This window comes from Pseudomonas rhodesiae (assembly GCF_013285305.1).
GTDB lineage: Bacteria > Pseudomonadota > Gammaproteobacteria > Pseudomonadales > Pseudomonadaceae > Aquipseudomonas > Aquipseudomonas rhodesiae.
Map to the genome: position 1 here is coordinate 460,179 of NZ_CP054205.1, position 115,343 is coordinate 575,521.

Sequence of the window (115,343 nt, forward strand, 5' to 3'; positions counted from 1 at the left end):
GACATCGTTCTGGCGGATGTGTTCGTACAGATCAATCAGGCACCAAAGGCCGCCCACAACATCGCCTGCGCCAATATTCGATCCTTCGGGGAAGCCTTCTACGCGCATGACCAGGCCGGTATGCCACGGAATGCCGGGGTCTTTGTCCACACCACCGGGGCGGTCGGTCTTGATCAAAAGGGTTCGCACAGGAGAGGTGCTTTCATTGCCACTGCCTATGCGAATCACTCGACCATAACTGGACACCTCACCTTCAGGAATAAATTCGGAGGGGATGGCCAGGTACTGTTGGGGATTTGCCACATTCCACACGTAATCTTCGGCAACGGGAAAAGTCAGGTCTTCAAGATAAAAAGCAAAATAGTCGAGAAAGTTGGGATTCAGCCATGTTTCAAACACGAACAGCGCATAAGGTCGTACATGGCGGATACCCAGACCGTAGGCCGCATTCTCAGGGTGGGCGGCGAGCTGGAGGTCGACCCAGGGGAAGGCCGAATATGGGTGATCCAGGTCTTCAATTCGTCGCGGTTCAGGGCGTTCCAGGCTGGGTGATTGATAGGGCACTGGAAGCGACGCGGCGGGTAGACCGCCCGAGATCGAATTGTTCTCGGGGTCAAGAGGGGTGTCGGACATGATGAATCTCCTGGCTGGGAGCGCGCTCAGGACTGGCGCGTTGAGCAAGGAGAATCAAACCCCCATCCGGGTGGGGTGGGTAACTGTCAGAATTGACAGTGGCGACGAATGGCAGCCGTTGGCGTCCCGTTGATGTGATTCAGCAACATCACACTTTCCCTTAAAAATTTTTTCACGCTGCGGGTGGGTGCAACGCCGGTGGTGTATCAGGTGCAGTAAATGTGGGAGGGGGCTTGTTGTGGTGAGCTTGCCCTGCGCTGGGCTGCGAAGCGGCCCTAAAACCTGGCAACAGCTCTGGCCTGGCACACCGCAGTGTCTGTAGAGAGGGCCGCTCCGCGCCCCAGCGCGGGGCAAGCCCGCTCACCACAAAAACCGCATTTTTTCAGGTTGCTAATAAGGTTTACACCAGACGCTCGCCAGCCACGCCTCCAGGTCGTGATACGACCCGTAGCGCGGCCCGTTCCAGCCTTCCTGGTTGTCACTGCGGATGGGGGAGGCGCCGGTGGTGTATCAGGTGCAGTAAATGTGGGAGGGGGCTTGCCCCCGATATCGGTGTATCAGTATCAGATGTGCTGACTGACCCACAGTCATCGGGGGCAAGCCCCCTCCCACATTGGTATGTATTGCCAAGCTATTGGTGAGGTTTGCGCCAGACGCTGGCCAGCCACGGCTGTTGTTCGCGAGGCAATCCGGCAGGGCGGTAGTAATGCTCCAGCTCCACGAACCCTGCGCTGGTCAGCAACGTCTGCCACGCCTCCAGGTCGTGATACGACCCGTAGCGCGGCCCGTTCCAGCCTTCCTGGTTGTCACCGCGCGGGTTGGAGCTGAACAGCACGCCCCCCGGTTTCAGCGCGGCATGCAGTTGCTTGAGTACCCGGGGCAATTCCTGTTTGGGGATATGAAACAGCACCGCATTGGCGAAGATGCCGTCGAAGCGCGCAGCGGGTAGTTGCAGCTTGAGGAAGTCTTGTTGCAGCACTTCGCAGCCGCTGTCCTCGCGCGCCATCTGCGCGAAACGCTCGGAGCCGTCGAGCCCTACGGCGATGTGGCCCAGGCGCGTAAAAGTCTGTAGATCGCGGCCAGGCCCGCAGCCAAAATCCAACACGGTAAACGGCGGCGCACCCTGGATATGCCGCAGCAAGGCGTCGATGTTCTGGCTCACATCGTGGTCGCGGGTGCCTTCGCGAAAGTCCTCGGCCACCTTGTTGTAGTGGCCGAGGGTGGTGGAGGTGATCTGGTCGAGGTCGTCGGGTTTGAGGGTCATGGCGAGCGATACCGGGCACTGAAAGGTCCCGACTATACCTCACCGTTTGTTCAGCACCCGCGCCAGGCGATCGCCGCTCACCTGAATCAGCACCACCAACGCCACCAGCAGCACGATCACCGTGAGCATGATCTGCGTATCGAAACGCTGGTAACCGTAGCGGTAGGCAATGTCCCCCAACCCACCGGCACCGATTGCGCCGGCCATGGCCGAGGAGTTGATCATGGTCACCAGGGTGATGGTGAAACCGCCGACAATCCCCGGCAACGCTTCGGGCAACAGCACATGCCAAATGATGTGCCAGCGCCGGCAGCCCATGGCCTGGGCGGCTTCGATCAGGCCGTGGTCGACTTCGCGCAGGCTCACCTCGGCGATCCGGGCAAAGAACGGCGTGGCAGCGATGGTCAACGGCACCACTGCGGCCCACACGCCGTAGGTGGTGCCGACGATCAGCCGAGTGAACGGGATCAGCGCCACCATCAGGATCAAAAACGGAATCGAGCGGAACAGATTGACGAACGCCCCCAGCGCCCGGTTCAACGCCGGCGCCTGGAAGATGCCGCCCTTGTCGCTGGTCACCAGGAACACCGCCAGCGGGATGCCCACCAGCAACGCGATCAACGATGACACGCCGACCATCAGCAGGGTGTCGAGGGCGCCCTGTACTAAACGATCAAACCACATAACCCAGCACCTCCACCTGTTGTGCAAAGCGCCCGGCGCGTTGGCGCAAGGCGTCGGCGCCGTGGGCCGAACCACTCACCGCCAGCAGCAATTGCCCCAGGGCGTGGCCTTGGATGCGCTCCACTCCGCCATGCAGCAAACGCACGCGCCCGCCCAGTGCGCTGAATAGCGCGGCCAGGTCCGGCTCGTCGGCGGCGCTGCCGGTGAACTGCACGCGCAGTACCACCGCCGCCTCGGCAGAGGCTGGCTGGTCCTGCAAGCGCGCTTGCAGCTCCGGCGGCAAACCTTGTTGCAGCGGTGCCAGCAGGGTTTTGCTGACCTCATGCTGCGGATCGCCGAACACCTGCCACACCGGGCCTTGCTCGACGATGCGTCCATGCTCCAGCACTACCACGCGGTCGCAGATTTCGCGGATCACCGCCATCTCATGGGTGATCAGTACGATAGTCAGGCCCAGGCGCCGGTTGATCTCGCGCAGCAGGCCAAGGATCGACTGGGTGGTTTCCGGGTCGAGGGCCGAGGTGGCCTCGTCGCACAGCAGGATTTGCGGGTCGTGCACCAGCGCGCGGGCGATGCCCACCCGTTGTTTCTGCCCGCCGGAGAGCTGCGCCGGGTAAGCCTGATGCTTGTCCTTGAGCCCCACCAATTCCAGCAGCTCGCGCACCTTCTGCTCGCGCTGCAGCTTGGCCACGCCGGCTACCTTGAGCGGCAGCTCGACGTTCTGCCATACGGTCTTGGCCGACATCAGGTTGAAGTGCTGGAAGATCATGCCGATGCGCCGCCGCAGCGCCACCAGGTGGTCTTCGTCGAAGTCGCCGATGTCCACCTGATCGATCAGCACGCGCCCGCTGCTGGGTTGTTCAAGCCGGTTGATGGTGCGGATCAGTGATGACTTACCGGCGCCGCTGCGGCCGATAATGCCAAACACTTCACCACGCTGGATCGCCAGGTCGATGCCTTGCAGCGCATGCACGCTGCCGTCGTAGGTCTTACCCAGGTTGATAAAGCGCACATGGGCGCGGTTCAGGTGCGGATGCAGCTCGGTCTGCTCGGCGTCCCTGGGCGGTAAACCCAGGTCGCGCAAATGTGCGTGGGCGACGGTCATGTTCAGCCCTCCCAACCGACTTGGTAGAGCTTGCCGAGGGATTTATCCAGCGCGGCGCGCACCACCGGCGAGTGCTGGTAGATGTCGACGAACTTGATCACCCGTGGGTCGGTTTTGCTGTTGGGCTGAACCACAAACTGGATCACGTATTCGGGATGGTCGAGGCCGTCGAACAGCAGCGCCGACTCGGCATCGAAGGTCTTGGACAAGCGGATATAGGCCGGGTAGCCCTGCACCAGGTCCGCATCGTCATAGGCGCGTACCAGTTGCACGGCTTCCACTTGCAGGATCTTGATGTGTTTCGGGTTGGCGACGATGTCTTCTTCGGTGGCCTTGTAACCCACCCCCGGCTTGAGGGTGATCAAGCCCGCCTTGGCCAGCAATTGCAGGCCGCGACCGCTGTTGATCGGGTCGTTGGCAATCGCCACGCTGGCGCCTTGGGGCAGGTCGGCGAAGCTTTTATATTTTTTCGAATACAACCCAACGTTGTTGATGATGCCCGGCGCATACGGCACCAGGTCAAACCCGGCGGCGGCCTTGGCGTTTTCCAGGAACGGGATGTGCTGGAAGTAATTCACATCGATGTCGCCCGCCGCCAGGCTGACATTCGGTGCGATCCAGTCGGTGAACTCCACCAGCTCGACCTTCAAGCCTTGCTTGCCGGCTTCGGCCACGGCGGCCTCCAGCGGAATCGCAAAGGCTGCGGTGGTGCCGACTTTCAGCGGTGCGTCGGCGGCGAACACCGTCGAGCTGAACAGCCCGAAGGCCAGGGCCAGTGCTTTGACTGGGTTATTGATCAGTGTCTTTTTCATAGTGGTTTCCAGTCATCAGGGATCAGGGCAAACAAGGCAGTTGTACGGTGGGAGGTGCCCTCCCAGATCTTTTGATCAGGGGCGGTACGTAGAGCCGGTGTGTTGGTCGGGTAGGCGGGCGCTGGCGTGAAAGACTTTTTCACGCAGGGTGCCTTGCTCATATTCAGTCTTGTACGACCCGCGCCGCTGCAACTCCGGCACCACCAGGTCGATGAAGTCCACGTAGCTTTCCGGGGTCACGATGCGCGTGAGGTTGAAGCCATCCAGCCCGGTTTCGTTGATCCACGACTCCAGCTCATCGGCCACCTGTTGGGGCGAGCCCACCAGGGTGATGTAGCGCCCGCCCAGGGCGTGCTGGTCCAGCAATTTGCGGCGGGTCCAATCGTTGTTTTGCAGGGTTTTGGTGGCCGATTGAATGGCGTTGCTCTTCACGTACTGGATCGGTTCGTCGAGTTCGTACTGGGAAAAGTCGATGCCGGTGGAGGCCGAAAAGTGCGCCACGCCCGCTTCCGCGCTGGCGTAGCTCAGGTACTCGGCGTGTTTCTCCCAGGCCAGGGCTTCGGTGGCGCCGACGATCACATTGATGCCCATGAACACCTTGATGTCCTCGGGGTTGCGCCCGGCTTTGAGCGCGCTGGCGCGCACTTTGTCCACCTGCACCTTGGTCGCGGCTTTGTTCTGCCCGCTGATAAACACGCACTCGGCGTGTTGCCCGGCGAAGGCCAAGCCGCGCTCGGAACTGCCGGCCTGAAACAACACCGGTGTGCGTTGCGGTGACGGCTCGCACAGGTGATAACCCTCCACCTGATAGAACTCGCCGCGATGCTCGACCTTATGCACCTTGCCCGGTTGCGCGTAGACCCGTTGCTGCGGGTCGTTGAGCACTGCGTCGTCTTCCCAACTGCCCTCCCACAGTTTGTAGAGCACCTGCAGGTACTCATCGGCCTGGTCGTAGCGGCGGTCATGCTCGACTTGTTCGGTCAGGCCCATGGCCTTGGCGGCGCTGTCCAGGTAGCCGGTGACGATGTTCCAGCCCACTCGGCCTTCGCTCAGGTGATCGAGGGTGGACATGCGCCGGGCGAACAGATACGGCGGCTCGTAGGTGAGGTTAGCGGTGAGGCCGAACCCCAGATGGCGGGTGACCGCGGCCATGGCCGAGACCAGCAGCAACGGGTCGTTGACCGGCAGTTGAATCGACTCCTTGAGCGGCACCTCGACCGATTGCTGGTAAACGTCATACACGCCGACGATATCGGCGATGAACAAACCATCGAACAATCCGCGCTCCAGGGTCTGCGCGAGATCGGTCCAGTAGGCCAGGGTTTTGTACTGGGTCGAGGTGTCCCGAGGATGGGTCCACAGGCCGTGGTTGATGTGCCCGATGCAGTTCATGTTGAAGGCATTGAGCAGGATTTTCTTTTTGCTCATCAGATCGTCCCCCGCAATGGCGGGTTGGCGTCGTTGAGGTAGTAATTGCCCACCGCGTGATACTTCCAGCGCACCGGGTCGTGCAGGGTGTGTACGCGTGCGTTGCGCCAGTGCCGATCCAGGCCGTGTTCAGCCAGGGTCGCCTGGCTGCCGGCCAGCTCGAACAAAGTGCTGCCGGCGGCCAGGGAAATCTCGGTGCTCAAGGCGCGCGCTTCGGCCACCGCAATCGAGGCGGCCGCGACGTGTTCGGCGCTGCTGTCGGCCTGGGCGCGGTCGAGGTATTCGCCGGCGCGCTCCAACAAGGCTTCGGTGGCATGCAGACGCACGCTCAGGTGGCCGAAGCTTTTCAGGGTCAGCGGGTCTTCGCTGGCTTTGTCGCTGGTGGCGTCGATCCACGGCCGGGTTTTGGTGCGCACAAAGTGCAGCGCATCTTCAAAGGCGGCGCGGGCGATGCCGGTGTCGATGGCGGCATGGAGGATCTGCGCCAGCGGGCCCACGGTGGTCGGGCGCTCGAAGGCGCTCTGGAACGGCACCACGTCCTGCGCCGCGACCCACACATTATCGAACACCACCGAACCACTGCCGGTGGTGCGCTGGCCGAAGCCGCTCCAGTCGTCGATTACGTTCAGGCCCTGGCTGTCGCGGGGCACAAAGGCCAGTTGCTGCACGCCGTGTTCGTCCACCACCGAGGTGGGAATGCGTTGGGCGTAGAGCGCGCCGGTGGCGTAGAACTTGCGCCCGTTGATGCGAAAACCATCGCCGTCGCGGGTCAGCGCCGTCACGCGGTCGTGGGCGGTTTTAGTGCCCAGTTCCGCCAGTGCATTGCCAAAACGCTGGCCGGCGAGTACCTCGGCGTACAGGCGCTGCTGCTGGGCGGCGCTGCCATTTACGCGCAGCACCTCCAGGGCATAGAAATGGTTCTGCGGGATTTGGCCCAGGGAGGCATCGGCCTGGGCGATCAGCGCGATGACCTTGGCCAGGGTCACGTTGGACACGCCGGCACCGCCGAAGGCTTTGGGCACGCTGATACCCCACAGCCCGGAGCGCGAGAACGCATCCAGCTCAGGCCACGGCAGGCGGCGCTCGCGGTCGCGCTGGGCGCTGTCGCGACGAAAGTCTTCGGCCAGGTCGCTGGCCACCACAAGGGCATGTTCGTCGCTGGTGATCACCGCGACGTTGGTCGAGAAAGGCATAGAGGTCTCCAGACGTCCGCTCGGTTAAATCCAGGAGTGTCGAGCGGGCAAGGTGCCGTTGAGGCGATACGCGCCCACCGCGTGATACTTCCAGCGCACCGGATCGTGCAGGGTGTGCACGCGGGCGTTGCGCCAGTGGCGGTCGAGGTTGAATTCGGCGAGGGTGGCGCGGCTGCCGGCCAGTTCGAAGAGCTTTTCGCTGACCAGCAGCGATACTTCGGTGGTCAGCACCTTGGCCTCGGCCACGGCAATCGACGCGCGCGCCGCCGACTGCGCAGTGATCGGCGCGGCGCTGACCTGGTCGAGTACCTGGCCGGCCTTGCGCAGCAGGGCTTCGGCAGCGTGCAGTTCGATGGTCAGCTTGCCGATATCGGCGATCACGTACGGGTCATCACTGGCGCGTTCGACCTTGGCGTCGATCCACGGGCGCGAGCGCTCACGCACGAAGGCGATGGTGTCTTGCAGCGCACCGCGGGCAATGCCGGCGTCAATGGCGGCCTGGATCAATTGCGAGACCGCGCCCTGGATGTTCGGGCTTTGGCCGAGGCGCCAGTTGTCCACCACCAGGTCGGCGTCCACCGGGACGCGATCGAGCAACACGGTGCCGCTGGCGGTGGTGCGTTGGCCGAACCCGGACCAGTCATCCACGATGCGCAGCCCTTGGGTGCCACGGCGCACGAAGGCCATGACTTGTTTGCCGTCGTCGTTGAGCGCCTTGATCGCAACCCAATGGGCAAACAGTGCGCCGGTGGAGTAGAACTTCTGGCCGCTGACCACATAACCGTCGCCTTGGGCGGTGAGGCGCGCCTTGAGCTCCAGGGTGTTTTTAGTCCCGCGTTCAGGGCCGCCGTTGCCGATGCGCCAACCGTCGAGCACGCTCTGGAACAGCTGCTTTTTCTGGCGCTCGGTGGCAGTGCCCTGCAACAGATGCAGGATGCCGAAGTGGTTTTGCGGGATCTGCCCCAACGCGGGGTCGGCCGCGCTGATGATCGCGAACACCTCGGCCAGGGTGGCGAAGGACACCTGCGGGCCGCCGTACTCGCGGGGAATAGAAATGCTGCCCAGCCCACTGCGGGTGAACTGTTCGATTTGCGCCCAAGGCAGTTTGCGTTGCTGGTCGCGCGTGGCGGCTTGCAGGCGCGCGGCCTGGGCCAGCTCATGGGCGGCGTCGAGCGCCTCTGCGTCGTTGCGCAGCACCACGGCCGGCAACAGCAAAGGCGCGACGTCCAGCTGAGTGACTGGGGGTGTAAGAGCCAAGTTAGACATCAGCGCCGCTCCTTGGCTGCACGCAATGCCCTGGCGTTGCGCACCGGGGTAATTCTGACCATACCGACCTCGCATTCAATGAAATTAAAAACAAAAATTCAGAGATGTCCGGTGGTCCGGTGCATATACCCTAAGCTTGTTAAATATTTAAATAAACTAACTTATAGGAATATGCATAGAAGGCGATCAGCCCGGTTCGCACGGGGAGCCGAGCGTCTGGGGCGCTAGGGCGTCACGGCCCGGGTCGGCCGTGACGACGTCGACGCCGCGATGCGCACCGTGCGTGACGGCGCCCAGTGCGAGGTGTTACCAACGCGATCCAGAATGCAGTACGTCACCTCCAGCCGGCAGTCGTCGCCCGCCTCCGCGATCACCGTCGCCGGCACCCAAACCTGCACGGCCAGGCCGATGCCGCGGGCCTGGATCTTCGGCAGATCCATGCGCACATCGCCCCAGCGCAGGGTGATGGCGTCGCCGGTAGTCATGTTCAGGTAGGGCTCAATGGTCAGCGGCACACCACGGCGTACCTGGCGACTGTTGACGCCGTAGCGGCGAATGGTCTCGGGCAGGCCGACGGGGGCCAGGTTCTGGTTTTCGTCGCTGTACAGCGCCGGGGGCTGGCCGCCTGGGGCGTTGGTCTTGACGCGCACCTGGGTCACGGCCGAGCGCGCCGGGCCGTGGCCCACCTGCATAACCTGGTAATACACCTGCGCCAGGCCGTCTTGCACAAAGCTCTCCGGCACCCGCAGGTGCGTGGGCGTGCCGACCTTGCACGCCGTGATCCGCCGCGAGGCGGCAAAGCAACGGTTCCAGAACAATTCGATCAGGTCGCCTTCGTCCATGCCGAGGTACGGCGCAATGGCAACCTGCAACTGGGTGGCCGCCCGAGCGTTGATGCCATATCGGTTGGCCTGGGGCAGCGTTGGGGCGGTGAGCGTGGGCGTCATAAGTCATCTCCTTGATGCAGCCAGCAGCAATCGTTCCGGCCCCTTGGCGCGGGTGCGCAGGGGGGCTGAAAGGCACGATTCAGTGAATAGCCGGGATAGGATCCAATCCTCTGAGGCCTAGATAAGAGGGTTGGCCAAGGAGCGTCAATGGCGGCAAAAGGCTAAACGGCGGGTTTGCGGATATTCAGAAGGGTCTGACTGGGAGGGGGATTTCAGGCGGCGCGAGGCAGGGCGTTTTATGCGGTTCGATGGGGCGTTGCTGTAGGAACGCGGGGTATGGCGAGGGCGCAGGCACCCTCGCCACAAACAGGCAGGCTCAGTGAGCGAGAAACTTGCTCAGGAACTGCCGTGTGCGTTCTTCCTTGGGGTTGGCGAACAACGCCTTGGCTTCGCCTTGCTCCACGATCACGCCCTTGTCGAAGAAGATCACGCGGTTGGCCACATCCCGGGCAAAGCTCATTTCGTGGGTGACGATGACCATGGTGCGCTTCTCTTCGGCCAGGCTACGGATGGTCGCCAGTACTTCGCCGACCAGCTCCGGGTCCAGCGCCGAGGTGGGTTCGTCGAACAGAATCACCTCCGGCTCCATGGCCAGCGCACGGGCAATCGCCACGCGCTGTTGCTGGCCGCCGGACAGGCGCCGTGGGTAGGCGTCTTCTTTGCCCGCCAACCCGACCCGAGCCAGCAGCTTGCGGCCCAGAGCCACCGCAGCCTCATGGGGCATCTTTTTGACCACGGTCGGGCCTTCGATGACGTTTTCCAGCGCGGTGCGGTGCGGGAACAGGTTGAAGCTCTGGAACACAAAACCCACATGTTGGCGCAGACGACGTATCAGGCCTTGCTGTTGGTTGATTGGGCGGCTGCCGTCGATCTCGATATCGCCCACCTTGATGCGTCCGCTGGTGGGCGTTTCGAGAAAGTTGAGGCAGCGCAGGAAGGTGGTTTTGCCGGAACCGCTGGGGCCGATGATGGCGATGACTTCGCCTTCCTTGACCTCCAGGTCGATGCCGGCGAGCACCACCTGACCGTTGAATTGTTTGGTCAGTTTTTCAACCACGATCATGCTTCAAGACTCCAGGTCATGCCGGTTGACCCGGTCTTCCAGGCGATTCTGAAAATGCGCCAGGATGCTGGCCAGGATCCAATAGATCAGCGCAGCGCTGAGGTACATGGTGAAAATTTCGAAGGTGCGCGCCGACACCAATTGCGCCTGGCGAAACAGCTCGGGGACCTGAATGGTGGCGGCCAGCGCCGTGTCCTTGACCAGCGAAATAAAACTGTTGCCCAACGGTGGCAGCGCTGTGCGCATGGCCTGCGGCAGGATGGCCCGGCGCAGGGTTTGCGCGCGGGTCATGCCGATACTGGCCGCTGCTTCCCACTGGCCGCGCTCGATTGAGCCGATGGCGGCACGCAGGATTTCACAGGCGTAAGCGGCCATGTTCAGCGAGAAGCCGATCAATGCCGCCGGAATCGGGTCCAGCTCGATGCCTACTTGTGGCAAGCCGTAGTAGATCAAAAACAGCTGCACCAGCAACGGCGTGCCGCGAAAGAACGACACATAGATCCGAGCAATCCCACGCACCGGCAAGAAGCGCGACAAGCGCATCAAGGCTAGGCCAAAGCCCAGCAGCAAACCGAAGAACATGCCGCCCAGGCTGAGGATCACCGTGTAGTACGCGCCCTTGAGCAGAAAGGGCGCGGAATCCAGTGCGAGTTGGAAACTTGCTTCCATTATTGAGTGACGTCAGCGTTGAAGTACTTCTCGGACAGCTTCTTCAAGGTGCCGTCGGCGCGCAGTTTGTCGAGGGCCTTGTTCACGGCGTCCAGCAGTTCAGGCTCGCCCTTGCGCAAGGCAATACCCGATTCCTGGCGCGAGAATGCTTCGCCGGCAGCGGCGGTGTCCTTAGCCTTCTTGGCATATTCCAGCGCGGCCAGGCGGTCGATCAGGATCGCGTCGATGCGGCCGATACGCAGGTCCTGGAACTTGGTCGGGTCGTCGTTATAAGTCTTGATGATGGCTTTGGGCTGGTTGTCCTTGAGCCATTGTTCGTAGTTGGTGCCCAGGCCCACGCCGACTTTCTTGCCGGCCAGGTCATCGGCGGTCTTGATGCTGTCCACATTCTTTTTCAGAACCAGCGCCTGAATCCCGGAAACGGTGTAGGGCTTGGAAAAATCGTACTTTTTCTTGCGCTCTTCAGAGATGGTGACCTGGTTGACCACCGCGTCCAGGCGTTTGGATTCCAGCGCGGCGAGGATGCCGTCCCATGGTGTGGCTTGCAGCTTGACCTTCACGCCCAGCTCTTTGGCCAGGGCTTCGGACAGCTCCACCTCGAAGCCACTGAGCTTGCCGCTTTCATCTTGGAAGCTGAAGGGTGGATAGGTACCTTCCAGGCCGATTTTGATCTCGCCGGCCTTCTTGATATTGGCCAATTGTTCGCCGGCCACAGCCTGACCCAACCAACCGGCACCGAGTGCCAGACCCAGCGTGCCAACCAGTAACGTGCGACGGAATGCAGAAATAGACATGAAGAGCCCCTGTGTTTTTTATGGTGAGCGAAGCAGGTGACGCAGTAGGCGTATCCTGCCTTAAAGCGCGAAGCGCGTCTTCGCCTGCGGCGCGACTATAAAGCCGGTTTTTAAGACTTGAAAATAATATAAATTCAAAATCATATTCTTTTTTAGAATATAAACTGTTTCTAATGTGGGAGGGGGCTTGCCCCCGATAGCTATAGTCCAGCCAGCGCATCTCTGACTGATAGGCCGCCATCGGGGGCAAGCCCCCTCCCACTTTTAACTGGTTTACTCAGTTGAACACCGCGTCATAGGCAAACAGCGCCGGCGCGCCGCCGGTGTGCAGGAAGATAATCGGCCCGTCCTCAAAGCGCTGACGCCCGATACCGTCGAGCAAACCCGCCATGGCTTTGCCGGTGTAGACCGGGTCGAGCAACAGACCTTCCTGGCTGGCCAATAGTTTGATCGCGGCCAATGTGCCGGCATTCGGCTCGCCGTAGCGCGGGGCAAAGTACTCATCCCACAGGATCACCTTGAACGCCTCGGGCAAGCCCACGCCCAGCAGCTCGGCGGTGCGCTCGGCCAGGCCCTGGACTTTCGGGAACTGTGCCTCTTCGGTACGCGATACGGTGACGCCGATGACGGGCAATTGCGGCAGTACCTCACTCAAGGCCAGCGCCAGACCGCTGTGCGTACCGGCACTGCCGGAGGCGAGCACCACGGCGGCGAAGTCGATGCCGCTGTCCTCGATCTGCGCGGCCAGCTCCAGCCCGGCGCGCACGTAGCCCAGGGCGCCCAACGCATTGGAGCCACCGATGGGCACCAGGTATGGCGTCTTGCCGTTGCTGCGCAGCCGGTCGGCGAGGGCGTTGAGCTGCTCGTCGACGTGATCGAGGTTTTCCACCAATTCCACCTTGGCGTCGAACAACTCCAGCAGCAGGCGATTGCCGTTGCCCAGGTAGTTCGGGTCGTCGGTGCCGGTAGGATTTTCCAACAGGGCGACGCAACCCAGGCCGAGTTTGGCGGCGAGGGCGGCGGTCTGGCGCACATGGTTGGACTGGATCGCGCCGGCGGTCACCAGGGTGTCGGCGCCTTGGGCGATGGCATCGGCGGCCAGGTATTCGAGCTTGCGCAGCTTATTGCCGCCCATGGCCAGCGGGGTGGTGTCGTCGCGTTTGACGTAGATATCCCGGCCCAGCCACGCCGATAGCCGTTCGAGTTTTTCCAGCGCGGTGGCACCGCCCAGCAGTTCCAGGCGGTCAAAACGGTCGAGCTGTTGTTTGATCATGGTTAAACACAGTGGCGAAGTAATGGGCCGACTATAGGCAGGCACTTTTCATCGGGCAACCGTCAATCGCTTATGTCCGATGGTTATGAGCATCGCACCATTGGTTCTTAATGTCGGTCGGTGCGCTTGCCGTAAAGTGATGGCCATTTTGTCAGGAGTGAAAACCGTGAGTGAGCGTTCCAGTCATTGGCAATTGCAGACCATCGTCAGCCAACTGCGCGGCGCCCGCGATCAGTGGCGCTCCCGCAATGGCCGCCTGAGCGGCGAGCATGGTGGGCGCGAGTTGCCCTCGCGCCAGGCCGTGGCGCAGATTCTTGAGTCGCTGTGCGGGGCGCTGTTCCCCATGCGCCTGGGCCCGGCGGACCTGCGTGAAGAAAGCGAGGATTTTTACGTCGGCCACACCCTCGATGTGGCCCTCAATGCCCTGCTCGCCCAGGCACGCCTGGAACTGCGCTACGCCGCGCGCCAGGGCGGTGAGGATGACAGTGACATCGACGCCCACGCCATCCGCCTGATCCAGGATTTCGCTCTGGCGCTCCCAGCCCTGCGCAGCCTGCTGGACACCGACGTGCTGGCTGCCTATCACGGCGACCCGGCCGCGCGCAGTGTGGATGAAGTGCTGCTGTGCTACCCGGGGATCCTGGCGGTGATTCACCATCGCCTGGCGCACCATTTGTACCGCGCCGGTTTGCCGTTGCTGGCACGCATCAGCGCGGAAATCGCCCATTCGGCCACCGGCATCGATATCCACCCCGGCGCGCAGATCGGCCCGAGTTTCTTTATCGACCACGGTACGGGCGTGGTGATCGGCGAGACCGCGATCATCGGCGAGCGCGTGCGCATCTACCAGGCAGTGACCCTGGGCGCCAAGCGCTTCCCGGCCGATGAAGATGGGCAGCTGCAGAAAGGCCACCCGCGCCATCCGATAGTCGAGGATGACGTGGTGATCTACGCCGGGGCGACCATCCTGGGGCGCATCACCATCGGCAAGGGCTCGACCATCGGCGGCAATGTGTGGCTGACCCGCAATGTGCCAGCGGGGGCGAATATCACTCAAGCGAATCTGCAACATGATGATGGGGCGCAGAAGTAGAGAACCTGCACGGGTCACCTGTGGGAGGAGGCTCACCACAAGTGACCTGTCAGCCACCGATACACTGACTGTATTCCACACCGGGGCGGTATTTCCGTGAGCAGTCGCTGAACGATTTCCTTTGCTCACCCGTCATACCGCTCAGCCCTGCGATTAGTCCAAAACCACCTATTCATGTTTAACTTGAACGTTCGTTCAAGTTAAACCGGTGGTTCGCTGCCCGCTCACAACAGGAGGCTTACCTTTGCTGAGTCTGTTTTTCCCAGCCACATTTCACGTCCCAGGGGTGCATCGCTCATGAGTGCATCGTCCACCCCTTCCAGCGGCCTGGTGCGCATGAATGCGCCCGTTTTCTACTTTGCCGCCACGGTTATTCTGCTGTTCGGCTTGACCGTTATCGCCATCCCACAACAGGCCGGTGCCTGGCTGCTGGCGGCGCAAAACTGGGCGGCCAATACGGTCGGCTGGTACTACATGCTGGCGATGACCCTGTATCTGGTCTTCGTGGTGGTCACCGCGTTATCGGGCTACGGCAAGATAAAACTCGGTGCCGACCACGACGAGCCCGAATTCAGTTACTTGTCCTGGGCCGGCATGCTGTTCGCCGCCGGCATCAGCATCACGCTGTTTTTCTTCTGCGTCTCGGAGCCGCTGACGCACCTGGTGCAACCGCCCCAAGGCGCGCCGATGAACGCCGACGCCGCGCGCCAGGCCATGCAGGTGCTGTTTCTGCACTGGGGCCTGCATGGCTGGGGTGTGTTCGCCTTTGTCGGCATGGCCCTGGCCTATTTCGCCTACCGGCATAACCTGCCGCTGGCGTTGCGCTCGGCGCTGTACCCGCTGATCGGCAAACGCATCAACGGCCCCATCGGTTATGCGGTGGATGGCTTTGGCATCATCGCCACGGTGTTCGGCCTGGGGGCCGACATGGGCTTCGGCGTGCTGCACCTCAACTCCGGTCTGGACTACCTGTTCGGCATCGCCCACACCCAGTGGATCCAGGTCGGGTTGATCACCCTGATGATGGGCGCTGCGATCTTGGTGGCCGTGGCCGGCGTGGACAAGGGCGTGCGGGTGATGTCCGACATCAACATGCTGCTGGCCTGCGCGCTGCTGCTGTTCGTGTTGTTCGCCGGGCCTACCCAGCACTTGCTCAACACTCTGATCCAGAACATCGGCGACTACCTCGGCGCCTTGCCGACCAAGAGTTTCGACGTCTACGCCTACAACAAACCCAGCGACTGGCTGGGCGGCTGGACGGTGTTCTACTGGGCTTGGTGGATCGCATGGTCGCCGTTCGTGGGTCTGTTTATCGCGCGGATTTCCCGTGGCCGCACCATCCGTGAATTCGTATTCGGCGTGCTGCTGATCCCGCTCGGCTTCACCCTGGCGTGGATGTCGATCTTCGGCAACAGCGCCATCGATCAAGTGCTCAACCACGGCATGGCGGCGCTCGGCCAATCGGCCATCGATAATCCATCGATGAGCCTTTACTTGTTGCTGGAAACCTACCCGTGGAGCAAGGCCGTCATCGCCGTCACGGTGTTTATCAGCTTTGTGTTCTTCGTGACGTCGGCCGACTCCGGCACTGTGGTGCTGTCGACGCTGTCGTCCAAGGGTGGCAACGCCGACGAAGACGGGCCGAAATGGCTGCGGGTGTTCTGGGGCGCGATGACGGCGCTGGTGACCAGCGCGTTGCTGTTCGCCGGCAGTATCGATTCGCTCAAGTCGGCGGTGGTGCTGACCTCGTTGCCGTTCTCGCTGATTCTGCTGCTGATGATGTGGGGGCTGCACAAGGCGTTCTACATGGAGTCGCAAAAGCAGATCGCCCAGTTGCATTCGCTGGCGCCGATCTCTGCGTCACGCAAGGGCCGTGGCGGCTGGCGTCAACGCTTGAGCCAGGCGGTGCACTTTCCATCGCGTGACGAGGTGTACCGTTTCCTCGAATCGACCGTGCGCCCAGCCATCGAAGAAGTGACCGCGGTGTTTGTCGAGAAGGGCCTGAACGTCGTCACCCAGCCGGACCCGGCCAACGACAGCGTCAGCCTGGAAATCGGCCACGGCGAGGAGCGCCCGTTTGTCTATCAAGTGCAGATGCGCGGCTACTTCACGCCGTCGTTTGCCCTGGGCGGCATGGGCAAGAAAGCTATCAATAACCGCCGCTATTACCGAGCGGAAGTGCATCTGAGCGAGGGCAGCCAGGATTACGACTTGGTGGGCTACACCAAGGAGCAGATCATCAACGACATCCTCGACCAGTACGAGCGTCACCTGCAGTTCCTGCATCTGGTGCGCTAGAGAAGAGGCGTGCGTGTTCCTCTCGGGTAGGACTTTGCTGTAAAACAGCAATGGCGAAGTTAAGCGATTCAGCTGGTTAAAGGGCCTGGGAATAGTCTTGTTCCCGGGCCTTATTTGCCGACGTCCAAGAGAGGATTCGATGACTTATATTGCTGCCGAAAACCGCTATGAATCTATCCCGTACCGTCGCGTAGGCCACAGTGGCCTGGTGCTGCCGGCACTGTCCCTGGGGCTGTGGCACAACTTTGGCGACAGCACGCCGATCGCCACCCAGCGCGCGCTGTTACGCACCGCGTTCGACCTGGGGATCAACCACTTCGACCTGGCCAATAACTACGGCCCACCCTACGGCAGCGCCGAGATCAACTTCGGCCGTTTGCTGCGCGAAGACTTCAAGCACTATCGCGACGAATTGATCATCTCCAGCAAGGCTGGCTGGGACATGTGGCCCGGCCCGTATGGCCAGGGCGGCGGCTCGCGCAAATACGTGCTGGCCAGCCTGGACCAGAGCCTGCAACGCCTGGGCGTGGATTACGTGGACATCTTCTACTCCCACCGCTTCGACCCCGACACGCCCTTGGAAGAAACCGCCAGCGCCCTGGCCACTGCCGTGCAACAGGGCAAGGCGTTGTACATCGGCATTTCGTCCTACTCCGGCGCCAAAACCCGCGAGATGGCCGCGCTGCTCAAGGAATGGAAAGTACCGTTGCTGATCCACCAGCCGGCCTACAACCTGCTCAACCGCTGGGTGGAAAAAGACCTGCTGGACACCACCGAAGCGCTTGGCACCGGCGTGATCGCCTTCACGCCGCTGGCCCAGGGTTTGCTCACCGACAAGTACCTCAACGGCGTGCCGGCCGATGCGCGGGTCAATCGTCCCGGCGGTGGTTCGTTGCAGGCCGGGCACTTGTCTGAAGCCAACCTCGCCCACGTCCGGGCGCTGAACGAGATCGCCCAGCGTCGCGGCCAGAGCCTGGCGCAACTGGCCCTGGCCTGGACCCTGCGCGACCCTCGGGTGACCAGCGCGCTGATCGGTGCGAGCCGGCCAGAGCAGATTGTTGAGAACGTCGGCGCGCTGAACAACTTGTCGTTCAGCGCTGAAGAACTGGCGGAAATCGATCGGTTTGCCCAGGAAGGTGGGATTAACTTGTGGGAAAAGCCGTCACTGGCGCAGTAATGCACGACGCCCTCTCGCCTGGACGGCGAGAGGGCGTTTGATCATCCGGTCAGGCGCGGGCGCTATACCAGCTTGAGGTACATCCCGCGCCAATTCCGGAATGGGGACGTCGAAAACGGTCTTTTTTCACCGTAGAGGTCCACGTGCCCATCGACCACGGCCACCGAATGGTTGTTGAGGGAGGCGGTGCCGGTGTTGCCTTTGTCCAGTTCGCGAAAATGAGTCCAGCGGGTTTTGCCTAACAGGCCCAGGCGCTTAAACCCATCCCGGTCTCCTTCACCGTCGTTGAGCGTGCCCATGGCGGCTTCGAAGCTTCGCTTAGCCCGGCCCTCGTGGTTTTTCATCTGCGCGCGCTTGGCACTGGCGGCATATAAAAACACCGCATCCGCCAATACGTCGGGGTCGTCGCCATAAAAAGCCGAACCGGTCTTCGCCTGTTTTATTTCGTCATGGGTCAGGCTTAGCTTGAACGTGTCACGCATGACGATATCGAAGCCCGTGGGGGTTTCTGTCACCGACTTGTAGATGCCACGGGGGTTGTGACCGTATTTCATCATCGCCGCTTTTATAGCCGAAACAGTGACGCAATTCCCCTGCCTGCCTTGCGTGAAAGCAGTCCAGATATTCTTGGGCTTGATGCCAGCGGCGGTTTTGGACATGGGCATGTAGCCCGTGTCGAACCGGTTAACCTGTGCCGCCGTATTGTCATACGCGCCAGGACGCGCGGTGCGGGTGTGCTCAATCGCAGGGGGGACGAGGTTCGAATAAGGTTGGGCATAGCTGCCCACGAGTGCTGATAAGTTCATGCAATGCGCCTTGATGCTTGGAAATCCGCCTGTGTTACAACCAACGAGCAAGGATGCTCAGACCAGGATGTAGCCGTGCCCGTCATACGGCAGCGCCTCCTTATCCAGCACCAAGCCGTGGTTATATAGATAGGACGGTGCCTTGGTTTCCGACATTTCATGTGCGTTGGCGTGGGTCATGAAAGACACCATGCCAAGGTCTTCCAGGATCCTTTTCTCAAACCCTTGCGTAGTGATGACGCTGCGCAAAGCGGCTTCGAAGTTGGAGCGAATGACCGGATCTTCATGGGTGTTCTGAACGCGCTTTACGTAAGCGGTCAGCATGAAGTTGGCGTCCTTGATCATTCCGTTGTCATGGCCGGCGAATTTGGCGGCATCTGCCGTAAGTTGTATTTCCGCGCGGGTGATGTTCACGCTTTCTCCGTCTTTCATGTCGACGGCATAGGTGTCTCCCGTTCGGGTGACTTTTTCGAAACAATCCGTGGGGCTCTGTCCGAACCTCATCATCATCAGTTTGATCATTGCCGCGTAGCGATCCGTATAGCGGTTTTCACCAAACTCGCGGGGCACGGAATAAAACCCCTTTTCGATATCGCTGGGCGCTGCGCCGTTGGTTTTTGACGAAAGGTCCGGGAATTGCGGGTTTTCAGTGTCGTTCGTTGGCGTGACCTCTTTTTGCAGCAGGCTATTAAGACGGGTCGGGAGTTGCCGTGTTGTATCAACGCCGGGACGGACAGGCGTGGAAAGTGGCGTGTCTTGATGGATGACCCCTGCCTGTTGCGGGTGGGTCAAGTTCTTTAGAGCAGTTTCAAGGCTTTGCAATAACGTGAACATCGAACTTAAGACCAACTCGATGCTGTGCTGGGTGTGTGCATTGGGTTGCTGGGGAGCCTCGTAATCGTGGTTTTTTAGCAGCGCATTGCGGTTGTCCAGCGAGGGAGAAACATTGGCGGACAGGGCGTTGGAGCGGTAGTTGGAGAACGTGTTCATCGGCTCAATTCCTAAGAATGTGATGTTGTCCCGGACGTTTACGGGAGTATTCAAGTAAGTAGATAGGCATGTTGATGTTTTCTGACACCAGAAGGTGTGCAGTTGAAGTCTGCCAACCCATCGACAATGGCGAGGGACTCCACAGGGCTTTTCACAATAATGCCTAAACCTTTATTCGCGGCGATGTCATGGGACTTGGCCGACTGGATATGGTTTTTCAGGCCCAATAACTCCAACACGTTTTTGGCCGACTCCCCCTTGTTGGTTTCCCACATGGCAATGGCATAGTCGGAGGGCGCCGAAGCATTAAATGATTCGATCTGCTTTCGTTTTACCAAGGCGCCGAAAAGAAAGGCTGCATCTTTGAGCATGCTTTCGTCACCGAGCATCTGGCAGCCTTCTTGAGCCAGTTTTAGTTCTTCAAACGTAATATGAAGTTTGAAGCCGTCGCGCATCGTTATGTTGAAGCCCGTGTCAAGTCTGGTGACTTCACTGAAAATATCCCGCGGACTTTGCCCAAACCGTTGCATGGCCAGTTTTATACCCGCGACATGGGAACTGAGCGGGGCGCCGCTCGAATACAGCGTGAGCACCGGTGAAGAAAACAGCCCGCCCCAGATGTCATCCGGTTTTTCGCCACTTTTTTTGGCTGAAAGAAACTCGTGCGATTGGGGGACGGTCGCCTTGTCAACTACCTGTGTGGTTTCCAATGTTGTATGGGGTAGTTCGGTGGCTGGCCGGAGAGGCTTGTGATCAACCAACGTTTTTACCGATGGTTGTATGTTTAGCAGGTTATTCAGTGATGTCATGATTTCATTGAGTGCATTGCCAAGCAGTGCAAGTGTTTTTTCGACACTTATATGAGAGGGTGCGGATGCTGAGGTAGTCTGAGCAAGTGTATGTTCCATTGATGTTGAATTAGAGTGCCTGTGAGGCGCAGTTGCCGTGGGTAACGTGTTGTTATAATTCTCGCTTTGTCTATTGGCGGCGATTGACGGGTAAGTAGATGTTAGTGATGTGTTCATCTATTTGTTTCTCAATTAAATAAGTTTTTCGTCGATATAAGATTCAGTTTTATATCGCTTTTGCGGTATTGATGAGTGAGGCGTTAGCGTTTTCACGTCGCGACAGTGTCGTGAGATCTGTGGTTGGTAACTGTCTGGGGTTCCGAGTGCCAGTGCGGAATTGGTAACGTGAGATAACGATAGCTATAGAGGATTTTTCTGAAGTAATAGCAAGGCGGGGATGTTAATTAATTGTGTAGCGAGGTTGCCGAGAGTAGGCAATATGGCGAGTTTTATTTTAATAAATCGGAAGCGGTCGATATTGGCTGTTTAAAGTTTGCTATGAGCATAAAACGCGCCGACGCGAGGCGGCGCGTAATGAGCTGGACTGCATGGGGGCGCCGGAAATCAGAACGGTACATCTCCCAGAATCGTCGCGCGGTGCATCACCCGCCGTTGCGGTCGGTAGTCATCCACTGCGTAGTGCTGGGTCACACGGTTATCCCAGAACGCCACGTCATGGGCTTGCCAGCGCCAGCGCAGGGTAAATTCCGGCCGAGTGGCGTGGGCAAACAACAGCTTCAGAATCACCTCGCTTTCGGCGGCTTCCAACTCGTTGATCCGGGTGGTGAAACCTTCGCTGACAAACAGCGATTTGCGCCCACTCACCGGATGCGTGCGTACCACCGGATGGGACAATGGCGGGTTCTTTTGACGTGCAGCTTCCCAGCGTTGCAGGGCTTCGGCGCTGTTGCCGAAGCGCTCCAGAGGGAAGGACTTGATGAAGTCGTGGGTGGCGGTCAAGCCGTCCAGCAGCCGTTTCATCGGCGCGGATAGCGCCTCATACGCCGCGATCCCGCTGGCCCACAGCGTGTCGCCACCGTACGCCGGCAGCAGCTTGGCGCTGAGCACCGCGCCGAGGGCCGGGGTGGGCAGGAACGTCACGTCGGTGTGCCACACCGCATTGTCGCGCACGTCGGTGACGGCGGTGTCGAGCACCAATACTTCGGGTTGTTCCGGCACGTTGGGGTAGATCGGATGGATGTGCAAGTCACCGAAATTCGCCGCGAATCGTGCCTGCTGTTGCGGGGTGATCGGCTGGTCGCGAAAGAACAGCACCGAGTGGGTAAGCAACGCCTGTTCAATGGCGTCGCGCTGATCGGGGGACAGCGGCCGGGTGATATCGACGCCACTGATCTGGGCGCCCAGGGCGGTGCTCAAGGGGCTCACGGTAACGTTGCTCATGGGATTCTCACAGTCAGTGTGCCTGGCCATGCCAGGGCACTAATTTACGCTGCAGGGCACGCAGGCCCATTTCCAGGGCGAAGGCGATCAGGGCGATGACCAAAATCCCCAGCACCACCACATCGGTCACCAGAAACTGCGCCGCCGACTGCACCATAAACCCCAGCCCACTGGTGGCCGCGATCAGTTCAGCGGCCACCAGCGTCGACCAGCCCACCCCCAGGCCGATGCGCACACCGGTGAGAATGTCGGGCAGGGCGCTTGGCAGAACTACATGACGAATCAATTGCGCGCGCGTTGCCCCCAGGGACTGCGCCGCACGCAGCTTGGCCGGGTCGACGGTGCGTACACCGGTGGCGGTGGCGATCGCGATGGGTGCAAAGATCGCCAGGTAGATCAGCAGCACCTTGGACAGCTCGCCGATGCCGCACCAGATCACGATCAACGGCAGATAGGCCAGCGGTGGAATAGGCCGATAAAACTCGATCAACGGGTCGAAGATGCCACGGGCGATGCGGTTGGCTCCGATGGCGATCCCCACCGGCACGGCGGTCAACACCGCAAAACCCAGGCCCAGGCCGATGCGGCTGAGGCTGGCGGCCAGGTGCTGCCATAAGGTGGAATCCATATAACCGCTGGTCGCCAGCAACCAGCCTTTTTGCAGCACGGCGGCCGGCGGCGGCAGAAACAGCGGCTCGATCACACCGGTGGCAGTCACGGCCCACCAAGCGATCAGCAAGGTAGTGAGGGTCAACAGGCTGATCCAGCGCGTGCTCAGGCTGCGGCGGACCGGAACGGGCGTTTGTGCCGCCGGCTCGGTGGTGGTGACAGGAAGTTCGTAGCTGCTCATGGGGACACCTGCCGTTGCGAGAACACCTTGCCCAAGACATGTTCGCGGGTTTCGATAAAGCGCGGATCGGACTTGATCGCTCGCGCCGACTCGCCGGCGGCATAGCGTTGGCCGAAATCCAGGCGCAGGCGTTCGACGATCTGGCCTGGATTGGGCGCCAGCAGAATCAGATCGGTGGCGAGAAATACCGCTTCTTCAATATCGTGGGTGATCAGAAACACCGGCTTGGCCGTGCGCCGCCAGACTTGCAGCAGCAGCTCCTGCATCTGTTCGCGGGTGAAGGCATCCAGGGCGCCGAACGGCTCGTCCATCAACAACACGCGCGGGTCGGCGGCCAATGCGCGGGCCAGGCCGACACGTTGCTTCTGGCCACCGGACAGTTGCCAGATGCGGCGGTGGTCGAAACCGGCCAGGTCCACCAGTGCCAGCATTTCCCGCGCGCGGGCTTCACGCTGTGTTTTAGGCACGCCGGCCAATTCCAAGCCGAAGCCAACATTGGCCAGCACGTCCTGCCAGGGCAGCAGCGCATCGTCTTGAAACACCACGCCACGCTCGGCGCTCGGGCCTTTGACCGGCACGCCGTCGAGGCTGATACGTCCTGCGCTGGGTTCGACGAAGCCGGCGATCAGGTTCAACAGTGAAGTCTTGCCACTGCCGGACGGGCCGAGAGCTACCAGCAATTGCTGGGGCCCCAGGTCCAGTGAGATATCCGCCAGCACCGGTGCCGGGGCGCCTGGGTACTGTGCGCTGATGCGCTCCAGTTGTAGCAAGGCCATCGCGATAAACTCCCGAATCAGTGGGTAATGAACTGAGCGCTGACGTATGGGGCGTAATCCGGCAGTACCGCGTCGACTTTGCCCTGTTCCTTGAGGAATGCAGCGGTGTCGGTTACGGCCTGGGTGGTCGGCGCGCCGAGCAGGGTGATTTGGTCTGCGGCCAGCGGGTAGACGTTGCCTTGCAGCAGTTGTGGGATATCACTGGCCTTGGCGCCGGAGAGCTTGACCAGTTTGTCGACGTTGCCTGTGTTGGCCAGCCAGGCTTGCGGGTCTTTTCGATAGTCCGCGTAGGCATCCAGCGTAACCTTGGCGAAAGCCTTGACGATTTCCGGATGCTTCTCGGCAAAATCCTTACGCACGATCCAGGCATCGAAAGTCGGTGCGCCGAATTTGGCCAGTTCGCCGGAAGTGATCAGCACCTTGCCGTTTTCCTTGGCTACGCCCAGTGCCGGGTCCCACACGTAGGTGGCGTCGATATCGCCGCGCTTCCAGGCAGCAATGATCGCCGGCGGTGCGAGATTGAGGATGGTCACCTTGGAAGGGTCAATATTCCAGTGCTTCAGCGCGGCCAAGAGACTGTAGTGGCCGGTGGACACGAACGGTACGGCGACTTTCTTGCCGATCAGGTCTTGCGGGCTGGTGATCCCCGAACCGTCACGCGCCACCAGCGCCTCGGCGCCGCCGATCTGCGTCGCGACCAGAAAGGTTTGCACCGGCACTTTGCGCGTAATCGCGGCGGTCAGTGGGCTGGAACCGAGGTAACCGATCTGCACGTCGCCGGAGGCAATGGCGGCGATGATGTCCGCACCGTTATCGAATTTGCGCCAGTCGATCTTGGCGTTGGTGGCTTTTTCGTAAGCGCCGTCGGCCTGCGCGACTTTGGCCGGGTCGACGGTGGTCTGGTAGGCAATGGTTACATCCGCCGCCTGGGCAAACAGGCTGGCACCGGCCAGGGACAATGCGGCCAACAGGCGCAGAGGGGTAAGCAGTTTCAAGGGGAATCTCCTCAATCAGGCGGCCGAGGCTCGGCGTGAGAGGAGACTAAATGATCTAAGAATCGAAAAATAAATAACTTTTTCGAATTAGCTTATGTGGGTAAGGGTGAAGCGAGCCTTGAGCTTGATTGGGGGCAAATGTGGGAGGAGGCTTGCCCCCGATGGCGGTAGTGAAGCCACTGGTGGGTTGACTGGCCCAGTACAATCGGGGGCAAGCCCCCTCCCAATTGACCGAGTTCGGTCTTAGTTACTGATAGCCAGAATACTCGCCTGGTACGAGCCGACAAACACATCGAAATCGCCCACTTCGTTCTGCTCCAATTCCGCCTGCTGCGCCAGCGAGGTGCGCGCCAGCTCCTCAAAGCGTGCCTGCTCTTCAGCCGGCAACGGCTCGCGGCGGAAGTACTCGGCGTGCACTTCGCTCTGATGCAGCGAGAACTGCGCGAAACTCTCTTTGCGCTCGGCCATCGCCGCCAGCACCTGGGCCGACGGTGTCAGGGACGGGTCATTGACCTTGGCCAGTTGGGCGTCCAACGCGTGACTGTGTTCGGTGATGCCGTGGCTTTCATCGAGCAGGGCGGCCAGCGGCGCGATTTGTTCTAACAATTCGGTAGCCCATTCCTTCATGTCCACGGCCTGGCCCTGACGCTGCAATTGCAGGCCCGGACGGCGGCCTTCTTTGACCACGCTGAGGAAGTTGGAGGTGGCGTTGCTGCACTCGTTGTTGGCGAACAGCGGGCTCTCGTTGAGGGCGCAGTACAGCAGGAACGCGTCAAGGAAGCGCGACTCCGGCAGGTCGATGCCCATCGGCAGGAACGGGTTTATATCCAGGCAACGCACTTCAATGTACTGGATACCCCGCGCCATCAGCGCCTGGATCGGCCGTTCGCCGGTGTAAGTCACGCGCTTGGGGCGGATGTTGGAGTAGTACTCGTTTTCGATCTGCAGGATGTTGGTGTTGAGTTGCACCCACTCACCGTCCTTGTGCGTGCCGATTTCGACGTACGGCGCGTAGGGCGTTGCCACCGCTTTGCGCAGGCTGTCGGTGTAGCTTGCCAGGTCGTTGTAGCAGGGCGTCAGGCCGGCCTGGGCGTTACTCTGGTAACCCAGGTCACTCATGCGCAGGCTGGTGGCGTAAGGCAGATACAGGGTGTCGGCGTCGAGTACTTCCAACTGGTGCGAACGTCCGCGCAGGAACCCGGCATCCAGGGCCGGCGAAGCACCGAACAGGTACATCAGCAGCCAGCTGTAGCGGCGGAAATTGCGGATCAGCGCGATATACGCGTCGGACTGGAAGTCGCGATCAGTGCCGACATAGCCCTCGTCTTGCTTGAGCAGCGGCCACAATTTTTCCGGCAGCGAGAAGTTGTAGTGGATGCCGGCGATGCACTGCATGGTCTTGCCGTAACGCAGGGCCAGACCCTTGCGATACACATACTTGAGTTGTCCGATATTGGAGGTGCCGTAGTAGGCAATCGGAATATCTTCTTCGGCCGGCAATGGGCACGGCATCGAAGGACTCCACAGGTATTCGCTGCCCAGCTTGGTGTAGGCGAACCGATGGATTTTTTCCAGGCTGCTCAGGGTATCGGCCGGGTTGGGCAGGGCTGGGGTGATGAACTCCAGCAGCGATTCCGAGTAGTCAGTGGTGATCTGTTCGTGGGTCAACGCAGCGCCCAGGGCTTCGGGGTGCGGCGTCTGCGCCAGGCGACCTTCACCCGTGACACGTAGGCATTCGCGCTCGATGCCGTGCAGGCACTGCTCTAGCAGGGAGAGGTGTTCGCGCTTGCCGAGCAGGGCCAGGCGGCGGTTGAGAAGTTCGCTCAAGTTGGATTCCTTCACGCGTCAGTCGCCCCAATATGGGGGTGGGCAGGACGGTCTACAAGGGTGAAGTTAAAACTGGCGTGATCGCCTGGTTTTGAGTCAAGTTGACCCGCTTTGAAAAAGCCTACTTCATTCCATGAATTGGGCTATAGCACAGCGAGAAAATTCCGACGCTGTTTCAGCAGCGCCGAAATTAACTCAAATCGAGGGTGGGGAGCTATAGGACAGCGAACGTGCCCTGTGCTTTTGCGACAAGTCTTTCGCCTTGGTACACATCCGCCTCGACCACCAACGTGCGCCGGCCGGCGTGAACGATGCGGCTGGTGCACATCACCTCACCGTCTTCCACGGCGCGGATGTAATTGATCTTGCATTCGATGGTCGCGCTCTGCTGGTCGAAACCATGGGAACTGGAGCAAGCCAGTCCCATGGTGATGTCCACCAGACTGAAAATCGCCCCGCCATGCAGCTTGCCCGCGCGGTTGCGCAGATGCGGCTCCAGGCTCAGGGCCACCTCGGCAACGCCCTGCTCCAGGCGTTGCAGGCGACAGCCGATCAGTTCGCTGAACGCGCTCTGGGTCAAGCCGGCCGGGATCTCCATCAACGCTTCTTCAACTGTTTGGCATTGGCGAACAGCGAGGCCATGGCGTTGTTGCTAGGCGCCGCGGTGGCGGTTTCCTTGCGCGGTGCGCTGTTCTGCGACTGACGCGGCGCCGAGCCAGGACGCGCCCCCCGCGCGCCATCGATTTTTTCTCCGGGGGTGTCGCTCATACGCATCGACAGGCCAACGCGTTTGCGCGGGATATCCACTTCCATGACCTTGACCTTGACCACGTCACCGGCCTTGACCGCTTCGCGTGGGTCCTTGATGAATTTCTCCGAAAGCGCGGAGATATGCACCAAACCGTCCTGATGCACGCCGATATCCACAAAGGCGCCGAAGTTGGTCACGTTGGTCACCACACCTTCGAGGATCATGCCCAGTTGCAGGTCCTTGAGGTCTTCGACACCGTCCTGGAACTCGGCGGTCTTGAACTCGGGGCGTGGGTCGCGGCCCGGTTTTTCCAGTTCTTGCAGGATGTCGGTGATAGTCGGCACGCCGAAGGTTTCGTCGGTGTACTTCTTCGGGTCCAGGCGCTTGAGGAACGCGGCGTCGCCAATCAGCGAGCGGATGTCGCGGTCGGTCTCGGCGGCAATGCGTTGCACCAGCGGGTAGGCTTCCGGGTGGACCGCCGAGGCGTCCAGTGGGTTGTCACCGTTCATGACGCGCAGGAAGCCGGCAGCCTGCTCGAAGGTTTTTTCGCCCAGGCGCGCGACTTTTTTCAGCGCGGCGCGGGTTTTAAAGGCGCCATTTTCATCGCGGTGGTTGACGATGTTCTGTGCCAGGGTGGCATTGAGGCCGGAAATCCGCGCCAGCAGCGCCACCGAGGCGGTGTTGACGTCCACGCCCACGGCGTTCACGCAGTCTTCGACGACCGCGTCCAGGCCGCGTGCCAGCTTCAACTGCGACACATCGTGCTGGTACTGGCCGACGCCGATGGATTTAGGGTCGATCTTCACCAGTTCGGCCAGCGGGTCCTGCAGGCGACGGGCAATGGACACCGCGCCACGGATCGACACGTCCAGGTCCGGGAATTCCTTGGAGGCCAGCTCCGACGCCGAGTACACCGACGCACCCGCTTCGGACACCATGACCTTGGTCATCTTCATGGCTGGGTATTTTTTGATCAGTTCGGCGGCCAGTTTGTCGGTTTCACGGCTCGCGGTGCCGTTGCCGATGGCAATCAGGTCTACCGAGTGCTTGGCGCACAGGGCGGCGAGGATCGCGAGCGTCTGGTCCCACTTGTTATGCGGCACATGCGGATACACGGTCGCGTGGTCCAGCAGCTTGCCGGTGGCGTCCACCACCGCGACCTTGCAACCGGTGCGCAGGCCCGGATCGAGCCCCAGGGTAGCGCGCGGGCCGGCCGGGGCGGCCAGCAGCAGGTCGTGCAGGTTGTGGGCGAACACGTTGATCGCTTCGGTCTCGGCGCCGTCGCGCAGTTCGCCGAGCAGGTCGGTTTCCAGGTGGGTGTAGAGCTTGACCTTCCAGGTCCAGCGCACGACTTCACTGAGCCACTTGTCCGCAGGACGGTTCTGATTCTGGATGCCGAATTGTTGACCGATCATCCCTTCGCACGGGTGCATGGTGCCCGGCAGTTCGTCGCCGACTTTCAGCGCGGAGCTGAGAATACCTTCGTTGCGGCCACGGAAAATGGCGAGGGCACGGTGGGAAGGCATGCTCTTGAGCGGTTCGTCGTGTTCGAAATAGTCACGGAACTTGGCGCCTTCTTCCTCCTTGCCGGCGATTACGCGGGCGCTGAGGATGGCTTCTTGCTTCAAGTAGTTACGCAGTTTTTCCAGCAGGCTGGCGTCTTCGGCGAAGCGCTCCATCAAGATATACTTGGCGCCTTCCAGCGCCGCCTTGGTGTCGGCGACGCCTTTTGCGGCATCGACAAAGCGCGCGGCTTCGGTTTCTGGAGTCAGAGACGGGTCGTTGAACAACCCATCGGCCAATTCGCCGAGGCCGGCTTCCAGGGCGATCTGGCCCTTGGTGCGGCGCTTTTGCTTGTAGGGCAGGTAAAGGTCTTCGAGGCGGGTCTTGGTGTCCGCGAGCTTGATGTCGCGCTCCAGTTGCGGGGTCAGCTTGCCTTGTTCCTCGATGCTGGCGAGGATGCTGATGCGCCGTTCGTCGAGTTCTCGCAGGTAGCGCAGGCGCTCTTCCAGATGCCGCAACTGGGTATCGTCGAGGCTGCCGGTCACTTCTTTACGGTAACGGGCGATGAAGGGCACCGTGGAGCCTTCATCCAGTAGAGCGACGGCCGCTTCGACCTGTTGTGGGCGTACACCGAGTTCCTCGGCAATGCGGCTGTTGATGCTGTCCATAAAACCACCTGAAATTCTGAAAAGCAGCTCGGGAGCCCGGTAAACAAGGCGTTGCGAGGCTGGTTGAGCGGCCCGACCGGCGCCGCTGCCTGGGTCAAGAGGCAGCCTATTGACCCTCGAAATCGAAAAAATCGCGACAAGCGGGTGAAAAAAGCCCGGCAGTAAACGGTAACGATCTGACGTTGCCCTGCACGACGGCGCGGCATTATAACCAGCGTTCTGCTCTTGGGGGGTACTGTGCCGGAGGGGTGTAGGGCGCGGGTTCGCTGGCAGTAGAGGAAAAATCTGCTAACAATGCACACGGTGCGTATAACGGCAGCTACGCCATAATGCGCGCCGAGATAAGAGGAGCATCCAATGAGCAGCACTGCACAAACTGCTGAAGGCGAAAAAATTCTCATCGTTGATGACGATCCAGGGCTGAGCAGCCTGCTGGAGCGTTTCTTCAACTCCAAGGGCTATCGTGCCCGCGCGGTACCGAACACCGAGCAAATGGACCGCCTTCTGGGGCGCGAAGTCTTCAACCTTGTCGTGCTCGATCTGATGCTTCCCGGCGAAGATGGCTTGACTGCGTGCAAGCGTCTGCGCGGCGCCAATAACCAGATTCCAATCATCATGCTCACCGCCAAGGGCGATGAGCTGAGCCGCATCAAGGGCCTCGAACTGGGCGCCGATGACTACCTGGCCAAGCCTTTCAACCCTGACGAGTTGATGGCGCGTGTCAAAGCTGTACTGCGTCGCCAGGCGCCAGCGGTGCCGGGTGCTCCGGGCAGCGAAGATGAAAGCGTGACCTTTGGCGATTACGAACTGTCGCTGGCGACCCGCGAACTCAAGCGCGGTGAAGAAGTGCACATGCTGACCACCGGCGAATTTGCCGTGCTCAAGGCGCTGGTGATGAACGCCCGCCAGCCGCTTACCCGTGACAAGTTGATGAACCTGGCCCGTGGTCGCGAGTGGGATGCCTTGGAGCGTTCCATCGATGTGCAGATCTCCCGTTTGCGCCGGATGATCGAACCGGACCCGTCCAAGCCGCGCTATATCCAGACAGTGTGGGGCGTGGGTTACGTGTTCGTGCCGGATGGCACCGCTACCAAGTGACCGATGATTTGCAGAGGTGGGCATCCCGGCATTTGACCCCGTAAAGGTCGACGGGATGCTCGGCGTCTGCAATTCTGCGAGCGCCGCTCATTCTTGCAAGGTGTCCAGCTGTCCTCTATGAAAACCCCGTTGTGGTTCCCGCAAAGTTTCTTCTCCCGCACCCTCTGGCTGGTGCTGATCGTCGTTCTGTTTTCCAAGGCACTCACGCTGGTTTATCTGCTGATGAACGAGGATGTGCTGGTGGACCGGCAATACAGCCACGGCGTTGCTCTTACACTGCGTGCCTATTGGGCCGCTGACCCCGAGAATCGCGAGAAAATCGCCAAGGCTGCCACCCTGGTGCGCGTGGCGGGCGCCGGTGTGCCGGAAGGCGAGCAGCATTGGCCCTACAGCGAGATTTACCAGCGTCAGATGCAGGCCGAATTGGGCAAAGACACCGAAGTGCGGCTGCGCATGCATGTGTCACCGGCGTTGTGGGTGCGTGCGCCAAGCCTGGGTGAGGATTGGCTGAAAGTGCCGCTGTATCCGCATCCATTGCGCGGGCAGAAAATCTGGAACGTATTGGGCTGGTTCCTGGCCATCGGCTTGCTTTCGACGGCGTCCGCGTGGATCTTCGTGCGCCAGCTCAACCAACCGCTGAAGCGCCTGGTGTTCGCCGCCCGCCAGTTGGGCCAGGGCCGTAGTGTGCGACTGCCGGTGAGTGACACACCCAGCGAAATGACGGAGGTATACGGCGCCTTCAACCAGATGGCGGAAGACGTCGAACAGGCCGGTCGCGAACGCGAGTTGATGTTGGCGGGGGTGTCCCACGATCTGCGCACACCTTTGACACGCCTGCGCCTCTCCCTGGAGTTGATGGGCAACCATACGGACCTGACGGATGACATGATTCGGGACATTGAGGACATGGACGCCATCCTCGATCAGTTCCTGGCATTTATCCGTGACGGCCGCGATGAGGTAGTCGAGCAAGTCGATCTCACCGATCTGGTGCGTGAAGTCGTGGCCCCCTATAACCAAAATGGCGAACAGGTACGCATGCGCCTGGAACCGATCCAGCCGTTCGCGCTGCGGCGGGTGTCGATGAAGCGCCTGTTGAACAACCTGATTGGCAACGCCCTTCATCACGCCGGTACGGATGTGGAAGTGGCGGCGTACGTGTCCGGCGATAGCGCTGCGCCTTATGTGGTGCTGAGTGTGATGGACCGCGGCACCGGCATTGATCCTGCGGAGCTGGAAGGCATCTTCAACCCCTTTACCCGAGGTGATCGTGCGCGCGGAGGCAAAGGGACAGGCTTGGGCTTGGCGATTGTGCGGCGGATTGCGTCGATGCATGGCGGCAATGTCGAGCTGCGCAATCGCGAGGGAGGCGGGCTGGAGGCGCGGGTGCGGTTGCCGCTTGGGCTGATGTTGCCTAGAGACGCGGTATAAAAAAACAGCGGCAAGTTTCGAAGCTTAAAGCCGCAAGCAAAAGGCAGACAGCTTTTGCCCTTTCTTGCAGCTTATAGCTTGAAGCAAACAGCTGCGTCCCTAACCCTTGCCCTTGGTCCTGGTCATGTTCGGCCCGCCATTCTTTTCCAGATGCTGAATGATGATCCCCGCCACATCCTTGCCCGTGGTGGTCTCGATCCCTTCCAGGCCGGGTGAGGAGTTCACTTCCATCACCAGCGGGCCATGGTTGGAACGCAAAATATCCACGCCTGCCACCGCCAGGCCCATCACCTTGGCTGCTCGTAGCGCGGTCATGCGTTCTTCCGGAGTGATTTTGATCAAGCTGGCGCTGCCGCCACGGTGCAGGTTGGAGCGGAATTCCCCCGGCTTGGCCTGGCGTTTCATCGCCGCGATGACTTTGTCACCCACCACGAAGCAGCGAATATCCGCACCGCCGGCTTCCTTGATGTACTCCTGCACCATGATGTTCTGCTTGAGGCCCATGAAGGCTTCGATCACCGACTCGGCTGCGGTGGCGGTTTCACACAGCACCACGCCGATGCCTTGGGTGCCTTCCAATACCTTGATCACCAGCGGTGCGCCGTTGACCATTTCGATCAGGTCCGGGATGTCGTCGGGGGAGTGGGCAAAGCCGGTGACCGGCAAGCCGATGCCTCGGCGCGACAACAGCTGTAGGGAACGCAGTTTGTCCCGTGATCGAGCAATGGCGACCGACTCATTCAGGGGAAATACGCCCATCATTTCAAACTGGCGCAAGACCGCGCAGCCATAGAAGGTCACCGACGCGCCGATGCGTGGGATGACCGCATCGAAACCCTCCAGAGGCTTGCCACGGTAGTGAATCTGCGGCTTGTGGCTGGCAATGTTCATATAGGCACGCAACGTGTCTATCACCACCATTTCATGGCCACGTTCGGTGCCGGCTTCGACCATGCGGCGGGTGGAATACAGACGCGGGTTTCGCGACAGCACAGCAATCTTCATGCAGCACCTGGGGCAGAAATAGTAGAGACCGGGAACACCGGCTTGTCTTGAACGTACTTGACGCCGGGATTGACCACCAATTGGCCGTCAATCAGCGCCTTGGAACCCAGCAACAGGCGGTAACGCATGGCTTTGCGGCAGGCCAGGGTGAATTCCACCCGCCATACTCGGTCGCCCAATGCCAGCGTGGTGCTGATCACATAGCGCACCTGCGCATGGCCGTTGGAGCTTTTGATGGTTTTCATCGTCACCAGGGGCGCTTCGCAGCGACGATGCCGCAGTTGCACCACGCTGCCCAGGTGCGCGGTAAAGCGCACCCACTTTTCGCCGTCGCGTTCGAACGGCTCGATGTCAGTGGCGTGCAAGCTGGAGGTGCTGGCCCCCGTGTCGATCTTCGCACGCAGACCTGCCACTCCCAGGTCGGGAAGGGCCACCCACTCACGCAGACCCACAACGGTCAAATGATCAAATGTCTTCAATATGGCTAACCGGTCAATTCGCCCAGGCCTGGGAGGGGATCTCGGCCAAAGCATTGAATGCGGGCCTGGCGAACCAATAGCCCTGCATCAGAAATATTCCACAGTCGGACAGGAAGTCTCGCTCACCAGCACTTTCGATGCCTTCGGCGATGACAGTAACCCCCAACTGCTCACAGATTGTGACAATCCCCCGGACGATTACCTGGCGAACACGATCCTTGTCGACATCGCGAATCAGCGCCATATCGAGTTTGATCAAGTCAGGTTGGAAATCGGCCAGCAGGTTCAGCCCCGAATAGCCCGCGCCGAAATCATCGATGGCGGTCTTGAAGCCGAATTCCCGATATTCACGCAGAATATTCGTCAAATGGCGATAGTTATCTACATGCTCGCTTTCCAGCGTCTCGAAAATCAGCTGGTTCAGCGGGAAATTGTGCGCGCGAGCCGCTTCGAGTGTGCTGCGGATACACAACTCCGGACGGTACACGGCGTTAGGCATGAAGTTGATCGACAGGTGCGTTTGCATCCCCAGCGCAGCGGCCCCGGCAATCGCCTGGGTACGGCAGCGTTGGTCGAAGCGGTAACGATTGCTTTCGTTAACCTGTTGCAGCACCGAGAGCGCTCCTTCTCCGTTGACGCCACGCACCAGCGCCTCATTGGCAAAAATCGAATGGTCCCGAAGGTCTACGATTGGCTGGTAGGCGAACGCAAAATCGAACCCTAAGGGTTCGCTCTGCTGGCAGCCCACGCACCGTTGACCCGGCGAGGTGAGTGAAAGGGGAAAGTCGGTCACGGCGTATCCTCGCGAAAACGGGGTGCTACCTGGCGTATCTTAGGTGAGCCTTGGGATTTATGCGTCGAAGGGTTTCAACGGTAAAGTTGCGACATTTTTCAGAGAGAGGAATTCAAGTGGCTCAAAAGCAGGAAGAGGAAGACAAGGTCCGCTTGGACAAGTGGCTGTGGGCTGCGCGCTTCTATAAAACCCGCGCCTTGGCCAAGGCCGCGATTGAAAGCGGCAAAGTGCATCACCGAGGGGAACGCTGCAAGCCGGGTAAAGAGCCGCGTGTTGGCGATGAATTTGAGATTCGTACGGGGTTTGATGAAAAGACCATCGTGGTCCAGGCATTGTCGATCGTGCGGCGCGGGGCACCTGAAGCCCAGACGCTGTACGTCGAAACCCAAGCCAGCATCGCCAAGCGCGAACAAGCGGCGGCGATGCGCAAGGCTGGGGCGTCAGGCCTGACCACTGACGGTAAACCGAGCAAGAAGCAACGCCGCGACTTGTTCAAGTTTCGCGGCAGTGGCAATGACGATTGATTGCGCCAATCACGCTGTCATCGCTGTGTGCCGCGTCGCGGTGTTAAGAGAAGGTGCGCATGACGCTCAGTCGACCGAGCACTGGCAGTTTGCCAAATACTCCGAAAATCGGTGCCGTTAACCGCAGCAGTACACCGGAAACCTTCGCGGCAAAAGGCGTGTAATAACCCCAACCCAAGGCCAGCAGCGCCAGTAACACTCCACCGATGTAATCGTCCTGACCCCAATGCGCACCGGCGACCAGGCGCGGCATCATGAACAGCAGCGCCAGGCCCCAGATCACCAATACTTGGCCGATTCGCTTGGCAAACACGCTCATGAACATCCCCCAGATCAAGAGCACCGACGCATGATCGCCGGGAAAGCTCTGGCTGGAGCGATCCTTCAACTCCCAGGTTTTTTCCAGCCCTGGGAAATAGTCGCTCATCTGGATAGCGCCGCTGATCATCATCGACGGGCTGCTGTGTTGCCAGCCCATCTGCGCTGCAAGTTTGGAAAACAGCATGCGAATAAACAGCAGCAATAGCAGGATGCTGAAGAACCCGAAAAACGCCTGGCGAACCTGCATGGCTTTGAACACCCAATCGCCGCGAATCAACAGCGCCAGCAGAATCACCCCGACTACCGCATCGAACGGTCGCAAACTCGCCACGGCCCACACATGCAGCCAGGCTGAACTTGTGGCCAGCGGGTCATTGAGCAGATGAAATAGCCATTCGTCGAAAACTACGCACAGCATCTGCCCCGTGGGCCATAGCCAAAAGCACAGCAGCCCGATAGCGAGTAGATTGCAGAGCGCCCACCCCCCGAGGTTCCACCTGGCTTGGAACAAACCCGGATTGTTCATAAACTGTCCCTCTTCGCTCTGTAAAATCGCACCAGTTTGGTGCCAAAGCGTTTAATTTTATAAACTTTGTAACCATTTTGTCATCACTTCAGATATCCGACCTATGACTGATTTGCCGCATACCGACTTCACCCAACGCTTCATCTTCGACGACAGCGACGCTCGCGGCGAACTGGTGTCGCTGGAACTCAGCTATGCCGAAGTCCTTGCCAAACACGCCTATCCAGAGCCGGTCGCGCAATTGCTCGGCGAGCTGATGGCCGCGGCGGCGCTGCTGGTGGGTACCATGAAATTCGACGGTTTGCTGATCCTGCAGGCCCGCTCCGAGGGCCCGATTCCGCTGCTGATGATCGAGTGTTCCAGCGAGCGCGATATTCGTGGTCTGGCCCGCTACGAGGCCGAGCTGATCGCCCCGGACGCGAGCTTGTCCGACCTGATGCCCAACGGCGTATTGGCGCTCACCGTCGACCCGACCGAAGGCCAGCGTTACCAAGGGATTGTCGACCTTCACGGTAAAACCCTGTCGGAATGCTTCACTAACTATTTCGTGATGTCCCAGCAAGTGGGCACCAAGTTCTGGCTCAACGCCGACGGCAAGCGCGCCCGCGGCATGCTGTTGCAGCAACTGCCGGCAGATCGCATCAAGGACGAAGACGATCGCGCGGAAAGCTGGCGCCACACCATCGCCCTGGCCGACACGTTGAAAGCCGAAGAGTTGCTTGGCCTTGACAACGAAACCATCCTGCATCGTCTCTACCATGAGGAAGAGGTGCGGTTGTTCGATGCACAAAGCCTGCGCTTCCATTGCAGTTGCTCCCGCGAGCGTTCGGGCAATGCGCTGGTCAGCCTTGGCCTGCACGACGCGCAAAATCTTGCGGCGGAGCATGGCGGCAAGGTCGAGATCGATTGCCAGTTCTGTAACCAGCGCTACCTGTTCGATGCTGCCGATATCGCCCAATTGTTTGCTGGTGCAGGCGTCGACACCCCTTCCGGTACCCGCCACTAAAACGTTTAAGTACAGGTAAATCACCTGTGAATCGCCGGATTAGCGCTGTTCTGACGGGAGGGCCCTACTCTTTTTGGGCTTTTCTGGCATAATCCGGCCCACTTTTTTCGCGGTAGTAGTGCGCGACTTTCTACTACAAAACGTTTGGAGCACTCGGCCATAGGCCGACGGGGAACCTCATGACGCAAGCCAACAACGCCGTATACACCGATCTGAGTGTTGACGATCTGGTTAAAGAAGCCCTGAAGCGCGGTGAAGGCGTGCTTGCCGATACTGGTGCGCTGGTCGTAGAAACCGGGCACCGCACCGGCCGTTCGCCAGTCGATCGTTTCATCGTTGAAGAGCCTTCCACTCAGGACGCCATCGCCTGGGGCCCGATCAACCGCAAGTTCCCAGCCGACAAATTCGACGCTCTGTGGGCTCGCGTCGAGGCGTTCAACAACGCGCAAGAGCATTTCGTTTCCCACGTTCATGTAGGTGCTTCCGAAGCTCACTACCTGCCGGTGAAGATGACCACCCAGACTGCTTGGCAGAACCTGTTCGGTCGTTGCCTGTTCATTAACCCGGCGAAATACAACCCGGCGGGTCGCGACGAATGGCAAGTGCTCAACGTGGCCAACTTCGAGTGCGTGCCGGAGCGCGACGGCACTAACTCCGACGGTTGCGTGATCCTCAACTTCGCCCAGAAAAAAGTGCTGATCGCGGGCATGCGTTACGCCGGCGAAATGAAGAAAGCCATGTTCTCGGTGCAGAACTTCCTGCTGCCGGCCGCCGATGTACTACCGATGCACTGCGCCGCCAACATCGGCGAAGCAGGCGACGTGACCCTGTTCTTCGGCCTGTCGGGCACTGGTAAAACCACCCTGTCGGCCGACGAAAGCCGTTACTTGATCGGTGACGACGAACACGGCTGGGGCGAGGGTGTAGTGTTCAACATCGAAGGCGGTTGCTATGCCAAGTGCATCGACCTGTCCGAGAAGAACGAGCCTGTCATCTGGAAAGCTATCAAGCACGGTGCTGTGTTGGAAAACGTGGTGATCGACGATGCCAAGCACGCCGACTACACCAACGTGAGCCTGACCCAGAACAGCCGCGCTGCTTACCCGTTGGAGCACGTTGCCAAGCGTTCCGAGAAGAACCTGGGCGGCGAGCCTAACGCGGTGATCTTCCTGACCTGCGACCTGACTGGCGTACTGCCGCCCGTGTCGATCCTCAGCGAAGAACAAGCGGCCTATCACTTCTTGTCCGGCTACACCGCGCTGGTGGGCTCCACCGAAATGGGTTCGGGCAGCGGCATCAAGTCCACCTTTTCCACCTGCTTCGGTGCGCCGTTCTTCCCACGTCCGGCCGGCGAATACGCAGAGCTGTTGATCAAGCGTATCCGCGGTTTCGGCTCCAAGGTCTACCTGGTCAACACCGGCTGGACCGGCGGCGGCTACGGCGTCGGCAAGCGCTTCAACATCCCGACCACTCGCGGCGTGATCGCAGCGATCCAGAGCGGCGCGTTGGTCGGTGCTGAAACCGAACATCTCGACACCATCAACCTCGACGTGCCATTGGCCGTACCGGGCGTTGAAACCGGCCTGTTGAACCCACGTAACACCTGGGCTGACAAAGCCGCTTACGATGAAGCAGCGAAGGCGCTGGCTGGTCTGTTCATCGAGAACTTCAAGAAGTTTGAAGTGAGCGACGCGATCAAGGCTGCGGGTCCGAAGTTGTAAAATTCGGAAACTGTGAAAAAGCCGCCCCTTGTGGGCGGCTTTTTTATGGGCGTCAGGCTGGCGAAGATACCCATGTGGGAAGGCTCAGTATTTTTGCGCTCAGCTCAGATTTTCCAGTGTTTGCGTGTCCCAACTGTGGGTTTTGATGGCCAGGTAGAGCATACCGATAGTCAGCGGGACCTTGTCGCCATGCCCTTTGCTGCGACGTTTGAGGAACACGTCAAAGACCGGCGGGTTGAAGTAGCGATAAGTGTCGTAGTCGCCCAGGTCGAGGGCAAACTCCTGCTCCAGTGCTTCCATAAGCTGTTTGGCTTCACTGCCGTCACAGCCCAAGTCGAAATTAAGTGAGGTTTGCAGGCGGATGGTCTTGTGTTTCGGCAGACCGATTTCTTCGTGCAGCAATTGCAAGAGTTGCTGCATAACGGGGTCTTCGGGGAAGTTGGGGGCGAGGTTCATGGTGGGGGCTGTGGTTAAGTGATGGCTGGTTTTTGCCTTGCAATATAGATTTTGGGTGCTCAATAACCCGATACCGATCACAAAGGCCACGACTGGCAAGCTTTCTAAGTGGGCCTCTCTGATCCAAGAGGTGGCATAGAAAAGAAGTGCTGGCCCAGTTACCAAAAGGCAGAGTCCAAGCCACTTTCTGAGTGCTGGTAGCTTTATTGTTCTGTCGACGAGTGCGGCCAGTATGAGCAGGAGCAGCAGATTGGTCCACTGGGTGTAATCGCTCATCGTATCAGCCCCCCTGGAACTGTCGGACCATAGCCGACAGTGAACGCTGAGGGCCGATTCCGCCGCTGACCTGCGCGTCCAGGCCTATAACTACGTCGCCGGCGTGATAGCTGCGAATGATGCCTTTCACTGTCAGGGTGGCGGTCGCGCCAACAATGCCTCCGATAGGTCGAGATACCAGGCTGATAGGTGCAGCCAGAGCGCCTCCAATCAATCCTGAGATGATGTCTGCTCGAGTGTTGAGCACGTCTGCCTGTTGCCGATTCAGAGGCTTTGAAATCGCGAGCTTCATTTTGCAAGGTAAGTCGCGGGCAAGCATTTTTTCGTAAAGATCCCTGATGTGGCTCCTCAGCTCGTTTGCGGTGTTTCCTGCTCCCAGTAGGCATAGGTTGCCCAAAGCATTCCGATTTTCAGGCACAACAGTGAAGCGCATCACTGTGAACGTGATGCCATAGTGGCCGATGTGTTGAGTCCTTTCGATGTTCACGGGGTTCTGCCGAGAAAGTAGAGACCGCGTTATTTTCATGCAGTTACGGCTAGCTTCTATAGAGGGGTAAGCGGGCGTTTGGAGCAGTTTGGGAAGGGGATGTCGTGGCGTTTGGTGATTTCCTACAACTGTTTCCGGCATTCGTGGCTAGGCAGCGACGCACCGGATAGGACTGGCCAAATGTGGAAACCGGGCTTGGCCGAGGCTCCGCTATCGCAGGGGTGGCTGTGCGTGGCGTGTAGCGTTGGGATTTCAAAGCGTTCCCACGTAGCGCTGATACATCGCTCAGCAATGGGTAGCGTCAGGCTGAAGCAGATACCCCTGTGAAAAGGCTCAGTGTTTTTGCGCTCAGCTCAGATTTTCCAGTGTTTGCGTGTCCCAACTGTGGGTTTTGATGGCCAGGTAGAGCATACCGATAGTTAGCGGGACCTTGTCGCCATGCCCTTTGCTGCGACGTTTGAGGAACACGTCAAAGACCGGCGGGTTGAAGTAGCGATAAGTGTCGTAGTCGCCCAGGTCGAGGGCAAACTCCTGCTCCAGTGCTTCCATAAGCTGTTTGGCTTCACTGCCGTCACAGCCCAAGTCGAAATTAAGTGAGGTTTGCAGGCGGATGGTCTTGTGTTTCGGCAGACCGATTTCTTCGTGCAGCAATTGCAAGAGTTGCTGCATAACGGGGTCTTCGGGGAAGTTGGGGGCGAGGTTCATGATGGGCGCACTCAAGAGTGGGTGAGGAGGATGGTTGCGTTGTAGGCGGTATTTGTTTCGAGTGATGAAGAGCGCTAAGCCCACCAAGAACACAAAGACAGGCAGGAACGGCATTCTGAGGATCACTGCTACGTAGGGTAGGAGGAACGTCAAAATAAGGCCTGTTATGAGGCAAGTGACAGCGAAGCGCTTTCTGAGCAGAGGGTCTGTTATGTGATAGTGCAGCACCCAATAGATAATGAGAAAAGAAGCGAATTGAAGATAAAGGGCCATGTTACTAAGACTCGTCCGAGTAGACATGCATTGAAAGTATTGACCGCTGAGGCCCTATGCCTCCTTTCACACTGGCATCCAGACCGATGATGATGTCTCCTGCGTGATATCTGCGAAGCTTGCCGGAAATCGAATCGCCAACGAAGCCCGCGGCGACTGTTGAAACCGCAACCCCCGGCGCTTTCACCGCACCGGAGAATATTTGTTTGATGAGCACGTTTTGGTCGTTTAGCCGATCGGCCTGACTCCGACTTAACGGAAAGGAAACCGCCACCGCCATATCGCACGGCAAGTCTCTGGCCAGCATTTTTTCGTACAACCTGCCTATCTGATCACGCACTTGCCGTGCTCGCGTTTTTGCTTCGCGCACACATAGATTGGCTAAAGCATTCCGATTTTCAGGCACAACAGTGAAGCGCATCACTGTGAACGTGATGCCATAGTGGCCGATGTGTTGAGTCCTTTCGATGTTCACGGGGTTCTGCCGAGAAAGTAGAGACCGCGTTATTTTCATGCAGTTACGGCTAGCTTCTATAGAGGGGTAAGCGGGCGTTTGGAGCAGTTTGGGAAGGGGATGTCGTGGCGTTTGGTGATTTCCTACAACTGTTTCCGGCATTCGTGGCTAGGCAGCGACGCACCGGATAGGACTGGCCAAATGTGGAAACCGGGCTTGGCCGAGGCTCCGCTATCGCAGGGGTGGCTGTGCGTGGCGTGTAGCGTTGGGATTTCAAAGCGTTCCCACGTAGCGCTGATACATCGCTCAGCAATGGGTAGCGTCAGGCTGAAGCAGATACCCCTGTGAAAAGGCTCAGTGTTTTTGCGCTCAGCTCAGATTTTCCAGTGTTTGCGTGTCCCAACTGTGGGTTTTGATGGCCAGGTAGAGCATACCGATAGTTAGCGGGACCTTGTCGCCATGCCCTTTGCTGCGACGTTTGAGGAACACGTCAAAGACCGGCGGGTTGAAGTAGCGATAAGTGTCGTAGTCGCCCAGGTCGAGGGCAAACTCCTGCTCCAGTGCTTCCATAAGCTGTTTGGCTTCACTGCCGTCACAGCCCAAGTCGAAATTAAGTGAGGTTTGCAGGCGGATGGTCTTGTGTTTCGGCAGACCGATTTCTTCGTGCAGCAATTGCAAGAGTTGCTGCATAACGGGGTCTTCGGGGAAGTTGGGGGCGAGGTTCATGATGGGCGCACTCAAGAGTGGGTGAGGAGGATGGTTGCGTTGTAGGCGGTATTTGTTTCGAGTGATGAAGAGCGCTAAGCCCACCAAGAACACAAAGACAGGCAGGAACGGCATTCTGAGGATCACTGCTACGTAGGGTAGGAGGAACGTCAAAATAAGGCCTGTTATGAGGCAAGTGACAGCGAAGCGCTTTCTGAGCAGAGGGTCTGTTATGTGATAGTGCAGCACCCAATAGATAATGAGAAAAGAAGCGAATTGAAGATAAAGGGCCATGTTACTAAGACTCGTCCGAGTAGACATGCATTGAAAGTATTGACCGCTGAGGCCCTATGCCTCCTTTCACACTGGCATCCAGACCGATGATGATGTCTCCTGCGTGATATCTGCGAAGCTTGCCGGAAATCGAATCGCCAACGAAGCCCGCGGCGACTGTTGAAACCGCAACCCCCGGCGCTTTCACCGCACCGGAGAATATTTGTTTGATGAGCACGTTTTGGTCGTTTAGCCGATCGGCCTGACTCCGACTTAACGGAAAGGAAACCGCCACCGCCATATCGCACGGCAAGTCTCTGGCCAGCATTTTTTCGTACAACCTGCCTATCTGATCACGCACTTGCCGTGCTCGCGTTTTTGCTTCGCGCACACATAGATTGGCTAAAGCATTCCGATTTTCAGGCACAACAGTGAAGCGCATCACTGTGAACGTGATGCCATAGTGGCCGATGTGTTGAGTCCTTTCGATGTTCACGGGGTTCTGCCGAGAAAGTAGAGACCGCGTTATTTTCATGCAGTTACGGCTAGCTTCTATAGAGGGGTAAGCGGGCGTTTGGAGCAGTTTGGGAAGGGGATGTCGTGGCGTTTGGTGATTTCCTACAACTGTTTCCGGCATTCGTGGCTAGGCAGCGACGCACCGGATAGAACTGGTCAAATGTGGGCGCCGGGATTGCCCACAATCACTGATCTACAGGTCTACTGATACACCGCTCAAAGATCGCCTCCAAGCCCCGATAGTCACACGCCACGGCATCAATATTCGCCGGTATCCATGCTGCCTGTTTCACCAGCCACCAATTCACCGAAAACCCCGCATTTACGATGATCTGTTCGAACAAAATTCGCTGCGCCCGGCCGTTGCCTTCGCGGAAAGGATGGATGACGTTGAGGTCGCCGTAAGCTTCGGCGATTTGTGTCACCAGTTCGGCTTGGCTTGTGCCGACGAACCAGTTTGCCTCTTCCATATGCCGAATGATCTTTGCCGCTTCCGGCTGGATGCGTTCCGGGGTGCAGAACAGGGTGTCGCCTTTCTGGATGTTGACGCTGCGCAGTTCGCCGGCCCAGTCGTAAATGTCGCTGAACAGCGTGCGGTGGAGGTATTGCAGGCGTTCTAGGTCGTAGGGAGGAGGGAAGAGCGGAAGGTTGCTCACGGCAATTTCGGATAATTCCCGCTCGGCTTGGTGCAGTTTGTGTTCATCGTGCAAATCGAGGCGATTGCGCAGGACGCTGCTACCGGGGTAGCAGTACGGGTCCTGGCCTACCCCGTATTTGTCGAGCATCAGCGTGGAGTGTTGCGGTACTTGGCAAGCACGGCTTCGCGGGTCGGCAGGGGTTTGTCGACGTCGGCTGGTTGGGTCTCGAACCCTTCCAGGCGCAGGCTGGCCAGGTAATTGGAACGGCGGATCTTGTGGTAGTGATCCTGTTTCTGCTCAAAGGTCAGTTCGCTCATCGCAGCGTCCTCCTGGGTGGCAAGGCTTGATTGTAGCGCAATGCGTCAGCGGGAAGGCGGGATAAAAACCACGTCACATTTTGTATAAATACTCCGCCATCGGGCTGAATTCAGCGTATGTTTCACCGCAAAATCTTGTAGGGCGATTCCGCCCTCTAATTAAAGGGAGTTAAGCATGGGTTTGCTTCGTGTTGCTTCGGCGATGTCATTGTGTGCGGTAGCTTTTTCGATCCAGGCTGAGCAATTGCCGATCGAAGTGCTGAGTGCGGTGGTCAAGGACCAGAAAATCGCTGATGCCGAAGTATTGCTGCAGCGCAATGGCGCACAAAACGTGGTGGGCCGCACCAACGCCCAAGGCCAAGTGACGCTGACCAGCGAAGCCGCCGATGATGCGAGCAATCTGCTGATCATCAAAAAGCCTGGCTATTCCAACCTGGTGGTCAAGTGTCCCTGTGCGGGCATGACCTATGCGATCAGCCCGGTTATGGAGAATCTCGACGGCCTGCGTGTCGTGCTGACCTGGGGCAAGACGCCGGAAGATCTCGATTCCCACATGATCTTCCCGGGCAACAATATCTACTTCGAAAACAAGCAGGGTACCGACGCCGAGTTGGACGTGGACGACGTCGACAGTTATGGCCCGGAAACCATCACCCTGCAGAAAAAACACTACGGCGAAAGTTATGTATATGCCGTGCATGACTTCACCAACATTGCCAATCCGAGCTCGCGCCAGCTGTCCAACAGCGAAGCCAAGGTGTTTGTGTACATGGGCCAGTCCCTGGTGCGCACTTACTATGTGCCGAAGAACCGCAGCGGCAACCTGTGGACCGTGTTCCGCATGACCGGCAGCGGTGACTTCCAGGACATCAACACCTTCAGCGGTGTAAAGGTGGACGCCAAGGACGTGCTCGACGCAGTCAAACCGCTGCTGGATGACAGCGTCGCGGTAACGGCAGTAGCCGTTAGCTCCTCCGCACAAGCGGATGCGAAACGTCTGAACGTGCAAGGTGAAGCGGCCTACCAGGCCGGCAACCTGGATCAGGCCATCGAGTTGTTCCGTCAGGCCATCGACCTGGATAACAGCTTCGGTAAAGCCTACGGCAACCTGGGCTTGGCCTATCAGAAGGCCGGTAACACCGCCGAGTCGATCTGGGCCAACCGCAAGGCCATCGCCCTGGCCACTGGTGCGAACGCCGCGACTGTACGTGCCGGTGCTTACTACAACATCGCCCGGATCTACGAAGCGGCCGGGCAATTCTCTGACGCGTTGCGTCACTACCAGTTGGCCAAGGAACAGAAGGCTAACCCGGTGTATGACACGGCGATTGAGCGCGTGCAGAACCGCTGATTCAGCATTTAGCGCTGTTCTGAACTACTGTGGGAGGGGTGACCCCTCCCACAGTTTTTTGTGGTTTTCCTACAACCACAGTCTCCCTTGTCGAATTTGGCCCAAGGCCATGGCTGCACCCTGTGTATCATCCTGTCTCGTTTTTCCATGCGACCTTTCTCGATTCGCTGAACCGGCTGAACTACGTTTTAAAGCCACCTTCAGCGGTCAATGGAGTGACAGCCTATGCACGACACCCTCCAGCAGGTTTTTGGTTATCCACAGTTTCGTACGGGCCAGGAAGACACCGTCAGCGCTGTGCTGGCCGGGCGTTCGGCCGCCGCCATTTTCCCGACCGGATCGGGTAAGTCTCTGTGTTACCAGCTGTCGGCGGTGTTGCTGCCACATTTGACGTTGGTGGTATCGCCGCTGCTGGCGCTGATGCAGGATCAATTGGGCTTCCTGCAGCGTCACGGTATTTCGGCGGGCAGTATCGATTCGGCGCAAAGCCGCGAGGACGCCAATGACGTGATGGCCCGGGCGCGTTCCGGCGAGTTGAAAATCCTGATGATTTCCGTGGAGCGCTTGAAGAACGAGCGTTTTCGCAACTTTCTGCAGAGCGTGCGGATATCGCTGCTAGTGGTGGATGAAGCCCACTGTATTTCCGAATGGGGCCACAACTTTCGTCCGGACTATCTGAAGCTGCCGGACTACCAGCGTCAGTTCAATATCCCACAGGCGCTTTTGCTGACGGCTACGGCGACGCCCGAGGTGATTGCCGATATGCAGACGAAGTTCGCCATCGCTGCTAACGATGTGGTCACCACCGGCTTCTACCGGCCCAACCTTAACCTGTTAGTGGAGCCGGTGAGCGGTGCAGACAAGCGTCGCAGGTTGATCCAGTGGATGAACGAGCGGGCCGGCCAGCCAAGTATCGTCTACGTCACCCTGCAGAAAACCGCCGAGCAGATTGCCGAACACCTGAACCGTCATGGCATCCAGGCCGAGGCTTATCACGCCGGTCTGCCCCACGATAAGCGCGAGGGCATTCAGCAGCGCTTCATGGACGGGCGCTCCAATTGCATCGTGGCCACCATCGCGTTTGGTATGGGGATCGACAAAAGTGACATCCGCAATGTGGTGCACTTCGACCTGCCCAAATCCATTGAAAACTACAGCCAGGAAATCGGCCGCGCCGGTCGCGATGGCCGGCCGTCCGACTGTTTGGTGCTGGCCAACCGCGACAGCCTCAATGTGCTGGAAAACTTTGTATACGGCGATACGCCCGAACAGGAAGGCATCCTGCGGGTGCTGGAGCAGTTGCAGGCAGCGCGCGGCGAAGGGCAGTGGGAGTTCCTACTCAGGTCATTGGCGGATCACAGCAATATCCGCGAACTGCCACTCAAGACGCTGCTGGTGCAACTGGAACTCAGGGGCGTAATCGCGCCGCGCTATGCGTTCTACGCCGAATACCGCTTTAAGTACCTGGTCGAGCCCGAGGCATTGTTGGCGCGGTTTTCCGGTGAACGGCAGCAGTTTGTAGCGGCGATCATCCAGGTGTGCAAGCGGGCAAAAACCTGGGCGACGGTAGATTTCGACGCGCTCCACCAGCAGCACAATGCCGTGCGCAGCCGTGTGGTGAAGGCCCTGGATTATTTTCAGGAGCAGGGTCTGATCGAGCTGGAAAGCAAGCAGATGACCGAAGTCTACAGCCTGCTGAATACCGAATTTGATCCACAGGCGCTGAGCCAGGAGTTATACACAGGCTTCAAGCAGCACGAGCTTGCGCAGGTGGCGCGGATTCACGCCATGCTGGAGCTGTTCGCCACCGAGCACTGCTTGGGGCAGCGACTGGCACGCTATTTCGGCGATGAAAACGCGCCTCAACGTTGCGGGCATTGTTCGGTCTGCCATGGCCAGGTGGCGCACCTGCCGCCGCCGCCGAGCTTGCCGGCGCTTGTGGATAAAAACTTTATGGGGCTGTGCGGTGATTTTATCCACAGGCATCATGAGCACACCGGTCACCTACCCGGCGCCGAGCGCCTGACGCGCTTCCTGGGCGGTATCAGCGTGCCGTTGTTCACCAAGTTGAAGGCACGAACTATTCCCGGTTTTGCCGCGTTGGAAGACTATCCCTATGCCGAGGTTCGCGCCTGGGCCCAGGCCCATTTGAACGAACTGTAACGCCCATTCGAAGAGAGGTGCCGATGCCTGACTCAATGCCGCAACGTGCTGATTACCGTCACTTCCAGCCGATCATTACGCGCTGGCACGACAACGATGTGTATGGCCATGTTAACAACGTCACCTATTACAGCTTCTTCGACACGGCGGTGAATACCTACCTGATCGACCAGGGCGGGCTGGATATTCATGACGGCGAAGTGGTTGGGTTTGTGGTCAGTTCGTCGTGCGATTACTTTGCGTCGATCGCTTACCCTGAGCGCGTTGAGATCGGCCTGCGCGTAGGCAAGCTGGGCAATAGCTCAGTGCAGTACGAGTTGGCGGTGTTTAAAGCAGACGAGGAGGATGCCTGTGCGGCGGGGCGTTTTGTGCATGTGTTTGTGGATCGGGGGACGAACCAGCCGGTGACGATTCCGGGAATGTTGCGCGAGGCATTGCAGAGATTGGTGGTGTGACCGCAGCAACCCATCTGGGAGGAGGGCAAGCCTCCTGCCACATGGGGTTTTGCTGTGTTTTTAAGGAATCAACGGTGGCGGTAGTGGTGCTTGTTCTTGCGATGCCCGTAAGCATGGCCACGGCCTGGGTGATCGTCACGGTAGTAGCGACGGTCGTCGCGGCCACGATAATGACGGTCATCGTCATCGCTCTTATTGCCCATGTAATTGCCCAAGGCACCGCCGGCGCCACCGCCTGCTGCTGAGCCGATCAGCGCGCCGGTGCTGCCGCCGACACTGCGGCCTACCACGTTGCCGCCCGCGGCGCCCAATGCGCCGCCGATGGCTGCTTCGCCACGGCTACGCTTGTCGGCGCCGACCGCGCTACCGCCCGCGCCGCCCAGGGCTGCGCCGATCGTCGAACCGGTGTTGCCGCCCAACTGCTGGCCGACCACAGAACCTAGAACCCCGCCCAATGCGCCGCCCACACCGGCTTCGGTGGTGCCACCGGCCATGGCTGCGCCACTGACCAGGCCAAGGGACAACAAGAGAATCGAGGAGAACTTCATTCGGGAAACCTCAAGGGGATGACGGCGCGATCCTGAGGCTGTATTGACATTGTGACAATAGAAATCCGACCAGTAACACGAGTTGTACACAATTCTATAAGTTACTGTTTTGAATAGGGAACTTAAGTGTTTTTTACGAGTCATTAGCTACTTCGGAACGGCCGCTTTTATGCAAAAGCGGCCTTTTTTGTGTCCGAAATGATCGATCAGGCCGAGCGCGACATGATCAAACCGCTGTCGCTCGCCGCTTCCAGACGAATCGCTACAAATTTCGACGTTGGCGTATGGCTGCCATCGCCTGTGCTTTCGAGCGGCACCAGTGGGTTCACTTCCGGGTAATAAGCGGCTGCTTGCCCGGCTGGAATATCAAATGCCAGCAAGGTGAAGCCCTTCACACGGCGCTCACGGCCGTCTTCCCACAGCGACACGATGTCAGCCTTCTGCCCCGGCTTGAAGCCCAGACGGATGATGTCGGCTTCATTGACGAACAGCACGTCACGCTGACCTTTGACCCCACGGTAGCGGTCGTCCAGGCCGTAGATCGTGGTGTTGTACTGATCGTGGGAGCGCATCGACTGCATGATCAGGTCCGGCACCCGGCCAGTGGCGTGGGTGCGCTCGTGGATCAAGTCCTTGGGCAGCACGTTCGGGCGGAAGTTGGCGCGTGTCGACGGCGTGTTCCATTTGCGCGCACCAGCCGCATTGCCCAGGTAGAAGCCGCCCGGGTTTTTGATTTTTTCGTTGAAATCCTTAAAGCCTGGAATGGTGTCGGCAATTAGATCGCGGATGCGCCCGTAGTCGGCCACCAGCCAGTTCCAGTCCACCGGCTGGCTGCCCAGGGTCGCGGCGGCAATGCCGGCCAGAATCGCCGGCTCGGATTTCATCAGGCTCGACAGCGGCTGCAATTGACCATTGGAGCCGTGGACCATGCTGAACGAGTCCTCCACCGTCACCGCCTGCGGGCCTTCGGCCTGGATATCGATGTCGGTACGGCCCAGGCACGGCAGGATCAGGGCGTCTTTGCCGTGCATCAGATGGCTGCGGTTGAGCTTGGTGCTGATCTGCACGGTCAGGTCGCAGTTGCGCAGCGCTTGGAAGGTGCGCGTGCTGTCCGGTGTGGCTTGTGCGAAGTTGCCACCCAGGCCGATAAATACTTTGGAGCGTCCTTCGAGCATGGCGTGGATCGCTTCGACTACGTTGTGGCCATTGGTGCGCGGCACCTGAAACTGGAAGCGGCGCTCCAACGAATCAAGGAACGCGACCGGCGGGCGCTCGTTGATGCCCATGGTGCGGTCGCCCTGCACGTTGCTGTGACCACGTACCGGGCACAGGCCGGAGCCCGGACGGCCGATATTGCCGCGCAGCAGCATCAGGTTGGCGATTTCCTGGATGGTCGGCACCGAGTGGCGGTGCTGGGTGATACCCATCGCCCAGCACATGATCACGTTCTTGCCTTTGGCGTACATACGCGCCGCTTGCTCGATTTCAACCAGGCTCAGGCCTGACTGCTCGACGATCTCCTCCCAAGAGGTATCGTCGATCTGCCCCAGGTACTCCAGCACATTGGCGGTGTGTTCGTTGAGGAAGTCATGGTCGAACACCGTTTCGGTGCCTTCGGCCTGCGCCTGGCGTTCCCACAGCAACAGGAATTTGGCCATGCCGCGCAGGATCGCCATATCGCCGCCCAGCGCCGGGCGGAAGTACGCGGTGTTGGTCGGTTTGTCGCCGTTGGTGAGCATCTCCAGCGGGTGCTGCGGGTGCTGGAAGCGTTCCAGGCCGCGCTCCTTGAGCGGGTTGATGCACACCACCTGGGCGCCACGTTTGACCGCTTCGCGCAGGGGTTCGAGCATGCGCGGATGGTTGGTGCCGGGGTTCTGGCCCCACACGAAAATCGCGTCGGCGTGTTCGAAGTCATCAAAGGTCACGGTGCCTTTGCCGACCCCCACGCTTTGCGCCAGGGCCACGCCGCTGGCTTCGTGGCACATGTTCGAACAGTCCGGGAAGTTGTTGGTGCCATAGGCGCGTACAAACAATTGGTATAGGTACGCGGCTTCATTGCTGGCGCGGCCGGAGGTATAGAACTCGGCCATGTCCGGGCTGGGCAGGGCATTGAGGTGCTGGCCGATCAGGTCGAAGGCCGCTTCCCAACTGATGGATTTGTAACGGTCGGTTGCGGCGTCGTAGCGCATAGGCTCGGTCAGGCGGCCTTGGTATTCCAGCCAATAGTCACTTTGCTCCAGCAGCGACGTCACGCTGTGCTTGGCGAAAAACGCCGCATCCACCCGGCGCTTGGTGGCTTCCCAGTTGACGGCCTTGGCGCCGTTTTCGCAGAACTTGACCATGCCGCTTTCCGGCGAGTCGCCCCAAGCACAGCCTGGGCAGTCGAAGCCGCCGTTCTGGTTGGTCTTGAGCATCATGCGCAGGTTTTTCAGCGCGTTATCGCTGGTCAACCACGCCTGCGCCACACTGATCAGCGCGCCCCAGCCGCCTGCCGGGCCTTTGTATGGCTTATAGCGCGGTGTGGGGGTTTGGTCGGCTTGATGATGATTGCTCACGGCTGGTTCTCCATCGCAGGGCTGTAGACCCGCGGCGCACTTTTCTGCGGCAGGTGGATGAGATTGAGGTTGTGCCGACGGGCCCATTGCAAGGCCAGGCCGGTGGGCGACGACAGGCTGACCAGGGTCTGGATGCCCGCGCGCAGGACTTTCTGGATCAATTCGAGGCTGCAACGGCTGGTGACAATCGCCACGCCGCCGTCGGTTGGAATTTGTTGACGGACCAATGCACCGATCAACTTATCCAGAGCGTTGTGCCGGCCAATGTCTTCGCGGCCCAGCAACAATTCGCCCTGATTATTCATAAACACCGCCGCGTGCACCGCACCGCTGTGCTGGCCGAGGGGCTGGAACGCGCTGATGCGCTGGCGCAGGCCGTCGAGCCACTCAGCAGGCGGCAGGGGCGCGCCGGCCAGCACTTGCAGATCCGGCAGGGCCTGTTCCACGGCTTCTACGCCGCATAAGCCACAGCCGCTGGTGCCCGCTAACTGACGACGCTGCTGCTTGAGGTTCCAGAACGCGCGGCTGGAAATCTGTACCTGGGCGTATTGCGCAGAGCCCGAGCCGCTAAGCTTCAGGTCGTAGATATCGCTGATGTCGGCGATGATGCCGCTGCCCAGGCTGAAGCCCACGATAAAGTCTTCCAGATCCGTAGGCGTCACCAGCATCACCGCTTGGCTGATGTCATTATAGGCGATCGCCAACGCCACTTCTTCGGCCAGCGCGGTGCTGGCGACGTCTGAGTGTTCGAGGGTGCAATACTGGTAGCTCTGGCTGGCGGCCGACGCGGGCGTTTGTGCAGCAGGCGCCGCGCAGGCTGGGCGCTGGGCGTTCATTTGGCGTATCACCGGCGGATTGATCAGTGTTTAGACTAGGCGCGACAAAGCGTCGCGTCTAATTGCCAGTACTGATGCACCGATAGATGACGTCGATCAAGGCTCTATTTGCGATTTCTGATACAGCGCAAAGCACGCCTCGGCCAATGCCGAACGCGGTGCACTGCGACGCATGATCAGCCCCAGCCGCGCGAGGGTGTGGGCGTTTTCGATCGGTTGCAGGCGCAGGTGTTCGGTGAGGGCATCCAGCCCGCCCTCCAGGGGCATGACCGCGCAACACAAACCGCCATGCACCGCCTGCAATAACTGATGGACGGCATCGGTCTGCAGCAGCGGTTGTGGGTGCAGGCCGCGACTGTGGAAGTTGTGGTCGATGGATTGGCGAAAGTGCATGCCGCTGGTGAGCATGCCCAGCGGCAGTTCGATCAGCGCTTCCCAGCTCAACGGTGTGTCGCCGAAGCTGAAGAAACGCTGGTCATATAGCAGCCCCATGCGGGTTTCGCCCAGGGCCAGGGAGTCGAAGCGTTCCGTGTCGAGACGCTCCAGGTACGACACGCCCAGGTCCAGGCGATTGCTGGCCAGTTGTTCGAGGATCTGCTCGGAACTGAGCGCCGACAGCTCGAAGCGCAGGTTCGGATGCTCTTTATGCAACTGCTGCATCAGTGCCAAGGGATCGAAGCTCGACAACGGCACCACCCCCAGGCGCAACGTGCCCACCAGGTTGCCGCGACACGCTGCCGCTTCAGCCTGCAAACCGTCGTAGGCCGCCAGCACCGTCCGCGCCCACGCCAGTACCCGTTCGCCTGGCGCGGTAAAGCCTTCGAAGCGCTGGCCACGGTTGACCAGCGGCAAATCCAGCTCTTCTTCTAGGCTGCGCAGGCGCATCGATAACGTGGGTTGGGTGATATGGCAACGGGCTGCGGCCTGGCCGAAGTGACGGGTCTCGTCGAGGGCGATGAGGAATTTCAGCTGTTTGATGTCCATCTTCGCTCCAGGGCTTATTCCAATGGCGGGGGGATTCTAGCGCGTTTGGGTCTTTGGTCGGTCTGGAACCCAAGTGTGCAGGACTGGTCTAGTCTTGGGCATCTGGAATTCATATCCCAAGGAGAGCGCACCATGAGTCTTTTAAGCTTTGTTAAGGAAGCCGGCGAGAAGTTGATCGACCTGTTGACGCCGGGTAATGCCAATGCCAGTGAGCAGTTGAAGGAACACGTGGCCAAAGTGGGTCTGGGGAATCCGAATGTGCAGACCAAGGTGGAGGGTGACAAGGTGATCGTCACCGGTGAAGTCGCCAGCCAGGAAGAGAAAGAGAAAATTCTGCTGGCGCTGGGCAACATTAAAGGTGTTGCGAGTGTGGACGACCAGATCACCGTATCCGGCCCGGTGGTGGCTGCCGCACGTTTCGTCGTTGTGAAAGAGGGCGACACTCTAAGTGCGATTTCTCTGGCGGTGTATGGCAACGCCAACCAGTACAACAAGATCTTCGAAGCCAACAAGCCGCTGTTGTCGCACCCGGACAAAATCTACCCAGGGCAGACGCTGCGTATTCCTGAGTAATACACGGAAGAAAGGTGGGTGGGGGCTCATCGCCCCTCTCACCTCAGAGACCGACAATAAGATCGCGGTAGTCACCGACCGCTGCAAACTCGCCAGTGTCTTTCGGCCCCTTCTTGCTATCCGGTTCTTTTACCGCCAGCAAATGCCTTACGCCAAACGCCCCGGCGCTGCGCAGGATCGGCAGGGTGTCGTCGATAAACAGACTGCGGGCCGGGTCGAACTCTATATCAGCTTGCAAAGCGTCCCAGAATTGCGGGTTTTCCTTCGCGAAACCGTAGTCGTGGGAACTGATCAACCGTTCGAAATAGGGCGCCAGCTCGATGCGTTCCAACTTCAACGACAGCGAGTCGCGGTGAGCGTTGGTGATCAGGATCACCCGCTTGCCGGCCTGTTTGATGGCCTGCAAAAACGTGTCGGCATCCGGGCGCAGGGCGATCAGGTGCGCGGTCTCCAGCTTGAGTTCGCGCACCGGGAGGTTGAGTTCTGCGCTCCAGAAGTCCAGGCAATACCATTGCAACTGTCCAGCGTTACGCTCGAACAGGGGCTGCAATTCCATCTCGGCCATGGCGCGGCTGACGCCATGCAGCTCGGCGTAACGCTGAGGCAGGTGTTCCATCCAGAAATGGTTGTCGTAATGCAGGTCCAGCAGGGTGCCGTCCATGTCCAGCAGGACGGTGTCGATGGCGTGCCAGGGCAAAGATGGCATGGGGCGTTCTCATGTAAGTAAAGATATCCGACACAGACAATCGGAAAAGCCACGGTATAGTAACCCGATCACGCCAAGGAGCCGCTTATGCGCCAGAAACCCACCGTCCTCGCCCGCGAAATAGTCGCCAGTAGCCGTTTGTTCCGCGTGGAGGAAGTGCAGTTGCGCTTTGCCAATGGCGTTGAACGGACCTACGAGCGCCTGGTGGGCCGGGGGAACGGTTACGGCGCGGTGATGATCGTGGCGATGATCGATGAGGACCATGCGTTGCTGGTGGAAGAGTACTGCGGCGGCACGGATGAATATGAAGTGTCGCTGCCCAAAGGCTTGATCGAGCCCGGTGAAGATGTGCTGGCGGCCGCGGATCGGGAACTCAAGGAAGAGGCAGGCTACGGTGCCCGGCAGTTGGAGCACATTACCGAGTTGTCGCTGTCGCCTGGCTATATGAGTCAGAAAATCCAAGTGGTGCTGGCTACCGATCTGTACGAAGAACGTCTGGAAGGCGATGAGCCCGAGCCGATGCGGGTGGACAAGGTCAATCTGCGCGAGCTGTCGAGCCTGGCGCAGAACGAGCAATTCAGTGAAGGTCGCGCCCTTGCCGCGTTGTACCTGGTGCGCGATCTGTTGACCCAGCGTGGAGCCTTCAACGCATGAGCGAACTGTTCCTGGGCCACCCGTTTATCGCCCCTGTCATTGAACTGGCCCGCCAGGCGGGTGAAGCGATCCTGCCGTACTGGCGCGCGGATGTGGCCGTGACCTCCAAGGCCGATGACTCGCCGGTGACGGCGGCGGACCTGGCGGCGCACCACCTGATCCTCGCCGGCCTGACGGCCCTGGACCCCAGCATCCCGGTGCTCTCCGAGGAAGATGCCGATATCGACCAGAGCGTGCGTGCCAGCTGGCAGCGCTGGTGGCTGGTGGACCCGCTGGACGGCACCAAGGAATTCATCGCCGGCAGCGAAGAGTTCACCGTCAATATCGCGCTGATCGAACAGGGCCGCGTGGTGTTTGGCGTGGTCTCGATGCCCACCAGTGGCCGTTGCTACTTCGGTGGCGCGGGCCTGGGGGCGTGGCGTTCGGATGTCAATGAAGCCCCAAGGCAGATTCAAGTGCGCCAAGCGCCGGCGGAGGGCGAGTGCTTTACGGTGGTGGCCAGTCGTCGACACAGCAGCCCTGAGCAGGAGCGATTGCTGGAGGGGCTGAGCGAAGGGCTGGGCAAACTGGAGCTGGCGAATATCGGCAGTTCGTTGAAGTTTTGCCTGCTGGCCGAAGGCAGCGCCGATTGCTACCCGCGCCTGGCTCCGACCTCACAGTGGGACACCGCTGCCGCCCAAGGCGTGCTGGAAGGTGCCGGTGGTGAAGTGCTGGAGTTGAGCGGTGCACCGTTCAGTTATCCGGCGCGGGAATCGCTGCTCAATCCGTTCTTTTTGGCGCTGCCGGCCAAGGCGGCCTGGCGTGAACGTTTGTTGAGCTTGGCGCGTGCTTAAGACCTCAAGCAAGCTGACTGTGGGAGCTAGCCCCTTCCCACAGTTGTTTTGTGTAGGGGGGTCTAGCGGTGCAGGACGTATTGGCCAGTGAAGGCGACCGCCCTTTCGTCACTACCCTCATTCACGATCCAGGTGTCCAACGTCAACCGCGCCCGCCCATAGCGCTTGTAGGTGGCTAAAAAACGCTTCCACACCTTTTCCTCCGGCGCCTGGCAAATCACCGTGGCGTCCTGTGTCACCGGCAACGGATAACTGATCTGCCCCTCCTGAATCACGATATGCCCGTCCTCGATACCTTCCTCGCGCAACTGCAGGTGCAACCAACCCCAGCCCGCCAGCACCGCGCCGCAGTAGAGGCTGCCGCCGAACATGGTGCTCTTGTGGTTGATATTGGCTTGCAAGGGCAGGTGCAGCTGCAACTGGCGATCTTGCCAGTCGAGCACCTTGAGCCCCATTTCCCGGGTCAGGGGAATGTCATGGTGAAGGATGGATTCCAGGTAACGGCTGTCGCGGCTCATGGTGGCCTCTTGGCGGGTAGGAAGGGTCATTCGTCGTCGGCACTGTGCTGGGCGCTGTCGGCGAAGTTCAGCCCGTGCTTGCGTAGTTTGTCGTGCAAGGTCTTGCGCGGTACGCCGAGGGCTTCGGCGAGGCTGCGCAGAGAACTGTGGGGGCGGGCGAGTTCGGCGGCGATCAGGCTTTTTTCGAACTGTTCGACCTGTTCGCTCAAGCCGCCCGGCGTGGATGTCAGCACGCTGCCGGTGGGGTTGTCCGCCGAGCTGTCCAGGGCCAGCTCCAGGCCCAGTGCAAAGCGCTCGGCGGCATTCTGCAGTTCCCGCACATTACCCGGCCAGCTGTGGCGCAACAGCAATGCGCGCTGGCCCGGTTGCAGTTCGTGTAGCGGCAGGCCATGGCGACTGCTGGCTTCGTCGGCAAAGTGTTGGAACAACATCAGCGCATCCTCGCCCCGTTCGCGCAGCGGCGGGATGCGCAGCGGCGCCACGTTGAGACGGTAATACAGGTCGGCGCGGAAGCGGCCCTGGTCGGCGGCCTGGCGCAGGTCTTCCTTGGTCGCGGCGATGATGCGGATGTCCAGGGGGATCAACTGGTTGCCGCCCAGGCGCTCGACCACGCGCTCCTGCAACAGACGCAGGAGCTTGACCTGCACGTCCAGGCTCATGCTTTCGATTTCATCCAGAAACAACGTACCGCCATTGGCAAACTCGAACTTACCGATGCGGCGCTTCTGCGCACCGGTAAATGCGCCGGGTTCATGGCCGAACAGTTCGCTTTCGACCACCGACTCGGCCAGGGCCCCGGCGTTGATCGCCACGAACGGCCCGCTGCGTCGGCTCGATAGATCGTGCAACGCGCGCGCCACCACTTCTTTACCGGCGCCGGTTTCGCCGAGGATCAGCACGTCGGCCTTGGTTGCGGCCAGGGCGCCGATCTGCTCGCGCAGGCGCAGCATCTGCGGCGAATGCCCCACCAGGCGCGTGCTCAGTTGCTGGCGGTCGCTAAGGGCCAGGCGCAGGCTGCGGTTGTCCAGCACCAATCGACGCAACGCCAGGGCGCGGCGCACGCTATCGAGCAAAGCGTCGCTGGCGAAAGGCTTTTCGAGAAAGTCATAGGCCCCGGCGCGCATGGCTTGCACAGCCAGCGGTACATCACCGTGGCCGGTGATCAGCAACACCGGTAGATCCGGGTCCTGGCCGTGCAGCTCGGCCAACAGTTCCAGGCCGTCCATGCCGGGCATGCGGATATCGCTGACCACCACCCCCGGCCAGTCCCGCGACAGCTGCGCGGTGAGGCCGGTGGCTTCGGCCAAAGGCAGGACCTTCAACCCGGCCAGGTCCAGGGTCTGGCACAGGGCCTGACGCAAGTGCGGGTCGTCGTCGATCAGCACCACCTGAATCTGGTTATCTATACTCATACACTGCGGTCCTCGGAGGGTTGCAGACTGACGCCCGGCGAACCGGCACGCAATTTCAAAGTTAACAGCGCGCCGCCTTCCTTGTGGTTGGCAAACAGCAGTTCGCCGCCAAAGGCGCGCATCAGGGTTTCACAGATGGCCAGGCCCAGCCCAAGGCCTTGTGTGCGCGTCTTGGTGGTATAGAACGGCTCGCTGGCGCGGCCCAGGGCTTCCATGCAAAAGCCTGGGCCGTTGTCGCGAATGTACAGGTTGACGCCTTGCTCGGTGGTTTCGGCACTCAGCCAGAGTTTGCGCGGCTGGCCTTTTTCGGTCAGCGCGTCCAGGGCGTTGGCCAGCAGGTTGCCCAGTACCTGGCGCAGGCGGGTTTCGCCGGCCTGCACCCACAGCGTGGCTTCCGGCAGATCGCGGATCAATTCCACTTCCATCGAGCGGCGGCGCTTGGCCAGCAGCGCCAGGGCGTCATCGAGCGCCGGTTGCAGCGCCACGCTCTCGGGGGCATGGCGGTCGCGGCGGGCAAAGGCGCGCAGGTGGGCGATGATCGAGGCCATGCGCCCGGTCAGTTCGCTGATCAGTTTGAGGTTGCCGCGCGCGTCGTCGGTGCGTTGGTGATCGAGCAGGATCTCGGCGTTTTCGGCGTAGCTGCGGATCGCAGCCAAGGGCTGATTGAGTTCGTGGCTGATGCTCGCCGACATGGTCCCCAGCGCCGACAGCTTGCCGGCCTGTACCAGATCATCCTGGGCGCGCACCAGTTCCTGCTGGGCGTGTTCGCGCTCCAGCACTTCTTGTTTCAGGCGTCGGTTAAGGCCTTCCAGGTCGCTGGTCCGTTCGGCCACACGCATTTCCAGTTCGCGGCGGGCTTTGGCCTCAAAGGCAATACGCTCCAGATAGTGGCGACGGCGCTGCATCAACAGACCGAGCAACAGCATCAGCACCAGCAGTGCCGCGCCGCCCACGGCCACCACGGTGCGCACCGGGCGGCTGATCAAGGATTTCGGCGCGAGGATTTCCACGTTCCAGCCGGTTTCGGCGATGGCCGTGGACTGGCGCAACCAGGCGGTGCTGCTCAGGTTCAGCGGCTGTGGATCGCGGGTCGGGTAGGGCTGGATTGCGATGATGGCCTGCCGCTCTTCGGGGGTGAGCGGGCGCGTGGCGCGGAATCGCCATTGCGGGCGTGACGTCAGGATCACCACGCCGTTGTGGTCGGTGACCAGCAGTTGTTCCGGGGTGTTACCCCACAGGCTTTCGGTGTGATCCAGGTCCACCTTGACCACAAGCACGCCGATGACTTTTTCACCGTCGCGCACCGCCGCGGCGAAGAAGTACCCGCGCTTGGCGGAGGTGGTGCCCAGGCCGAAGAATCGACCCAAGCGCCCGGCCATGGCTTCACTGAAGTAGGGGCGGAATGAAAAGTTACGTCCGACGAAGCTGTCCTGTTTATCCCAGTTCGACGCGGCGAGGGTCTTACCGGTGGTGTCCATCAGATACATCACTTCCACGCCGGCCTGGGCCGCCACGTCTTTGAGCAGCAGGTTAGCGTTGGCCAGGTGGGTACTGACCTCGGGCGCCGCCAGCGCGGTGCGCAGGGCGGGCAGATCGCCGAGGATCTGCGGCAGTACTTCGTAGCGGTGCAGGGTACCCAACAGGTTGGCGACGTACAGGTCGAGGGTCTGGCGGTTTTGTCCGGCCAGCTCACTGCGATAGTAGCGCTCGGCCAGGTGTTCCAGCGGCCACAGCAGCGGGGCCAGGCACAACGCCAGCAATGCGAGGCTGCGCCAGCGGGGTCGTCGCGGAAGGGGTGGAGTCATGGGAGTCGTGCGCCTGGGGGTACAGGCGCATTATGCCTAGTGCGGCTGTGCAAGACACTCGCGCAGTGCGTCCAGCCAATGCGGTTGGGCGACATGCCACTGTTGCTGCAAGCGGCTGCAGTCCAGACGCGAGTTCAGCGGGCGTTTGGCGGGTGTCGGGTAAGCGCTGGAAGGGATGGCCTCCAGCTCGGCGCAGGCTTTGCCGGTGGCCCGCAGATGCTCGCCGATGGCTTGGGCAAAGCCGAACCACGACGTTTCGCCTTGGGCCGTCAGGTGATACACCCCCCACGCGCCGGCGGCCCCAGCCTGCCAATGTTCGATCAGGGCGCGAGTGCTGTCGGCGATGGTGCCGGCCCAGGTCGGCGCACCGATCTGGTCGGCGACGATGCGCATCTGCGGCTTTTCCTGCAGCAGGCGTTGCATGGTCAGCAGGAAGTTCTTGCCGTGGTTGGAATACACCCAACTGGTGCGCAGAATCAGATGCTCGCCTCCCACTGCCGCAATCGCCTGCTCGCCGGCGAGCTTGCTTTGGCCATACACCCCCAACGGGTTCGGCGTATCGGCCTCGGTGTACGGCGCCGGTTTGCTGCCGTCGAACACGTAGTCGGTGGAGTAGTGGATCAGCGGCGCGCCCAGGGCCTTGGCCTCCTCAGCCAGAATGCCGGGGGCGATGGCATTGATGGCGAAGGCCACCTCCGGCTCGCTTTCGGCCTGGTCGACCGCCGTGTGGGCGGCCGCGTTGATGATCAGGCCGGGGCGGTGGGCACGGACCTGCTGGCGGATTTGGTCGACGTTGGTCAGGTCCAGTTGCTCGCGACCCAGCACGATCAGTTCGCCAAGCGGGGGCAGACGCTGTTGAAGAGCCTGGGAGACTTGGCCGTGTTGGCCGGTGATGAGGATTTTCATGGGAACAGGTCCGCTTCCACCAAGCGTTTGCCGGCCTGGTCCTTGACGGACAGTTGCGGCGTCTCGGTCAGTTGCCAATCAATTGCCAGCGTTGGGTCGTTCCATGCGATGCAGCGCTCAGCACTGGGCTGATAGTAATCAGTGGTCTTGTAGAGAAACTCTGCGTATTCACTCAACACCACGAACCCATGAGCAAAACCTTCGGGTACCCACAGTTGGCGGTGGTTCTGAGCCGACAGACGGACCCCCACCCATTGACCGAAGTTCGGAGAACTGCGGCGAATATCCACCGCCACGTCGAGCACCTCACCTGCGGTGACACGCACGAGTTTTCCCTGTGTGTCTACCAACTGATAGTGCAAGCCCCGCAGCACACCCTTTTGCGAGCGCGAATGGTTGTCTTGTACGAAGTTGCGTTCGAGGCCCGTGGCCTGCTTGAACGTCCTGGCGTTGAAACTTTCGTAGAAAAAACCTCGGTCGTCGCCATAGACTTTGGGTTCGAGGATTACAACACCGGGAAGTGAGGTTTCAACCACGTTCACTGGCTATCTCCCGCCAGCGAGTACAGGTATTGACCATAGCCGGTCTTGCCAAAATATTGGGCGCGCTGCAGCAGGTGGTTGCGGTCGATCCACTCATTCTCGTAGGCGATTTCTTCAAGACAAGCGACTTTCAGACCTTGGCGATGTTCGATGGTCTGCACGTACGTCGAGGCTTCGAGCAAGCTGTCATGGGTGCCCGTGTCGAGCCAGGCAAAGCCACGCCCAAAGCGTTCCACATGCAGATCTCCACGCTGCAGGTACGCGTTGTTGACGTCAGTGATCTCCAGTTCACCGCGAGGCGAAGGCTTGACCGCCTTGGCGATCTTGATCACATCGTTGTCGTAGAAATACAGGCCGGTCACGGCGTAACTGGACTTCGGCTTGGCGGGTTTTTCTTCGATTGAAAGGGCGCGGCCTTCGTTGTCGAAGTCGATCACGCCGAAGCGCTCCGGGTCTTTGACCCAATAGCCGAATACAGTCGCGCCGGACGGGCGATTGGCGGCTGTGCGCAATTGATCGCCGAAGTGCTGGCCATGGAAAATGTTGTCGCCCAGGATCAAGCAGACCGGGTCGTCACCGATAAACTCTTCGCCGATGATAAACGCCTGCGCCAGGCCATCCGGAGAAGGCTGTTCGGCGTAACTGAACCGCACGCCGAACTGGCTGCCGTCGCCAAGCAGGTTGCGGTATTGCGGCAAGTCCACCGGGGTGGAAATCACCAAGATGTCCTTGATCCCCGCCAGCATCAGCACTGAGATGGGATAGTAGATCATCGGCTTGTCGTACACCGGTAACAGCTGTTTGGACACACCCAGGGTAATGGGGTGCAAGCGCGTGCCGGAGCCACCGGCCAATACGATTCCCTTCATCATGCAATCAGATCCTTCGTGTCGGTGTTGCCCAATCGTTCGCCCTGATAACTGCCGTCCTGGACCCTGCGGCACCATTCCAGGTTATCGAGGTACCACTGCACGGTTTTGCGCAGACCGGTTTCGAAGGTTTCTTCCGGAACCCAGCCCAGTTCGCGTTCGATCTTGCTGGCGTCGATCGCGTAGCGTTGGTCGTGACCTGGCCGATCCTTGACGAAAGTGATCAGGTCGGTGAATTGCGCGACGCCTGCGGGCCGTTGCGGCGCCAGTTCTTCCAGCAGGGAGCAGATACCGCGCACCACGTCGATGTTCTTTTGTTCGTTATGGCCGCCGATGTTGTAGGTCTCGCCGACCACACCTTCGGTGACCACTTTCAATAGAGCGCGGGCGTGGTCTTCGACGAACAGCCAGTCCCGCACCTGCAAACCATCACCGTAGACCGGCAATGGCTTGCCCGCGAGGGCATTGAGGATCACCAGCGGAATCAGCTTTTCGGGGAAATGGAACGGGCCGTAGTTGTTCGAACAGTTGGTCAGCAGCACAGGCAGGCCGTAGGTACGGTGCCAGGCGCGCACCAAGTGGTCGGATGCGGCCTTGCTGGCTGAGTAGGGCGAGCTGGGAGCGTAGGGCGTGGTTTCGGTGAACAGGTCATCCACGCCGTGCAGGTCGCCATACACTTCATCGGTAGAAATGTGATGAAAGCGAAAGGCGCTTTTGGCCGGCTCGGTCAGCGTATGCCAGTAGGCACGGGCGGCTTCGAGCAGGCTGTAGGTGCCGACGATATTGGTCTGGATAAAATCCGACGGACCGTCAATCGAACGGTCGACATGGGACTCGGCGGCCAGGTGCATGATCGCATGGGGCTCGAAGCGTGCCAGCACGGCGCTGACGGTGGCCTGGTCGATGATATCGGCCTGGACAAACTCATAGCGGCTGTTGGAGGCGATGCTGGTCAGCGACTCCAGGTTGCCAGCGTAGGTGAGTTTGTCGAGGTTGAGCACTTCGTGCTCGGTGTGTTGAATCAGATGGCGGATCAGGGCTGAGCCGATAAATCCGGCGCCACCGGTGATGAAAATGCGCATGTCGGAGGGCCTTTTCCTTAGACGGACATTAAGCGGATGAAGCATAGCTTGAGTTGCGCAGCGGGGCGGCGCAAGCACGGTTATAAGCAGGGGGTTGCTTAACCCCCCAAAACAATGGCGATATACACGCCTAAAAATCAGAGGCTCTGACCATGCTGCTCGCCACGTTGATCCATCGCGCCAGTCTACCTTGCCCGCAAGTAGGCCTCGATCAGGCCACTCAACTCTTGGCGCAGCACTATGGCCTTGCTGGCACTTTGCAGTCGCTGGGCAGCCAGCAAGACCTCAATTACAGAGTCGACACCCCCCATGGGCGGTTTGTTCTGAAAATCTGCCGGGGTGACTACGCGGCGTTGGAGCTGCAGGCTCAGCACGCGGCGCTGGGTCACCTGCAGACGCACGCCGAGGTGCGTGTGCCTAAGGTCATCAAGACCCTGGCTGGCGATGAGTTGCTCACCTTGACCATCGGCGGGCAAACCCTGCATTTGCGGCTGCTGGACTATCTCGACGGCCAGCCGTTGACCCACATGCCGCACTTGGGTCGCGAGGTGATAGCCGGGTTCGGTGACCTGTGCGGCCGCATGAGCCTTGCGCTCGCGCCGTTCGAGCATGGGGGCCTTGAGCGCACGCTGCAGTGGGACCCGCGCCATGCTCCGGAACTGATCACCCACCTGCTGACCAGCCTGGAACGCCTCCCGCACCGTGACGCGTTGGAGCGCGTGGCCGCGCAGGTTCAAGCCCGAATTCGCCCTTTGGCCGAGCGCCTGCCGTGGCAAGCCGTTCACATGGATATCACCGATGACAACGTGCTGTGGCAGCGCGATGCCCAGCGTCATTGGCACATCCAAGGGGTGATCGACTTCGGCGATCTGGTTCACACCTGGCGCATCGCTGATCTGTCGGTGACTTGCGCGGCCCTGCTGCACCATGCCGAAGGCGACCCCTTTGCGATTTTGCCGGCGATCCAGGCCTGCCATGCCGTGACCCCTTTGCAACGCGAAGAGTTACAGGTGCTGTGGCCGCTGATCGTTGCGCGGGCGGCGGTGCTGGTGCTGAGCAGTGAGCAGCAGCAACGCTTGGACCCGGATAACAGCTACCTGCTGAAAAATGCCGAGCATGAGTGGGAAATCTTCCATGTGGCGACCTCGGTGCCGTTCGAACTGATGGAAGCGGCGATTTTGAGCAGCGTTGGCGAAACGCCGACGCCCATCGCCAGCCAGGATTTTGCCCCACTGTTACCGGAGCTGGTCGGTCGCGAATTTGCGTTGATCGACCTCGGGGTGCTCAGCCCGCATTTCGAGGCTGGCAATTGGGAGACACCCGGTGTCGATCGCAGGCTGCTGGACGAAGCAGCAGCAGTTCATGGGTTGGCGGCCAGCCGCTACGGGCAATATCGGCTGTCGCGCACCGTCCCTGACAGCGCCGCCGAGCCGGAGACCTTTCCCCTGCACGTCGAGCTGCATGTGCCCCACGGCACGGTGCTGGAAGCGCCTTTCGCCGGTACATTGCACCAGGACGCTGATGGGGTCGTGAGCCTGCAGGGCGTCGAGTCGAGCGTTCGCTTGATGGGGGTCAAACCCTCCCTCAAACCGGGTGCGCTGCTGGTCAAAGGGCAAGTGTTTGGCGAGGTTCAAGCGCCGCTGACCGTACAACTGTGCCGCGCCGATCTCGAACCGCCGCTGTTTTGCACGCCTTCGCGCGCATCGGCCTGGCAAATCCTCTGCCCGTCGCCTGCTGCTGTGCTGGGGCTGGCTTGCGACGCCGAGCCTGAACTGGACGCTCACGCTCTGCTGGCTCGCCGCGACGCCAGTTTTGCGCGCTCGCAAAAGCACTATTACACCGATCCGCCGCGTATCGAGCGGGGCTGGCGCAACCACCTGATCGACATGCAGGGGCGTTCCTACCTGGACATGCTCAACAACGTGGCGGTGCTCGGCCATGGGCATCCGCGCATGGCTGCGGTGGCGGCGCGGCAATGGTCGCTGCTCAACACCAACTCACGCTTTCACTATGCCGCCGTCACGGAGTTTTCCGAACGCCTAATGGCCTTGGCGCCGGCGGGCATGGACCGTGTTTTTCTGGTCAACAGCGGCACCGAAGCCAACGACCTGGCCATTCGCCTGGCCTGGGCCTACAGCGGCGGGCGCGACATGCTCAGCGTACTGGAGGCGTACCACGGCTGGTCGGTGGCGGCGGACGCGGTGTCCACCTCGATTGCCGATAACCCCCAGGCCTTGAGCAGTCGTCCGGACTGGGTGCACCCAGTGACGGCGCCCAACACCTATCGCGGTGAGTTCCGTGGGCAGGACAGTGCCCCGGACTACGTACGCAGCGTGGAGCACAACCTGGCGAAAATCGCCGCCAGCAAACGCCAACTGGCAGGCTTTATCTGCGAACCGGTGTATGGCAACGCCGGTGGCATCTCGCTGCCGCCGGGCTATCTGCAACAGGTGTATGGCCTGGTGCGCGCTCAGGGCGGCGTGTGCATCGCCGATGAAGTGCAAGTCGGTTATGGGCGCATGGGGCGGTTCTTCTGGGGCTTCGAGGAGCAGGGCGTGGTGCCCGACATCATCACCATGGCCAAAGGCATGGGCAACGGCCAGCCACTGGGGGCCGTGATCACTCGCCGCGAAATCGCCGAAGCGTTGGAGGCTGAAGGCTACTTCTTCTCGTCTTCTGGCGGCAGCCCGGTCAGTTGCCGGATCGGCATGGCAGTGCTGGATGTGATGGAAGAAGAAAAGCTGTGGGAAAACGCCCAAGTGGTCGGTGGGCATTTCAAAGCTCGCCTGGAAGCCCTGATCGAGCGTCACCCGTTGGTCGGCGCGGTGCATGGGTCCGGTTTCTACCTTGGCCTGGAACTGGTTCGCGACCGGCATACCCTGGAGCCTGCCACCGAGGAAACCAAAATACTGTGCGACCGCTTACGGGAGTTGGGCATTTTCATGCAGCCTACCGGTGATTATCTGAACATCCTCAAGATCAAACCACCGATGGTCACTTCCCGCAGCAGCGTGGATTTCTTCGTCGACATGCTGTCGAAGGTGCTCGATGAACAGTTATAAATAGTCGATTCTTATCGATAATGAGGCCGGATGCTTCAAGCTAAAGCCTCTTAACTGCTTTTAAAGCCGATTTTTATCCGTTATAAAGTCGGCCATCACCCCTTCGGAGCACCGAACGCCATGACCACTTTGCACAGCACTCCCCGCGCCGATGGCTTCCATATGCCCGCCGAATGGGCGCCACAGACCCAGACCTGGATGATCTGGCCTGAGCGCCCGGACAACTGGCGCCTGGGTGGCAAGCCGGCGCAGGCGGCCCATGTGGCCGTGGCCAAGGCCATTGCGCGGTTCGAGCCGGTGACGGTGTGCGTGTCCGCCGGCCAATATGAAAACGCGCGGGCGCGTTTGGATGTGCCGAATATTCGCGTGGTGGAAATGTCCAGCGATGACGCTTGGGTGCGGGACACCGGCCCGACATTCGTGATCAACAACAGCGGCGAAGTGCGCGGCGTCAATTGGGATTTCAACGCTTGGGGCGGTTTCGACGGCGGCCTCTACGCGCCGTGGAACCGTGACACACAAGTAGGCGGCAAAATCCTTGAGATCGAGCGCGCCCCCCGTTACCGCACCGAAGGTTTTGTGCTGGAGGGTGGTTCGATCCACGTTGATGGCGAAGGCACCCTGATCACCACCGAAGAATGCCTGCTCAACCGCAATCGTAACCCGCACCTCGACCGCGCCGAGATCGAAGCGGTGCTGAGCGCCAATCTGGCGGTGGATAAAATCATCTGGTTGCCGGACGGCCTGTTCAACGACGAAACCGATGGCCATGTGGATAACTTCTGCTGCTACGTGCGCCCGGGCGAAGTATTGCTGGCCTGGACCGATGACCCACAAGACCCGAACTACGCGCGCTGCCATGCCGCCATGGACGTCCTGCAACGCAGCACCGATGCCCAGGGCCGCTCGTTTACAGTGCACAAAATGCCGATTCCGGGGCCCTTGTATGCCACCGAAGAAGAGTGCGCCGGGGTCGACCCGGTGGACGGTTCCCAGGAGCGTAATCCGACCGTGCGGCTGGCTGGTTCCTACGTCAACTTCCTGATCGTCAACGGCGGCATCATCGCGCCGAGCTTCGACGATCCGCTCGACCATGAAGCCAAGCGCATCCTGCAGGACCTCTTCCCGCAACATGAAGTGGTGATGGTGCCGGGTCGTGAATTGTTACTGGGTGGCGGCAATATTCACTGCCTGACTCAACAGCAGCCTGCGCCGCATAAAAACTGAGTGCGGTTGTAACAGCGCTTTAACGACGACCTGGCGCTACGCGCCTCCAGCGTCCAAGGCAAGCCCGCGGCCTTACTAGCCCGCGGGCTTTTTTGTGCGCGCAGGCCCCTGAATCTGGCGCATTGGCATAGCTCTTGTATCGGTTTTGCCATAGCAGTGGCCCAAGGTGATGACTGCGCAGTTCTGTCATAAACCTTGAGTAAGTTAGCCGCTCACGCAGTCGGAGAGAGCGCTGAAATGAACGTCGAAATCAACCCCATGCGCGCGCGCCTGCTTCATCCTTCACGGGTCGACAGTGACGCCATCCATGCCCTGGCGCTCTGGTTGAAGGAAAACAGCGCGCGGCAGGTCAGGCAACCTGACCTGCGCAGTGTATTGAGTGAACGCTACCCGCAGGGGTTGTTCAGTGAGGATGAAGTGCACGCGCTGTGCGAGGTGATGCGCAATTAGTTGTCGTTTTTAGACATGTCATCAACATCTCCTTAGAATTATTTCGCCTAAATACAGACGATTCGCGAAATTGACACATAGTTCAACGCGCGACTAGGATTGCGCCAACGCCTGTGGCTAACCGCCATGACTCTTCCAATAAAAAAAGGCCCGCGGCATGTTCAGTCGTCCGCGGGCTTTCTTTTTTCTGGAAAAAGTCGATATCAGAAAGCGACATGGAGCCTGGTATCACAGCGCGTACTCAACCCGTAATAAGGAATACAAGAACATGTTGAAGCAACGGATGAGTCTGATCGCTCTGGGGATTTTGAGCGCATCGACAGCAATGGCCAACGACCAGGACCAATCCAAGGGTTTTGTCGAAGACAGCCACCTGAATATCGCCGCACGTAACGCCTACATCAGCCGTGACTACAAAAACGGCAAGCAAGACAAAGCCGAGTGGGGCCAGGGTTTCATCGGTAAATTCGAGTCCGGCTTCACCCAGGGCACCGTCGGCGTGGGTGTGGACGTGATCGGTCAGTACGCTATTCGCTTGGACGGCGGTAAAGGCCGCAGCGGCGCTGGCGGCATCGACTTCTTTAAGCAGGGCGATAGCGGCTCGGCCGCAGACGACCTGGCCAAAGGCGGCGCTGCCGTGAAGTTCCGGGTGTCCAACACCGTGCTCAAGTACGGTGATCAGTTCCCTAACGTCCCGGTTCTGGCCTACGACAACTCCCGCCTGTTGTCCGAAACCTATACCGGCACCTCGATCGTTTCCAAAGAGATCGAAGGCCTGCAACTGGACGCCGGTCATTTCACCAAGGAAGCACGCAAGAGTGCTGAAGGTACCGACAGCGGTAACCTCAAGAGCATCAACTACCTCGGTGGTAGCTATAAATTCACCGAAAGCCTGTCCGCCGCTCTGTACGCGTCCGATATGGAAGACGTGCTGAAGAAGCAATACGTCAACGTCAACTACGTGCTGGCCCTGCCAGAGAAACAGTCGCTGACCTTTGACTTCAACGGCTACAAAACCAAGCTGGACAGGAGCTTCGCCGAACAGCGCGGCGATGCCGATGCCCGTGATAACAAAATCTGGAGCCTGGGCGCTACCTGGGCTGTCGGCCCGCACAGTTTCACCGTGGCCCATCAGCGCAGCACTGGCGATACCGGCTACCTGTATGGCGGCTACCGCGATAACACTCCGGACACCGGCATCGGTGACGGCGGCAACACCATCCTGCTGGCCAACTCCTACTGGTCCGACTTCAACGGCAAGGACGAGCGCTCCTGGCAGGTCGGTTACGGCCTGGACTTCAGCACCTTCGGCGTGCCTGGCCTGACCTACAACGTGGCCTACGTACGCGGCACCAACATCGATGACGGCTCCAACCGTGGCGATGGCACCGAGCGGGAAATCTTCAACCAGTTCAAGTACGTCGTTCAGAGCGGCCCGGCCAAAGACCTGAGCCTGCGCGCTCGTGCGTCCTGGTTGCGCGTCTCCAACAACGCCAGCAACTACAACGTGGGCGGTAACGAACTGCGTCTGTTCGCTGACTACCCAATCAACGTGTTCTGATTGACCGCACGTTGCGCCTGATGTCAGGCGATAAAAACCCCGACTGGTTCGGGGTTTTTTTATAGGCGCCGATCAGTCCTGACGGCTTTGCAAGATGCTGCGCGCCAGCGACGCATTCACGTAATCGGTTATCAGCGACAGCCCTTCGTAAGGCGCGATCTTTCGGTTATCGATGCACAACTGCGCCATCTGCAACACCACCAGGCGCTTCTTCTTATTGAGTCGCACCCCCGGCACGCCGAACGCCGCTTTGCGCAGTTCGGGCAGCGGTGCTTCGTCCGTCAGTTCAAGCGTGAGCCAGATGCCTTGAATCGGTTGCAGCGACACATTGGCGATATGCTCGATCGGCAGCGGTTGCGCCAGGTTGGCAAACACAAAATGCTCCGGCGTGAGCCGCAGCGCGATCTGCGGCGCGCGTTTGTAACGGCGCACGCCCAGCCACACAAAGATCAGCGCGATGCTGGCGATGGCCCCGCCGGCACCGAAGGTCGACAGCGGCGTGCCTTTCACGCGCGATGGATCGAGCCAAGGCAGACTCATGATCAGCAGCCCGAGCACCACAAACGGCGCCGCCAGTACCGTCGTGATCAGGGCGCGCCGCCGGCCACCCTCGTGTAAGGCGTGTTCGCCCTGAGCGGAAGCGGCCAGCGTTTCCAGCAGTTCGGTTTGTGCCTCGTCTTCGGCGACCACGGCCTGGATCAAGTCGTCGGACAGCTGTTCGCTAAGCGCTGACACCGAACTGAAAAAAACCGCCAACTGCGCCTGCGCCGCCTCGACATCCACCGCGCGGGTAGCGTTGCGCGTGGTCTCATCCAGCGACACGTTCAGGGCTTGCAGGCGTTCGCCGTTGGAAGGGTGGGAGTCGGTTGGGTGTGGTTGGTGAATGTCCAGTGCGTCAGGCGGTAGTTGCAAGGCTTGTTCGCGTAATGCAATCAGCAGGCCCTGGGTCAGGTCTGCTGTCGACGCCGTCTCGCACAACGTGATCAACGCGTCCTCTAGGTGCGGTTGCAACACCGAAACGCGCAGCAAGGCCGAGGCTGCCGCCCCATTACCGGCCAACCGCGCGCCGGCGGCATCGGCCAGCAGTTCGCGCTCGCGACTCCAATGGTTCACCGCGTGGTCGAAGCGCTGTATGAAAAACACCCCGAACAGAAACGACGGACGCATCAGCCACCCTTGGATCAAGTCACTGGCCAGCAATGTCTCTTGCAGCGCCTCCAGGCTGCGATTGACCCCATCGTAGATCGGCAGAAAACGCAGGCTGTACTCCGTGTCCTGCCCCACAAAGTGCGCCAGCTCATGACCAATCACGGCATTGATTTCCGCCGGATCCAGCAGCCCCAGGTACGGCAACGGCACATGCAACGTCCGCCCATGCAGCGAGGAGTGCGCCGGCAGCAACGTGGCGTCGCTGGAAGTGACGTAAAAGCCTTGGGCCAAGCTCACCACGATATGGTCGGGCGGCAAAGCACCGAGCCGCCCCGCCAATTCACTCACCTGGCGCCATAAACCTGGAGCCTGTACGGGCGTAACTTCCCGCGCGAAAATCTCCATGGGCGCCGGCGTGAACATCACCAGCATGTGGCGCAATTGCCGCAGCAGCAGCCAGATGGAATACAGGCAGAACGCCGCAACCACCCCCAGCACCGCCATCAACTTGACTTCGCCACTGCCCAACCGGCCTACATGCCACATCCCCAAGCCTTCGAAACACAAGGCCAGCGCCACCGCCGCCGCCATCGCCACCACATGGCTCACCAGCCCATAAGGCAACAACCGACTACCTTGGGTGAACACACGTAGTAATGTTTCTCGCGATTGCAACGCCTGTCGCCCCGCCCAGTGCGTCCCGGCCAACGCCGCCAGGCCGATCACCGCCGCCAGCAAACCGAACCCCACCACCCACGGCGCCAACCCGCGCATCGCCCGATTCACCTGATGAGCCGTGGGTAACTCCGCCTCGATCTTTTCCAGACGTGAGAGCGCCAACTGCACGCTGATCTTCTCATTCGGCAGATCGACACTGGCCGTAGGGTTCCTCGCTGCCAGCGCCCGCAGTTGCTGTTTCGCGATGCTCACATTGCTGTGGTAATCGATCATCGCATTGCTCATCTCCTCCGCACGCTGCCGCTCCCAGTTACCCAGGGCAGCCAACAGCAGCGGGAAAATCACCAAAAGGGCGACGAGTTTTAGAGCGTTCATGGGAATCCGTTCGTGACGCTGGGGGATGTTGGTTATACCGAAAAGGGTTGGGGGTGGGCAAAGTGCTTTTGGCGGTCACCTCGCTGACCGAGGCCCTTATGCATATCGATCAGCAGTCCTCACGGCCGGATATCTGAAAAAGCAGGAATTGCCAAACGCCAACGGGCTTCCTCTTCATTTCTTTTAGTCGACATTGCGCGAGCTATTGATGCTGTAACCGGTGCTATCCGTAGGCAGCTTCTTCCTGGCGAATCCGTTGATAACGATGTAAAGCAATGGACCAATCGATACGAAGACTGCCGTTATTAGAAAGTAAGGCACAAGAGAGACCGCAGATCGGCCTTTGGACCGAGCGTCTCGATACATCCAGATGCAGGCGAGGACGCCGAGCAGGTAAAGGTCAATAACTACTTGGGCAGTGTCCGGGCTCGATATTAACTCCCGGCCGAAGTCGATCAGCGATTGATCGGCAACGAACATAGTACCCGCTGTATACATTGAAAAAATCACCAACGTGGAAAGCGAGAGGTAGGGTCTGTTCATTTGTCCTCCTTGAGCAATAAGCGATGATCAACGCTGACAAGGTAGTGATATTGTCACGACGAGATCAATGACCTCACAGGTCATGGACTCAGCCAATTCGCGCCGTCAGAGTCGAACAATGAGCCCCCGATCTTTTTCTCGAACGACACCCTCCATCACCGCAAGTGAGCAGTTGCGGCAACTGCGACGTCAGGCAAAATTGAGCCAACTCGACCTCGCCTTGATGTCGAGTATTTCTCAGCGCCACCTCAGTTGCATTGAGACAGGGCGCGCCAAGCCAAGCCCGGGCACCCTGCATAACCTACTTATGGCGCTCGATGCGCCTCTAGAGCTCTGCAACAGTGTCTTTCTCGCCAGTGGTTACGCACCGCGCTACGAAGCGACACCTCTTTCCTCGCCAAGCATGGAGGCTGTTCGTGACGCTATTACTCATCTCCTTCATGCCAACAACCCCGCACCAGCGATTGTCTTGGGGAGTCAGTGGGAGATATTGGCCGCCAACGCCAGCGCTGGAGTGTTGTTCGAACTGGTCGGTCTGAGTACCGATGCAGCGATTGGCCTAAATCTTTTGGTAACGCTGCTGGAGCCTGGAGGGTTGGGCGATCATCTGAGCAATGCCGAGGAAATCAGATTGATTGCCTGGCAAAGGGCCGCTAGAGAGGCCCTGAGCAACCCAGGGCTCGCGACGCTTCTGAAAAGCCTCCCCGCGCCTCAAGAGGCTTCCACGTTGGCAAACGAACCGCCTCCGTTAGTGCTGACACGGATCGACTCAAGGCACGGGGAACTGAAATTCATGTCAACTTTCACAACATTTGGCATGCCTCTCGACATTACTATGGAGTCGCTGCGTATTGAGCATCTGATTCCTGCTGATGCGAGAACCTGGGAAGTCATGGGCCGAGCCTATGAACAATTGAAACGCTGATGCCCCTTATCTTCGGCTCAATACATTCATAGGGGGTGTCCGCCAGACGCTTAGTACGCCAGTAAAAGCGAGGTCAGCCCCCTTTCTTCTCCGCGGCTAGGTGCGCTTTCCGCCATTGTCCCGGTGGCAGCATATAAAAAACCGATTCAAAAATGAGTGTGGACGTTTTGACGAAAACGAGACATAGGATTTTCGCCGTTTCCCAAACCCCAGAAACCACAAAGCCCCGCATTGCGGGGCTTTGAGATATGGTGCGGCACCAGGAGTCGAACGGAAACGTAATTACCTGATATTGATAAGGTTTAACGTAGAAAAATGAGGCTCTACCTCTTAGCTTAAGAAAACAGGCCCAGAGAGAGCTTAGGCTGCAGTGGTGCTCAACAGATCGTTCAGAAACTGGTGGGATCTGATCTAGTATCGTCGCGATGTTGACATCTCAGATGTAGATTGTGGCGGCAATGGTTGTATCTGGGTTTGGTGCTCTAGACATAGTGATGGCGAATTAGTACTGTGGACATAGCTAGGAAAGCGGGCTCTAAGGGAGTGACCTAATTGGTTATTTTTGTTGGCGGTATTCACGGATCGGGTAAAACGACGTTCTGTCACGAGCTAGCAAACCGCACGGGGCTGAGTCATCGAACCATTAGTGAAATAATAAAAGAAGAAATCACTGATCTTCAATTTGATGCAACCAAGCGTACTTCTAACTTAGCGCGAAATCAAAGAGCTCTAATTGCCTGGCTCGATAGAAATCGGACCTCTAATGACTGGATTCTAGATGGTCATTTTGCGCTATTAGATGATTTTCAGAATATATGCTGTATTGACTTGGATGTTTTCAGGGCAATAGCGCCTGTAGGGATAGTTTGTTTAAATACGTCAATTGAGGTAGCCCTCCAAAGGCTTGGAGCTAGAGATGGGAAAATCTGGTCGACAGCGGTTTTGGAACAGTTGGCTGATGCCGAAGCGCACTGGGCTAATAATGTAGCCAAAAAACTAAATATACCTATTTGCTCTGCCATGAATGACGATATTGTACTGGTTGAGCGTTTTGTACATGGACTTATGGAATAGCGTAGATGGCCAGCAGTTTTATTAAAAGCCTAAGTTATGGTGCGTTTTCCAGCGATGAGTTGGCAGAGGAGTTTTTCGACTCTCTTAAACAGGACTATTCAGGATTTACTGACTGGTATAAAAAAAAGGTCGCTGCGGGTGACAGTGCATATACCTTTAGGGGGCCTAAAAAAAGGCTTGATGGGTTTTTGTACTTAAAGATAGAGGAGGAATCTGAAGGTATTGTTCCACCTTTACCTATGGGTAGACGGTTGAAAGTTGGGACTCTAAAAATTAACGCACATGGAACGAGACTGGGAGAGAGATTTATAAAGAAAGTTTTTGATAATGCCATTGATCAAAAGGTTTCTTATATATATGTAACGGTTTTTGCGAAGCATGAGTCATTAGTTGAGCTTTTTCTACGTTATGGGTTCATACGATATGGCACGAAAGAGACGGTTGATGGTATAGAGGATGTATTTGTCAAAGATCTCACCTTATTAGTAGGCGATCCCGTGAAGGATTTTCCCAGGTTCGATCTACGTGGGCGAAAGCATTTTCTATTAGCGATTTATCCTGAGTATCACTCGTCATTTTTGCCTGAGTCGATACTTAAAAATGAAAACTACGATATCCTGGAAGATGTTTCTCACACTAACAGCATACACAAGATATACATATCCGGAATTGCACGTGCGAAACAAATGCGTGCCGGAGATATTATTGTTATTTATCGAACAACCGATCGCCCGGGACACGCTAGGTTTCGTTCAGTTGCTTCTTCGATAGTGGTCGTCGAAGAGGTGAGGCAAATAAAGAGTTTCGCCACTGAATCGGAATTCGTAAAATATACCAAGCCGTATAGCGTATTTACCAAGGATCAACTAAAAGACTATTTTACTAATAAGGGAAAATATTATATAATAAAGTTTACCTATAATGCAGCGCTGATGAGGCGCATAATTAGAGGGCGGCTCATTGATGAATGCGGGATTAGTACGCGGACTCGGTGGGATTTAATTGGTCTGTCAGAAGATCATGTGCGGTGGATAGCGGATTTTGGGGGCGTTAATGAAGGTCTTATTGTCAATTAAGCCCGAGTATGTTACTAAAATTCTTAGCGGTGAGAAACGCTTCGAATTTAGGAAGGTTGGGTTTTCAAATCCGGCCGTTCATACAGTAGTAATTTATGCCACCAGGCCGGTAGGGAAGGTAGTGGGTGAGTTTGAGGTGACTCGAATTTATCAAGACTCTCCGAGCAGAATTTGGGAAAAGACAAAAGCACACGCCGGGGTGAATAAGAAATTTTTTGACGCCTATTACGAAGGAAGAGATAGTGCCATAGCGATCGCAGTGGGTCGAGTTATAACGTATGAAAGGCCGTTTGATTTGAAAGAGTTAGGTGGGCCTAAGACGCCTCCCCAGTCGTTTTGCTACATCGATTCACCTGAACGTCAAGTGGCTTTAGAATTGTCATGAATATCGAAATGCTCAGAGATAGGCCTTTTTCGGAGGGTAGTGGAGTGATCGAATATCCCGAGCTTCCACGGTTAATTGATAGAAAATATCTTGGTTCAAATCCTGATGCATTTCAGGTCTTATTGCCGAAAATATTTGATCATCTTTCTGAGTTGTCTGGCTATTATCCAGGTTTTGATGATTGGCTTAGTAAAAAAGTTTTCCCGGGGTTGATATCCGGTGAGCGAAGCATTCTTTTAGAATATCGTCGCGGTGATCTATCGGGTTTGGCGATAGTGAAAGATGATGAGTCTGAACAGAAATTGTGTTGTTTGAGAGTTTTGCCTCCCTATCAAGGTACAGGGGTTGGGTTAAAGCTTTTTGAGCGCTCATTTGAAGTGCTCAACAATGACTCCCCGCTATTATCTATTGCTGAAGAGCAGTTGGTGGTGTTCCGTAAAATTTTTCAATACTACGGTTTTGAGTTTGCTAAACTTTATCCAGATTACTATCGGCCTTTCAAAGCTGAACTAAGCTTTAATGGTCTAATAGAGAGTGAATCAAGTTTCTCTCTTCTTAAGCCATCCGCCGGATTTAAACTTTCTAAATATCAGAAGTTAATTCACGGCTAGCTTCTGTATGGGAGCAGCGATTTAATCTTTCGGTGCAGACGGGATGCAAACTTCTTAGTCATGTCTATGGCTGGTTCTATGAGCATTAAAAATACACCTATTATAATAAATGCTGCCATTTTAGATGCGGATGTTACGCAATCGTCGCACGAATAATTGCTCATGCATTTTGGGAAATATTCCCATAATCCGTTACCTGTTGCACCAAATAGTATGCCAAGTAATACAAATCGGGTCATCAAAAGTAGGCCGGATTTGTTCTTTGAGAAGCGGCCTAATACAATTAGGTCTTTAACGCCGCGATCATCACTAGCTGTCCATTGGTGGCCTAAATAGTTACTTACGCTATTTTCCTCTGATATCCGTTCTCTATGGTCTAATCTGATGTATTCATTCCAAACATCCTCGTCCATTAGCGAGCGGTAGCCGTTATATGTTTTTCCTTGGGATGAACAGTCTTCACTACGGTCTGTTGTTAAAAAACAATGTATTCTTTCAAACTGGGGGAAGTCGACAGTTTCGCTACCGCTTAAGAGTTCCTCCGGTACGCCCCGTCGAACGTTGATCCTAAAATCGACTATTCGCATTTCAGTTCTTGAGCTTATAAGGGTACGATCCTTTTGAGAAAAAGTACTTGTGTATATTTCTTTAGGTACATTCCTTATTCTGAATCTAACATATGCCGATATTCTTCTGTCTGGGCTTAGTGTGCTCGGATGAGTGCGGGGAATCTCGACTAAAAGCCGAGATGAGGTAGTTCCATTACTTAGGTTCACGTATTCAATTTTAAAAAGCTCGGAGTTGAGCCTAAGCAGTGAAAATGGCTTCTGGTCTTTGCCATCTTTTCTAAAGCTAATGTTTGCAAAATTTCCTTCGGCGAATCCATCATAGTGCACAACTTCATTGAAGATGGCGGCTACGCTTTTCTCCCCGTTTAGTTTGGCGCCAAGATCGCTGATATCTTTTTTGCTAACTTCCCACGGTAAGTCTACTTGGATGAAGCCGGTGTTCTGACGATCGGAAATCATTACCCCAATATCCATAAATGGGCCAGCTGGTTTTTTTCCAACTTCCCAAATGTTGATATGAAGTTCATCCCTTAGTCGCGTTTCGTGAGGCGGTTTCTCCTCGGAGTTGATTTTTTCTACCAGTTCTTCAGAACACACGGCACAGAGTGTTTTATCTGCCTGATCAGTTGTTCCTGAGTCAGTATTACTAGAAGCGTCGTTGCTTAAGCTGTTGGCGCTGGACTGCTGAGCGCGAGGAATCTCTCCGTCGGGAAACTGACAGACTCCTTGTTGTGGCTTGCGGTAACGTACAATTATTCCCGAGAATGGGTATCGCATTAGGCGCTCCTTATCCAACTGCTGTGTCAGTTTGTAGAGCAACCGATCTTATGTCAATCGGCCATCACGCTAGGTTTGCTGATAGATTTCGACGTCAGTGCAAATCGCCATTTTTTCTTCATCCGCTTTGCGATTAGCGCAGCTGTCAAAAGATAGTAGTTGCGCGTTGCTTCTTTTTTTTCGGTTTCCTGTTCGAAAAACCACCTCAGATGTTTTTCTTGCCAAGTCCAAGGGTTGTCGCGCTGCCATCGCTCAGCGATAGCTGTTTGGATATTCTTCGCCTGACGAAGGTGGCGTTGGCGTGTGGAATGCGATCCTGTCAGGGCGCCAGCCAAGAACAGCTCCATATCGAATGCCTTGCTCATATTCGACCGCCAATGTAAGCCGACACCACATCGATACGGCCGTGCCCGAGTTCATAACTGATTTGTACTCGGGCCTCCTGATCTAGCCGTCGGTCGAGCTGATAGCAGCGGCCACCGTTGATGGGAGCGAGATGATGGGTGATTTGCTCGTAGCGTCCGCACGCATAGGCCGCCCGCAACATATGGAAGCCTTTGAGGTCGCGCTCATGGAGAATGACTCGTGCAGGGCGGACGATTCCCCGTTGGAAATCAAAGTAGCTTTCGTGCGGAGAAAGCAGGTTGCGGCTGCCGTCAGGCGAGACCTGCTTGGCATACCTCAGTGCGTCGCGAATGTGTTCATCTACCTTGATCCAGCGAGGTGCCGTCGCACCGGATCGGCCACCTTTAGTGCCCTCCTGGATGTTGATCTTGCCGAGTTTTTCGGCCTCACGTTGCAAGCGCGGTAGGTCGGCCAAAATGGCCTCGCGCAAGCGCATGCCGGTGGCCCGCGCTAACTGAGCGGTGGCCGCCGCGCGCGGCATTTGGTGTTCGCAGAGCACATCGACGATCCGCTTAACGTGTTCACGGTCTTGGCCTTGCGGCACCGAGTGACGAACATTGGTGCGCCGCATTCCCAACGCCTTGCTCGGACTCACGACCTTCACATGTTGATCACCGCGAAGCGCAGCCATGGTCCGGTTCACGCTGGACAACCGGTTTTGCGCGGTGGCGATGGCGAGTTCACCTTGTTCAACTCGTTGACGTAGATGTCCGGCGTAGTCCAACAAGGTCTGCAGATCAATCTGCCGCGCATCGTTGAAATCTGGCCCATCCTCCGAGCGGCACCAACGTACAAATGCCTGCCATCGATCACTGTGCGCTTTGACCGTGCCGTAATGCCCTCCGCCGAACATGTCTTTTAACGCCTGCGGCCCGGCATAGCTCAATTGCCGGCCATAGCCAAAATTGCGCCCGTCCCGTCTACCTACCAGTGCCATGATCAAACTCTTCTCGAAGCCAAACCTTTGAGACTTTCCCCACGTCATCCCGCCAAGGATGTTGAGTTTTATCAGGGATCAAGGCCCCTGCGACCTGTGAGGGTTGTCCACTATTGCGGGACTGGCGGCTCTTTACGACCGGGAGCTTGGGCATTTCATGATCTGGCCTCCTGAACACTTCCGAGGAAGTGGGCGGGTGGGGGTTGCTGCATCGGCTGACGAATCCAACGCCGCGAGATCCTGAGTCAGGTGAAGGCAGTGATGCGATGACTGGGGCATGCCTGACTGTCAGTCAAGTGCAGTCCATTTCGTGGGCTGCGGCACCATCATCTGCATCGCTGCTGCTGGTGACTTCGGGGTTTGTCACGCCGATTGTCACGAGGGGGAATGCCGCAAAGCCTTGTACGAGTTGGTTGCAGCAGCGGTAGGAGCGCCCATCTCTTTCCGGGAGAAAGAGACGGGCGCAGGTTGGCGCAGGGGAAGGGTCAAGTGGATAGGTTGCTGCAGGGCAGCTTTGAAAGGGGATGAGTTGCCGCAGTGGGCATACCGGTAAAAGTAGGCAGCCGTCACATCGCTTTTACCGTGCGAGCCGCTGGGGCGCTGATCGCACTTTGGGAGAACCACCACGGTGTGGCGTAGCCTTAAAGGTTCTGGCTACTTGGGTTGCTGTCAACGACAGCGCTTTGCCCGATCTTTTCTACGCCTGTGGATGAAATTATCCACCGATGGAAATCAGTGGTTTTCCACAGACAGTTATATAGGCTTTAGATTTTTTAAGTGAGGTCCATCCAAGCAGGGCGTCTTTGCAGCACTGTTTGGATGGACCGCGTGGACAAGCGGATCATCGAGATTTCGACAGCGTACGCTTACTTTGTTGAGCGGCGATTGGCTTTTTATCGTGTGACATTCGTGCAGAGTCGTGAGGAGTGGCATCCTCTTGCTGATGGGGGGCAGGAATTGGCTCCACCAGTTGATGATCAGTCTCCGCTCGTCGAGTTGAGTGCGACTGTGGAAGACTGGATACAGTCCCCGCACGTATCACTTTTCTTAGTGGACAGGACGAGGAGTGGCCTAACGCGCTACTCCTCCAAGCGGCTTTTCGCTTTGAGCCGCGTGACGTTCGGTTTGGAGCTGCCGGAAGGGCAAATGACCCATGTGCTGCGGCATACACGCATTACATGATGAATGGGGGCGACATCCTGACGCTGCAACGTGTGCTTGGGCAGAAGTACGCACATTTCAGTCCTGGGCACATGGCGGAGGTCGTTTTGTTGAACCCGTTGGCTCGGATATGTGAAAAGAAGAAGGTGAGAAACAGCCGTCCGAAAATGAAATTGGACGAATTTTGGACGGAAGCCCGTTTTTGATAGTTTTGAGGGTGGTGAATTTCTAAACCCCAGAAACCACAAAGCCCCGCATTGCGGGGCTTTGAGATATGGTGCGGCACCAGGAGTCGAACTTTATTATAAACGACTAATTTTTAAGGTAAAAATATCCGTTCTAGGCTTTTTCTATCTCTAAAACTACCTCAAGAGTTGGCGTGCTGAGAATCAACATGCATGAACCCACTAGATGATCGCGTGATCGTTTCTGGCATCCCACGACCGGCGATCCCTTCGCCCTCGTTCCGTATATATTCTACTCAGAGACAAAAAATTTAAGATCCACATCTAGCTCTTCCGCAGTGCTCAGCCAATCCTCAATTAGTTGATAGGCTTGAATGGTTTCCGGAAGGGATGTTAACGGATCGCTGAGATTCGTTACAAAGTGATTTTTTGAAAACGCATTAGCACTTACTACCCATATTTCTTTTTTACACCTAAGCGATCGTCTACGCTCGCATATCAATTCCCATGCGTTTTGAGAGAGCGAGCCACCGACAGGAACCGGTTTATTGATCTGGCCATCAAAAAGCCTGTAACGTGTCTCAATGGAGTGTTCGGCCCCAGCGCTGGGCCAGCGATTATCCCAAATATTAAAGTTCCCAGGTTTAATTTCGTCGTTAGTTGAAACTAGCATATGAATGTTCTTTATAGCTTGGCTTCCGACTTCCGCCAAGGCTCCGGCGGACGATTGAGGGTTGTCTGCCGTGCCGCACTTAACATGGACGAAACATAATTTTTCTGGTGACGATATAATAAAGTCAGCAGGTTCTGTTCCCATATCACAACAAAAAACAAAATCGCATCCAGGGATGTAGTTTGCGAAAGGGCCAAGAGCGCTTAATGCAGTGTTGGGATTACCATATTCTTTCAACTTGTCGAGTAAGAAAAAAACCGAGGTCGGATCGAAGCCGTGATTGGTTGTCCCTACATATTTCCGTTCCTCCATAAGCCCTTTTTCTTTAAGGATAGGGTTTAATAAGTCACTTAATTCATATAGTGCGTTCCCAGCCCAGCTATCTTTTGGATCTACTCCCTGTTCGTAAGGAAGTGAGAGTTTATAGAAGTGTCCGTCTAAATAGGTTACGCCATTCTCAAAGAGAACTTTTAGCCGAGAAGAAAAATTCAAGTGATCGACAATCCAGTCGTAATCCATAACGCCGACCGACGGACCAGAGAGTGCAATTTCGAATCGAACATCTTCAGCGTGATAAACTAGTGTTAAAGTTATAGTTTCATGTTCTGCCATCAAGCGGAATTCGTTGTTTACCACTTCGATGTAATAAAAGTCAGGATAAATAATGCCTGCTCGAACGGGGCGCGAACTTTCGAGATCGGTAAAGTCCAATAGCACGGAAAGGATGAGTGATTGTGGTCTTTCCTCTAGTGGTTGTGCATAAGATTTGATTAGGCGGCCAGCATGTTCTCCGGAATTGATATGATTGTCGACGGTGTCAATCCATTCGGATAGATCCTGAATGGTGAAATTACTTTCCTTTTGGTCCGAGACCCTCCCGGATCTTGCCCCTATATAGTAACTGCTTGCTCGCTTTCCGTCGTTACCGATATTATCAACCTTCACCATGGTCAAAGCATATCTCGAATTGCTTTGACTGCTTCTCGCGCTATCTAAATTTTGTCCTTTCAAAGCTACGGATTCGGGCCTGTGAATAGGACGGCCGAGGGCTTTGGCATGGGTTTCTTTAACTCTGCGATGTTGAGTTGTCGCGGTCAGAGCAGTGAGCTTATCGATGTGAATCGCATTCTTAAGCCTATATTTTTCCTGATTGTAATAACGCCCGCCACCGCTATCGAAAATTGCAACGCCGGTCGCAATTTCTTTTACGATTATCAAGTCAAGTTTTGGCTCAAAAAAAAGTTTTTCTGAGAAGAATTTTGAACTATTGAATGAGACGTATATTAATACACTCATATCTAGTACTTCGTCATATTTCTTTACTAGGGCGCCACTGCCGTGCAATTCCCAATACAAACGATCCATTAAAAGTGAGGTGGAGAAGTCTTCGTTTTTTTGTACAAAACATACCGACGCTAGCGGGATTGATATATCTCTCTCGGGCTCGATTTCATTAAGGTTGACGCGTTCCCTAAAACGTCCACTGAAATAGCTGTGTTGAGGGAAAGATCCAAGAAAGTTTTCGATTAGGTAGCTAGTGCTTAGCGATTTTACAAAATCCTTGGCGCCAGTCTCAGTGGAAATGTAGTTATCGAAGCGCTCGTAACCTTCCCACATGCCCTCATTTACTCCGCCAGTTAGATCTAAGACGATAGGGTGAACGTCGCCGTACTTACGTACGACTCGACCTACTGCTTGAACAAGTTCACGACCACTACCAAGTTCGTAGGTCAGCACCAAAAGCTTGGCTTCGGGTATATCTACACCTTCGTCAAGCTTGTGCTGATGGATAATTATTCTGAGTCCTTCAATTTTAAGTGCTGCGCTAACCCTTTTGAGTTTCCTATCAGCCTCTAGGTTGTCGAATTTTTCATGCACACTAGCGGTACTAAAATGAGGAGAAAAAATATTATGATATTTTTCTATTTCCTCTAGGTTTTTGCATTTAACTATGCACTTCAAGTCTGCATTTGAGTTTAGGAAGTTTGCCACTTTTTGTAAGGTGGCTTCTACTTCGCGAACCTGCTCATAGGTGGGTGCGTATATAATGCCGTCGGAGACCGCATTTTTGAACGTGAATACATATGCGTGTTTTGTGCTTACGTTTAGTTCGAACAGGTCATTTCGGTATGGCGTGGCCGTCACCACAACTTTAAGAGCTTTGGATTGCCTGATTATTTCTCTCCATATGGGAGATGGCTCGGAGTGTCCCTCGTCGACAATTATCAGATCGAACTCTTGTTGGATTCGGGCCAGATTTTCCTCGTTAAGCCTAGAGAGCTTTTGGAAACTCGAGATATAAATACCGTCACCCTTGTTGAAATCTGCGTCCCTATAAGTTTTCTTTAGTATGATTTCGTCATCACCAATTGTGGATCTGAAAAACTTTTTAGATACTTCACGGTATAGTTGATCTTTGACGGCCCTTCGGTGGCATATTACTAAAACTTTTGCTTCTTTGGATAAGTGGGCAATAAGTGATATTACGCCAGTTTTTCCTGCTCCAGTGGGTAAGTTTATTAGAAAAGCCTTCCCCTCCTTCTCCTTTAATTTGCAAAATTTAACAAATTGTAGAGTTGCAGCGATTTGACAGTCCCTGAGTTTTTCTCTTATTGACTCTATGTATTCGGCGATGATCATAAGCACTAACCTTGGATAAAATTGCTCAAATAGATACGGTGCTGAATTCCGCGGAAACAGCTAGGGTTGTTTAAATTGGAATATAAATCATTTGAACGTTACAAGTTTATGTAAGTATCTATGATTAAGCTGCTTCGTCTCATGTCGACAGCCTCCGGGGTTATCTTCATAAAGATAGGAATAGAAGCTGTTAGTTTTTACGAAGCTAGAAAATTGCAGTAGAGGTGAAAATATCCTCTTTATGGAGGACAGTAAGCTATAGCGGCGGGCCATTCCATGCTCCAGAGGTGATTTCCGTTCGTAGCAAAAAGCCATTACTCACTTTAACGTGTGCTGTAGCTCTCCGCAAAGGATCTCTGATGCGCCAAGGGTTGTAGATTTTATTTCTTTGATTTTCTTAGGTTTATTAGTAGGACTACTTACGTTTTCTGGGTCGATTGCTGCAGTTTTGAAGGGCAGCAATCGGCCAAAGGGGACGTTGGCGACAGGTAGCAATCGGTCAAGCAAACACACGTTTTTCTCGCTCATTTGGATTCGATGCTAGGCTAATGTTGGAATGAGGTACTCCTGCCATGTGCGGCAAGTTGTCTTGATAAAAAACGTCGGCTCTTAAAGAACCAACAATAAAAATACTATGGAGCTAACAATGATTACGGGGATTTCAAAGATAAAGGGTTTGGGCGTTTACGACAACTATACAAAGCCATTGGGTACCCAGGAGTTCGGGATCAAGAATTTGATTTATGGGTGGAACTATTCGGGAAAAACTACGCTTTCGAGGTTGTTTGCACTACTCGAAACAAAGAAATTCAATCATGATCTAGTCGGGTGTGAGTTCAGTTTCGAGACCGATGATCAGCCGATTACCGAAAAGAATTTTCAGCAATCTGGCCTAATAGTTCGCGTTTTCAATTCTGACTTCATTCGAGAAAATCTACACTTTGAAGGCAGTAGCTTTAAACCGATACTTCTTCTCGGTAAGGAATCCGAAGAAGCCCAAGGCCAGATTAATTACATTGCATATCGAATAAAAAAATCTGAGGGGGTTAAGAGGCGGCTTGACGCGCAACTCAACAGTATCACCCAAGCAGCCTCCACTTCAAAAACCGATGCGGCCAAAAATCTTCGCCAGCTTCTTAAAATCGATCCGTATACTGCAACCCAACTAGGAAATGACATTCCGATAGTGGGAGTCCTAGACTCCCAACTTCTTGGCGAGAAGGAACTCTCTGAAAATATTGAGCTTTCCCTAACTCCTGACAACAAAAAACCAAGTACCGTTGATAGGATCGAGGCCTTTCCGTCTATTGAAAATATTCACCAAGAAGCAGTAACGATTCTTGCTGCTGTCCCGACTTTCACCAATACGCTCAAGCATCTCGAAGACCATCCCGAGATCGAGCGCTGGGTAGAGTCAGGCCTACAAATACACCCTCATGAAGGTGCTTGCGAGTTCTGTGGAAACACCGTCACTGAAGATAGACTTTCAGTATTTCAGGCCCACTTTTCCAAAGATCTCGCGGAGCATAAGCGGAAAGTCGAAAATCTCTTGCACCGTGTCAAGTCCGCCGAAATCAGGCTCGCACCGCCTAAAGAAGCTGAGTTCAATCCACAGTTCCGAGACAGCTATAAGGTTTTTGTCGAGTCTTTACCCAAGGCCATTGAGGCGTTCAATCTGGCGGTAAAAACCCTGGCAGAAGATGTTCAACGCAAGGTTGATGCCCCTCGCAAACTGATGGAGCCAGCTCCATTGGCCGAAGGGCTAGCCAGCACCATTACCGACGCGGTTGATGCTATCAATACCCTAATCGAGGAAAACAATAAGCTAGCTGACAACTTCTCCACTGCAAAGGCGGAGGCCACTAAGCGAGTGAGGTATCATTACGTTCAGCAGTTTATCGACTCTCAAGAGAAAGCCGGATACGAACGCATCAAGGCACGTCTCGTCCAACGTCGCGATAGGCTGCTCGCTTACGCCACTGATCGTCAAAGTGAGGTCGAAAGGCTTCAGGCCCTTATTAGTCAAGCCCAGTTAGGCAGAGAGAAGGTCAATGAACGACTAGGATCCATGCTGGGCAGTGAAGCCGTCCAGATAGTTGTTACCAAAGACCCGGCGACAAACCAAGAGCAGTTTAGGCTCATTCGTACGAATGGCAAAATCGCCAAAAACCTGAGCGATGGCGAACGCACCGCTATTGCCTTCTCCTACTTCCTTACCAAACTTCAAGAGTTGAAGCCCGAGGATTTCAAACAGACAGTCGTATATATTGATGATCCAATATCTAGCCTTGATGCTAATCACATCTTTCAAATAACAGCTGCGATCCGTGCATTTTTTTTCAAGCAAGAAAACGAAAATTCTCCATGGTTGACCACCTGTAAGCAGATATTCATTTCAACTCATAATTTCGAATTCTTTAATCTCCTGCGAGAAATAAAGCCTGAAGCTTCCAAGCAAGGGGCTAGACTGTTCCTCATTAAGCGAATAAGCGATAAACAATCGACATTCAACGACATGCCTACGTCACTGGCCCGTTATCAGTCGGAGTATCATTTCCTATTTGAAGTAATTTATCGATTTCATCAGGCTCCGAACAAGACAGATCACAACATTTTAATGCTCCTGCCAAATGCGATGCGGAGATTTATTGAGCTTTATACCTATTCAAGGCTGCCTGGAGTCATGAAGGAGACGGTAGATCAACGAGCTGAGGCATTATTTGGTATTGAGAAGTCCAAGCGTATCCTAAAAGTGTTCCACTACTTTAGCCATGCTAATACCATTGATAGATTGGTTGGGAATAATGAACTAATATTCGATGTAGAGCATGCAGTAAAGGATCTCATCGAAGCCATCACGCAGACTGACCAAAAGCACATGAATGCACTGATTGCATCCCTCTAGGAGCACAGCCAGACAAAAAACTCCTAGCCGTAAAATTTAGATTGAATGGCAGCCTGACTTTGCAGGCTCGGAGATCGCTCGCTTCGGGCTGGTTACTGCATGTATCTGAGATGAGGTGGCTCGCGATTGTGGTTCAGGCACTATCATCTTCATCTCTTTGGCAGCAGCTGCAGGCTGTAGATTCGCCGACGGCCAGCCCAAGACGTTCCAAGACTTTCCTACGCGCAGAGTTATGAGATTTAAGGTTAGGCAGTAATAATAGCGCGTCGCTTTTGAGTGCAGACGCATGTGGTGATTTACAAACCAGGCTAGGTGTTTTCTTTGCCAGGTCCACGGGTTATTTAGATGCCAGCGACTCGATATCGCTGCTTGAATGGCTTTGGCTTGGCGAATGTGACGTTTACGTGTGGCATGCGCCCCGGTCAGTACCCCTGCTAAGAACAGCTCCATATCATAAGGCTTGCTCATGATCGACCTCCGATGTAGGCCGATACGACGTCTATTCGACCATGTCCCAACTCGTAGCTGATTTGTGCACGTGCCTCTCGATCAAGATATGGGTCTAGCAGGCTGCACTTGCCGCCGTTGATAGGTGCGAGGTGTTGGGTAATCTGCTCGTAGCGCTCGCATGCAAAAGCTGCACGCAATTCATGGAAACCTTTGAGACTGTGTGCGTGAAGGGTCTCTCGTGCGGGGCGGACGACACGCTGTTCGAAATCGAGATAGCTTTCATTTGGTGCAAGCAGGTTGCGGCTATCGGTTGGGGAGACCTGCCCGGCATACCTAAGAGCTTCGTGAATATCGTTATTCATACAGATCCAGCGAGGTGCCGATGCACCCGAGCGCCCGCCTTTGGTGCCGTCCTGGATGTTGATCTTGCCGAGCTGTTCGGCCTCGCGTTTCAGGCGTGAAAAATCGGCCAAAATGGCCTCACGCAATCGCATACCAGTGGCGCGTGCCAACTGCAGAATGGCCGCCGCACGGGGATACTGTTCGCGGAGTGCATCGACGATGCGCATCACGTGTTCGCGATCCTGGCCTTGTGGAACTGTCATGCGGATGGTGGTGCGCTGCATTTCCAACGTCTTGCTCGGCCTCGGCACTTTCACGTACTGATCACCGCGAAGCGCTGCCATGGTTCGATTGACGCTGGACAATCGATTTTGTGCGGTGGCGATGGAGAGGTCGCCGCGCTCGACCAAGTGACGTAGATGCGCCGCGTAATCCGACAAGATCTGGCGATCTATCTGTCGTGCATCTTTGAGTCCTGGTCCATCGTCTGAGCGGCACCAGCGCACGAATGCTTGCCAACGATCGCTGTGCGCTTTGACGGTCCCGTAATGCCCTCCGCTGAACATGTCTTTTAACGCCTGCGGCCCGGCATAACTCAATTGCCGACCATACCCAAAATTACGTCCATCTCGCCTGCCCACCAATGCCATGATCAAACTCCTCTCGAAGCTAACTCTTAAAACCTTCCCCCACGTCATCCCGCCAAGAATGTTGAGTGTTATCAGGGATTAAGGCCCCTGCGACCTGTGAGGGTTGTCCACTAACGCGGGACTGGCGGCTCTTTACGACCGGGAGCTTGGGCATCTCATGATCTGGCCTCCTGAGCACTTCCGAGGAAGTGGGCGGGTGGAGGCTGCGCTGGCTGACGAGACCAGTGCCGCGAGATCCTGAGTCGGGTGAAGGCAGTGAAGCGATGACCGGGGCATGCCTGACTGTCAGTCAGGTGCAGTCCATTCCGTAGGCTGCGGCACCATCATCTGCATCGCTGTTGCTGGTGACTTCGGTGTTTGTCACGTCGATTGTCACGAGGGGTAATGCCGCAAAGCCTTGTACAAGTTGGGCTGCAGCAGTGGTAGGAGCGCCCGTCTCTTTCCGGGAGAAAGAGACGGGCGCAGGTTGGCGCAATGAAATGGCCAAGCGGATAGGTTGCTGCAGGGCAGCTATGAAAGAGTATGGGTTGCCGCAGTGGGCACACTGATAAAAGTAGGCATCCATCACATCGCTGTGACCGTGCGAGCCGCCGGACGCTAATCGCACTTTGGGAGAACCACCACGGTGTGGCGTAGCCTTAAAGGTTCTGGCTACCTGGGGTTGCTGTCAACGACAGCGCTTTGCCCGATCTTTTCTACGCCTGTGGATAATTCGGGTCAAGGCTCGAATTTTTGGGAGTTCTGCGGCTGTGGATGAAATTATCCACCGGTGGAAATCTATGGTTTTCCACAGACAGTTGCGTGGGCTTTAGATTTTTTAAGTGAGGTCCATCCAAACAGGGCGGCTTTGCAGCCCTGTTTGGATGGACCCGCGTGGACAAGCGGATCACTGAGATATAAAGACCGAGCGCTTACTCAGTTGCGCCACGTTTTGCTTTTAAGCGAGTGACGTTCGGTCCGGTCTGGTTCGCGAATTCGTGGGGGGTGACATGCTCCTGCCGGTTGGCCTCAAGGTACCGGCTCCACCAGTGCATGATCAATCTGCGCTCTTCAATGAATTCGGCCTTGTGGATGTAAGCGGCGCGGACGTTGTTGCGTTCTTTGTGGCTCATCTGCCTTTCAATGGCGGTCTCGGACCACAGTCCTGACTCAATCAGTGTGCTACAGGCCATCGAGCGGAAGCCATGGCCACAGATTTCGGTTTTGGTGTCGTAACCCATATTTCGAAGCGCGCTGTTCACCGTGTTTTCAGACATCGGTTTCGACGGGTTGGCGTCACCTGCAAATACCAGGTCGAATTCACCGGTGAGGGTGCGGATCTGTTCAAGCAGGGTCACGGCTTGCGGCGATAAGGGTACAAGGTGGATGTCCCCGGCCATCTTCGTTCCCCTTGTTGAAAAGGGTACTCCGTCCAATGCGGGTCGAGTGTCCGGTATCTCCCAGGTGCCGCGCTTGAGGTCGAACTCGCTCCAGCGGGCGAAGCGCAGTTCGCTGGAGCGGACGAACACATGCAGCGAGAGCATGACCGTCAGCCGGGTAAGTGCGCGGCCTCTGTAGGTGTCGATGCGCTCCTGCAATTCAGGCAGACGCGATAAGGGTAAAGCAGGGCGGTGAATCACCCTCGGGGCTTTGATCAAACCTTCAAGGTCGGAGGCAGGATTTGCCGCGATCTGTCGAGCACGTTTCGCCTCGCGCATGATGCTTTGCAGGTAGTTTTGTACCCTTAAAGCGACGTCAATCGTGCCACGCTTCTGGATTGCTTCCAGAGGTTGCATCAAGTCGTGAGTGTCTAGGTCGACAATAGCGCGATCGCCGATTAGTGGAAAAACATGGGTTTTGAGACGGCTCAGGACCGTCTTGGCATGACCCGGAGCCCATTTGGCAGACATCGCTTTGTGCCAGTCCAAGGCTGCGCTCTCAAAGGTTCGGCCTCGGATTGTGGCTTGCGTCTTGGCTTGGTGTTTGGACTCAATGGGGTCGATGCCTTCCGCCAGCATCCGCTTGACCTCCAGGCGCTTCTTGCGCGCATCGGCGAGGCCGACCACGGGGTAGTTGCCAAACGAGGTCAGCCCTTCACGACCATCAGGTTTTACATACCTGAAACGCCAGCCTTTGCGGCCATTGGGTTGGACTAAAAGGTAGAGGCCGTCGCCGTCGAAAAGCTTGTAGGCGCGGTCGGTGGGCTTGGCTGAACGGCAAGCCGAATCAGAGAGCGGGGCAGTGGTGCGCGACATAAGGGTACTCCTCCCTTTATCGAATGACCTTACCCCTATCTTTATCCTTAAAACGGCTGGTATCCATAAGATTTTGGCGGAATCCGACGGAACGCCAAAACGAAAAAACCCGCCAGAAGGCGGGTTTTTCGGGGGTTCCAGAGATTTTGAAAGCCTTCTCTGGAACCTTGGATGGTGCCGGCACCAGGAGTCGAACCCGGGACCTACTGATTACAAGTCAGTTGCTCTACCAACTGAGCTATACCGGCGTGTTAGGGCGACGATTATAGCGATTGGCAAGGTTCTGTAAACCCCTGAAATCTGACTATTTTTGCGAAAACTCAAGTTTTCTCACATTGCCCTGCTTTTCTCTGTCCCTTCAGCAAAAAATCAACGCTCGTGCAGTGCCTCTGCCCGGGATTTGATGATGGGTTTGAGCAGGTAGCTCAAGATGCTTTTCTTGCCGGTGATGATGTCTACCGACGCCACCATGCCGGGGATGATCAGCAGGGGTTTTTCGTCGGTGCCCAGGTGGCTGCGTTCGGTGCGCAGTTTGATGACGTAGAAGGTGTTCTTCTTTTCTTCGTCCATCACGGTGTCGGCGCCGATTTGTTCGAGCTTGCCTTTGAGGCCGCCGTAGATGGTGTAGTCGTAGGCGGTGAATTTGATCATGGCTTCCTGGCCGGGGTGCAGGAAGGCGATGTCTTGCGGGCGGATCTTGGCTTCCACCAGCAGGGTGTCGTCCAGCGGTACCACTTCGGCGATGTCGCTGCCGGGTTGGATCACGCCGCCGACGGTGTTGACCAGCATCTGCTTGACGATGCCGCGCACCGGGGAGGTGACCATGGTGCGGCTGACGCGGTCTTCCAGGCCTTTGGAGGTGGCTTGGGCCTTGCTCAGGTTGGTGCGGGCTTCGTTCAACTGGGCCAGGGCTTCGCTGCGGAATTTACCCCGGGTTTCGTCGATTTTGCGCTGCACTTCGTTGATCGCGGCTTGGGCGCGCGGGATGGCCAGTGTGGTGCCGTCGAGCATGCCTCGGGTTTCGACTTCGGAACGCTTGAGGCGCAGCACTTCTACCGGCGATATCGCGCCTTGCTGCACCAGCGGTTCGGACATGCCGATCTCCTGGCGCAGCAGGCCCAGGCTGTTACGGTATTGATCCTGCTTGGAGCTGAATTCACGCAGTTCCTGCTGGCGTTGCAGCAGCTGTTGTTGCAGCCCGCCAATTTCATCCGCCAGTTGCTGACGGCGGCTCAGGTACAGCGACTCTTCGTTAGAAGCCTGGTTCGGCGCGGCTTTGCGTGCGCTGTCGGAGATATTCAATGGGCGGTTGTCGACTTCCGCACTCAGACGCTCCACGCGCAGTTCCATGGCCACGCGGTCGGCTTCGGTTTCGCCGACGTTGGAGGCAAATCGCGTATCGTCCAGGCGCACCAGCGGCGCCCCGGCGTCGACGATCTGGCCTTCATGCGCATAAATCTGCGCCACGATGCCGCCTTCCAGGTTCTGGATCTTCTGGATGCGCGAGGAGGGGATCGCCTTGCCTTCGCCCTTGGTCACTTCGTCGATGATCGCGAAGTGCGCCCACAGCAGCAGGAACACGAAGAAGCCGATCACGCCCCAGATGGTCAGGCGTACGATGCGTGGCGCGTCGTCGACCAGGGCTTTTTCCACTTCGGGCAGTGGCTGGTTGTCGAGTGAGTCGGTGCCTTTGAAATAACCGAAGACCATCTTCTTTAAGCGGCGTAGACCGGAGTTAAGCGACACTGATCTGCCCCTTTTTCAGCGCTTCCATCACGGCCGCTTTGGGGCCGTCTGCGAGTATCTGGCCACGGTCGATCACCAGCAGGCGGTCGACCAGGCTCAGCAGCGAAGCACGGTGGGTGACGAGAATCACCGTCTTGTTTTCGATCACCGACTGCAAGCGCTGCTTTAGGCGCTCTTCGCCGGTGTTGTCCATGGCGCTGGTGGGTTCGTCCAGCAGCAGAATAGGCGGGTTCAGCAGCAGGGCGCGGGCCAGGGCCACGTTCTGGCGCTGACCGCCAGAGAGGTTTTGCCCGCGCTCGCCCACTTGCAGTTCGTACCCCTGCGGGTGGAGCCTGGCGAATTCATGCACGCCGGCCAGCTCTGCCGCTTGCAGCACCATCTCGTCGTCCACGTAGCGCGCACCGGACACCAAGTTGTCGCGCAACGTGCCAGCCAGCAACTGGATGTCTTGGGCCACATAACCGATGTTGTGGCGCAGCTCGCTGACGTCGATCTGGCGAATGTCCACGCCATCCACCAGCAGCGAACCCGAGTCTGGCTGATAGAGGCCCACCAGCAGTTTGGCCAGCGAGCTTTTGCCCGAGCCGCTACGGCCGATAATGCCGATTTTTTCGCCGGGGCGAACGTTCAGGTTGATGCCGCGTAGCGCCAGATTCTGTTGGTTCGGGTAGGTGAAGTCGACCTCGCGGAAGGTCATCGCACCTTGCAGCGATTTGCGGCTGAGGGGGCGCTCTTCGAAGTTGCGTTCTTGCGGCAACTCCATCATTTGGTCGACGGAGACCATCGTCACCTTGGCTTGCTGGTAACGCGTCAGCAGGCCCGACAGTTGCGCCAGCGGGCCCAGTGCGCGGCCGCTGAGCATGTAGCACGCCACCAGGCCGCCCATGCTCAGGGTGCCATCAATGATCTGATACACGCCGAAGATGATCATCGCCACGCCTGCCACTTGCTGGATCAGCAGCGTGATGTTCATCGCCAGGCCGGACAGAACTTTCACCCGCAGTTCCAGGCGGCTGAGGGTGCCGATGGTTTGTTCCCACTGGTATTGGCGCTCGCTCTCGGCGTTATTGACCTTCACCGCATCCAGCCCGGCGAGGGTTTCGATCAGGCTGGACTGGCGCTCGGCGCCCAGCGCCATGGTGCGCTCAAGTGTCGCGGTCAGCGGCTTTTGCAGAAAGTGGCCGATCCCCAGGGCCAGTGGGAACGCGACGATTGGAATCCACACCAAGTGGCCGCCCAGCAGCGCGATCACGCCGAGGATGATCAATGTAAAAGGCAGATCGATCAGGCTTGCCAGGGTCAGCGAGGTTAAAAAGTCGCGCATCCCCTGAAATTCGTGGATGTTTTGCGCATAGCTGCCGACGCGTGCAGGGCGCATTTTCATCGACATGCCCACGATGCGCTCGAACAGCGTCGCGGAGATGATCAGGTCGGTTTTCTTGCCCGCAAGGTCCAGGCACAGGCTGCGCATGCTCTTGAGCAACAGGTCGAACAGGTAAGCACCGCAAATACCGACCGCCAGCACCCACAGGGTGGCGGTGGCCTGGTTGGGGACCACGCGGTCGTACACGTTCATCACAAACAGCGGCGCGGCCAGGGCGATCAGGTTGATCACCAGGCTGGCGGCGATAGCATCGGCGTAGAGCCAACGTGAGCGTTTGAGGGTGTCTCTGAACCAGGAGCGAGCGCGCGGGATAAGCGTGCCAGTGGTGACGTCAAATTTATGCTGCGGTTGGGCGAAGAACACCCGGCCGCTGTAATCCTGACTCAGCACTTCCCGGGTGACGTGAACTTCGCCGCCTTCGCTTTCGCTGAGCAGCAAGCGGGCGGTATCACCGTCCCACCCCACCAGCACCGCACTGCGTCCTTCCTTCAACAGCAATAAGGCCGGCAATGCGATGGATGGAATCTGCTCCAACTTGCGCTGCAGCACGCGACCCTGCAAACCCGCCCGCGCGGCTGCGCGGGCGAGCAGGTCTGGGCTCAGGCGCTGGCCCGCCAAGGGCAGGCCAGTGGTCAGCATTGCCCGGCTGGCGGGCTTGTAATGCAGGGAGCAGAGGGTCAGCAACCCGTCCAGCAAGGGGTCATCATGCTGACTGCGCGGGTCATGGTTGAGCGGCGCCACACTTATTTCAGAATCCAAGCTGACTCTCTCTTAATGCAGTTGAGCGGTCCAACTCCGTCAAGAATCAGTTCATCCCTGGCAGGTTCACCTTCGTTTTGACTTCGTTCTGCACAACTGATGCCAGCGGCGCAACCACGCCTTGGCTTTTGAGCAGTTGGCCCATATCGGCCTTGATACGGTATTGCGTATACAGCTGCAGGTTTTTGATCTGTGCCAGGCGTTGCGATGCCGTGAACAGTTCGTTCTCGCTGTCGAGCAGGTCGAGCAGTGTACGCTCACCCAGGCTGAACTGCTGCTGGTAAGACGTGCGCACGCGGGTGCTGCGGTCTACGTATTCCTGAGCGATCGGCAATTGCGCCGTGGCGTTGTTGTAGGCGTTCCACGCCAGGCTCAATTCCTGGTTCAGCTCACGCAGGGCGTTGTTGCGGATATCCAGCGCTTGGGATGCCTGGGACGCCTTGGACTGCAGGTCTGCCTTGTTGCTGCCGCCGGAGTACAGGTTGAACTGCATGCGCAGCATGGCGGAGTAGCCATTGTCGTGGCCTTCTTCGCCGCCGATATTGCTGTTGGCCGAGCGTTGCAACTCAGCATCGAAGCGCGGATAGAACGTCGATTTGGCGGATTCGTATTGCTTTTCAGCCGCTGCGATGTCCGCTTCGGCCGAACGCAGTACCGGGCTGCTCTCCACCATCTGCCGACGTGCTTCTTCGAGGCTGGCAGGCATCAAGGCGACAAAGCCCTGGGGCTTCTCCAGCTCGTCGGGTTCTTGGCCGACGGCGCTCATGTAGTTGGCTTTGGCGTCATCGAGGTTGGTCTGTTCGGTCAGCAAGTTGTTGCGGGCCTGGGCCAGACGGGCTTCGGCTTGATCCATGTCCGCCATTCTTCCGACGCCACGGCTGGTGCGCAATTTGATCTGGTCAAAAATGCGTTCGTGGCTTTTCAGGTTGTCTTCTGCCAGCTGCACCATCTCGCGACGGGTCAGGACATCCAGATAAACCTGGGCCACCGTCAGTGCGGTGCGCTCGGTGGTATTGAGCAGGGCATAACCGCGGGAGTTGGCGGTGGCCTGCTGGCGGCCGACTTCATTCTCGGTGCCGAAACCCTGGAACAGGTTTTGCTGAAGACGAATGCTCGATTCGCCGCGATTCAGGGTTTTCCAGTCATGGCTGTTGCTGGCGGCGCGGGTCGAGGTGTTGTCGGAGCTTTCGCGACCATAACCGCCCAGCAAGTCGATTTTAGGCAGGTAGCCGCCCTGGGCCGCTCTGACCTGATAGTCGGCAGCGATACGTGCGTTGACGGCAGCCTGGATTTCCGGGTGAACGTCGACAGCCTTTTGCATGGCTTCTTGAAGGGTTTGAGCCTGTACGAAACTAGTCGCAAGAACAAATGGCACAGCGGTGAATAAGTGCAAACGCATTCTGATTTTTCCCCGGGGATTGGTTGCCTGAAAGCCGCAACAAACTTGAAATATTGCACTGGAGTGGCAACTCGAAATGCCCGTTTTTATTGGGCGCCGCAGGGCGCAAACAGAAAGTCGCGAAGCCGCTTAAATATCAATGTGACATTACTGGGCGGATTGTTTAGGATGACGCCCAATAGGTCAATACCTTGACGGAAAAGTAATTTTTCTGGCGCAGCAACAAAATATTGACGCCATTGTTTTTTTTGAAGCAATTGAGTACTCCAGCTTATTGAATCGGCACCACTGACAGGGCCGGTCTCCTGGGTGGATACCCCTGAACGGCAATACACGGAGAGTCTTTTATGAGCAGCGTTGCGGTCGTCAAAAGCATTGTCGGTCAAGTGTTCGCGGTATCCCCAGAAGGGATTCGTCGTCTGCTGGTAGAAGGCGATCGCCTGTTCGCAGGGGAGCAGATTGATACAGGCCCGGCCGGTGCCGTTTCGCTGGAACTGGCCGACGGCCGCGTGATTGATCTGGGCCGCGACACTCAGTGGAGCGCCAACGCACCTGACTCGACCACCGACCTCAGCGCCGCCACTGCTCAAGCAGCACCGTCCGTCGCCGAATTGCAGCAGGCCATCGCTGCCGGCGCCGACCCGACCCAAGACCTCGAAGCCACCGCCGCGGGCCCGACCGCAGCCGGTGCTGACGGCGCTGTCGGCGGCGGCCATAGCTTTGTCGTGCTTGAAGCAACGGCCGGCGTGGTCGACCCTACCATCGGTTATCCGACCAACGGTCTTAACGCTGCGGATGCGGTGGCTAACGCCCTGACCGGCGCTGACAACAACGGCGTCGACCCGCGCAACGTCACCATCACCCTGACCGCTACGCCTACCATCACCGAAGCCGGTGGTGTTGTGGTTTACACCGTATTCATCACGCAAGCCCCGACCAGCGACCTGACCGTCACCTTGTCCAACGGCCTCTCTGTTGTGGTCCCAGCCGGCCAGACCTCCGGCGCGCTGAACGTTACGTTCGCCGGTAATGACACCCCTTACCTGGACGCCTCGTCGATCTCCGCCACCATTGCCGGCACGTCCGGCGGCGGCAACCTGATCATCACCACCGACCCGACGCCGGCGGTCACTCAGATCAACGACACCATCGACACCACCACCGTTACGCTCACCGCGACGGCATCGGTGGATGAGGGTGGCAAGATCGTCTACACCGCCACCGTCACCAACGCGGCGCAGACCGACGTTGTGATCAAACTGTCCAACGACCAGACCATCACCATCGAAGCCGGTAAAACCACCGGTACGGTCAGTGTCGACACCCCGGCCAACCTGGCGGATGGCAAAGACCTGACGGTCAGCGCCACCATTACCAGCGCCACCGGCGGCAACTACGAAAACCTGGCGATCAATCCCGCACCGGCCACTTCCACCGTTGTTGCTGTGGATGATCCCAGCGTCCTGGTCGCCGATACCAACACGATCGTCGAAGATAACGTCGCCACCGGCAATGTGCTGAGCAACGACAGCGACATCGACAATGTGCTGAGCGTCGCCACCTTCAATGTGGGCGGCACCACCTTCGCGGCGGGCCAGACGGCTGTTATCGCAGGCGTGGGCAGTATCACGATTGGAACCGATGGCGCGTATACGTTCACCCCGGTCAAGGATTACAGCGGCGAAGTGCCGCAGATCGGCTACACCACTAATACCGGTTCGAGCAGCACGCTGACCGTGACGATTACGCCGGTCAACGACGCGCCGGTGATCGAAGTGTCGGCCAACACCCTGGTTGAAAACACCGCGGTAGCCGGCACTGTGGCAGGCACATTTGCCGCCAGTGACGCAGAGACGCCGACCCAGGCGCTGGATGTGAAGTTCACCGCAGGTACTAATGCGGACGGTTACTACGCGATTTCCGGCACCGACGTTGTACTGACGCAGAAAGGTGCTGACTGGGTCAACGCCGGCAATCAACTGCCGAAGATCGATTTGACTGTGACCGACGCTGACAATGTCAGCTCGACCGCCAATGGCCAGCCGACCGTGACTCTGGTCAACGACATCCCGGTTATCAGCGTCGAAGCCAACGCCCTGACTGAAAACGACGCCAAAGAAGGCACCGTGGCCGGGCGCTTCACCGCGACTGATGAAGAAACGCCGGTTGCTGATCTGAAAGTCACCTTCACCGCCGGTACTAACACCGACGGCTACTACGCCCTGTCGGGCACCGATGTGGTCCTGACTCAGAAAGGCGCCGATTGGGTCAACGCCGGCAATCAACTGCCGAAGATCGATTTGACTGTGACCGACGCTGACAATGTCAGCTCGACCGCCAATGGCCAGCCGACCGTGACTCTGGTCAACGACATCCCGGTTATCAGCGTCGAAGCCAACGCCCTGACTGAAAACGACGCCAAAGAAGGCACCGTGGCCGGGCGCTTCACCGCGACTGATGAAGAAACGCCGGTTGCTGATCTGAAAGTCACCTTCACCGCCGGTACTAACACCGACGGCTACTACGCCCTGTCGGGCACCGACGTAGTGCTGACCCAGAAAGGCGCCGATTGGGTCAACGCCGGCAATCAACTGCCGAAGATCGACCTGACCGTCACTGACGCCGATAACGCCAGCTCCAGCGCGACCGGCCAACCGAGCGTCACTCTGGTCAACGACATCCCAGTTATCGCCGTCGAAGCCAACACCCTGACGGAAAACGATGCCAAAGAAGGCACCGTCGCCGGCCGCTTCACCGCGACTGACGAAGAAACGCCGGTTGCTGATCTGAAGGTCACCTTCACAGCCGGTACCAACAACGACGGCTACTACGCGCTGTCGGGCACCGATGTGGTCCTGACGCAGAAAGGCGCCGACTGGGTCAACGCCGGCAACCAGTTGCCTAAGATCGACCTGACCGTCACTGACGCCGATAACGCCAGCTCCAGCGCGACCGGCCAACCGAGCGTCACTCTGGTCAACGACATCCCAGTTATCGCCGTCGAAGCCAACACCCTGACGGAAAACGATGCCAAAGAAGGCACCGTCGCCGGCCGCTTCACCGCGACTGACGAAGAAACGCCGGTTGCTGATCTGAAGGTCACCTTCACAGCCGGTACCAACAACGACGGCTACTACGCGCTGTCGGGCACCGATGTGGTCCTGACGCAGAAAGGCGCCGACTGGGTCAACGCCGGCAACCAGTTGCCTAAGATCGACCTGACCGTCACTGACGCCGATAACGCCAGCTCCAGCGCGACCGGCCAACCGAGCGTCACTCTGGTCAACGACATCCCAGTTATCGCCGTCGAAGCCAACACCCTGACGGAAAACGATGCCAAAGAAGGCACCGTCGCCGGCCGCTTCACCGCGACTGACGAAGAAACGCCGGTTGCTGATCTGAAGGTCACCTTCACAGCCGGTACCAACAACGACGGCTACTACGCGCTGTCGGGCACCGATGTGGTCCTGACGCAGAAAGGCGCCGACTGGGTCAACGCCGGCAACCAGTTGCCTAAGATCGACCTGACCGTCACTGACGCCGATAACGCCAGCTCGACCGCCAATGGCCAGCCGACCGTGACCTTGGTCAACGACATCCCGGTTATCGCCGTCGAAGCCAACACCCTGACGGAAAACGACGCCAAAGAAGGCACCGTAGCGGGCCGCTTCACCGCGACTGACGAAGAAACGCCGGTTGCTGATCTGAAGGTCACCTTCACCGCCGGCACCAACAACGACGGTTACTACGCCCTGTCGGGCACCGACGTAGTGCTGACCCAGAAAGGCGCTGATTGGGTTAATGCCGGTAATCAACTGCCGAAAATTGACCTGACCGTGACTGATGCTGACAACGCCAGCTCCAGCGCCAACGGCCAGCCGAGCGTCACCTTGGTTAACGACATCCCGGTTATTAGTGTCGAAGCGAACACCCTGACCGAAAACGACGCCAAAGAAGGCACCGTGGCCGGCCGCTTTACTGCGACTGACGAAGAAACGCCGGTCGCCAACCTGAAGGTCACCTTCACCGCCGGCACCAACAACGACGGCTACTACGCCCTGTCGGGCACCGACGTTGTCCTGACGCAGAAAGGTGCCGATTGGGTCAACGCCGGTAATCAACTGCCGAAAATTGACCTGACCGTCACTGACGCCGATAACGCCAGCTCCAGCGCGACCGGCCAACCGAGCGTCACTCTGGTTAACGACATCCCGGTTATCAGCGTCGAAGCGAACACCCTGACCGAAAACGACGCCAAAGAAGGCACCGTCGCTGGCCGCTTCACCGCGACTGACGAAGAAACCCCGGTTGCTGATCTGAAGGTCACTTTCACTGCGGGTACCAACACCGACGGCTACTACGCCCTGTCGGGTACCGATGTGGTGCTGACTCAAAAAGGTGCCGATTGGGTCAACGCCGGCAATCAACTGCCGAAGATCGACCTGACCGTCACTGATGCCGATAACGCCAGTTCCAGCGCTAACGGCCAACCTACCGTCACTCTGGTCAACGACATTCCGGTTATCGCCGTCGAAGCCAACACCCTGACGGAAAACGATGCCAAAGAAGGCACCGTAGCGGGCCGCTTCACTGCGACTGACGAAGAAACCCCTGTTGCTGATCTGAAGGTCACCTTCACTGCGGGTACCAACACCGACGGCTACTACGCCCTGTCGGGCACCGATGTGGTGCTGACTCAAAAAGGTGCCGATTGGGTCAACGCCGGCAACCAGTTGCCGAAGATCGACCTGACCGTCACTGACGCCGATAACGCCAGCTCCAGCGCGACCGGCCAACCGAGCGTCACTCTGGTTAACGACATCCCGGTTATCAGCGTCGAAGCGAACACCCTGACCGAAAACGACGCCAAAGAAGGCACCGTGGCCGGCCGCTTTACTGCGACTGACGAAGAAACCCCGGTTGCTGATCTGAAAGTCACCTTCACCGCCGGTACCAACACCGACGGCTACTACGCCCTGTCGGGTACCGATGTGGTGCTGACTCAAAAAGGTGCCGATTGGGTCAACGCCGGCAATCAACTGCCGAAGATCGACCTGACCGTCACTGACGCCGATAACGCCAGCTCCAGCGCGACCGGCCAACCGAGCGTCACTCTGGTTAACGACATCCCAGTTATCGCCGTCGAAGCCAACACCCTGACGGAAAACGATGCCAAAGAAGGCACCGTCGCCGGCCGCTTCACCGCGACTGACGAAGAAACGCCGGTTGCTGATCTGAAGGTCACCTTCACAGCCGGTACCAACAACGACGGCTACTACGCGCTGTCGGGCACCGATGTGGTCCTGACGCAGAAAGGCGCCGACTGGGTCAACGCCGGCAACCAGTTGCCTAAGATCGACCTGACCGTCACTGACGCCGATAACGCCAGCTCGACCGCCAATGGCCAGCCGACCGTGACCTTGGTCAACGACATCCCGGTTATCGCCGTCGAAGCCAACACCCTGACGGAAAACGACGCCAAAGAAGGCACCGTCGCTGGCCGCTTCACCGCGACCGATGAAGAAACTCCGGTTGCTGATCTGAAAGTCACCTTCACCGCCGGTACTAACGCCGACGGTTACTACGCGATTTCCGGCACCGATGTGGTGCTGACGCAGAAAGGTGCTGATTGGGTTAACGCCGGTAATCAACTGCCGAAGATCGACTTGACCGTCACTGACGCCGACAACGCCAGCTCGACCGCGAATGGCCAGCCGACCGTGACCTTGGTCAACGACATCCCGGTTATCGCCGTCGAAGCCAACACCCTGACGGAAAACGACGCCAAAGAAGGCACCGTCGCTGGCCGCTTCACCGCGACTGACGAAGAAACCCCAGTTGCTGATCTGAAAGTCACCTTCACCGCCGGTACCAACAACGACGGTTACTATGCGATTTCCGGCACCGACGTGGTCCTGACGCAGAAAGGCGCCGATTGGGTCAACGCCGGCAATCAACTGCCGAAGATCGACCTGACCGTCACGGACGCCGATAACGCCAGCTCCAGCGCGACCGGCCAACCCACCGTCACTTTGGTCAACGACATCCCGGTTATCAGCGTCGAAGCCAACACCCTGACGGAAAACGACGCCAAAGAAGGCACCGTCGCCGGCCGCTTCACCGCGACCGACGAAGAAACGCCGGTTGCTGATCTGAAGGTCACCTTCACCGCCGGTACTAACGCCGACGGTTACTACGCGATTTCCGGCACCGACGTAGTGCTGACCCAGAAAGGCGCCGATTGGGTCAACGCCGGCAATCAACTGCCGAAGATCGACCTGACCGTCACTGATGCCGATAACGCTAGCTCCAACGCCAACGGCCAGCCGACCGTCACCTTGGTCAACGACATCCCGGTTATCAGCGTCGAAGCGAACACCCTGACGGAAAACGATGCCAAAGAAGGCACCGTCGCTGGCCGCTTCACCGCGACTGACGAAGAAACGCCGGTTGCTGATCTGAAGGTCACCTTCACTGCGGGTACCAACACCGACGGCTACTACGCCCTGTCTGGCACAGACGTGGTTCTGACTCAGAAAGGCGCCGATTGGGTCAACGCCGGCAATCAACTGCCGAAGATCGACCTGACCGTGACCGACGCTGACAACGCCAGCTCGACCGCCAATGGTCAGCCGACCGTCACCTTGGTCAACGACATCCCGGTTATCGCCGTCGAAGCCAACACCCTGACTGAAAACGACGCCAAAGAAGGCACCGTCGCTGGCCGCTTCACCGCGACCGACGAAGAAACCCCGGTTGCCGATCTGAAGGTCACCTTCACCGCCGGCACCAACAACGACGGCTACTACGCCCTGTCGGGCACCGACGTTGTCCTGACGCAGAAAGGTGCCGATTGGGTCAACGCCGGTAATCAACTGCCGAAAATTGACCTGACCGTCACTGACGCCGATAACGCCAGCTCCAGCGCGACCGGCCAACCCACCGTCACTTTGGTCGACGACGCCAGCGTATTGCTCCCGGACACCGGTACCGCCCTGGAAGACCACGATGTCATCGGCAATGTGTTGAGCAACGACACCGATGAAGACAGTGACCTGACGGTCAAGTCGTTCACCGTGGATGGCGCTTCCTACGAAGCAGGCAAGCCGGCAACTATTGCGGGCGTTGGTACCATCACCATCGCCAGCAATGGTGATTACACCTTCACGCCGGTTAAGGATTACAACGGCGCGGTGCCACAGATCGGCTACACCACCAATACCGGCTCCAGCAGCACTCTCGACCTGACCATCACGCCGGTCAACGATGCCCCTGTGCTTGGCAATGCCTCGACCAACAACTTTGGCGACACCTACATCGAAGGCAAGCCAGGCGGCTACGTAGCGGCGAATCTGACCGTCAGTGACGTCGACAACAGCAACCTGCAAAGTGCCAAAGTCACATTGGTCAACCCTCTGGCCGGTGACGTGCTGATCGCGGATGTCAGCAACCCGAAAATCGCCGTTACCTATGACAAGGCAACCGGCGTACTCAGCCTGTCTGGTGACGCCACCAAGGCCGAATACCAGGAAGTCCTGCGTTCGGTGCATTTCGCCAGTGAAAGCCAGAACCCGGTTGCCACCGACCGCACCCTGACCATCACTGTAAATGACGGCGAATTGGACTCGGCCCCTGTGACCTCTGTGGTCTACGTGGTTCCGGTCAACGATCCACCGCAGGTCTCATTCGACAGCACCACCTTTACCGAACAAACCGAAGGCGGTGCACTGGTCAAAAACCTGAGCATCAGCGACGTCGACAACTCCACCTTCAGCAAAGTGGTGGTCACGGTTGACCATCTGGCGTCCGGTGATGTGCTCAGCAGCGCCGATGTGCTCAAGGCCCTGGCCGTTGCCGGTATTACCATCACCCAAAGCGGCAGTGCCGCCGATGGCAAAATCGTCTACACCCTCACCAGCAACTCGCCAGCCGGTAGCAGTGCCGCCGATTTCATCAAAGTGGTTGAAGCGATCACCTTCAAGAGCCCCGGCGATAACCCGGTCGGCACGGATCGCAACGTCACCATCGACGTGACCGATATCGGTGGCGGTAACCTTGACCGCGAGCCGCCGGAAACCGGCAGTGCCACCGGCAAGGTCGCAATCGAACTATTCAACGATGCACCGACTGCATCGGCTACCCCATCTAGCGCCGACGAAGACCACGCCGCCACAATCGTGCTGAGCGGCGTCGATGTGGATGGCTCCGTCGCCAAGTTCGTCATCACCACCTTGCCGGAAAACGGCAAGCTGTACAGCGATGCCAGCCTGACCACCGAACTTAAAGTCGGCGATTCGGTACCGGCAGGCGCTGATGGCAAGGCTTCGGTGTACTTCTCCCCAACCGCTGACTGGAGCGGCAGTACTTCGCTCACCTTTAACGCCGTCGACGATGGCGGCAAAGCCAGCGGCGAGACGACCGCTGCAGTTACCATCGCGCCAGTCACCGACACCCCGCACCTGGGCCTGTTGGGCGGCGGCGTTGTGAGCTCGATCAACTTCGACAGCGCCCCGATCAACGGTGGGTGGGGCACGGTCGCGGTCGGTGATGCCAATAACGCAGCCGGCACTGCTCCGACGACCCAGTGGTTGACCGGTAACAGCGACGGCAAGGTCGAGATCGGCCAGAGCGGCGTCTACGGTGTCAACACGCCGGACAATAGCCAAGTCATCGAACTTGAGAAAAATCCCGGCGACGACGCCAGCTTGTACACCATCATCAAGGCTGAAAGCGGCACGGCGTACAGCATCAGTGTCGACTACTCGCCGCGTGCGGGCGCCGAAAATAACTCGGTGATCGACGTTTTCTGGGGCGGCGTCAAAGTCGGCACCCTGGATGCAACCACCGTTGGCATGAAGACCTACACCTTCGTGGTGCCTGTCACCGCTGACGGTGATGCCAAGCTCGAATTCAAGGCGCCAGACAGCAATTCGCTGGGCGGCGTGATGGACAACATCAGCGTCACCCAGGTACTGAACACCGGTCTTGAAGACCACGCGATCAAGTTGTCCGCGATTGACGCTTACGCCACCGACAAGGATGGCTCGGAGACGCTCAAGCTGGAGATCAGTGGCGTTCCGGAAGGCGCGACGATTTCTGATGGCGCGGGCCACACCTTTACCGCGTCGGCCGGCAATCAAAGCATCGACATCAGCGATTGGAACAAGGCCACGCTGGTCTTCAATCCGGCGCCGAATGCCAACGGCCTGGTGAACCTCACCGTGACCGCCACCGCGCAAGACGGCGATGCGGCGCCGAAGTCCGAGTCGATTACGCTGCCGATTAACGTGATTGCGGTCAACGACCTGCCCGTGATTGATGTGGTGGCCAATCCGCTGGTGGAAGGCAACGTCAGTGAAGGCACCGTGGCGGGCACCTTTACCGTCAGCGATATTGAAACCCCGGTTGCCGACCTGAAAGTCACTTTCACTGGCGACAGCAACAAGGATGGCTACTACGCCATCGTTGCCAACGCCGTGGTACTGACCTTGGCGGGCGCGAACTTCGTTAACGCGGGCAATAAACTGCCGCCGATCGATCTGACCGTCACAGACACCGACAAAGGCAGCGCGCACGATGCGGCGACGCCAGCTGTCACTTTGGTCAATGATGCTCCGCTCATCAGCGTTGAAGCCAACACCCTGACAGAGAACGATGCCAAAGAAGGCACCGTGGCGGGTCGCTTCACCGCGACTGACGAAGAAACGCCGGTTGCTGATCTGAAGGTTGCGTTCACTTCCGGTACTAACACCGACGGTTACTACGCCCTGTCGGGTACCGATGTGGTGCTGACTCAAAAAGGTGCCGATTGGGTCAACGCCGGCAATCAACTGCCGAAGATCGACCTGACCGTCACCGACGCTGACAACGCCAGCTCGACCGCGAATGGCCAGCCGACCGTGACTCTGGTCAACGACATCCCGGTTATCGCCGTCGAAGCCAACACCCTGACGGAAAACGATGCCAAAGAAGGCACCGTAGCGGGCCGCTTCACTGCGACTGACGAAGAAACGCCGGTTGCTGATCTGAAAGTCACCTTCACCGCCGGTACCAACAACGACGGTTACTACACCCTGTCGGGTACCGACGTAGTGCTGACGCAGAAAGGCGCCGATTGGGTCAACGCCGGTAATCAACTGCCGAAAATTGACCTGACCGTCACTGACGCCGATAACGCCAGCTCCAGCGCCAACGGCCAGCCGACCGTGACGTTGGTTAACGACATCCCGGTTATCGCCGTTGAAGCCAACACCCTGACCGAAAACGATGCCAAAGAAGGCACCGTCGCCGGCCGCTTCACTGCAACCGACGAAGAAACGCCGGTTGCCGATCTGAAAGTCACTTTCACTGCCGGCACGAACACCGACGGTTACTACGCGATTTCTGGCACCGACGTTGTACTGACGCAGAAAGGTGCTGATTGGGTTAATGCCGGTAATCAACTGCCGAAAATTGACCTGACCGTGACTGATGCTGACAACGCCAGCTCCAGCGCCAACGGCCAGCCGAGCGTCACCTTGGTTAACGACATCCCGGTTATTAGCGTCGAAGCGAACACCCTGACGGAAAACGATGCCAAAGAAGGCACCGTCGCCGGCCGCTTCACTGCAACCGACGAAGAAACGCCGGTTGCCGATCTGAAAGTCACTTTCACTGCCGGCACGAACACCGACGGTTACTACGCGATTTCTGGCACCGACGTTGTACTGACGCAGAAAGGTGCTGATTGGGTTAATGCCGGTAATCAACTGCCGAAAATTGACCTGACCGTGACTGATGCTGACAACGCCAGCTCCAGCGCCAACGGCCAGCCGAGCGTCACCTTGGTTAACGACATCCCGGTTATTAGCGTCGAAGCGAACACCCTGACCGAAAACGACGCCAAAGAAGGCACCGTGGCCGGCCGCTTTACTGCGACTGACGAAGAAACCCCGGTTGCCGATCTGAAGGTCACTTTCACTGCCGGCACGAACACCGACGGTTACTACGCGATTTCTGGCACCGACGTTGTACTGACGCAGAAAGGTGCTGATTGGGTTAATGCCGGTAATCAACTGCCGAAAATTGACCTGACCGTGACTGATGCTGACAACGCCAGCTCCAGCGCCAACGGCCAGCCGAGCGTCACTCTGGTCAACGACATCCCAGTTATCGCCGTCGAAGCCAACACCCTGACCGAAAACGACGCCAAAGAAGGCACCGTGGCCGGCCGCTTTACTGCGACTGACGAAGAAACGCCGGTTGCCGATCTGAAGGTCACCTTCACCGCCGGCACCAACAACGACGGCTACTACGCCCTGTCTGGCACAGACGTGGTTCTGACTCAGAAAGGCGCCGATTGGGTTAACGCCGGCAACCAGTTGCCGAAGATCGACCTGACCGTCACTGATGCTGACAACGCCAGCTCCAGCGCCAACGGCCAGCCGAGCGTCACTCTGGTCAACGACATCCCAGTTATCGCCGTCGAAGCCAACACCCTGACGGAAAACGATGCCAAAGAAGGCACCGTAGCGGGCCGCTTCACTGCGACTGACGAAGAGACTTCGGTTGCTGATTTGAAGGTCACCTTCACCGCCGGTACCAACAACGACGGCTACTACGCCCTGTCTGGCACAGACGTGGTTCTGACTCAGAAAGGCGCCGATTGGGTTAACGCCGGCAACCAGTTGCCGAAGATCGACCTGACCGTGACCGACGCTGACAACGCCAGCTCGACCGCCAATGGTCAGCCGACCGTCACCTTGGTTAACGACATCCCAGTTATCGCCGTCGAAGCCAACACCCTGACTGAAAACGACGCCAAAGAAGGCACCGTGGCCGGTCGCTTCACTGCGACTGACGAAGAAACGCCGGTTGCCGATCTGAAGGTCACCTTCACCGCCGGTACTAACGCCGATGGTTACTACGCGATTTCCGGCACCGACGTGGTGCTGACGCAGAAAGGCGCCGATTGGGTCAACGCTGGCAACCAGTTGCCTAAAATCGACCTGACCGTGACCGACGCTGACAACGCCAGCTCGACCGCGAATGGCCAGCCGACCGTCACCTTGGTCAACGACATCCCGGTTATCGCCGTGGAAGCCAACACCCTGACCGAAAACGACGCCAAAGAAGGCACCGTGGCCGGCCGCTTTACTGCGACTGACGAAGAAACGCCGGTTGCTGATCTGAAGGTCACCTTCACCGCCGGTACTAACGCCGATGGTTACTACGCGATTTCCGGCACCGACGTGGTGCTGACGCAGAAAGGCGCCGATTGGGTCAACGCTGGCAACCAGTTGCCTAAAATCGACCTGACCGTGACCGACGCTGACAACGCCAGCTCGACCGCGAATGGCCAGCCGACCGTGACTCTGGTCAACGACATCCCGGTTATCGCCGTCGAAGTCAACACCCTGACGGAAAACGACGCCAAAGAAGGCACCGTGGCGGGCCGCTTCACTGCGACTGACGAAGAGACTTCGGTTGCTGATCTGAAGGTCACATTCACCGCCGGTACCAACAACGACGGCTACTACGCCCTGTCTGGCACAGACGTGGTTCTGACTCAGAAAGGCGCCGATTGGGTCAACGCCGGCAACCAGTTGCCGAAGATCGACCTGACCGTGACCGACGCTGACAACGCCAGCTCGACCGCGAATGGCCAGCCGACCGTGACTCTGGTCAACGACATCCCGGTTATCGCCGTCGAAGCCAACACCCTGACGGAAAACGACGCCAAAGAAGGCACCGTCGCCGGCCGCTTCACCGCGACCGACGAAGAAACCGCAGTTGCCGATCTGAAAGTCACCTTCACTGCCGGTACCAACAACGACGGCTACTATGCCCTGTCTGGCACCGACGTGGTTCTGACTCAGAAAGGCGCCGATTGGGTCAACTCCGGCCACCAACTGCCGAAGATCGATCTGACCGTTACCGATGCTGATAACGCCAGCTCGACCGCCAACGCGCAACCGAGCGTCACCCTGGTCAACGACGCTCCGGTCATCACCGTGACCGGCACCACTATCGTTGAGAACACCGCGAAGGTCGGCACCGTCGCTGCTACCTTCACGGCCTCCGACGAAGAAACGCCGGTCGCCAACCTGAAGGTCGCCTTCACTGCCGGCACCAACAACGACGGTTACTACACCCTGTCGGGTACCGACGTGGTCCTGACGCAGAAAGGCGCCGATTGGGTCAACTCCGGCCACCAGTTGCCGAAAATCGACCTGACCGTCACCGACGCCGACAACGCCACGTCGCACAATGACGCGCAGCCGAGCGTCACCCTGGTGAACGATGCTCCGGTCATCACCGTGACCGGCACCACTATCGTTGAGAACACCGCTAAAGTCGGCACCGTTGCCGGTACCTTCACGGCCTCCGACGAAGAAACGCCGGTCGCCAACCTGAAGGTCGCCTTCACTGCCGGCACCAACAACGACGGCTACTACACTCTGTCGGGCACCGACGTTGTACTGACTCAGAAAGGTGCCGATTGGGTCAACTCCGGCCACCAACTGCCGAAGATCGACCTGACCGTGACCGACGCTGACAACGCCAGCTCGACCGCCAACGCGCAACCGAGCGTCACCCTGGTCAACGACGCTCCGGTCATCACCGTGACCGGCACCACTATCGTTGAGAACACCGCGAAGGTCGGCACCGTCGCCGGTACTTTCACGGCCTCCGACGAAGAAACGCCGGTCGCCAACCTGAAGGTCGCCTTCACTGCCGGGACCAACAACGACGGCTACTACACCCTGTCGGGTACCGACGTAGTGCTGACGCAGAAAGGCGCCGATTGGGTCAACTCCGGCCACCAACTGCCGAAGATCGACCTGACCGTGACCGACGCTGACAACGCCAGCTCGACCGCCAACGCGCAACCGAGCGTCACCCTGGTCAACGACGCTCCGGTCATCACCGTGACCGGCACCACTATCGTTGAGAACACCGCGAAGGTCGGCACCGTCGCTGGTACCTTCACGGCCTCCGACGAAGAAACGCCGGTCGCCAACCTGAAGGTCGCCTTCACTGCCGGCACCAACAACGACGGTTACTACACCCTGTCGGGTACCGACGTAGTGCTGACGCAGAAGGGCGCCGATTGGGTCAACTCCGGCCACCAACTGCCGAAGATCGATCTGACCGTTACCGATGCTGATAACGCCAGTTCGACCGCCAATGGTCAGCCGAGCGTCACCCTGGTGAACGATGCTCCGGTCATCACCGTGACCGGCACCACTATCGTTGAGAACACCGCGAAAGTCGGCACCGTCGCCGGTACCTTCACGGCCTCCGACGAAGAAACGCCGGTCGCCAACCTGAAGGTCGCCTTCACTGCCGGGACCAACAACGATGGTTACTACACCCTGTCCGGCACTAACGTAGTGCTGACGCAGAAGGGCGCCGATTGGGTCAACTCCGGCCACCAACTGCCGAAGATCGACCTGACCGTTACCGACGCTGATAACGCCAGCTCGACCGCTAATGGCCAGCCGAGCGTGACTCTGGTCGATGACGCCCCGACCGCCACCGACGGTTTCATCCAGAGCAACGAAGACACCTCGGTCGAACTGACCTGGGCGACCTTCGGCGTCAAGGATGAGGACTCCACGAACCCGAAAGTGGTGTTCACCAGCCTCCCTGCCGGTTCCATCGAGTACAACGTCAACGGTACGTGGGTCAAACTGACCGTGGCCGATCTGAAGACCGATACCTCGGCGGGCAAGGCGTTCAGCCAGGCTGACTTCGATAGTCACAACGTACGTTACACCCCGGCAGCCAACGAATCAGGCGACAACAGCTTCGGCGGCACCGGTGTGGGTAACATGCAAGGCGATTACACCCAACTGAAGTTCCAGGCAACCGACGGCAACTCCTACAGCGACACCAAAACCATCACGGTGGATATCCACCCGGTGACGGACGTTCCTGTCGTGACGGTCGGCGCATTCAGCGCTGTGCCGACCGGCCTGACCATTCAGACCTGGAGCGGCGGTAACCTGCGCACTGACTTGGGGACCAACGGTAACGGTGTGGTCAACTCCAGCGATCTGATCAAAGTGATCGACGCCAAGACCGCTGCCAGCGCCGTCTCCACGGGTGTGACCAGCGACGTCAGCAACACCAATGTGGCGGACGGCACCGCGACTAAGGTCTCCGGCCTGATCTATCTGGAAGCGGGTAAGAGCTACACCTTCACCGGTACGGCCGACGACAGCCTGGCAATCACCGTGGGCGGCAAGCTGGTCGCGACCGAAACCTGGAGCAAGGGCAGCGCGATCACCGGAACGGCCTACACGCCGAGCGAGTCGGGCTATTACACCCTCGATATCTACCACTACAACCAGGCCGGCGCGGGCAACTACGACGTCAATGTGTCGATCAACAATGGCCCGTCGATGTCGCTGGGCAACAGCGGCGTGCAGACCTACACCAGCGTGGACGCCTTGAAAGCGGCCGGCGCGGTGCTGGGCGACAGCCATGTGGTCAATGGCGAAGGCTATTACACCGGCTATGTCTACAACCATGGGTTGGAAGACACCGCCATCAAGGTGGCACCGATCACTACCACGTTTGTCGACAACGATGGCTCGGAAACCCACAAGGTGGAAATCAGCGGCCTGCCCAAAGGCACCGTGATTACCGACACTAGCACTGGCGCCAGCTATACCTCGACCGGTGCCAGCGCGCTCTATGATGTCAGCACCTGGAACCTGAAGACCCTGACGGTTACGCCGTTCAAGGATTCGACCGCCAGCTTCGATATCACCGTAAAAGCGACGGCCAAAGAGTCGAGCACCGGTGTGGAAGCGGTGACCACCGGCAAAGTGAGCATCGTGGTCACTGCGGTCAACGACGCGCCGACCCTGGACCTCAGCATCGCCGACGGTTCTGTCGCCACGGGCTTCAGCGCCTCGTACACCGAGCGGGGCACCAATGGTGTTGCGATTACCGGCAATGTGGCCATCAGTGACGTCGACAGCAGCCAGATGCAAAGCGCGACCATCACCCTGAAAAACGCCAGTTCGGGTGATGTGCTCAGCTCCAACCTGGTGGCGGTGGGCGGTACCTACAAAGGTGTCACCGTGACCAGCGTCGGCACGGACGTCAGCGGTAAGATCGTACTGACCCTGTCGGGCGTGGCTGATGTCGCGACCTACAAGGCGCTGCTTGAGTCGTTCCAGTACTCCAACACCGGCAAATACCCGTCCCTTGGTGATCGCACCATCGACATTTCGGTGATGGACAACGAAGGCAGCAACAGCCTGAGTTCGTCGGTGGCAACGACCACCATCACAGTCAAGCCTCAGGTCTACACCCCGGTCACTGAAGGCGGTGCGGCGGCGGATACCATCGACCTGGGCTCCAGCTCGGCCAACAACATCGTGGTCGGCGACAAGGGCGGCATCACCACGCCGGGCAGCAACTACAACATCGCGTTTATCGTCGACACCTCGGGCAGTATCGGGTCGAGTGCGATGACGTCGATCAAAACCCAGCTTTCCGGCATTTTCGATACCTTGATCGCGAACGCGAAGATGACAGGGTCGGGCGTGGTGAAAGTATTGTTGGTCGACTTCGATACCAAGGTTGAATCGCAGGTATCGGTCAACCTGGCCGACCAGGCTGCCGCCAAGGCTGCCCTGCAGGCGGTGTTGAACAACATGGCGTCCAACCCAAGCGATGTAACCAACTATCAGGATGCCTTTAACGCGGCTACCAACTGGTTCAAGAGCAGCGACGCCACCAGCAACGCTGGTGCAAAAAACCTGACGTATTTCATTACCGACGGTGAGCCGAACGTCTACAACGCGACGTACGACAACATTAGCCTGGGGTATACCAGCTCCTGGTGGGGCTCCAACGTGACCTTCGATAGCAAGGTCAACGGCTCCACCTACACCCTGGGTCAAAGCACTCCGGTCACCGCTACGATCTACGGTCAGACACAGGTCATCGTCGACAAGGACGGCAAGGTGTACTCGTACAACTCGTCCGGCACCAAGACCTTTGAAGGCTATGTCGTGTCCGATGGCCACGGTGGTTTCAACGTGGCGGGGGCTGCCAGCAGTTCGGGCTGGACCGATTATGCGTTGGAATACGCCAAAGACGCTTACACGGCGCTGACGACTTCCGTCGCGGGCGGGGTCGAGGTACAAGCCATTGGTCTGGGCAATAACGTCGATAAAGACATGCTCCAGAAGTACTTCGATACCGACAAGACGGTCAGCACCATCGACACCGCGAAACTGGCGGATACCATTACCGGCCACACGGCCGATACCGGTGCCGACAGCGTTTCCGGCGGTTCGGGCAACGACATCATCTTCGGTGACCTGATCAGCTACAACGGTCAGGAAGGCAGTGCCGCACTCAAGGCCTTCGCCGCCGAGAAGCTGTCCACTACCGTCGACCACATCGATGACCGCACCTTGCATCAGTACATCACTGAGCATGTGCAAGACATCGGTGCCTTGGCCAGCGCGTCGAACATCTACGGTACCAAGGACGGCGGCGACACCCTGATCGGCAATGCCGGCAATGACATCCTGTTCGGCCAGGGCGGCAACGACACCCTCTCCGGCGGTGCCGGTAATGACATCCTGGTGGGCGGCAAGGGTAACGACATCCTCACCGGCGGCGCGGGTGCCGATACCTTCGTCTGGCTCAAAGGCGACACCAACACCAATGGCGGCTTTGATCGCATCACTGACTTCAAGCACAGCGAAGGCGACAAGCTGGACCTGTCCGATTTGCTGCAAGGCAATAACGACAACAACTTGTCCAAGTACCTGCAGCTGACCACCGACGCGTCGGGCAACTCGACGCTGAGCGTCAGCAGCACCGGGGCGTTCACCGCGTCGGGTGGCGGCACGGCAGATGTCACCATCAAGGTCGATGGCGCCAACTGGGGTGCTGGCAGCTCCGCGATCAACAACCTGATCGCCGGTGGCGACCTGACCGTCAAGCACCACGACTGATTACCCAGCAGCGCCAATCTTTCGGGATTGGCGCTGCGTGGGCATCAGCGTCGAGCAAATGTGTGTAATCTCTGCAGAGGCCGTGCGCGGCACCTGCAGGGATTTTTTATTGGGAGAACGTTGATGTTCTACGTGCAACGCGATCAAAACAACGCTTTGATCCGTGTCGAGGCGCAGGCCTATGCCGAAGCGACCGAGACGCTACCGGCCGACCATCATGAGATACAGGCGTGGTTTGCCGACGATGTGGTCGACAACAGCCTCAAGCAGCTCAAGCAAAGTGACTTTGAGATGATTCGGGTGCTGGACGACTTGATCCAGGTTCTGATCACCAAGAACGTCATGAGCATCACGGACTTGCCGCCCGCCGCGCAGGCCAAGTTCCTCGAACGTACCCATGCCCGGGCAGCATTGGGCGGGTTGAGCGAGCTGATCAATGACGATGAAACCGGCTTGATCTGAGCCGCCTGCACCTCCTTCACGGCATGACCGTCAAGGAGGCGAGGACGTTCTACTTCCAGGGCGCCGGTTCACCGACCAGTTGGCCTTGCACCCCTTCAATTCCCATCTCGCGAATTACCTGTAGCTCACCCTCGGTTTCCACACGTTCGGCAATCAACGGCAAATCGATGCTGTGGGCGGCGCGCTGGATGGCTTCGATAAAAAAGCGCTTGTGGCTTTCCTGGTCGATGGCACGGATGTAGCTGCCGTCGATTTTCAGGTACGCCAGGCCCAGGTTCGCCAGGTTGCCGATCATGCTGAAACGCCCGCCGAAACGCTGCAGGCCAAGGCTGAAGCCCAGGCTGCGCAAGCGTCGGGTCAGGCGCTCCAGCTGCGACTGCTCTGGCACTTGTTCTTCACCGATTTCCAGGGTCAGGCGCGGCCCCAGGGCGGGGTTTTGAGCCAGGCGCTCGAAGACGCGCTCCAGTGCCTGTGGGTCGTTCAGGGTAGCGGCCGACAGGTTCAACGCCACCGATGGGCTGTGCTGGGTCAAGTGCTTGATCACCAGATCAACCATCAATTGGTCGAGGCGTGCGGTCCAGCCGAAGCGCTCCAGCCACGGTAGGAAGTGGCCCGCCGCGATGGTCTGGCCCTGCGGGTCGAGCAAGCGTGACAGCACTTTGTAATGCAGGACCTGTTGGGTGTCGCTGCTGCTCACCACCGGCTGGAAAAACAACCGGAAGCGCCCTTGGGTCAGGGCCTCGTCGAGCAAGGTGTGCCAGCTGTGGTGATCGTCGCTGACGGTGCCTTGGGTCTGGTGTTCCAGGCACACCCAAGTCTGGCCTGTACCGGCTTCGGCCTGGGCCAGTGCCTGGTCGGCCAGCATTAGCAGGTCTGCCGAGGCATCGCCCGGTTTGTAAGGTGCCAGCCCGATGTAAGCCACGATCGGCATATCGGTGGCTCCCGTTTCGTAGAGGCTTTGCAGGGTGCTTTCCAGGGCCTGGGCCAGCTGCAGCGCTTCATCGCGCACCAGCCCCGGGGCGAGCACCGCGAACTCGCCGCCGCGGCTGCGGGTGATCAGGTTCTGGGTTTCCGGGTACTTGGCGCAGGTGCGCACCAGTTGCTGGCTGACGGCCTGCAGCAGTTGGTCAGTGCGTTGCCCGCCCAGGCGTTGGTTGAGGCCGCTCAGGTCGTTGACCCGCAACATCAGCAGGTAACCCGAACTGGCTTCCTCAAGGTTGCTGACGCGCGATTGCAGCTGCATCTCAAAATAACGACGGTTGGCCAGGCCCGTGAGGCTGTCCTGGTAGGACTCCACCCGCAGCTTCTCGCTGCGCTCGGTCTGTTCATGGAACAGCGCCTTGAGCTTCTCCACCATCTGATTCATCGCCTGCACCACCCGGCGCAGCTCAGGGGTACGGGGCAGATCGGGTAGGCTCAGGAATTCACGGCGGGCGATGGCATGGGACTGCTCGACCATATAATCCAGCGGCTTCAATTGACGCCGCAGCAACAGCGCGCCCAGTACCGCGCTCACGGCGCCGCAGAGCAGCAGCCAGCCCAGGCTGCCCAATGCGCTCTGCCACAGCTTGGCCAGGGCAAACATTGGATGGCTGACCACCTCGACCCGCGCCGCCTGCTGCCAGCCACGGCTGACGATCGCATCGCCGCCGGCCGGCGCCAGGCCGATCATCTTCACGAACCACGCCGGGACGCTGCTGGCGTCCGGCTCGGCGGCGCGCTCTACCAGCACTTGGTTGGTGCTCAGGTCCACCACGCGGATGCTGGCGTAGTAGCCGCTGTCGAAGATCGAACTGACCATCAGCTCGGTCATCGCCGGGTCATCGATGTTCGGCGTCAGCGACAGCGCCAGCGCGGTGGCCGCGTCCTGAGCGTGGGAGCGCAGTTGGTTGACGTACTGGGTACGCGAGCTTTCCAGGCTGACGAAGAAGCTACCGCTGAACGCGACCACCAGGAACACGCAGATAGCGATCAGCAATTGTTTGAACAGTGACATCGTAGCTCCTGTTAATTATCCGAACCGGTCGGAAACCCTTCAGCGGTCATTTTCTTCAACACATCCTGCCAACGCGACAGACGCTTGGTATCGCCGACTTTTTTGTTGCCCGTCGCGCCGGTCAGCCACAGCCCTTCACCGTTGAAGGCGTAAACCGGCAGCAGGTCCGGCCGTTGGCTGGCCGGCAGAATCGGGTCCATCAGGCTGTCCAGTACCAAGGGCATGGCCTCGGGGCTTGAATAGTAGGTCAGCACCATATGTGCACGATTCTGGCGCAGAGCCTTGACGTAGGTTATGCGCAGCTTCTCGGCCGGTACGCCCAAATGACGCAGGCTGAAGTATTTGGCGATGGCGTAGTCTTCGCAGTCGCCGGCGCCTTTCCACAAGGACTGAATGGGCGTCGCCCAATAATCCACCTCGTGCCACAGGTCGATATCTTCTTCGTAATGCAGCTGACGATTGAAGAACAAGTTAACCACTTTGAGTTGTTCGCTCTCGCTGACCTGCTTTTGTGTGGCCAGTAGCTGTTGCCAGGCATCAATGCGCTGTCGACCGGGGCCGAGGGGGCCGTAGAGTGCTTCGGCTTTACGGCTGATCTGGCTGAAATCCCAATCTGCAAGTAAATCGCCCAGCAGTCCACCGCCCAGCACCACCGCGATGGCGAGGCCGTA

The 115,343-nt window shown here is 58.2% G+C and carries 87 protein-coding genes, 1 tRNA gene and 2 pseudogenes (2 of these 90 cut by a window edge); 27 read left to right on the forward strand and 63 right to left on the reverse strand.

Annotated features, from left to right (window positions below; translation table 11 throughout):
- From HRH33_RS02025 to HRH33_RS02085, 14 genes and pseudogenes are all read right to left on the reverse strand, one after another.
- Nucleotides 1–633 carry the 5' end (the start) of a YncE family protein gene (locus HRH33_RS02025; protein ID WP_173603352.1) on the reverse strand. The gene continues 3,105 nt to the left of window position 1, outside the view, so the window shows 633 of its 3,738 coding nt (coding positions 1–633); the start codon lies at nucleotides 631–633; its stop codon lies off the left edge, out of view.
- A 414-nt stretch (nucleotides 634–1,047) separates the two neighbouring features.
- Nucleotides 1,048–1,119, reverse strand: a pseudogene (locus HRH33_RS26575) (SAM-dependent methyltransferase); the annotation flags it as partial.
- A 145-nt stretch (nucleotides 1,120–1,264) separates the two neighbouring features.
- Complete coding sequence (locus HRH33_RS02030) at nucleotides 1,265–1,897, reverse strand: class I SAM-dependent methyltransferase (RefSeq protein WP_034095334.1); 633 nt, start codon at nucleotides 1,895–1,897, stop codon at nucleotides 1,265–1,267.
- 39 nt (nucleotides 1,898–1,936) lie between these two features.
- Nucleotides 1,937–2,581: a methionine ABC transporter permease gene (locus tag HRH33_RS02035; RefSeq protein WP_034136471.1), complete on the reverse strand. Its 645-nt coding sequence runs from the start codon at nucleotides 2,579–2,581 to the stop codon at nucleotides 1,937–1,939.
- A complete protein-coding gene (locus HRH33_RS02040; RefSeq protein ID WP_167418178.1) occupies nucleotides 2,571–3,686 on the reverse strand; it encodes a methionine ABC transporter ATP-binding protein in 1,116 nt (371 codons plus the stop codon). The genes HRH33_RS02035 and HRH33_RS02040 overlap by 11 nt, the downstream gene beginning before the upstream one ends.
- Nucleotides 3,687–3,688: 2 nt before the next feature.
- Complete coding sequence (locus tag HRH33_RS02045) at nucleotides 3,689–4,498, reverse strand: MetQ/NlpA family ABC transporter substrate-binding protein (protein WP_034095337.1); 810 nt, start codon at nucleotides 4,496–4,498, stop codon at nucleotides 3,689–3,691.
- A 75-nt stretch (nucleotides 4,499–4,573) separates the two neighbouring features.
- Nucleotides 4,574–5,926 (reverse strand): LLM class flavin-dependent oxidoreductase, encoded by a 1,353-nt coding sequence (locus HRH33_RS02050; RefSeq protein WP_167418177.1) that lies wholly within the window; start codon nucleotides 5,924–5,926, stop codon nucleotides 4,574–4,576.
- A complete protein-coding gene (locus HRH33_RS02055; protein WP_167418176.1) occupies nucleotides 5,926–7,119 on the reverse strand; it encodes an SfnB family sulfur acquisition oxidoreductase in 1,194 nt (397 codons plus the stop codon). The genes HRH33_RS02050 and HRH33_RS02055 overlap by 1 nt, the downstream gene beginning before the upstream one ends.
- Nucleotides 7,120–7,143: 24 nt before the next feature.
- A complete protein-coding gene (locus tag HRH33_RS02060; protein WP_167418175.1) occupies nucleotides 7,144–8,385 on the reverse strand; it encodes an SfnB family sulfur acquisition oxidoreductase in 1,242 nt (413 codons plus the stop codon).
- Between the two features lie 186 nt (nucleotides 8,386–8,571).
- Nucleotides 8,572–9,332, reverse strand: a pseudogene (locus HRH33_RS02065) (hypothetical protein).
- Between the two features lie 316 nt (nucleotides 9,333–9,648).
- Entirely contained in the window at nucleotides 9,649–10,395 is a 747-nt protein-coding gene (tcyN, locus tag HRH33_RS02070) for an L-cystine ABC transporter ATP-binding protein TcyN (protein WP_034136477.1), read from the reverse strand.
- Nucleotides 10,396–10,398: 3 nt separating this feature from the next.
- A complete protein-coding gene (gene tcyL, locus HRH33_RS02075) occupies nucleotides 10,399–11,064 on the reverse strand; it encodes a cystine ABC transporter permease (RefSeq protein WP_034111309.1) in 666 nt (221 codons plus the stop codon).
- Nucleotides 11,064–11,858, reverse strand: a complete 795-nt coding sequence (gene tcyJ, locus HRH33_RS02080) for a cystine ABC transporter substrate-binding protein (protein WP_034095344.1) — start codon at nucleotides 11,856–11,858, stop codon at nucleotides 11,064–11,066. The genes tcyL and tcyJ overlap by 1 nt, the downstream gene beginning before the upstream one ends.
- A 277-nt stretch (nucleotides 11,859–12,135) precedes the next feature.
- Nucleotides 12,136–13,131, reverse strand: a complete 996-nt coding sequence (locus HRH33_RS02085; protein ID WP_167418173.1) for a D-cysteine desulfhydrase — start codon at nucleotides 13,129–13,131, stop codon at nucleotides 12,136–12,138.
- 166 nt (nucleotides 13,132–13,297) lie between these two features.
- On the opposite strand from HRH33_RS02085, the gene epsC reads away from it, so the two are divergent.
- The 3 genes from epsC to mgrA all read left to right on the forward strand — a co-directional run bounded on the left by epsC (nucleotide 13,298) and on the right by mgrA (nucleotide 17,699).
- Nucleotides 13,298–14,224, forward strand: coding sequence for a serine O-acetyltransferase EpsC (epsC, locus tag HRH33_RS02090; RefSeq protein WP_034095345.1), 927 nt, complete (start codon nucleotides 13,298–13,300; stop codon nucleotides 14,222–14,224).
- A 336-nt stretch (nucleotides 14,225–14,560) separates the two neighbouring features.
- Nucleotides 14,561–16,522, forward strand: a complete 1,962-nt coding sequence (betT, locus tag HRH33_RS02095; protein WP_167389851.1) for a choline transporter BetT — start codon at nucleotides 14,561–14,563, stop codon at nucleotides 16,520–16,522.
- 139 nt (nucleotides 16,523–16,661) lie between these two features.
- Complete coding sequence (mgrA, locus tag HRH33_RS02100; RefSeq protein WP_034111313.1) at nucleotides 16,662–17,699, forward strand: L-glyceraldehyde 3-phosphate reductase; 1,038 nt, start codon at nucleotides 16,662–16,664, stop codon at nucleotides 17,697–17,699.
- Nucleotides 17,700–17,761: 62 nt separating this feature from the next.
- On the opposite strand, the gene HRH33_RS02105 is transcribed toward mgrA, so the two are convergent.
- The 10 genes from HRH33_RS02105 to HRH33_RS02150 form a co-directional block, all read right to left on the reverse strand.
- Entirely contained in the window at nucleotides 17,762–18,505 is a 744-nt protein-coding gene (locus tag HRH33_RS02105) for a hypothetical protein (RefSeq protein ID WP_167418172.1), read from the reverse strand.
- A 57-nt stretch (nucleotides 18,506–18,562) separates the two neighbouring features.
- A complete protein-coding gene (locus tag HRH33_RS02110) occupies nucleotides 18,563–19,495 on the reverse strand; it encodes a hypothetical protein (protein ID WP_167418171.1) in 933 nt (310 codons plus the stop codon).
- Between the two features lie 50 nt (nucleotides 19,496–19,545).
- The gene (locus HRH33_RS02115) at nucleotides 19,546–20,520 is read right to left on the reverse strand and encodes a hypothetical protein (protein WP_167418170.1); all 975 of its coding nucleotides are present in this window, start codon (nucleotides 20,518–20,520) and stop codon (nucleotides 19,546–19,548) included.
- A 387-nt stretch (nucleotides 20,521–20,907) separates the two neighbouring features.
- A complete protein-coding gene (gene tauD / locus HRH33_RS02120) occupies nucleotides 20,908–21,744 on the reverse strand; it encodes a taurine dioxygenase (protein ID WP_167418169.1) in 837 nt (278 codons plus the stop codon).
- Between the two features lie 13 nt (nucleotides 21,745–21,757).
- Entirely contained in the window at nucleotides 21,758–22,594 is an 837-nt protein-coding gene (gene tauC / locus HRH33_RS02125; RefSeq protein ID WP_167418168.1) for a taurine ABC transporter permease TauC, read from the reverse strand.
- Nucleotides 22,591–23,370 (reverse strand): taurine ABC transporter ATP-binding subunit, encoded by a 780-nt coding sequence (gene tauB, locus HRH33_RS02130; protein ID WP_034095350.1) that lies wholly within the window; start codon nucleotides 23,368–23,370, stop codon nucleotides 22,591–22,593. Before tauB ends, tauC begins: the two co-directional genes overlap by 4 nt.
- 17 nt (nucleotides 23,371–23,387) lie before the next feature.
- Nucleotides 23,388–24,365, reverse strand: coding sequence for a taurine ABC transporter substrate-binding protein (gene tauA, locus HRH33_RS02135; protein WP_167418167.1), 978 nt, complete (start codon nucleotides 24,363–24,365; stop codon nucleotides 23,388–23,390).
- Nucleotides 24,366–24,608: 243 nt separating this feature from the next.
- Nucleotides 24,609–26,192, reverse strand: a complete 1,584-nt coding sequence (gene gshA / locus HRH33_RS02140) for a glutamate--cysteine ligase (protein ID WP_034095352.1) — start codon at nucleotides 26,190–26,192, stop codon at nucleotides 24,609–24,611.
- A gap of 214 nt (nucleotides 26,193–26,406) precedes the next feature.
- Nucleotides 26,407–26,790 (reverse strand): PaaI family thioesterase, encoded by a 384-nt coding sequence (locus HRH33_RS02145; protein ID WP_167418166.1) that lies wholly within the window; start codon nucleotides 26,788–26,790, stop codon nucleotides 26,407–26,409.
- Nucleotides 26,790–29,114 carry a Tex family protein gene (locus tag HRH33_RS02150; RefSeq protein ID WP_034136486.1) on the reverse strand — a complete coding sequence of 775 codons (2,325 nt, stop codon included), beginning with the start codon at nucleotides 29,112–29,114 and terminating at the stop codon, nucleotides 26,790–26,792. Before HRH33_RS02150 ends, HRH33_RS02145 begins: the two co-directional genes overlap by 1 nt.
- A gap of 357 nt (nucleotides 29,115–29,471) precedes the next feature.
- Here HRH33_RS02150 and ompR point away from each other — a divergent pair, with 357 nt between their 5' ends.
- Together ompR and HRH33_RS02160 are read left to right on the forward strand one after the other, a co-directional pair.
- Nucleotides 29,472–30,212, forward strand: coding sequence for an osmolarity response regulator transcription factor OmpR (gene ompR / locus HRH33_RS02155; protein WP_003187669.1), 741 nt, complete (start codon nucleotides 29,472–29,474; stop codon nucleotides 30,210–30,212).
- A 117-nt stretch (nucleotides 30,213–30,329) separates the two neighbouring features.
- Nucleotides 30,330–31,643: an ATP-binding protein gene (locus tag HRH33_RS02160; protein WP_034095356.1), complete on the forward strand. Its 1,314-nt coding sequence runs from the start codon at nucleotides 30,330–30,332 to the stop codon at nucleotides 31,641–31,643.
- A 99-nt stretch (nucleotides 31,644–31,742) separates the two neighbouring features.
- On the opposite strand, the gene rimK is transcribed toward HRH33_RS02160, so the two are convergent.
- From rimK to rimA, 3 genes are read right to left on the reverse strand one after another with little or no spacing between them, the layout of a single operon-like run.
- Nucleotides 31,743–32,648 carry a 30S ribosomal protein S6--L-glutamate ligase gene (rimK, locus tag HRH33_RS02165; RefSeq protein ID WP_034095357.1) on the reverse strand — a complete coding sequence of 302 codons (906 nt, stop codon included), beginning with the start codon at nucleotides 32,646–32,648 and terminating at the stop codon, nucleotides 31,743–31,745.
- Nucleotides 32,645–33,127, reverse strand: a complete 483-nt coding sequence (gene rimB, locus HRH33_RS02170; protein WP_005783815.1) for a retropepsin-like aspartic endopeptidase RimB — start codon at nucleotides 33,125–33,127, stop codon at nucleotides 32,645–32,647. Before rimB ends, rimK begins: the two co-directional genes overlap by 4 nt.
- A gap of 13 nt (nucleotides 33,128–33,140) precedes the next feature.
- Nucleotides 33,141–33,920, reverse strand: coding sequence for a S6 modification regulatory phosphodiesterase RimA (rimA, locus tag HRH33_RS02175; protein ID WP_040265300.1), 780 nt, complete (start codon nucleotides 33,918–33,920; stop codon nucleotides 33,141–33,143).
- A 116-nt stretch (nucleotides 33,921–34,036) separates the two neighbouring features.
- Here rimA and HRH33_RS02180 point away from each other — a divergent pair, with 116 nt between their 5' ends.
- Complete coding sequence (locus tag HRH33_RS02180) at nucleotides 34,037–34,444, forward strand: RNA-binding S4 domain-containing protein (protein ID WP_034095359.1); 408 nt, start codon at nucleotides 34,037–34,039, stop codon at nucleotides 34,442–34,444.
- 43 nt (nucleotides 34,445–34,487) lie between these two features.
- Here HRH33_RS02180 and HRH33_RS02185 read toward each other — a convergent pair whose 3' ends face one another.
- The gene (locus HRH33_RS02185) at nucleotides 34,488–35,291 is read right to left on the reverse strand and encodes a phosphatase PAP2 family protein (protein ID WP_167418165.1); all 804 of its coding nucleotides are present in this window, start codon (nucleotides 35,289–35,291) and stop codon (nucleotides 34,488–34,490) included.
- A gap of 103 nt (nucleotides 35,292–35,394) precedes the next feature.
- On the opposite strand from HRH33_RS02185, the gene hslO reads away from it, so the two are divergent.
- Together hslO and HRH33_RS02195 are read left to right on the forward strand one after the other, a co-directional pair.
- Nucleotides 35,395–36,297: an Hsp33 family molecular chaperone HslO gene (gene hslO / locus HRH33_RS02190; RefSeq protein ID WP_034136489.1), complete on the forward strand. Its 903-nt coding sequence runs from the start codon at nucleotides 35,395–35,397 to the stop codon at nucleotides 36,295–36,297.
- A 179-nt stretch (nucleotides 36,298–36,476) separates the two neighbouring features.
- Complete coding sequence (locus tag HRH33_RS02195; protein ID WP_034095362.1) at nucleotides 36,477–38,018, forward strand: phosphoenolpyruvate carboxykinase; 1,542 nt, start codon at nucleotides 36,477–36,479, stop codon at nucleotides 38,016–38,018.
- 99 nt (nucleotides 38,019–38,117) lie between these two features.
- Here the strand turns inward: HRH33_RS02195 and HRH33_RS02200 are convergent, their stop codons facing one another.
- The 8 genes from HRH33_RS02200 to HRH33_RS02235 form a co-directional block, all read right to left on the reverse strand.
- On the reverse strand, nucleotides 38,118–38,474 hold the full coding sequence (locus HRH33_RS02200) for a DUF1493 family protein (RefSeq protein ID WP_034095363.1): 357 nt from the start codon (nucleotides 38,472–38,474) through the stop codon (nucleotides 38,118–38,120).
- Nucleotides 38,475–38,754: 280 nt separating this feature from the next.
- The gene (locus HRH33_RS02205; protein ID WP_167418164.1) at nucleotides 38,755–39,237 is read right to left on the reverse strand and encodes a hypothetical protein; all 483 of its coding nucleotides are present in this window, start codon (nucleotides 39,235–39,237) and stop codon (nucleotides 38,755–38,757) included.
- Nucleotides 39,238–39,585: 348 nt separating this feature from the next.
- Nucleotides 39,586–39,942: a DUF1493 family protein gene (locus HRH33_RS02210; RefSeq protein WP_034095363.1), complete on the reverse strand. Its 357-nt coding sequence runs from the start codon at nucleotides 39,940–39,942 to the stop codon at nucleotides 39,586–39,588.
- A 277-nt stretch (nucleotides 39,943–40,219) separates the two neighbouring features.
- Nucleotides 40,220–40,690 (reverse strand): hypothetical protein, encoded by a 471-nt coding sequence (locus HRH33_RS02215; protein WP_167418163.1) that lies wholly within the window; start codon nucleotides 40,688–40,690, stop codon nucleotides 40,220–40,222.
- A gap of 348 nt (nucleotides 40,691–41,038) precedes the next feature.
- Nucleotides 41,039–41,395: a DUF1493 family protein gene (locus HRH33_RS02220; protein WP_034095363.1), complete on the reverse strand. Its 357-nt coding sequence runs from the start codon at nucleotides 41,393–41,395 to the stop codon at nucleotides 41,039–41,041.
- Between the two features lie 277 nt (nucleotides 41,396–41,672).
- Nucleotides 41,673–42,143, reverse strand: coding sequence for a hypothetical protein (locus tag HRH33_RS02225; protein WP_167418163.1), 471 nt, complete (start codon nucleotides 42,141–42,143; stop codon nucleotides 41,673–41,675).
- Nucleotides 42,144–42,348: 205 nt separating this feature from the next.
- Nucleotides 42,349–42,948 carry a putative adenosine monophosphate-protein transferase Fic gene (locus HRH33_RS02230; RefSeq protein ID WP_034136490.1) on the reverse strand — a complete coding sequence of 200 codons (600 nt, stop codon included), beginning with the start codon at nucleotides 42,946–42,948 and terminating at the stop codon, nucleotides 42,349–42,351.
- Complete coding sequence (locus HRH33_RS02235; protein ID WP_080761377.1) at nucleotides 42,948–43,118, reverse strand: YhfG family protein; 171 nt, start codon at nucleotides 43,116–43,118, stop codon at nucleotides 42,948–42,950. The genes HRH33_RS02230 and HRH33_RS02235 overlap by 1 nt, the downstream gene beginning before the upstream one ends.
- A 175-nt stretch (nucleotides 43,119–43,293) precedes the next feature.
- On the opposite strand from HRH33_RS02235, the gene HRH33_RS02240 reads away from it, so the two are divergent.
- The 3 genes from HRH33_RS02240 (at nucleotide 43,294) to HRH33_RS02250 (ending at nucleotide 47,087) form a co-directional block, all read left to right on the forward strand.
- On the forward strand, nucleotides 43,294–44,469 hold the full coding sequence (locus HRH33_RS02240) for a tetratricopeptide repeat protein (RefSeq protein WP_167418162.1): 1,176 nt from the start codon (nucleotides 43,294–43,296) through the stop codon (nucleotides 44,467–44,469).
- Nucleotides 44,470–44,694: 225 nt separating this feature from the next.
- On the forward strand, nucleotides 44,695–46,632 hold the full coding sequence (locus HRH33_RS02245) for a RecQ family ATP-dependent DNA helicase (RefSeq protein WP_167418161.1): 1,938 nt from the start codon (nucleotides 44,695–44,697) through the stop codon (nucleotides 46,630–46,632).
- A 23-nt stretch (nucleotides 46,633–46,655) separates the two neighbouring features.
- Nucleotides 46,656–47,087, forward strand: a complete 432-nt coding sequence (locus HRH33_RS02250; protein ID WP_167418160.1) for an acyl-CoA thioesterase — start codon at nucleotides 46,656–46,658, stop codon at nucleotides 47,085–47,087.
- A 68-nt stretch (nucleotides 47,088–47,155) separates the two neighbouring features.
- Here HRH33_RS02250 and HRH33_RS02255 read toward each other — a convergent pair whose 3' ends face one another.
- The 4 genes from HRH33_RS02255 to HRH33_RS02270 all read right to left on the reverse strand — a co-directional run bounded on the left by HRH33_RS02255 (nucleotide 47,156) and on the right by HRH33_RS02270 (nucleotide 52,010).
- Nucleotides 47,156–47,635, reverse strand: a complete 480-nt coding sequence (locus HRH33_RS02255) for a glycine zipper domain-containing protein (RefSeq protein ID WP_034136493.1) — start codon at nucleotides 47,633–47,635, stop codon at nucleotides 47,156–47,158.
- Between the two features lie 206 nt (nucleotides 47,636–47,841).
- Nucleotides 47,842–50,190 (reverse strand): FdhF/YdeP family oxidoreductase, encoded by a 2,349-nt coding sequence (locus tag HRH33_RS02260; protein WP_167418159.1) that lies wholly within the window; start codon nucleotides 50,188–50,190, stop codon nucleotides 47,842–47,844.
- Entirely contained in the window at nucleotides 50,187–51,026 is an 840-nt protein-coding gene (gene fdhD / locus HRH33_RS02265; RefSeq protein ID WP_034136495.1) for a formate dehydrogenase accessory sulfurtransferase FdhD, read from the reverse strand. The genes HRH33_RS02260 and fdhD overlap by 4 nt, the downstream gene beginning before the upstream one ends.
- A 96-nt stretch (nucleotides 51,027–51,122) precedes the next feature.
- Nucleotides 51,123–52,010, reverse strand: coding sequence for a LysR family transcriptional regulator (locus HRH33_RS02270; RefSeq protein ID WP_034136496.1), 888 nt, complete (start codon nucleotides 52,008–52,010; stop codon nucleotides 51,123–51,125).
- 132 nt (nucleotides 52,011–52,142) lie between these two features.
- Between HRH33_RS02270 and lysM the strand changes: the two genes are divergently transcribed.
- Complete coding sequence (gene lysM, locus HRH33_RS02275; protein ID WP_034136497.1) at nucleotides 52,143–52,583, forward strand: peptidoglycan-binding protein LysM; 441 nt, start codon at nucleotides 52,143–52,145, stop codon at nucleotides 52,581–52,583.
- Between the two features lie 43 nt (nucleotides 52,584–52,626).
- Here lysM and yrfG read toward each other — a convergent pair whose 3' ends face one another.
- Nucleotides 52,627–53,289, reverse strand: coding sequence for a GMP/IMP nucleotidase (yrfG, locus tag HRH33_RS02280; RefSeq protein ID WP_034095373.1), 663 nt, complete (start codon nucleotides 53,287–53,289; stop codon nucleotides 52,627–52,629).
- A gap of 87 nt (nucleotides 53,290–53,376) precedes the next feature.
- Between yrfG and nudE the strand changes: the two genes are divergently transcribed.
- Both nudE and cysQ read left to right on the forward strand, forming a co-directional pair.
- Entirely contained in the window at nucleotides 53,377–53,943 is a 567-nt protein-coding gene (gene nudE, locus HRH33_RS02285) for an ADP compounds hydrolase NudE (protein ID WP_034095374.1), read from the forward strand.
- The gene (cysQ, locus tag HRH33_RS02290) at nucleotides 53,940–54,776 is read left to right on the forward strand and encodes a 3'(2'),5'-bisphosphate nucleotidase CysQ (protein ID WP_167418158.1); all 837 of its coding nucleotides are present in this window, start codon (nucleotides 53,940–53,942) and stop codon (nucleotides 54,774–54,776) included. The genes nudE and cysQ overlap by 4 nt, the downstream gene beginning before the upstream one ends.
- A 62-nt stretch (nucleotides 54,777–54,838) precedes the next feature.
- On the opposite strand, the gene HRH33_RS02295 is transcribed toward cysQ, so the two are convergent.
- The 7 genes from HRH33_RS02295 to rfbB are packed head-to-tail and all read right to left on the reverse strand — an operon-like array spanning nucleotide 54,839 to nucleotide 61,910.
- Complete coding sequence (locus HRH33_RS02295; protein ID WP_094066146.1) at nucleotides 54,839–55,294, reverse strand: thioesterase domain-containing protein; 456 nt, start codon at nucleotides 55,292–55,294, stop codon at nucleotides 54,839–54,841.
- Between the two features lie 26 nt (nucleotides 55,295–55,320).
- On the reverse strand, nucleotides 55,321–56,706 hold the full coding sequence (locus HRH33_RS02300) for a sigma-54-dependent transcriptional regulator (protein WP_034136500.1): 1,386 nt from the start codon (nucleotides 56,704–56,706) through the stop codon (nucleotides 55,321–55,323).
- The gene (locus HRH33_RS02305) at nucleotides 56,703–58,511 is read right to left on the reverse strand and encodes a sensor histidine kinase (protein WP_167418157.1); all 1,809 of its coding nucleotides are present in this window, start codon (nucleotides 58,509–58,511) and stop codon (nucleotides 56,703–56,705) included. Before HRH33_RS02305 ends, HRH33_RS02300 begins: the two co-directional genes overlap by 4 nt.
- Before the next feature lie 36 nt (nucleotides 58,512–58,547).
- Entirely contained in the window at nucleotides 58,548–59,417 is an 870-nt protein-coding gene (rfbD, locus tag HRH33_RS02310) for a dTDP-4-dehydrorhamnose reductase (protein WP_167418156.1), read from the reverse strand.
- The gene (gene rfbC, locus HRH33_RS02315) at nucleotides 59,414–59,959 is read right to left on the reverse strand and encodes a dTDP-4-dehydrorhamnose 3,5-epimerase (RefSeq protein WP_034136503.1); all 546 of its coding nucleotides are present in this window, start codon (nucleotides 59,957–59,959) and stop codon (nucleotides 59,414–59,416) included. The genes rfbD and rfbC overlap by 4 nt, the downstream gene beginning before the upstream one ends.
- Nucleotides 59,956–60,831, reverse strand: coding sequence for a glucose-1-phosphate thymidylyltransferase RfbA (gene rfbA, locus HRH33_RS02320; protein ID WP_034111342.1), 876 nt, complete (start codon nucleotides 60,829–60,831; stop codon nucleotides 59,956–59,958). Before rfbA ends, rfbC begins: the two co-directional genes overlap by 4 nt.
- Nucleotides 60,828–61,910 carry a dTDP-glucose 4,6-dehydratase gene (gene rfbB, locus HRH33_RS02325; protein WP_034136504.1) on the reverse strand — a complete coding sequence of 361 codons (1,083 nt, stop codon included), beginning with the start codon at nucleotides 61,908–61,910 and terminating at the stop codon, nucleotides 60,828–60,830. Before rfbB ends, rfbA begins: the two co-directional genes overlap by 4 nt.
- 152 nt (nucleotides 61,911–62,062) lie before the next feature.
- On the opposite strand from rfbB, the gene HRH33_RS02330 reads away from it, so the two are divergent.
- The 4 genes from HRH33_RS02330 to HRH33_RS02345 all read left to right on the forward strand — a co-directional run bounded on the left by HRH33_RS02330 (nucleotide 62,063) and on the right by HRH33_RS02345 (nucleotide 68,210).
- Complete coding sequence (locus HRH33_RS02330) at nucleotides 62,063–64,972, forward strand: aminotransferase (protein ID WP_167418155.1); 2,910 nt, start codon at nucleotides 62,063–62,065, stop codon at nucleotides 64,970–64,972.
- 120 nt (nucleotides 64,973–65,092) lie between these two features.
- Nucleotides 65,093–66,199, forward strand: a complete 1,107-nt coding sequence (gene aguA, locus HRH33_RS02335) for an agmatine deiminase (RefSeq protein WP_167418154.1) — start codon at nucleotides 65,093–65,095, stop codon at nucleotides 66,197–66,199.
- A gap of 237 nt (nucleotides 66,200–66,436) precedes the next feature.
- Nucleotides 66,437–66,649 (forward strand): hypothetical protein, encoded by a 213-nt coding sequence (locus HRH33_RS02340; protein WP_167418153.1) that lies wholly within the window; start codon nucleotides 66,437–66,439, stop codon nucleotides 66,647–66,649.
- Nucleotides 66,650–66,917: 268 nt separating this feature from the next.
- Entirely contained in the window at nucleotides 66,918–68,210 is a 1,293-nt protein-coding gene (locus HRH33_RS02345; RefSeq protein ID WP_167418152.1) for an OprD family porin, read from the forward strand.
- A gap of 72 nt (nucleotides 68,211–68,282) precedes the next feature.
- On the opposite strand, the gene HRH33_RS02350 is transcribed toward HRH33_RS02345, so the two are convergent.
- The gene (locus HRH33_RS02350; protein WP_167418151.1) at nucleotides 68,283–70,412 is read right to left on the reverse strand and encodes a M48 family metallopeptidase; all 2,130 of its coding nucleotides are present in this window, start codon (nucleotides 70,410–70,412) and stop codon (nucleotides 68,283–68,285) included.
- Between the two features lie 183 nt (nucleotides 70,413–70,595).
- Nucleotides 70,596–70,955 carry a hypothetical protein gene (locus tag HRH33_RS02355; RefSeq protein ID WP_040265327.1) on the reverse strand — a complete coding sequence of 120 codons (360 nt, stop codon included), beginning with the start codon at nucleotides 70,953–70,955 and terminating at the stop codon, nucleotides 70,596–70,598.
- A 118-nt stretch (nucleotides 70,956–71,073) separates the two neighbouring features.
- On the opposite strand from HRH33_RS02355, the gene HRH33_RS02360 reads away from it, so the two are divergent.
- The 5 genes from HRH33_RS02360 (at nucleotide 71,074) to HRH33_RS02380 (ending at nucleotide 75,026) form a co-directional block, all read left to right on the forward strand.
- On the forward strand, nucleotides 71,074–71,880 hold the full coding sequence (locus HRH33_RS02360) for an MmyB family transcriptional regulator (protein WP_243269839.1): 807 nt from the start codon (nucleotides 71,074–71,076) through the stop codon (nucleotides 71,878–71,880).
- Between the two features lie 552 nt (nucleotides 71,881–72,432).
- Nucleotides 72,433–72,954 (forward strand): ATP-binding protein, encoded by a 522-nt coding sequence (locus tag HRH33_RS02365; protein WP_167418149.1) that lies wholly within the window; start codon nucleotides 72,433–72,435, stop codon nucleotides 72,952–72,954.
- Nucleotides 72,955–72,959: 5 nt separating this feature from the next.
- Nucleotides 72,960–74,030, forward strand: a complete 1,071-nt coding sequence (locus HRH33_RS02370; protein ID WP_243269838.1) for an N-acetyltransferase — start codon at nucleotides 72,960–72,962, stop codon at nucleotides 74,028–74,030.
- A complete protein-coding gene (locus tag HRH33_RS02375; RefSeq protein WP_167418148.1) occupies nucleotides 74,008–74,415 on the forward strand; it encodes an ASCH domain-containing protein in 408 nt (135 codons plus the stop codon). Before HRH33_RS02370 ends, HRH33_RS02375 begins: the two co-directional genes overlap by 23 nt.
- The gene (locus HRH33_RS02380) at nucleotides 74,412–75,026 is read left to right on the forward strand and encodes a GNAT family N-acetyltransferase (RefSeq protein ID WP_167418147.1); all 615 of its coding nucleotides are present in this window, start codon (nucleotides 74,412–74,414) and stop codon (nucleotides 75,024–75,026) included. Before HRH33_RS02375 ends, HRH33_RS02380 begins: the two co-directional genes overlap by 4 nt.
- Here HRH33_RS02380 and HRH33_RS02385 read toward each other — a convergent pair.
- The 3 genes from HRH33_RS02385 to HRH33_RS02395 are packed head-to-tail and all read right to left on the reverse strand — an operon-like array spanning nucleotide 75,023 to nucleotide 77,714.
- Nucleotides 75,023–76,372 carry a hypothetical protein gene (locus HRH33_RS02385; RefSeq protein ID WP_167418146.1) on the reverse strand — a complete coding sequence of 450 codons (1,350 nt, stop codon included), beginning with the start codon at nucleotides 76,370–76,372 and terminating at the stop codon, nucleotides 75,023–75,025. The two genes, HRH33_RS02380 and HRH33_RS02385, sit on opposite strands and share 4 nt — an antisense overlap.
- Nucleotides 76,373–76,425: 53 nt before the next feature.
- Entirely contained in the window at nucleotides 76,426–76,737 is a 312-nt protein-coding gene (locus HRH33_RS02390) for a hypothetical protein (protein WP_167418145.1), read from the reverse strand.
- Entirely contained in the window at nucleotides 76,734–77,714 is a 981-nt protein-coding gene (locus tag HRH33_RS02395; protein ID WP_167418144.1) for an integrase domain-containing protein, read from the reverse strand. Before HRH33_RS02395 ends, HRH33_RS02390 begins: the two co-directional genes overlap by 4 nt.
- Before the next feature lie 828 nt (nucleotides 77,715–78,542).
- Between HRH33_RS02395 and HRH33_RS26580 the strand changes: the two genes are divergently transcribed.
- Entirely contained in the window at nucleotides 78,543–78,896 is a 354-nt protein-coding gene (locus HRH33_RS26580; protein WP_425326813.1) for a hypothetical protein, read from the forward strand.
- A gap of 456 nt (nucleotides 78,897–79,352) precedes the next feature.
- Here HRH33_RS26580 and HRH33_RS02405 read toward each other — a convergent pair whose 3' ends face one another.
- Nucleotides 79,353–82,373 (reverse strand): DEAD/DEAH box helicase, encoded by a 3,021-nt coding sequence (locus HRH33_RS02405; RefSeq protein WP_173603353.1) that lies wholly within the window; start codon nucleotides 82,371–82,373, stop codon nucleotides 79,353–79,355.
- Between the two features lie 646 nt (nucleotides 82,374–83,019).
- Here HRH33_RS02405 and HRH33_RS02410 point away from each other — a divergent pair.
- Entirely contained in the window at nucleotides 83,020–85,278 is a 2,259-nt protein-coding gene (locus tag HRH33_RS02410; protein WP_173603354.1) for an AAA family ATPase, read from the forward strand.
- A 36-nt stretch (nucleotides 85,279–85,314) separates the two neighbouring features.
- On the opposite strand, the gene HRH33_RS26550 is transcribed toward HRH33_RS02410, so the two are convergent.
- The 7 genes from HRH33_RS26550 to HRH33_RS02445 all read right to left on the reverse strand — a co-directional run bounded on the left by HRH33_RS26550 (nucleotide 85,315) and on the right by HRH33_RS02445 (nucleotide 94,242).
- Nucleotides 85,315–85,746 (reverse strand): hypothetical protein, encoded by a 432-nt coding sequence (locus tag HRH33_RS26550; RefSeq protein WP_342356292.1) that lies wholly within the window; start codon nucleotides 85,744–85,746, stop codon nucleotides 85,315–85,317.
- Entirely contained in the window at nucleotides 85,743–86,720 is a 978-nt protein-coding gene (locus HRH33_RS02420; RefSeq protein ID WP_173603355.1) for an integrase domain-containing protein, read from the reverse strand. Before HRH33_RS02420 ends, HRH33_RS26550 begins: the two co-directional genes overlap by 4 nt.
- Nucleotides 86,721–87,631: 911 nt before the next feature.
- Nucleotides 87,632–88,954, reverse strand: coding sequence for a tyrosine-type recombinase/integrase (locus HRH33_RS02425; RefSeq protein WP_173603356.1), 1,323 nt, complete (start codon nucleotides 88,952–88,954; stop codon nucleotides 87,632–87,634).
- A 172-nt stretch (nucleotides 88,955–89,126) separates the two neighbouring features.
- A tRNA-Thr gene (locus HRH33_RS02430) sits at nucleotides 89,127–89,202 on the reverse strand.
- Between the two features lie 121 nt (nucleotides 89,203–89,323).
- On the reverse strand, nucleotides 89,324–90,664 hold the full coding sequence (locus HRH33_RS02435; protein ID WP_094066163.1) for an HlyD family type I secretion periplasmic adaptor subunit: 1,341 nt from the start codon (nucleotides 90,662–90,664) through the stop codon (nucleotides 89,324–89,326).
- Nucleotides 90,665–90,689: 25 nt separating this feature from the next.
- A complete protein-coding gene (locus tag HRH33_RS02440) occupies nucleotides 90,690–92,843 on the reverse strand; it encodes a type I secretion system permease/ATPase (RefSeq protein ID WP_034136514.1) in 2,154 nt (717 codons plus the stop codon).
- A gap of 46 nt (nucleotides 92,844–92,889) precedes the next feature.
- Nucleotides 92,890–94,242 (reverse strand): TolC family outer membrane protein, encoded by a 1,353-nt coding sequence (locus HRH33_RS02445; protein ID WP_034136515.1) that lies wholly within the window; start codon nucleotides 94,240–94,242, stop codon nucleotides 92,890–92,892.
- 347 nt (nucleotides 94,243–94,589) lie between these two features.
- Between HRH33_RS02445 and HRH33_RS02450 the strand changes: the two genes are divergently transcribed.
- Both HRH33_RS02450 and HRH33_RS02455 read left to right on the forward strand, forming a co-directional pair.
- Nucleotides 94,590–112,214, forward strand: coding sequence for a retention module-containing protein (locus HRH33_RS02450; RefSeq protein ID WP_173603357.1), 17,625 nt, complete (start codon nucleotides 94,590–94,592; stop codon nucleotides 112,212–112,214).
- Nucleotides 112,215–112,337: 123 nt separating this feature from the next.
- The gene (locus HRH33_RS02455) at nucleotides 112,338–112,676 is read left to right on the forward strand and encodes a tryptophan synthase subunit beta (protein ID WP_167416715.1); all 339 of its coding nucleotides are present in this window, start codon (nucleotides 112,338–112,340) and stop codon (nucleotides 112,674–112,676) included.
- 49 nt (nucleotides 112,677–112,725) lie between these two features.
- Here HRH33_RS02455 and lapD read toward each other — a convergent pair whose 3' ends face one another.
- The gene (gene lapD, locus HRH33_RS02460; protein ID WP_167416716.1) at nucleotides 112,726–114,672 is read right to left on the reverse strand and encodes a cyclic di-GMP receptor LapD; all 1,947 of its coding nucleotides are present in this window, start codon (nucleotides 114,670–114,672) and stop codon (nucleotides 112,726–112,728) included.
- An 11-nt stretch (nucleotides 114,673–114,683) separates the two neighbouring features.
- Nucleotides 114,684–115,343, reverse strand: the 3' portion of a protein-coding gene (gene lapG, locus HRH33_RS02465) for a cysteine protease LapG (protein ID WP_034095420.1). Its footprint extends 33 nt past the window's final position; the window shows 660 of its 693 coding nt (coding positions 34–693); its start codon lies off the right edge, out of view; its stop codon occupies nucleotides 114,684–114,686.

Bases quoted from the DNA above. Each gene is read 5' to 3' on its own strand.
- HRH33_RS02030 (WP_034095334.1), bottom strand. From the start codon at position 1,897: ATGACCCTCAAACCCGACGACCTCGACCAGATCACCTCCACCACCCTC.
- HRH33_RS02035 (WP_034136471.1), bottom strand. From the start codon at position 2,581: ATGTGGTTTGATCGTTTAGTACAGGGCGCCCTCGACACCCTGCTGATG.
- HRH33_RS02040 (WP_167418178.1), bottom strand. From the start codon at position 3,686: ATGACCGTCGCCCACGCACATTTGCGCGACCTGGGTTTACCGCCCAGG.
- HRH33_RS02045 (WP_034095337.1), bottom strand. From the start codon at position 4,498: ATGAAAAAGACACTGATCAATAACCCAGTCAAAGCACTGGCCCTGGCC.
- HRH33_RS02050 (WP_167418177.1), bottom strand. From the start codon at position 5,926: ATGAGCAAAAAGAAAATCCTGCTCAATGCCTTCAACATGAACTGCATC.
- HRH33_RS02055 (WP_167418176.1), bottom strand. From the start codon at position 7,119: ATGCCTTTCTCGACCAACGTCGCGGTGATCACCAGCGACGAACATGCC.
- HRH33_RS02060 (WP_167418175.1), bottom strand. From the start codon at position 8,385: ATGTCTAACTTGGCTCTTACACCCCCAGTCACTCAGCTGGACGTCGCG.
- tcyN (WP_034136477.1), bottom strand. From the start codon at position 10,395: ATGATCGTGGTTGAAAAACTGACCAAACAATTCAACGGTCAGGTGGTG.
- tcyL (WP_034111309.1), bottom strand. From the start codon at position 11,064: ATGGAAGCAAGTTTCCAACTCGCACTGGATTCCGCGCCCTTTCTGCTC.
- tcyJ (WP_034095344.1), bottom strand. From the start codon at position 11,858: ATGTCTATTTCTGCATTCCGTCGCACGTTACTGGTTGGCACGCTGGGT.
- HRH33_RS02085 (WP_167418173.1), bottom strand. From the start codon at position 13,131: ATGATCAAACAACAGCTCGACCGTTTTGACCGCCTGGAACTGCTGGGC.
- betT (WP_167389851.1), top strand. From the start codon at position 14,561: ATGAATGCGCCCGTTTTCTACTTTGCCGCCACGGTTATTCTGCTGTTC.
- mgrA (WP_034111313.1), top strand. From the start codon at position 16,662: ATGACTTATATTGCTGCCGAAAACCGCTATGAATCTATCCCGTACCGT.
- HRH33_RS02105 (WP_167418172.1), bottom strand. From the start codon at position 18,505: ATGAACTTATCAGCACTCGTGGGCAGCTATGCCCAACCTTATTCGAAC.
- HRH33_RS02110 (WP_167418171.1), bottom strand. From the start codon at position 19,495: ATGAACACGTTCTCCAACTACCGCTCCAACGCCCTGTCCGCCAATGTT.
- HRH33_RS02115 (WP_167418170.1), bottom strand. From the start codon at position 20,520: ATGAACACATCACTAACATCTACTTACCCGTCAATCGCCGCCAATAGA.
- tauD (WP_167418169.1), bottom strand. From the start codon at position 21,744: ATGAGCAACGTTACCGTGAGCCCCTTGAGCACCGCCCTGGGCGCCCAG.
- tauC (WP_167418168.1), bottom strand. From the start codon at position 22,594: ATGAGCAGCTACGAACTTCCTGTCACCACCACCGAGCCGGCGGCACAA.
- tauB (WP_034095350.1), bottom strand. From the start codon at position 23,370: ATGGCCTTGCTACAACTGGAGCGCATCAGCGCACAGTACCCAGGCGCC.
- HRH33_RS02145 (WP_167418166.1), bottom strand. From the start codon at position 26,790: ATGGAGATCCCGGCCGGCTTGACCCAGAGCGCGTTCAGCGAACTGATC.
- HRH33_RS02150 (WP_034136486.1), bottom strand. From the start codon at position 29,114: ATGGACAGCATCAACAGCCGCATTGCCGAGGAACTCGGTGTACGCCCA.
- ompR (WP_003187669.1), top strand. From the start codon at position 29,472: ATGAGCAGCACTGCACAAACTGCTGAAGGCGAAAAAATTCTCATCGTT.
- HRH33_RS02160 (WP_034095356.1), top strand. From the start codon at position 30,330: ATGAAAACCCCGTTGTGGTTCCCGCAAAGTTTCTTCTCCCGCACCCTC.
- rimK (WP_034095357.1), bottom strand. From the start codon at position 32,648: ATGAAGATTGCTGTGCTGTCGCGAAACCCGCGTCTGTATTCCACCCGC.
- HRH33_RS02185 (WP_167418165.1), bottom strand. From the start codon at position 35,291: ATGAACAATCCGGGTTTGTTCCAAGCCAGGTGGAACCTCGGGGGGTGG.
- hslO (WP_034136489.1), top strand. From the start codon at position 35,395: ATGACTGATTTGCCGCATACCGACTTCACCCAACGCTTCATCTTCGAC.
- HRH33_RS02195 (WP_034095362.1), top strand. From the start codon at position 36,477: ATGACGCAAGCCAACAACGCCGTATACACCGATCTGAGTGTTGACGAT.
- HRH33_RS02200 (WP_034095363.1), bottom strand. From the start codon at position 38,474: ATGAACCTCGCCCCCAACTTCCCCGAAGACCCCGTTATGCAGCAACTC.
- HRH33_RS02210 (WP_034095363.1), bottom strand. From the start codon at position 39,942: ATGAACCTCGCCCCCAACTTCCCCGAAGACCCCGTTATGCAGCAACTC.
- HRH33_RS02220 (WP_034095363.1), bottom strand. From the start codon at position 41,395: ATGAACCTCGCCCCCAACTTCCCCGAAGACCCCGTTATGCAGCAACTC.
- HRH33_RS02230 (WP_034136490.1), bottom strand. From the start codon at position 42,948: ATGCTCGACAAATACGGGGTAGGCCAGGACCCGTACTGCTACCCCGGT.
- HRH33_RS02235 (WP_080761377.1), bottom strand. From the start codon at position 43,118: ATGAGCGAACTGACCTTTGAGCAGAAACAGGATCACTACCACAAGATC.
- HRH33_RS02240 (WP_167418162.1), top strand. From the start codon at position 43,294: ATGGGTTTGCTTCGTGTTGCTTCGGCGATGTCATTGTGTGCGGTAGCT.
- HRH33_RS02245 (WP_167418161.1), top strand. From the start codon at position 44,695: ATGCACGACACCCTCCAGCAGGTTTTTGGTTATCCACAGTTTCGTACG.
- HRH33_RS02250 (WP_167418160.1), top strand. From the start codon at position 46,656: ATGCCTGACTCAATGCCGCAACGTGCTGATTACCGTCACTTCCAGCCG.
- HRH33_RS02255 (WP_034136493.1), bottom strand. From the start codon at position 47,635: ATGAAGTTCTCCTCGATTCTCTTGTTGTCCCTTGGCCTGGTCAGTGGC.
- fdhD (WP_034136495.1), bottom strand. From the start codon at position 51,026: ATGAACGCCCAGCGCCCAGCCTGCGCGGCGCCTGCTGCACAAACGCCC.
- HRH33_RS02270 (WP_034136496.1), bottom strand. From the start codon at position 52,010: ATGGACATCAAACAGCTGAAATTCCTCATCGCCCTCGACGAGACCCGT.
- lysM (WP_034136497.1), top strand. From the start codon at position 52,143: ATGAGTCTTTTAAGCTTTGTTAAGGAAGCCGGCGAGAAGTTGATCGAC.
- yrfG (WP_034095373.1), bottom strand. From the start codon at position 53,289: ATGCCATCTTTGCCCTGGCACGCCATCGACACCGTCCTGCTGGACATG.
- nudE (WP_034095374.1), top strand. From the start codon at position 53,377: ATGCGCCAGAAACCCACCGTCCTCGCCCGCGAAATAGTCGCCAGTAGC.
- cysQ (WP_167418158.1), top strand. From the start codon at position 53,940: ATGAGCGAACTGTTCCTGGGCCACCCGTTTATCGCCCCTGTCATTGAA.
- HRH33_RS02295 (WP_094066146.1), bottom strand. From the start codon at position 55,294: ATGAGCCGCGACAGCCGTTACCTGGAATCCATCCTTCACCATGACATT.
- HRH33_RS02300 (WP_034136500.1), bottom strand. From the start codon at position 56,706: ATGAGTATAGATAACCAGATTCAGGTGGTGCTGATCGACGACGACCCG.
- HRH33_RS02305 (WP_167418157.1), bottom strand. From the start codon at position 58,511: ATGACTCCACCCCTTCCGCGACGACCCCGCTGGCGCAGCCTCGCATTG.
- rfbD (WP_167418156.1), bottom strand. From the start codon at position 59,417: ATGAAAATCCTCATCACCGGCCAACACGGCCAAGTCTCCCAGGCTCTT.
- rfbA (WP_034111342.1), bottom strand. From the start codon at position 60,831: ATGATGAAGGGAATCGTATTGGCCGGTGGCTCCGGCACGCGCTTGCAC.
- rfbB (WP_034136504.1), bottom strand. From the start codon at position 61,910: ATGCGCATTTTCATCACCGGTGGCGCCGGATTTATCGGCTCAGCCCTG.
- HRH33_RS02330 (WP_167418155.1), top strand. From the start codon at position 62,063: ATGCTGCTCGCCACGTTGATCCATCGCGCCAGTCTACCTTGCCCGCAA.
- aguA (WP_167418154.1), top strand. From the start codon at position 65,093: ATGACCACTTTGCACAGCACTCCCCGCGCCGATGGCTTCCATATGCCC.
- HRH33_RS02340 (WP_167418153.1), top strand. From the start codon at position 66,437: ATGAACGTCGAAATCAACCCCATGCGCGCGCGCCTGCTTCATCCTTCA.
- HRH33_RS02345 (WP_167418152.1), top strand. From the start codon at position 66,918: ATGTTGAAGCAACGGATGAGTCTGATCGCTCTGGGGATTTTGAGCGCA.
- HRH33_RS02350 (WP_167418151.1), bottom strand. From the start codon at position 70,412: ATGAACGCTCTAAAACTCGTCGCCCTTTTGGTGATTTTCCCGCTGCTG.
- HRH33_RS02355 (WP_040265327.1), bottom strand. From the start codon at position 70,955: ATGAACAGACCCTACCTCTCGCTTTCCACGTTGGTGATTTTTTCAATG.
- HRH33_RS02360 (WP_243269839.1), top strand. From the start codon at position 71,074: ATGAGCCCCCGATCTTTTTCTCGAACGACACCCTCCATCACCGCAAGT.
- HRH33_RS02370 (WP_243269838.1), top strand. From the start codon at position 72,960: ATGGCCAGCAGTTTTATTAAAAGCCTAAGTTATGGTGCGTTTTCCAGC.
- HRH33_RS02375 (WP_167418148.1), top strand. From the start codon at position 74,008: ATGAAGGTCTTATTGTCAATTAAGCCCGAGTATGTTACTAAAATTCTT.
- HRH33_RS02380 (WP_167418147.1), top strand. From the start codon at position 74,412: ATGAATATCGAAATGCTCAGAGATAGGCCTTTTTCGGAGGGTAGTGGA.
- HRH33_RS02385 (WP_167418146.1), bottom strand. From the start codon at position 76,372: ATGCGATACCCATTCTCGGGAATAATTGTACGTTACCGCAAGCCACAA.
- HRH33_RS02390 (WP_167418145.1), bottom strand. From the start codon at position 76,737: ATGAGCAAGGCATTCGATATGGAGCTGTTCTTGGCTGGCGCCCTGACA.
- HRH33_RS02395 (WP_167418144.1), bottom strand. From the start codon at position 77,714: ATGGCACTGGTAGGTAGACGGGACGGGCGCAATTTTGGCTATGGCCGG.
- HRH33_RS02405 (WP_173603353.1), bottom strand. From the start codon at position 82,373: ATGATCATCGCCGAATACATAGAGTCAATAAGAGAAAAACTCAGGGAC.
- HRH33_RS02410 (WP_173603354.1), top strand. From the start codon at position 83,020: ATGATTACGGGGATTTCAAAGATAAAGGGTTTGGGCGTTTACGACAAC.
- HRH33_RS26550 (WP_342356292.1), bottom strand. From the start codon at position 85,746: ATGAGCAAGCCTTATGATATGGAGCTGTTCTTAGCAGGGGTACTGACC.
- HRH33_RS02420 (WP_173603355.1), bottom strand. From the start codon at position 86,720: ATGGCATTGGTGGGCAGGCGAGATGGACGTAATTTTGGGTATGGTCGG.
- HRH33_RS02425 (WP_173603356.1), bottom strand. From the start codon at position 88,954: ATGTCGCGCACCACTGCCCCGCTCTCTGATTCGGCTTGCCGTTCAGCC.
- HRH33_RS02435 (WP_094066163.1), bottom strand. From the start codon at position 90,664: ATGGTCTTCGGTTATTTCAAAGGCACCGACTCACTCGACAACCAGCCA.
- HRH33_RS02445 (WP_034136515.1), bottom strand. From the start codon at position 94,242: ATGCGTTTGCACTTATTCACCGCTGTGCCATTTGTTCTTGCGACTAGT.
- HRH33_RS02450 (WP_173603357.1), top strand. From the start codon at position 94,590: ATGAGCAGCGTTGCGGTCGTCAAAAGCATTGTCGGTCAAGTGTTCGCG.
- HRH33_RS02455 (WP_167416715.1), top strand. From the start codon at position 112,338: ATGTTCTACGTGCAACGCGATCAAAACAACGCTTTGATCCGTGTCGAG.
- lapD (WP_167416716.1), bottom strand. From the start codon at position 114,672: ATGTCACTGTTCAAACAATTGCTGATCGCTATCTGCGTGTTCCTGGTG.